At 71.8% G+C, this 113,014-nt stretch carries 108 protein-coding genes, 1 tRNA gene, 2 pseudogenes and 1 riboswitch (2 of these 112 only partly in view); of the genes and pseudogenes, 69 read left to right on the plus strand and 42 right to left on the minus strand.

Annotation, left to right across the window (positions count from 1 at the left end; translation table 11 throughout):
• Together ABGB17_RS11715 and ABGB17_RS11720 are read left to right on the plus strand one after the other, a co-directional pair.
• Positions 1-821 carry the 3' portion of a family 2 glycosyl transferase gene (locus ABGB17_RS11715; protein WP_347628416.1) on the plus strand. It extends 280 nt beyond the left edge of the window, so the window shows 821 of its 1,101 coding nt (coding positions 281-1,101); its start codon lies off the left edge, out of view; the stop codon is at positions 819-821.
• Entirely contained in the window at positions 818-2,512 is a 1,695-nt protein-coding gene (locus ABGB17_RS11720) for a glycosyltransferase (protein ID WP_347628418.1), read from the plus strand. The genes ABGB17_RS11715 and ABGB17_RS11720 overlap by 4 nt, the downstream gene beginning before the upstream one ends.
• A gap of 108 nt (positions 2,513-2,620) precedes the next feature.
• On the opposite strand, the gene ABGB17_RS11725 is transcribed toward ABGB17_RS11720, so the two are convergent.
• Positions 2,621-4,090, minus strand: coding sequence for a glycosyltransferase (locus tag ABGB17_RS11725; RefSeq protein ID WP_347628420.1), 1,470 nt, complete (start codon positions 4,088-4,090; stop codon positions 2,621-2,623).
• A gap of 439 nt (positions 4,091-4,529) precedes the next feature.
• Here ABGB17_RS11725 and thrC point away from each other — a divergent pair, with 439 nt between their 5' ends.
• From thrC to ABGB17_RS11845, 24 genes and pseudogenes are all read left to right on the plus strand, one after another.
• The gene (gene thrC, locus ABGB17_RS11730) at positions 4,530-5,588 is read left to right on the plus strand and encodes a threonine synthase (RefSeq protein ID WP_347628422.1); all 1,059 of its coding nucleotides are present in this window, start codon (positions 4,530-4,532) and stop codon (positions 5,586-5,588) included.
• Between the two features lie 84 nt (positions 5,589-5,672).
• Positions 5,673-6,593 (plus strand): homoserine kinase, encoded by a 921-nt coding sequence (gene thrB, locus ABGB17_RS11735; RefSeq protein ID WP_347628424.1) that lies wholly within the window; start codon positions 5,673-5,675, stop codon positions 6,591-6,593.
• Between the two features lie 451 nt (positions 6,594-7,044).
• Positions 7,045-8,982 carry a transcription termination factor Rho gene (gene rho / locus ABGB17_RS11740; protein WP_347628426.1) on the plus strand — a complete coding sequence of 646 codons (1,938 nt, stop codon included), beginning with the start codon at positions 7,045-7,047 and terminating at the stop codon, positions 8,980-8,982.
• A gap of 760 nt (positions 8,983-9,742) precedes the next feature.
• The gene (locus ABGB17_RS11745) at positions 9,743-11,035 is read left to right on the plus strand and encodes a sensor domain-containing protein (RefSeq protein ID WP_347628428.1); all 1,293 of its coding nucleotides are present in this window, start codon (positions 9,743-9,745) and stop codon (positions 11,033-11,035) included.
• A 57-nt stretch (positions 11,036-11,092) separates the two neighbouring features.
• Entirely contained in the window at positions 11,093-11,740 is a 648-nt protein-coding gene (locus ABGB17_RS11750; protein WP_347628430.1) for a response regulator transcription factor, read from the plus strand.
• Between the two features lie 321 nt (positions 11,741-12,061).
• The gene (gene rpmE / locus ABGB17_RS11755; RefSeq protein ID WP_347628432.1) at positions 12,062-12,280 is read left to right on the plus strand and encodes a 50S ribosomal protein L31; all 219 of its coding nucleotides are present in this window, start codon (positions 12,062-12,064) and stop codon (positions 12,278-12,280) included.
• A gap of 129 nt (positions 12,281-12,409) precedes the next feature.
• The gene (gene prfA, locus ABGB17_RS11760) at positions 12,410-13,462 is read left to right on the plus strand and encodes a peptide chain release factor 1 (protein WP_347628434.1); all 1,053 of its coding nucleotides are present in this window, start codon (positions 12,410-12,412) and stop codon (positions 13,460-13,462) included.
• A gap of 34 nt (positions 13,463-13,496) precedes the next feature.
• The gene (gene prmC, locus ABGB17_RS11765) at positions 13,497-14,351 is read left to right on the plus strand and encodes a peptide chain release factor N(5)-glutamine methyltransferase (RefSeq protein WP_347628436.1); all 855 of its coding nucleotides are present in this window, start codon (positions 13,497-13,499) and stop codon (positions 14,349-14,351) included.
• Positions 14,352-14,396: 45 nt separating this feature from the next.
• A pseudogene (locus tag ABGB17_RS11770) lies at positions 14,397-15,011 on the plus strand (L-threonylcarbamoyladenylate synthase); the annotation flags it as partial.
• A 742-nt stretch (positions 15,012-15,753) separates the two neighbouring features.
• Complete coding sequence (locus tag ABGB17_RS11775; RefSeq protein WP_347628438.1) at positions 15,754-17,895, plus strand: hypothetical protein; 2,142 nt, start codon at positions 15,754-15,756, stop codon at positions 17,893-17,895.
• A gap of 37 nt (positions 17,896-17,932) precedes the next feature.
• Positions 17,933-18,313: a hypothetical protein gene (locus tag ABGB17_RS11780; protein ID WP_347628440.1), complete on the plus strand. Its 381-nt coding sequence runs from the start codon at positions 17,933-17,935 to the stop codon at positions 18,311-18,313.
• Between the two features lie 83 nt (positions 18,314-18,396).
• On the plus strand, positions 18,397-19,665 hold the full coding sequence (gene glyA / locus ABGB17_RS11785; RefSeq protein WP_347628693.1) for a serine hydroxymethyltransferase: 1,269 nt from the start codon (positions 18,397-18,399) through the stop codon (positions 19,663-19,665).
• Between the two features lie 60 nt (positions 19,666-19,725).
• Positions 19,726-21,027, plus strand: a complete 1,302-nt coding sequence (locus tag ABGB17_RS11790) for an MraY family glycosyltransferase (protein ID WP_347628442.1) — start codon at positions 19,726-19,728, stop codon at positions 21,025-21,027.
• A gap of 163 nt (positions 21,028-21,190) precedes the next feature.
• On the plus strand, positions 21,191-21,616 hold the full coding sequence (locus tag ABGB17_RS11795; RefSeq protein WP_347628444.1) for a hypothetical protein: 426 nt from the start codon (positions 21,191-21,193) through the stop codon (positions 21,614-21,616).
• 75 nt (positions 21,617-21,691) lie between these two features.
• Complete coding sequence (locus tag ABGB17_RS11800; protein WP_347628446.1) at positions 21,692-21,904, plus strand: AtpZ/AtpI family protein; 213 nt, start codon at positions 21,692-21,694, stop codon at positions 21,902-21,904.
• 61 nt (positions 21,905-21,965) lie between these two features.
• On the plus strand, positions 21,966-22,751 hold the full coding sequence (gene atpB, locus ABGB17_RS11805; protein WP_347628448.1) for a F0F1 ATP synthase subunit A: 786 nt from the start codon (positions 21,966-21,968) through the stop codon (positions 22,749-22,751).
• Positions 22,752-22,817: 66 nt separating this feature from the next.
• On the plus strand, positions 22,818-23,048 hold the full coding sequence (atpE, locus tag ABGB17_RS11810) for an ATP synthase F0 subunit C (protein ID WP_020546689.1): 231 nt from the start codon (positions 22,818-22,820) through the stop codon (positions 23,046-23,048).
• A 44-nt stretch (positions 23,049-23,092) separates the two neighbouring features.
• Positions 23,093-23,641 (plus strand): F0F1 ATP synthase subunit B, encoded by a 549-nt coding sequence (locus ABGB17_RS11815; RefSeq protein ID WP_347628451.1) that lies wholly within the window; start codon positions 23,093-23,095, stop codon positions 23,639-23,641.
• Positions 23,641-24,450: a F0F1 ATP synthase subunit delta gene (locus tag ABGB17_RS11820; protein WP_347628453.1), complete on the plus strand. Its 810-nt coding sequence runs from the start codon at positions 23,641-23,643 to the stop codon at positions 24,448-24,450. The genes ABGB17_RS11815 and ABGB17_RS11820 overlap by 1 nt, the downstream gene beginning before the upstream one ends.
• Positions 24,451-24,489: 39 nt before the next feature.
• Positions 24,490-26,142 (plus strand): F0F1 ATP synthase subunit alpha, encoded by a 1,653-nt coding sequence (gene atpA, locus ABGB17_RS11825; RefSeq protein WP_347628455.1) that lies wholly within the window; start codon positions 24,490-24,492, stop codon positions 26,140-26,142.
• Positions 26,143-26,145: 3 nt separating this feature from the next.
• Positions 26,146-27,048 (plus strand): F0F1 ATP synthase subunit gamma, encoded by a 903-nt coding sequence (locus ABGB17_RS11830; protein WP_347628457.1) that lies wholly within the window; start codon positions 26,146-26,148, stop codon positions 27,046-27,048.
• 9 nt (positions 27,049-27,057) lie between these two features.
• Entirely contained in the window at positions 27,058-28,485 is a 1,428-nt protein-coding gene (atpD, locus tag ABGB17_RS11835) for a F0F1 ATP synthase subunit beta (protein WP_347628459.1), read from the plus strand.
• A gap of 52 nt (positions 28,486-28,537) precedes the next feature.
• Positions 28,538-28,939: a F0F1 ATP synthase subunit epsilon gene (locus ABGB17_RS11840; RefSeq protein ID WP_347628461.1), complete on the plus strand. Its 402-nt coding sequence runs from the start codon at positions 28,538-28,540 to the stop codon at positions 28,937-28,939.
• 30 nt (positions 28,940-28,969) lie between these two features.
• Positions 28,970-29,356: a DUF2550 domain-containing protein gene (locus tag ABGB17_RS11845; RefSeq protein WP_347628463.1), complete on the plus strand. Its 387-nt coding sequence runs from the start codon at positions 28,970-28,972 to the stop codon at positions 29,354-29,356.
• A gap of 103 nt (positions 29,357-29,459) precedes the next feature.
• Here the strand turns inward: ABGB17_RS11845 and ABGB17_RS11850 are convergent, their stop codons facing one another.
• A complete protein-coding gene (locus tag ABGB17_RS11850) occupies positions 29,460-30,050 on the minus strand; it encodes a cob(I)yrinic acid a,c-diamide adenosyltransferase (protein ID WP_347628465.1) in 591 nt (196 codons plus the stop codon).
• Positions 30,051-30,209: 159 nt separating this feature from the next.
• On the opposite strand from ABGB17_RS11850, the gene ABGB17_RS11855 reads away from it, so the two are divergent.
• Positions 30,210-30,527, plus strand: a complete 318-nt coding sequence (locus tag ABGB17_RS11855; protein WP_347628467.1) for an STAS domain-containing protein — start codon at positions 30,210-30,212, stop codon at positions 30,525-30,527.
• A 126-nt stretch (positions 30,528-30,653) separates the two neighbouring features.
• Here ABGB17_RS11855 and ABGB17_RS11860 read toward each other — a convergent pair whose 3' ends face one another.
• From ABGB17_RS11860 to ABGB17_RS11885, 6 genes are all read right to left on the minus strand, one after another.
• On the minus strand, positions 30,654-31,262 hold the full coding sequence (locus ABGB17_RS11860; protein WP_347628469.1) for a TetR/AcrR family transcriptional regulator: 609 nt from the start codon (positions 31,260-31,262) through the stop codon (positions 30,654-30,656).
• An 82-nt stretch (positions 31,263-31,344) separates the two neighbouring features.
• The gene (locus ABGB17_RS11865; RefSeq protein ID WP_347628695.1) at positions 31,345-32,826 is read right to left on the minus strand and encodes an aldehyde dehydrogenase family protein; all 1,482 of its coding nucleotides are present in this window, start codon (positions 32,824-32,826) and stop codon (positions 31,345-31,347) included.
• A gap of 101 nt (positions 32,827-32,927) precedes the next feature.
• Complete coding sequence (locus ABGB17_RS11870; RefSeq protein ID WP_347628471.1) at positions 32,928-33,545, minus strand: response regulator transcription factor; 618 nt, start codon at positions 33,543-33,545, stop codon at positions 32,928-32,930.
• Positions 33,542-34,837: a sensor histidine kinase gene (locus tag ABGB17_RS11875; RefSeq protein WP_347628473.1), complete on the minus strand. Its 1,296-nt coding sequence runs from the start codon at positions 34,835-34,837 to the stop codon at positions 33,542-33,544. Before ABGB17_RS11875 ends, ABGB17_RS11870 begins: the two co-directional genes overlap by 4 nt.
• Complete coding sequence (locus ABGB17_RS11880; protein WP_347628475.1) at positions 34,795-35,652, minus strand: ABC transporter permease; 858 nt, start codon at positions 35,650-35,652, stop codon at positions 34,795-34,797. The genes ABGB17_RS11875 and ABGB17_RS11880 overlap by 43 nt, the downstream gene beginning before the upstream one ends.
• 38 nt (positions 35,653-35,690) lie before the next feature.
• Positions 35,691-36,539, minus strand: coding sequence for an ABC transporter ATP-binding protein (locus ABGB17_RS11885; RefSeq protein WP_347628477.1), 849 nt, complete (start codon positions 36,537-36,539; stop codon positions 35,691-35,693).
• 140 nt (positions 36,540-36,679) lie between these two features.
• Here ABGB17_RS11885 and ABGB17_RS11890 point away from each other — a divergent pair, with 140 nt between their 5' ends.
• The 4 genes from ABGB17_RS11890 (at position 36,680) to ABGB17_RS11905 (ending at position 42,606) form a co-directional block, all read left to right on the plus strand.
• On the plus strand, positions 36,680-37,315 hold the full coding sequence (locus ABGB17_RS11890; RefSeq protein WP_347628479.1) for an ATP-binding cassette domain-containing protein: 636 nt from the start codon (positions 36,680-36,682) through the stop codon (positions 37,313-37,315).
• A 97-nt stretch (positions 37,316-37,412) separates the two neighbouring features.
• Complete coding sequence (locus ABGB17_RS11895; protein WP_347628481.1) at positions 37,413-38,672, plus strand: hypothetical protein; 1,260 nt, start codon at positions 37,413-37,415, stop codon at positions 38,670-38,672.
• Positions 38,669-40,387, plus strand: a complete 1,719-nt coding sequence (locus tag ABGB17_RS11900; RefSeq protein WP_347628483.1) for an ABC transporter permease subunit — start codon at positions 38,669-38,671, stop codon at positions 40,385-40,387. The genes ABGB17_RS11895 and ABGB17_RS11900 overlap by 4 nt, the downstream gene beginning before the upstream one ends.
• Complete coding sequence (locus ABGB17_RS11905; protein WP_347628485.1) at positions 40,384-42,606, plus strand: hypothetical protein; 2,223 nt, start codon at positions 40,384-40,386, stop codon at positions 42,604-42,606. Before ABGB17_RS11900 ends, ABGB17_RS11905 begins: the two co-directional genes overlap by 4 nt.
• On the opposite strand, the gene ABGB17_RS11910 is transcribed toward ABGB17_RS11905, so the two are convergent.
• A complete protein-coding gene (locus tag ABGB17_RS11910; RefSeq protein ID WP_347628487.1) occupies positions 42,603-43,760 on the minus strand; it encodes a glycosyltransferase family 4 protein in 1,158 nt (385 codons plus the stop codon). The genes ABGB17_RS11905 and ABGB17_RS11910 overlap by 4 nt on opposite strands.
• A 308-nt stretch (positions 43,761-44,068) precedes the next feature.
• Positions 44,069-44,728, minus strand: coding sequence for an endonuclease NucS (nucS, locus tag ABGB17_RS11915; RefSeq protein WP_347628489.1), 660 nt, complete (start codon positions 44,726-44,728; stop codon positions 44,069-44,071).
• A 113-nt stretch (positions 44,729-44,841) separates the two neighbouring features.
• Between nucS and ABGB17_RS11920 the strand changes: the two genes are divergently transcribed.
• From ABGB17_RS11920 to ABGB17_RS11935, 4 genes are all read left to right on the plus strand, one after another.
• Positions 44,842-46,323 carry a 3-hydroxybutyryl-CoA dehydrogenase gene (locus ABGB17_RS11920; protein ID WP_347628491.1) on the plus strand — a complete coding sequence of 494 codons (1,482 nt, stop codon included), beginning with the start codon at positions 44,842-44,844 and terminating at the stop codon, positions 46,321-46,323.
• Between the two features lie 37 nt (positions 46,324-46,360).
• Entirely contained in the window at positions 46,361-46,678 is a 318-nt protein-coding gene (locus ABGB17_RS11925; RefSeq protein WP_347628493.1) for an ATP/GTP-binding protein, read from the plus strand.
• A 129-nt stretch (positions 46,679-46,807) separates the two neighbouring features.
• Positions 46,808-47,512: an alpha/beta hydrolase gene (locus ABGB17_RS11930; protein WP_347628495.1), complete on the plus strand. Its 705-nt coding sequence runs from the start codon at positions 46,808-46,810 to the stop codon at positions 47,510-47,512.
• 68 nt (positions 47,513-47,580) lie between these two features.
• On the plus strand, positions 47,581-48,339 hold the full coding sequence (locus tag ABGB17_RS11935; protein ID WP_347628497.1) for an SDR family NAD(P)-dependent oxidoreductase: 759 nt from the start codon (positions 47,581-47,583) through the stop codon (positions 48,337-48,339).
• Positions 48,340-48,360: 21 nt separating this feature from the next.
• On the opposite strand, the gene ABGB17_RS11940 is transcribed toward ABGB17_RS11935, so the two are convergent.
• From ABGB17_RS11940 to mce, 3 genes are all read right to left on the minus strand, one after another.
• Complete coding sequence (locus ABGB17_RS11940; protein WP_347628501.1) at positions 48,361-49,518, minus strand: AI-2E family transporter; 1,158 nt, start codon at positions 49,516-49,518, stop codon at positions 48,361-48,363.
• Between the two features lie 125 nt (positions 49,519-49,643).
• A complete protein-coding gene (locus tag ABGB17_RS11945; protein ID WP_347628503.1) occupies positions 49,644-50,951 on the minus strand; it encodes a DivIVA domain-containing protein in 1,308 nt (435 codons plus the stop codon).
• 269 nt (positions 50,952-51,220) lie between these two features.
• Entirely contained in the window at positions 51,221-51,649 is a 429-nt protein-coding gene (gene mce / locus ABGB17_RS11950; RefSeq protein WP_347628505.1) for a methylmalonyl-CoA epimerase, read from the minus strand.
• A 142-nt stretch (positions 51,650-51,791) separates the two neighbouring features.
• Here mce and ABGB17_RS11955 point away from each other — a divergent pair, with 142 nt between their 5' ends.
• Entirely contained in the window at positions 51,792-52,997 is a 1,206-nt protein-coding gene (locus ABGB17_RS11955; RefSeq protein ID WP_347628507.1) for an acetyl-CoA C-acetyltransferase, read from the plus strand.
• A 16-nt stretch (positions 52,998-53,013) separates the two neighbouring features.
• On the opposite strand, the gene ABGB17_RS11960 is transcribed toward ABGB17_RS11955, so the two are convergent.
• Positions 53,014-53,715 (minus strand): DUF4230 domain-containing protein, encoded by a 702-nt coding sequence (locus ABGB17_RS11960; RefSeq protein ID WP_347628509.1) that lies wholly within the window; start codon positions 53,713-53,715, stop codon positions 53,014-53,016.
• A gap of 82 nt (positions 53,716-53,797) precedes the next feature.
• On the minus strand, positions 53,798-55,321 hold the full coding sequence (locus tag ABGB17_RS11965; protein WP_347628511.1) for a hypothetical protein: 1,524 nt from the start codon (positions 55,319-55,321) through the stop codon (positions 53,798-53,800).
• 352 nt (positions 55,322-55,673) lie between these two features.
• Between ABGB17_RS11965 and ABGB17_RS11970 the strand changes: the two genes are divergently transcribed.
• Positions 55,674-56,207, plus strand: coding sequence for a MarR family transcriptional regulator (locus ABGB17_RS11970; protein ID WP_347628697.1), 534 nt, complete (start codon positions 55,674-55,676; stop codon positions 56,205-56,207).
• 142 nt (positions 56,208-56,349) lie between these two features.
• Here ABGB17_RS11970 and ABGB17_RS11975 read toward each other — a convergent pair whose 3' ends face one another.
• A complete protein-coding gene (locus tag ABGB17_RS11975) occupies positions 56,350-58,065 on the minus strand; it encodes a S8 family serine peptidase (protein WP_347628513.1) in 1,716 nt (571 codons plus the stop codon).
• Positions 58,066-58,232: 167 nt separating this feature from the next.
• Between ABGB17_RS11975 and ABGB17_RS11980 the strand changes: the two genes are divergently transcribed.
• The 4 genes from ABGB17_RS11980 (at position 58,233) to ABGB17_RS11995 (ending at position 62,240) form a co-directional block, all read left to right on the plus strand.
• Positions 58,233-59,186 (plus strand): tetratricopeptide repeat protein, encoded by a 954-nt coding sequence (locus tag ABGB17_RS11980; RefSeq protein WP_347628515.1) that lies wholly within the window; start codon positions 58,233-58,235, stop codon positions 59,184-59,186.
• 178 nt (positions 59,187-59,364) lie between these two features.
• A complete protein-coding gene (locus ABGB17_RS11985; RefSeq protein WP_347628517.1) occupies positions 59,365-60,774 on the plus strand; it encodes an NAD-dependent malic enzyme in 1,410 nt (469 codons plus the stop codon).
• Between the two features lie 52 nt (positions 60,775-60,826).
• Positions 60,827-61,513 (plus strand): GNAT family protein, encoded by a 687-nt coding sequence (locus ABGB17_RS11990; RefSeq protein ID WP_347628519.1) that lies wholly within the window; start codon positions 60,827-60,829, stop codon positions 61,511-61,513.
• Positions 61,514-61,664: 151 nt separating this feature from the next.
• Complete coding sequence (locus ABGB17_RS11995; RefSeq protein ID WP_347628521.1) at positions 61,665-62,240, plus strand: hypothetical protein; 576 nt, start codon at positions 61,665-61,667, stop codon at positions 62,238-62,240.
• A 137-nt stretch (positions 62,241-62,377) separates the two neighbouring features.
• On the opposite strand, the gene ABGB17_RS12000 is transcribed toward ABGB17_RS11995, so the two are convergent.
• Positions 62,378-63,049, minus strand: a complete 672-nt coding sequence (locus ABGB17_RS12000; RefSeq protein WP_347628523.1) for a hypothetical protein — start codon at positions 63,047-63,049, stop codon at positions 62,378-62,380.
• Positions 63,050-63,234: 185 nt separating this feature from the next.
• Between ABGB17_RS12000 and ABGB17_RS12005 the strand changes: the two genes are divergently transcribed.
• Positions 63,235-63,813: a YqgE/AlgH family protein gene (locus ABGB17_RS12005; RefSeq protein WP_347628525.1), complete on the plus strand. Its 579-nt coding sequence runs from the start codon at positions 63,235-63,237 to the stop codon at positions 63,811-63,813.
• Here ABGB17_RS12005 and ABGB17_RS12010 read toward each other — a convergent pair.
• Positions 63,806-64,426 carry a TetR family transcriptional regulator gene (locus tag ABGB17_RS12010; RefSeq protein WP_347628527.1) on the minus strand — a complete coding sequence of 207 codons (621 nt, stop codon included), beginning with the start codon at positions 64,424-64,426 and terminating at the stop codon, positions 63,806-63,808. The genes ABGB17_RS12005 and ABGB17_RS12010 overlap by 8 nt on opposite strands.
• 136 nt (positions 64,427-64,562) lie before the next feature.
• On the opposite strand from ABGB17_RS12010, the gene ABGB17_RS12015 reads away from it, so the two are divergent.
• The 5 genes from ABGB17_RS12015 to ABGB17_RS12035 all read left to right on the plus strand — a co-directional run bounded on the left by ABGB17_RS12015 (position 64,563) and on the right by ABGB17_RS12035 (position 70,140).
• The gene (locus ABGB17_RS12015; protein WP_347628528.1) at positions 64,563-66,131 is read left to right on the plus strand and encodes an MFS transporter; all 1,569 of its coding nucleotides are present in this window, start codon (positions 64,563-64,565) and stop codon (positions 66,129-66,131) included.
• Positions 66,132-66,158: 27 nt separating this feature from the next.
• Positions 66,159-66,407, plus strand: a complete 249-nt coding sequence (locus tag ABGB17_RS12020; RefSeq protein ID WP_347628530.1) for a DUF3039 domain-containing protein — start codon at positions 66,159-66,161, stop codon at positions 66,405-66,407.
• A 79-nt stretch (positions 66,408-66,486) separates the two neighbouring features.
• A complete protein-coding gene (locus ABGB17_RS12025; protein ID WP_347628532.1) occupies positions 66,487-67,368 on the plus strand; it encodes a zinc metalloprotease in 882 nt (293 codons plus the stop codon).
• Between the two features lie 79 nt (positions 67,369-67,447).
• On the plus strand, positions 67,448-68,137 hold the full coding sequence (locus ABGB17_RS12030; RefSeq protein ID WP_347628534.1) for a hypothetical protein: 690 nt from the start codon (positions 67,448-67,450) through the stop codon (positions 68,135-68,137).
• 245 nt (positions 68,138-68,382) lie between these two features.
• A complete protein-coding gene (locus ABGB17_RS12035; RefSeq protein WP_347628536.1) occupies positions 68,383-70,140 on the plus strand; it encodes a DEAD/DEAH box helicase in 1,758 nt (585 codons plus the stop codon).
• Positions 70,141-70,392: 252 nt separating this feature from the next.
• Here the strand turns inward: ABGB17_RS12035 and ABGB17_RS12040 are convergent, their stop codons facing one another.
• Positions 70,393-70,968 carry an isochorismatase family protein gene (locus ABGB17_RS12040; protein ID WP_347628538.1) on the minus strand — a complete coding sequence of 192 codons (576 nt, stop codon included), beginning with the start codon at positions 70,966-70,968 and terminating at the stop codon, positions 70,393-70,395.
• 31 nt (positions 70,969-70,999) lie between these two features.
• Complete coding sequence (locus ABGB17_RS12045; RefSeq protein ID WP_347628699.1) at positions 71,000-72,286, minus strand: nicotinate phosphoribosyltransferase; 1,287 nt, start codon at positions 72,284-72,286, stop codon at positions 71,000-71,002.
• 45 nt (positions 72,287-72,331) lie between these two features.
• Here ABGB17_RS12045 and clpS point away from each other — a divergent pair, with 45 nt between their 5' ends.
• The 14 genes from clpS (at position 72,332) to ABGB17_RS12115 (ending at position 82,266) form a co-directional block, all read left to right on the plus strand.
• The gene (clpS, locus tag ABGB17_RS12050; protein ID WP_347628540.1) at positions 72,332-72,622 is read left to right on the plus strand and encodes an ATP-dependent Clp protease adapter ClpS; all 291 of its coding nucleotides are present in this window, start codon (positions 72,332-72,334) and stop codon (positions 72,620-72,622) included.
• Positions 72,619-73,146, plus strand: coding sequence for a DUF2017 domain-containing protein (locus ABGB17_RS12055; RefSeq protein WP_347628542.1), 528 nt, complete (start codon positions 72,619-72,621; stop codon positions 73,144-73,146). The genes clpS and ABGB17_RS12055 overlap by 4 nt, the downstream gene beginning before the upstream one ends.
• Positions 73,147-73,155: 9 nt before the next feature.
• Complete coding sequence (locus ABGB17_RS12060; RefSeq protein ID WP_347628544.1) at positions 73,156-73,563, plus strand: M67 family metallopeptidase; 408 nt, start codon at positions 73,156-73,158, stop codon at positions 73,561-73,563.
• A 110-nt stretch (positions 73,564-73,673) separates the two neighbouring features.
• Positions 73,674-73,808, plus strand: a complete 135-nt coding sequence (locus ABGB17_RS12065) for a hypothetical protein (RefSeq protein WP_347628546.1) — start codon at positions 73,674-73,676, stop codon at positions 73,806-73,808.
• A gap of 111 nt (positions 73,809-73,919) precedes the next feature.
• Positions 73,920-74,198 (plus strand): MoaD/ThiS family protein, encoded by a 279-nt coding sequence (locus ABGB17_RS12070; protein WP_347628548.1) that lies wholly within the window; start codon positions 73,920-73,922, stop codon positions 74,196-74,198.
• A 2-nt stretch (positions 74,199-74,200) separates the two neighbouring features.
• On the plus strand, positions 74,201-75,148 hold the full coding sequence (locus ABGB17_RS12075; RefSeq protein WP_347628550.1) for a cysteine synthase: 948 nt from the start codon (positions 74,201-74,203) through the stop codon (positions 75,146-75,148).
• A 74-nt stretch (positions 75,149-75,222) separates the two neighbouring features.
• On the plus strand, positions 75,223-76,014 hold the full coding sequence (locus tag ABGB17_RS12080; RefSeq protein WP_347628552.1) for a thioesterase family protein: 792 nt from the start codon (positions 75,223-75,225) through the stop codon (positions 76,012-76,014).
• A 132-nt stretch (positions 76,015-76,146) separates the two neighbouring features.
• Positions 76,147-77,004: a glutamate racemase gene (gene murI, locus ABGB17_RS12085; protein WP_347628701.1), complete on the plus strand. Its 858-nt coding sequence runs from the start codon at positions 76,147-76,149 to the stop codon at positions 77,002-77,004.
• A gap of 168 nt (positions 77,005-77,172) precedes the next feature.
• Positions 77,173-77,925 carry an MBL fold metallo-hydrolase gene (locus ABGB17_RS12090; protein ID WP_347628554.1) on the plus strand — a complete coding sequence of 251 codons (753 nt, stop codon included), beginning with the start codon at positions 77,173-77,175 and terminating at the stop codon, positions 77,923-77,925.
• A 40-nt stretch (positions 77,926-77,965) separates the two neighbouring features.
• Complete coding sequence (rph, locus tag ABGB17_RS12095) at positions 77,966-78,685, plus strand: ribonuclease PH (RefSeq protein WP_347628556.1); 720 nt, start codon at positions 77,966-77,968, stop codon at positions 78,683-78,685.
• Positions 78,686-78,794: 109 nt separating this feature from the next.
• Positions 78,795-79,400, plus strand: a complete 606-nt coding sequence (gene rdgB / locus ABGB17_RS12100; protein ID WP_347628558.1) for an RdgB/HAM1 family non-canonical purine NTP pyrophosphatase — start codon at positions 78,795-78,797, stop codon at positions 79,398-79,400.
• Between the two features lie 97 nt (positions 79,401-79,497).
• Positions 79,498-81,087: a molybdopterin-dependent oxidoreductase gene (locus ABGB17_RS12105; RefSeq protein WP_347628559.1), complete on the plus strand. Its 1,590-nt coding sequence runs from the start codon at positions 79,498-79,500 to the stop codon at positions 81,085-81,087.
• A 148-nt stretch (positions 81,088-81,235) separates the two neighbouring features.
• Positions 81,236-81,991 carry a toxin glutamine deamidase domain-containing protein gene (locus tag ABGB17_RS12110; RefSeq protein WP_347628560.1) on the plus strand — a complete coding sequence of 252 codons (756 nt, stop codon included), beginning with the start codon at positions 81,236-81,238 and terminating at the stop codon, positions 81,989-81,991.
• Positions 81,988-82,266: a hypothetical protein gene (locus tag ABGB17_RS12115; protein WP_347628561.1), complete on the plus strand. Its 279-nt coding sequence runs from the start codon at positions 81,988-81,990 to the stop codon at positions 82,264-82,266. Before ABGB17_RS12110 ends, ABGB17_RS12115 begins: the two co-directional genes overlap by 4 nt.
• Positions 82,267-82,288: 22 nt before the next feature.
• On the opposite strand, the gene ABGB17_RS12120 is transcribed toward ABGB17_RS12115, so the two are convergent.
• The 6 genes from ABGB17_RS12120 to bcp form a co-directional block, all read right to left on the minus strand.
• Complete coding sequence (locus tag ABGB17_RS12120; protein ID WP_347628562.1) at positions 82,289-84,805, minus strand: FtsX-like permease family protein; 2,517 nt, start codon at positions 84,803-84,805, stop codon at positions 82,289-82,291.
• Between the two features lie 2 nt (positions 84,806-84,807).
• On the minus strand, positions 84,808-85,560 hold the full coding sequence (locus ABGB17_RS12125) for an ABC transporter ATP-binding protein (protein ID WP_347628563.1): 753 nt from the start codon (positions 85,558-85,560) through the stop codon (positions 84,808-84,810).
• A gap of 182 nt (positions 85,561-85,742) precedes the next feature.
• Positions 85,743-86,426, minus strand: coding sequence for a response regulator transcription factor (locus tag ABGB17_RS12130; protein ID WP_347628564.1), 684 nt, complete (start codon positions 86,424-86,426; stop codon positions 85,743-85,745).
• Positions 86,423-87,601 (minus strand): sensor histidine kinase, encoded by a 1,179-nt coding sequence (locus tag ABGB17_RS12135; RefSeq protein WP_347628565.1) that lies wholly within the window; start codon positions 87,599-87,601, stop codon positions 86,423-86,425. Before ABGB17_RS12135 ends, ABGB17_RS12130 begins: the two co-directional genes overlap by 4 nt.
• 344 nt (positions 87,602-87,945) lie before the next feature.
• Positions 87,946-88,021, minus strand: a tRNA-Leu gene (locus tag ABGB17_RS12140).
• Positions 88,022-88,121: 100 nt separating this feature from the next.
• Complete coding sequence (gene bcp, locus ABGB17_RS12145; protein ID WP_347628566.1) at positions 88,122-88,595, minus strand: thioredoxin-dependent thiol peroxidase; 474 nt, start codon at positions 88,593-88,595, stop codon at positions 88,122-88,124.
• Positions 88,596-88,723: 128 nt separating this feature from the next.
• Between bcp and ABGB17_RS12150 the strand changes: the two genes are divergently transcribed.
• Positions 88,724-89,044, plus strand: a complete 321-nt coding sequence (locus tag ABGB17_RS12150; protein WP_347628569.1) for a DUF3618 domain-containing protein — start codon at positions 88,724-88,726, stop codon at positions 89,042-89,044.
• 236 nt (positions 89,045-89,280) lie between these two features.
• Here the strand turns inward: ABGB17_RS12150 and ABGB17_RS12155 are convergent.
• The 3 genes and pseudogenes from ABGB17_RS12155 to ABGB17_RS12165 all read right to left on the minus strand — a co-directional run bounded on the left by ABGB17_RS12155 (position 89,281) and on the right by ABGB17_RS12165 (position 93,064).
• Positions 89,281-90,472 (minus strand): annotated as a pseudogene (locus tag ABGB17_RS12155) (amino acid deaminase/aldolase).
• Between the two features lie 33 nt (positions 90,473-90,505).
• Positions 90,506-91,936 (minus strand): hypothetical protein, encoded by a 1,431-nt coding sequence (locus ABGB17_RS12160; RefSeq protein ID WP_347628571.1) that lies wholly within the window; start codon positions 91,934-91,936, stop codon positions 90,506-90,508.
• Between the two features lie 174 nt (positions 91,937-92,110).
• Complete coding sequence (locus ABGB17_RS12165) at positions 92,111-93,064, minus strand: hypothetical protein (RefSeq protein WP_347628573.1); 954 nt, start codon at positions 93,062-93,064, stop codon at positions 92,111-92,113.
• Between the two features lie 165 nt (positions 93,065-93,229).
• Here ABGB17_RS12165 and ABGB17_RS12170 point away from each other — a divergent pair, with 165 nt between their 5' ends.
• Both ABGB17_RS12170 and ABGB17_RS12175 read left to right on the plus strand, forming a co-directional pair.
• The gene (locus ABGB17_RS12170; RefSeq protein WP_347628575.1) at positions 93,230-94,051 is read left to right on the plus strand and encodes a helix-turn-helix transcriptional regulator; all 822 of its coding nucleotides are present in this window, start codon (positions 93,230-93,232) and stop codon (positions 94,049-94,051) included.
• Complete coding sequence (locus ABGB17_RS12175) at positions 94,041-94,241, plus strand: DUF397 domain-containing protein (RefSeq protein ID WP_347628577.1); 201 nt, start codon at positions 94,041-94,043, stop codon at positions 94,239-94,241. Before ABGB17_RS12170 ends, ABGB17_RS12175 begins: the two co-directional genes overlap by 11 nt.
• A 47-nt stretch (positions 94,242-94,288) precedes the next feature.
• Here the strand turns inward: ABGB17_RS12175 and metG are convergent, their stop codons facing one another.
• On the minus strand, positions 94,289-95,812 hold the full coding sequence (gene metG / locus ABGB17_RS12180) for a methionine--tRNA ligase (RefSeq protein WP_347628579.1): 1,524 nt from the start codon (positions 95,810-95,812) through the stop codon (positions 94,289-94,291).
• A gap of 228 nt (positions 95,813-96,040) precedes the next feature.
• On the opposite strand from metG, the gene ABGB17_RS12185 reads away from it, so the two are divergent.
• Genes ABGB17_RS12185 through ABGB17_RS12195 form a run of 3 tightly spaced genes read left to right on the plus strand, consistent with a single transcriptional unit; the run spans position 96,041 to position 97,834 of the window.
• The gene (locus ABGB17_RS12185) at positions 96,041-97,123 is read left to right on the plus strand and encodes a serine hydrolase domain-containing protein (protein ID WP_347628581.1); all 1,083 of its coding nucleotides are present in this window, start codon (positions 96,041-96,043) and stop codon (positions 97,121-97,123) included.
• A gap of 40 nt (positions 97,124-97,163) precedes the next feature.
• Entirely contained in the window at positions 97,164-97,403 is a 240-nt protein-coding gene (locus tag ABGB17_RS12190; RefSeq protein ID WP_347628583.1) for a hypothetical protein, read from the plus strand.
• A complete protein-coding gene (locus tag ABGB17_RS12195) occupies positions 97,400-97,834 on the plus strand; it encodes a hypothetical protein (protein WP_347628585.1) in 435 nt (144 codons plus the stop codon). Before ABGB17_RS12190 ends, ABGB17_RS12195 begins: the two co-directional genes overlap by 4 nt.
• Before the next feature lie 15 nt (positions 97,835-97,849).
• On the opposite strand, the gene ABGB17_RS12200 is transcribed toward ABGB17_RS12195, so the two are convergent.
• The 7 genes from ABGB17_RS12200 to ABGB17_RS12230 all read right to left on the minus strand — a co-directional run bounded on the left by ABGB17_RS12200 (position 97,850) and on the right by ABGB17_RS12230 (position 105,228).
• Positions 97,850-99,226: an L-serine ammonia-lyase gene (locus ABGB17_RS12200; RefSeq protein ID WP_347628587.1), complete on the minus strand. Its 1,377-nt coding sequence runs from the start codon at positions 99,224-99,226 to the stop codon at positions 97,850-97,852.
• Between the two features lie 84 nt (positions 99,227-99,310).
• The gene (gene gcvH, locus ABGB17_RS12205) at positions 99,311-99,700 is read right to left on the minus strand and encodes a glycine cleavage system protein GcvH (RefSeq protein WP_347628589.1); all 390 of its coding nucleotides are present in this window, start codon (positions 99,698-99,700) and stop codon (positions 99,311-99,313) included.
• On the minus strand, positions 99,697-100,788 hold the full coding sequence (gene gcvT / locus ABGB17_RS12210; protein ID WP_347628591.1) for a glycine cleavage system aminomethyltransferase GcvT: 1,092 nt from the start codon (positions 100,786-100,788) through the stop codon (positions 99,697-99,699). The genes gcvH and gcvT overlap by 4 nt, the downstream gene beginning before the upstream one ends.
• Before the next feature lie 135 nt (positions 100,789-100,923).
• A riboswitch (glycine riboswitch) is annotated at positions 100,924-101,020 on the minus strand.
• Positions 101,021-101,038: 18 nt separating this feature from the next.
• Positions 101,039-101,752, minus strand: coding sequence for a gamma-glutamyl-gamma-aminobutyrate hydrolase family protein (locus ABGB17_RS12215; RefSeq protein ID WP_347628593.1), 714 nt, complete (start codon positions 101,750-101,752; stop codon positions 101,039-101,041).
• Positions 101,752-102,516, minus strand: a complete 765-nt coding sequence (locus ABGB17_RS12220) for a 3-oxoacyl-ACP reductase (protein ID WP_347628595.1) — start codon at positions 102,514-102,516, stop codon at positions 101,752-101,754. The genes ABGB17_RS12215 and ABGB17_RS12220 overlap by 1 nt, the downstream gene beginning before the upstream one ends.
• A gap of 20 nt (positions 102,517-102,536) precedes the next feature.
• Positions 102,537-103,880 (minus strand): aldehyde dehydrogenase family protein, encoded by a 1,344-nt coding sequence (locus ABGB17_RS12225; protein WP_347628597.1) that lies wholly within the window; start codon positions 103,878-103,880, stop codon positions 102,537-102,539.
• Position 103,881: 1 nt separating this feature from the next.
• Positions 103,882-105,228 carry a glutamine synthetase family protein gene (locus ABGB17_RS12230; RefSeq protein WP_347628599.1) on the minus strand — a complete coding sequence of 449 codons (1,347 nt, stop codon included), beginning with the start codon at positions 105,226-105,228 and terminating at the stop codon, positions 103,882-103,884.
• A gap of 144 nt (positions 105,229-105,372) precedes the next feature.
• Here ABGB17_RS12230 and ABGB17_RS12235 point away from each other — a divergent pair, with 144 nt between their 5' ends.
• Positions 105,373-106,095 carry an FCD domain-containing protein gene (locus ABGB17_RS12235; protein ID WP_347628601.1) on the plus strand — a complete coding sequence of 241 codons (723 nt, stop codon included), beginning with the start codon at positions 105,373-105,375 and terminating at the stop codon, positions 106,093-106,095.
• Positions 106,096-106,160: 65 nt separating this feature from the next.
• Positions 106,161-106,355, plus strand: coding sequence for a hypothetical protein (locus tag ABGB17_RS12240; RefSeq protein WP_347628603.1), 195 nt, complete (start codon positions 106,161-106,163; stop codon positions 106,353-106,355).
• 520 nt (positions 106,356-106,875) lie between these two features.
• Here ABGB17_RS12240 and ABGB17_RS12245 read toward each other — a convergent pair.
• The 5 genes from ABGB17_RS12245 to ABGB17_RS12265 all read right to left on the minus strand — a co-directional run.
• Positions 106,876-108,378: a High-affinity nickel-transporter gene (locus ABGB17_RS12245; protein ID WP_347628605.1), complete on the minus strand. Its 1,503-nt coding sequence runs from the start codon at positions 108,376-108,378 to the stop codon at positions 106,876-106,878.
• On the minus strand, positions 108,375-109,694 hold the full coding sequence (locus tag ABGB17_RS12250) for a hypothetical protein (protein ID WP_347628607.1): 1,320 nt from the start codon (positions 109,692-109,694) through the stop codon (positions 108,375-108,377). Before ABGB17_RS12250 ends, ABGB17_RS12245 begins: the two co-directional genes overlap by 4 nt.
• 89 nt (positions 109,695-109,783) lie before the next feature.
• Positions 109,784-111,175, minus strand: a complete 1,392-nt coding sequence (locus tag ABGB17_RS12255; RefSeq protein WP_347628609.1) for a DUF4331 domain-containing protein — start codon at positions 111,173-111,175, stop codon at positions 109,784-109,786.
• A 202-nt stretch (positions 111,176-111,377) separates the two neighbouring features.
• On the minus strand, positions 111,378-112,136 hold the full coding sequence (locus ABGB17_RS12260) for an ABC transporter permease (protein WP_347628611.1): 759 nt from the start codon (positions 112,134-112,136) through the stop codon (positions 111,378-111,380).
• 43 nt (positions 112,137-112,179) lie between these two features.
• Positions 112,180-113,014 carry the 3' portion of an ATP-binding cassette domain-containing protein gene (locus ABGB17_RS12265; protein WP_347628613.1) on the minus strand. It continues 161 nt past the right edge of the window, so 835 of the gene's 996 nt are visible here — the last part of the coding sequence; its start codon lies beyond the right edge, outside the window; its stop codon occupies positions 112,180-112,182.

Genomic DNA, 113,014 nt, shown 5'->3' on the forward strand with positions numbered 1-113,014 from the left:
AGCTGGCAGGGCTGCTGACGTCGTGGGCGCCACCGCCGGCCGACGCCTCGGTGCGGTCGGTGCGGGACCTGCGGCGTGAGGAGCACAGCGTGCGGCTGCGGCGGCACGCCCTGCGTACCCCTCTCACGCGCCCGGTGAGCGTGGTGATGTGCAGCAAGCGGCCGCATCTGCTCGGGGCGGCGCTCGGGCAGATCGCGCGGCAGCGGCATGTGGACGTCGAGGTGGTGCTGGGGTTGCACGGGGTGCCCGCGTCGCATCCCGAGGTGCGGGCGGCCGTGAGGGCCTTCCCGCTGCCGCTGACCGTGGTGGAGGCCGGCGGGGCGGCGCCGTTCGGCGAGGTGCTGCGGGACGTGGCGGCGCGGGCGTCGGGGGACGATCTCGCGAAGTGGGACGACGACGACTGGTACTCGCCGGAGCACCTCGCCGACATGGCGCTGGCGCGCGGGCACTCCGGGGCGGACATCGTGGGGACGGCGGCCGAGTTCTTCTACCTGGAGCCGCTGGATCTGACGGTGCGGCGCACGGACTACACCAGCGAGGTGTTCTCCGACCACGTGGCCGGGGGGACGATCTTCGTGTCCCGGGAGAAGTACCAGGAGATCGGGGGGTTCGAAGGGGTGACCCGGGGGGTGGACTCCACGTTCCTCAAGAGCGCCCACGCCTCCGGCGCGCGGATCTACCGGGCGCACGGTCTCGGGTACGTCCTGCGCCGCACCATCGCCGAGGACCACACCTGGCGCCTTCCTCTCGCCCACTTCCTGCGGGTCGCGGCCAACCAGTGGCGCGGCTTCCGCCCGAGCCTGATCCTGGAAGCCTCATGATCCCCCGTGTGCCCGCCGTGCCCGGCGGTTCCGACGTCGCCGTGCCCACCGTGCCCCGGGTCCGTGGCAACGACTACACCGTCCTTGACCCGCCGGCCCTCGGGGGCTTCACGCCCACGCTGCGGGTCAGTGTCGTCATCCCCGCCCACAACGGGCAGGAGGCGCTGGACCTGGTGCTCGCCGGGCTGGCGGCGCAGACGTATCCGGCGGAGCTGACCGAGGTCGTCGTGGTGGACAACGGGAGCAGCCCCCCGCTGCGCCTGCCGCCCCTCCGCCCCGACGGGACCCGGCTGATCGTCTGCGAGACCCCCGGCCGGGCCGACGCGCGCAACGCCGGTCTCGCGGCGTCCACGGGGGACGTCGTGCACTGGCTGGACTCCGACGTGATCCCCGACCGGCACGAGGTCGAGGCGCACATGCGGTGGCACCACACGGCGCCGTACCTCGTGGTGACCGGGTACCTGCGGTTCACCACGGCCTCGTTGCCGTCGCCTGAGGTGATCGCGTCGGGCGGGGATCTCGCGGCGCTCTTCGAGCCCGCGGAGCCGCATGAGTGGCTCGTGGACCTGGTGAGCCGCACCAACGGGCTCACGGACGCCGCCGGGCGGGCGTTCAGCCTGCACGTCGGCGGGGCCACGTCGGTCGCGCGGGTGCTGCTCGACCGGGCCGGGCCCATGGACGAGGACCTCGTGCTCGGGCAGGACACCGAGATGGGGTACCGGCTGGGGCAGGCCGGTGCGGTGTTCGTGCCCGAGTCGCTGGCGCGGGGCTACCACCTCGGGCCGTCCATGCGGATGCGGGACAAGCGGCTGATCGACCGGGTCAGCCACGCCACCATCGCCGACCGGGTGCCGTCGTACCGGTGGCTGCGCACGCATCCCGCGCGGCAGTGGAAGGTGCCGTACCTGGAGGTGGTCGTCGAGGCCGGCGGGTACGAGGACACGCGGGCCACCGTGGACGCCGTGCTCGCGGGAACGGTCCCTGACGTGTCGGTGCTGCTGGTGGGGCCGTGGGAGGGTCTCGCGGCCGAGCGGCGGGCGCCGTTGAAGGACCCGGCACTGGATCTGGTGCTGATCCGGGGGCACTACGCGTACGAGGGGCGGGTGCGGCTGGTCGAGTCCGTCGCCAGGCGGGGGGCGCCGTTCCGGCTGTGCCTGCCCGCTGGGTGGGTGCCGGGGGAGGACACCCTGGCGCGGTTGCTCGACCTGGCGGTGGACGACGGCCACGGGTTGATCAGCGTGCTGTTGTCCGAGTCTTCTGAGGGCCTGGTCACCGCTCGGCTGGAGCGTTGTGCCGCCTTCTGCCGGGCCTCGCTCGTGGCGTCCGGCGATCTCGACGACGCGGTGGACGACGTCTTCGGGAGCCTGTGGACGGATGGGGAGACCTGGGGGTTCGTGCCGGCCGAGGGGGCTCCCGCCGCCAAGGGCCGCCGTATGGCTTATCGCGCCCGGCTGGACGCCGAGGCTGAGATCGCACGGTTGACCAAGGAGGTCGAACGCCTCCGCGGGCAGGTCGGCAAATGGCGCGAGGAGTCGGCCCGGTGGCGCAAGTCGGCGGTGGATCTCCGCCGGGAGGTGGGCACCCTGCGCCGCGAGGTCGGCGCACTGAAGTCCAGCCGCATCCGCACGGTGATCAAACGCATCTCGGTCCGCCTTCCCCGGCGGCCCGGGGACGCCCAGCCTCTGCCGTAGCGGACGGTCGGCCGCCGTACGGCGGCGCCGGGTTCGCCGTACCACGTCCCGCCGTCGCGGCGCCGATGAAGCTTCGTCAGGGCGTGGCGGAGCGGCGGGGCGGGGCGGTCAGCGGCCGCGCAGAGGGAGGCGGAAGCGTCGTGTGGGTGGCTTGGGCTGGGGAGGTGGGGGAGTTTGCTTGGGTGTGGGCCAGAAGCGGGTGGCTGGGTGGTGGAGGACGCCGTGGGTCTGGGCTATGACGTCGTCCAGGGGTTCGGTGGGGGTGGTGAGGTCACGGGCGCGGTTGAGGGCGTCGGTACGTTCCAGGCGGGACGTCCGGCCGTCGGGGTGGGTGGCGACCAGGAGGCCGGCGCGGTGTTCCGTCACCAGTTTGATCATTGATTCGAGGGTGCCGCGGGCCAGGGGGATGTCGAGGGGGCCCACGTAGCGGAAGGGGACGGGGGCGGGGTCGAGGGCCGGGTGGGCCGTCAGGTGGACCGACGGGTCGTGGCGGAAGTGTTCCTGGATGAGGCGGTGTTCCAGGGCCGGGTCGCCGAGCACGGGGTGGCGGGACGCGTCGGGCCACGGGGCGGTCAGGGTGACACGGACGTCGGGGACGGTGCCGGTGAGGGCGGCGGCGACGGCCTCGCGGGCCTGTGGTTCGGTGGCGGCGGTGGCGTCCAGGACGACCTCGACGTAGGGGACGAGCCAGCGGCGGCCGGGCTCCTTGCGCAGGTCGCGGCGCAGGGGGACGCGGTGGGCCAGGTAGGGGGTGACGACGCGGACGATCGTGTCGCCGTCGACGCGCTGCGCGGGGAGGCCGAGGTGGACGGCGCGGGCGGAGAGGTCGGGGATGAAGACGGCGCCGCTCATGGCGAGGCGGTAGGCGAACTCGGTGTCCTGGCCGCGCCGCACCTCGGGGTCGAAGCCGCCGACGCGGCGGAACAGCTCACGGCGGAACGACACGGTGGGGCCGGTGCAGACGTGGTACGGGTTCTTGCTGGTCCGCAGCCCGTCCAGCCGCCGGATCGTCGCCTCGGTGGAGCTCGGCACGGCCTTCTCCATGTCGAACAGCGAGTCCAGCTCCCCGGCGGCCACGGCCGACCGCACCTGCGCGGGTGTCAGCGGCGGCTCCTCGGCGAACACCTTCCCCCCGATGGTGACCACCTGGTCGGTGAGGTGGTGCCACCGCATCAGCGCCTCGATGTGCTCCCGGCAGATCACCATGTCGGCGTCCAGCCGCTGCACGACGTCACCCGACGCGGCCGAGGCCCCGGCGTTGAGCGCGTGCGAGGCCCCCCAGCCGCCGTCCGGCGCTCTCGTCAGCCGCGTGCCCTCCGGGCGGATCTCCGGCAGGCGCAGCGGCGGCGCGCTGCCGTCGTCCACCACGACGACCTCCATCAGCTCCGCCGGATACGTCTGCGCGGCCAGCGAGGCGAGGGTCAGGTCGAGCCGGCCCTGATGGCCGTGCGCGGGGATGACGACGCTGACGGTCAGGGAGGGCGTCCACGCGCCGAGCGGGGGCGGCGTCAGCGGGGAGTAGTCGTTGTGGCGGATCCTCGGCCGGTCGCCCGGCGCGGTGGCGTTGGTATCTGCCATGAGAGGAAAGCCCTTGTCTCCTTCGGGAACAAGCCGGCGGGTCCCTACCCACCGAACACCTAAAAATCTGGGAGATCCGCGATTACTGCTCCCAGTCGGAAAATCGACTCTATCCACTGACTCTGGGAGCTTCATGTGAGGCGGCACCGCCAGGCACGGGGACTTCGCCGCGAAGCCCCGGTGACATCGGGGTATAGGTACGGTTTCACCCTGTGGACAGACGCGCGCCCCGCCGTTCCGTGACCGTAGACTCGGTGTCCTGATACCGCTGCCTTGCGCGGTGTCCGCGAACGTTCACCGGGCCGCCGTCACGGCGCCGATTCGTCGTCACCACCGGCACGAGGAGGCGGCCCCCGGGGCGGCGCCGTGGCCACCGCGCCGGGCGGACCCATGGATAAGCCCCGTCCGTGCGAGCAGGGCCGGGGCAGGAGGAGCGGCGATGTTGACGGCGTGGCGTGGCCTGATCGAGGAATACCGTGACCGGCTTCCCGTGACCACGACGACGCCCGTGGTCACCCTGCTGGAGGGCGGCACGCCGCTGCTCCCGGCCCGGCGGATCTCCGACCTCACCGGATGCGACGTCCATCTGAAGGTCGAAGGGCTCAACCCCACCGGCAGCTTCAAGGACCGCGGCATGACGGTGGCCATCAGCAAGGCCCTGGAGGAGGGTGCGAAGGCGGTCATCTGCGCCTCCACCGGCAACACCAGCGCCTCCGCCGCGGCCTACGCCGTGCGCGCGGGCCTGACCTGCGCCGTCCTGGTGCCGCGCGGCAAGATCGCCATGGGCAAGCTGGCGCAGGCGCTCGTCCACGGCGCCAAGCTGATCCAGGTCGACGGCTCGTTCGACGACTGCCTCGACATGACGCGCAAGCTCGCGGAGAACTACCCCATCGCGCTGGTCAACTCGGTCAACCCCCACCGCCTGCAGGGCCAGAAGACCGCGGCGTTCGAGATCGTCGACGTGCTCGGCGACGCGCCCGACGTCCACTGCATCCCGGTCGGCAACGCCGGCAACATCACGGCTTACTGGATGGGCTACCAGGAGTACGCCGCGGACGGCGTGGCCACCCGCACGCCCCGCATGCTGGGCTTCCAGGCCAGCGGCTCCGCGCCGATCGTCAACGGCGCCCCGGTGACCCACCCCCACACCATCGCCACCGCGATCCGCATCGGCAACCCGGCCTCCTGGAAGCTCGCCGAGGCCGCCCGCGACGAGTCAGGCGGCGACATCCAGTCGGTCACCGACCGGCAGATCGCCGCGGCGTACAAGCTGCTCGCCCAGGAAGAGGGCGTCTTCGTCGAGCTCGCCTCGGCGGCGAGCGTCGCGGGGCTGCTCCAGGCGCGGGAGCGCGGCATGCTGCGCCCGGGCCAGCGGGTGGTGTGCACGGTGACGGGCAACGGCCTGAAGGACCCCGACTGGGCGATCGCCGGTGCTCCGACGCCGGTGACCATCCCGGTGGACGCCTTCGCCGCGGCCGGCGCGCTCGAGCTCGCCTGACGTCACCGAGGCGTACCGATGCGTACCGAGGCGTACTGAGGCTTACTGAGGCGTCCCCGAGGCGTCCCGAAGCAAAGGAAACGCATGGCAACGATCCCGTCCGTCGTCGTCCGCGTGCCCGCGACCAGCGCCAACCTGGGCCCGGGGTTCGACTCCCTGGGCCTGGCGCTCGGCCTGTACGACGAGGTGGAGGCCGCGCTGACCGGCGACACCGCCGAGGTGGAGGTCGAGGGCGAGGGTGCGGGCGAGCTGGACACCGGCGAGGGGCATCTCATCGTCCGCGTGATGCGCGCGGCGTTCGACCGCGCCGGGGTGCCGCAGCCCAAGGGGCTGCGCCTGCGTTGCCTCAACCGCGTCCCGCACGCGCGCGGCCTCGGCTCGTCGTCGGCGGCGATCTGCGCGGGGCTCCTCGCGGCCCGCGCGCTCGCCGCCCCGGAGCTGACGGACGACGACGTGTACGCGCTGGCGGCCGAGATCGAAGGTCACCCGGACAACGTCGCTCCATGCCTATTTGGGGGACTTACCATCGCATGGACTGACATGTCCGGATTTCCCGGTAAACTGGTGCTGAGCCCACACGAAAGCGTTCAGCCTCTGGTGTTCGTGCCGAGGACCCGGCTGTCCACTGAGGAGGCGCGTGGGCTCCTGCCGAAGGAAGTGCCGCACGCCGACGCCGCGGCCAACGCCGGACGCGCCGCCCTGCTCGTCGCAGCGCTCACCCAGCGACCGGAGAGCGGGGTGCTTCTCACCGCCACCGAAGATCGTCTGCACCAGGCTTATCGCGCGCCTGCCATGCCGCAGACCGCTGACCTGGTGAAACGGCTACGTGAGGCGGGGGTGCCCGCCGTCGTGTCGGGAGCCGGGCCTACCGTCCTGGCGTTCACGACAACGGACGCCCGTGATTCGATTGATTCGATCGCGTCGGAAGTGGGTAGTGACTGGCACATCCAGCCAATGAACGTCGACCGGTCCGGTGCGCGCGTTCAGTTTCCCGAGACACGCTGATGCATCTTCGACCTTCAAGGAATAGCAGTGTGCGCTGGTGATGTTAGGCTGATAGCCGCACCAGATGCCCCCGTTGCGGGTGCGTGCTTGTCAGCCATACATCGCCGCGTGGCGCCCCGTGCCGTAAGGCCCGGGCCGCGCAGCGGGCTTCCCGAATTCCTCGCCTCCGCTTGGCCCACAACCGGTTGGCGCGTCGAGAAGCGGCGTACTCGGGGACTTGCGCGTTCGACTGACATCGACATCTGGGCGGCGGTAACCAGCCGGGGGGCGACCCCCGGGCCCCCAACGGCTCGCGAATCTCAACGGTGACGGCTACGTGCCGGTTCGACGCACCGGCTTCCCGACACCTACGAAGTTCGTTCGGCCCGACCCGGTCTGTCCCGCCGGGTCGCATCACCGGGACGCCAGGCTGATTGTGGCCGGCGCCCGACCCCTGGGAAGGACCTTTTAGTTGAGCGACACCACCGAACTCCTCTCCGACACCGGCGCAGCGCCGGTGGCCGGCGACACCCCCACCCGCGCCGCGGCACGGCCGCGCCGTCGCTCCGGCACCGGCCTCTCCGCCATGGTGCTCCCCGAGCTTCAGGCTCTGGCGTCGAGCCTCGGCATCAGCGGGACCGGGCGCATGCGCAAGGGCCAGCTCATCGCGGCGATCCAGGAGAAGCAGGGCGTGAGCGCCGACGGCGCCGCCGCCCCCGCCGCCGAGGCGCCTGCCGCGCCCGTCGCCGCCGAGGCGCCTGTCGAGCGCCCCACCCGTACCCGCAGGGAACGTTCCCGCCCGGCCGCGACGGCTGCTGAGCCCGTCGCCGAGGCCCGGGACGAGCGTCCCGTCGTGGCCGAGACGCCCGCCGTCGAGCAGGCGCCGCCCGTCGTCTCCGCGGCGCCCGACGCCGTGCAGGCCGCGCAGTCCGAGACCCGGCCCGACCGGGGCGAGTCCCGCCGCGAGCGGGGCGAGCGCGGCGAGCGCCGTGGCCGCGACCGCCGGGAGCGGGGCGACAACCGCCCCGACAACCGCAACGACAACAGCCGCCCCGAGCAGCGCGCCGCCGAGGCCGGCGACCGCCGCGAGCAGGGCCGTGACCAGGGTCGCGACCAGGGCCGTGACCAGGGCCAGGGCCGCGACCAGTCGCGCGACCAGGGCCGGGACGCCCAGGGTGACGACGACCGCCGCGGACGCCGCGGGCGGTTCAGGGAGCGCAACCGCCGGGGCCGCGACCGCTTCGACGCCAACGAGCCCGTGATCGGCGACGACGACGTGCTGATCCCGATCGCCGGCATCCTCGACATCCTCGACAACTACGCGTTCGTGCGCACCAGCGGCTACCTGCCCGGCGCCAACGACGTGTACGTGTCGCTGGCCCAGATCCGCCGCAACGGCCTGCGCAAGGGCGACGTCATCACCGGCGCCGTGCGCCAGCCCCGCGACGGCGAGCGCCGCGAGAAGTTCAACGCCCTCGTGCGGCTCGACACCGTCAACGGCATGGACCCCGACCAGTCGCGGAGCCGTCCCGACTTCAGCAAGCTCACGCCCCTGTACCCGCAGGAGCGGCTGCGCCTGGAGACCGACCCGAACATCCTGACGACGCGGATCATCGACCTGGTCGCGCCCATCGGCAAGGGCCAGCGCGGCCTGATCGTCTCGCCGCCCAAGGCCGGCAAGACGATGGTGCTGCAGGCGATCGCCAACGCGATCACCCGCAACAACCCCGAGTGCCACCTCATGGTCGTCCTCGTCGACGAGCGTCCCGAAGAGGTCACCGACATGCAGCGGTCGGTGAAGGGCGAGGTCATCCACTCCACCTTCGACCGTCCCGCCGAGGACCACACCACCGTCGCCGAGCTCGCCATCGAGCGCGCCAAGCGGCTCGTGGAGCTCGGTCACGACGTGGTCGTGCTGCTCGACTCCATCACCCGCCTCGGCCGCGCCTACAACCTGGCGGCCCCGGCGTCCGGGCGCATCCTGTCCGGTGGTGTCGACTCCACGGCGCTGTACCCGCCGAAGCGCTTCTTCGGCGCCGCCCGCAACATCGAGAACGGCGGCTCCCTGACGATCCTCGCCACCGCGCTGGTCGAGACCGGCTCCAAGATGGACGAGGTCATCTTCGAGGAGTTCAAGGGCACCGGCAACGCCGAACTGAAGCTCAACCGCTCCCTGGCCGACAAGCGGATCTTCCCCGCGGTGGACGTCGACGCGTCCGGCACCCGTAAGGAAGAGATCCTGCTGTCCAAGGACGAGCTCCAGATCGTGTGGAAGCTCCGCCGGGTCCTGCACGCCCTCGACATGCAGCAGGCTCTCGAGCTGCTGCTGGAGAAGATGCGCGAGACCCAGTCCAACGCCGAGTTCCTCCTCCAGGTCCAGAAGACCACGGTCAGCTCCGACCGCGACTGATCCCGCACCACCACGACGAGTTCCGTACCCCGGCGGCGACCCCGGCCCACCGCACCGGCCGGTCCGCCCCGGCGCGCCCACCCGGGGACCCAGGGCACCCACGGAACCCGTCCCACGGGGAGAACCACCGACCGGGGGCCGACGACGGCCGGCACCAAACCGCGCCGCCGTCCGTCCCCGGCCCCTCCGGGTCCCCACCTCCGACCGCCGTGCGTTCCCGGCCCCCTCCGGGTTCCCGGCTTCGGCCGCCGCGCGTTTCAGGGCTCTTCAGGCCCCCAGCTCCGGCTGCCGTGCGTTCCCGAATGCCCTTCCGGTCCTTAGCTTCGGCCGTCGTGCGTCCCCGAACCTCTTCCGGGTCCCCAGCTTCGGCCGTCGTGCGTCCCGGGTCTCTTCCGGGTCCCCAGCTTCGGCTGCCGTGCGTTCCGGCCCCCTCGCGAGTCCTAGCTTCGGCTGTCGTCCGTCCCCGGACTCCTCCGGTCCACCTTCGGCCGCGTGTCGCGCGTGAGCCGGCGACGTTGCCCGTCCTGGGATCCCTTCCGGGTTCACCGCATGCGCGCGTGAGCCGGAGGTGCGGCCTGTTCCGTGACCCCTTCCGGGGGCTCCGCGTTAGGTTGTCTGTACCTGTCGTCACGGTGGGGGGTGGGGGTGGCCCTACCCCGGGACTGTTGCTCACCGGATGGTGTCCGGCGGTGCGGGTTGGCAGGCTGTGGGGGTGGGTCGGAGGCGGCCCGGTGCCGGGCTGGGTGGAGGGGAGAGGGCCATGACGGCGGGGGCCATGCGGGCCGGGGGGTCGCTGCGGGAGCGGGTGCCGTTCGGGCCACGGGGGCCGATCGGGTTGTTCCTTGATCCGCTTACGTGGCGGGCGGCGGTTTATCTGCTGTTCAGCGTGGTGCCGGGCATGTTCTGGTTCACCGCTCTGGCGGTCGCGGTCTCGGTGTCCCTCGGGTTGCTCATCGTCTGGGTCGGGCTGCCGTTGTTCCTGCTGACCATCCTTTGCTGGCGGGGCGGGGCGATGCTGGAGCGGCGGCTGATGTGGCCGGCGTTCGGCATCAGCATCCGTGATCCCTACCGGCCGTGGCCGGACGCCGGGTTCGTGCGGCGGCTCACCTGGTTGCCGTCGGATCCGGCGACGTGGAAGGACCTGGGGTACCTCCTGCTGCTGTTCCCGCTCGGGCTCGTCGAGTTCACGCTCTCCGCGGTGTTGTGGTCGTGCTCGATCGGCTTCACCGCGCAGCCTGTGCTCGTCCTGCTGGGCGTGCCGACCTCGATCACTCCTGAGTTGGTGATCGACACGGTGCCCGAGTCGATTCCCTGGATGCTCCTCGGGCTGGCGTTCACGGCGGGCACCCTCTACGTCGTCCGGGGCATGGGGTGGCTGCACGGCATGCTCGCCGTGGCGCTGCTCGGGCCGGGGGACGAGGAGCAGGTCACCCACCTGCGGGCCAGCCGGGCCCGCGGGGTGGACGCCGCCGAGGCCGAGCGGCGCAGGATCGAGCGGGACCTGCATGACGGCGCACAGCAGCGGTTGCTCGCCGTCGCCATGGACCTCGGCCGCGCCCAGGCCAAGATGGAGTCCGACCCCGACGAGGCCAAGGAACTGCTCGCCCAGGCCCACGCGGGCGCCAAGGCCGCCATCGCCGAGCTGCGCGACCTCGCCCGGGGCATCTACCCGGCCATCCTGACCGACCGTGGGCTGGACGCCGCCTTGTCCGCGCTCGCCGCCCGTGCCCCCGTCCACGTGAGCGTGACCGTGGACATCGACCACCGGCCCCCGCCCGCCGTGGAGAGCATCGCCTATTTCGTGGTCGCCGAGTCGCTCACCAACATGGCCAAGCACTCCCTCGCCACCGAGGCCTCCGTCCGCGTCGCCAAGGAACGCGACCACGTCCTCGTCGAGATCTACGACAACGGCATGGGCGGCGCCGTGGCCAGCCCCGGCGGCGGCCTCGCCGGCCTCGCCGACCGCGCCGCCACCATCGACGGCACTCTGACCGTGCACAGCCCACCCGGCGGCCCCACGGTGATCTCGGCCCGGTTACCGTACGAGTGGTGAGGACAGTGGTGGTGCCGGTCCGGCCGGCGTACGGATGGTGAGGAGATTGGACCGCCTATGCGGGTGGTGATCGCCGAGGACTCGGTGCTGCTGCGTGAGGGCCTGGTGCGCCTGCTCGCCGACGGGGGAATCGACACCGTGGCCGCGGTCGGGGACGGGGAGGCGCTGGTCGCGGCGGTGCGCGAGCACGAGCCCGACCTGGCGCTGGTCGACGTCCGCATGCCGCCCAGCCACACCGATGAAGGGCTGCGGGCCGCGCTTGCGGCCCGGACGCTGCGTCCGGGGCTGCCGGTGCTGGTGTTGTCGCAGTACGTCGAGGAGCACTACGCCACCGAGCTGATCGGCCGGGGGGCCGCCGCCGTGGGATACCTGCTCAAGGAGCGGGTCGCCGACGTCGCCGAGTTCCTGGAGGCCGTGCGTCGCGTCGCGGCCGGCGGCACCGTGCTGGACCCCGACGTGGTGACCCAGCTCCTGAGCCGCCGCCGTCAGGGCAACGCGGTGGGCTCCCTCACCGCCCGCGAGTCCGAGGTCCTCGGACTGATGGCCCAGGGCAGGTCCAACACCGCCATCGCCGGCCGTCTCGGCGTCACCGAGGGCGCCGTGGAGAAGCACATCTCCAGCATCTTCGGCAAACTCCGCCTCGACCCCGCCCCCGACGACCACCGCCGAGTCCTGGCCGTCCTCGCTTACCTCGGCCACACCTGACCGCCCCGGCGCACACCGGAACGCCCCGGCGCACACCGGAACGCCCCGGCATCGCCCCGGTACGCCCTGACGCCACACCGGAACGCTTCGGCACCACATCGGAACGCCGGTCTTCCCTCTTCGGCCCGCTCCGCGCACGGGTTCGCCGCAGGGACGCGGCCAGGTGGGGACGGCGGGAATGCGGGGTGGGCTGGGGAGGTTACAGGATCTGGCACACTGGTAGCCGGACAACGGCGGTTCCGGTTCACGCCCCGCGTTCCGTCCGACAGTGACGGTGGAGCGGTGAGGCGACCCGGCGGCCGCGACCAGAGAGGAAAAAGCATGAAGCCCGACATTCACCCGGAGTACGGCACCACTCAGGTGACCTGTAGCTGCGGCAACAGCTTCACCACGCGCAGCACCGCGAAGAACGGCGTCATCCACGCCGACGTCTGCTCCGCCTGCCACCCGTTCTACACGGGCAAGCAGAAGATCCTGGACACCGGTGGCCGGGTGGCCCGCTTCGAGAAGCGGTTCGGCAAGAAGCCCGCGAGCAAGTAGCTCGGCGCGAACGCCGGTCCGGATCACGCCCTGTCATGGGGCGTCCCCGGGCCGGCGTTCTTGGTGACGGCCCCCGGCGCCCACCCGCCGTGGCCATGTCCGCACCGGCCGTGAGGGAGAGGAAGCGCGGTGAAACTCGACGAGTTGCTCGGTGAGTACGCGGAACTGGAGCAGAGGCTGGCCGATCCCGCCGTGCACGCCGACCAGAACCTCGCGCGCACGTTCGGCAAGCGCTACGCCCAGCTCACCCCGGTGGTGACCACCTACCGCGAGCTGGAGGGCGTCCGGGCCGACCTGCAGGCCGCCAGGGAGCTGGCCGAGGAGGACGCCGCCTTCGCCGCCGAGGCCGAGGAGCTGGAGGCCCGCATCGCCCCCCTGGAGGAGCGGCTGCGCCACCTGCTCATCCCGCGTGACCCCAACGACGACAAAGACATCATCATGGAGATCAAGGCGGGTGAGGGCGGCGAGGAGTCGGCCCTGTTCGCCGGCGATCTCCTGCGCATGTACCTGCGCTACGCCGAGCGCGAGGGCTGGAAGACCGAGATCATCGACGCCCAGCACTCCGATCTCGGCGGCTACAAGGACGTCACCGTGGCCGTGAAGGCCAAGGGCGGCGACGGCGTGTGGTCGCACCTGAAGTACGAGGGCGGCGTGCACCGCGTGCAGCGGGTGCCGGTCACCGAGTCGCAGGGCCGCATCCACACCTCCGCCGCGGGCGTGCTGGTGTACCCCGAGGCCGAGGAGGTCGACGTCCAGATCGACCCGAACGACCTGCGGGTGGACGTGTTCCGCAGCTCAGGCCCCGGCGGCCAGAGCGTCAACACCACCGACTCGGCGGTGCGCATCACCCACGTCCCCACCGGTGTCGTGGTCTCCTGCCAGAACGAGAAGAGCCAGCTCCAGAACAAGGAGTCGGCGCTGCGCATCCTGCGGGCCCGCCTGCTGGCCATGGCGCAGGAGCAGGCCGAGGCCGCGGCGTCCGCAGAGCGCAAGTCGCAGGTCCGCACGGTGGACCGCTCCGAGCGCGTCCGCACCTACAACTTCCCGGAGAACCGCATCTCCGACCACCGCGTCGGGTTCAAGGCCTACAACCTCGACCAGGTGCTGGACGGCGAGCTGACCGCCGTCATCCAGGCCCTGACCGACGCCGAGACGGCGGAGAAGCTCGCCGCCCACGCATGACGACACCCTTCACGGAGCGTTCACCCACACTGCCATGAGCCTGCTGATGGACGAGATAGCGCTGGCCACCGCCCGGCTCGCCGAGGCGGGGGTCCCCTCGCCGCGCACCGACGCCGAGGAGATCGCCGCGTTCGTCCACGGTGTGCGGCGCGGCCAGTTGCACACGGTGAAGGACGGCGACTTCGACGCGCTGTTCTGGGAGGGCGTCGCGCGGCGGGAGGCCCGCGAGCCGCTCCAGCACATCACCGGGCGCGCGTACTTCCGCTACCTGTCCCTGGAGGTCGGCCCCGGCGTCTTCGTGCCGCGCCCGGAGACCGAGGTGGTCGCCGGGTGGGCCATCGACCGGCTGCGCGAGATGGACGTCGCCTCGCCGCTGGTGGTGGACCTCGGCACCGGCTCGGGCGCCATCGCGCTGTCCATCGCGCAGGAGGTCGCGCTCGCGCAGGTGCACGCCGTCGAGGTGGACCCGGTGGCGTACGGCTGGGCCAAGCGCAACATCGTCGAGCACGGGCAGGGGCGGGTGTCCCTGCACCCCGAGGACCTCGCCGACTGCCTGCCCGAGCTGAACGGCCGGGTGGACCTCGTGGTCTCCAACCCGCCGTACATCCCGCCCGGCGCGGTGCCCCGCGACCCCGAGGTGCGCGACTACGACCCCTCCCGCGCGCTGTACGGGTCGGGGGACGACGGGCTGGACGAGGTGCGGGCCGTCGAGCGGACGGCGCGCCGGTTGCTGCGCCCCGGGGGGCTCGTCGCCGTCGAGCACTCCGACCAGCAGGGGTCGGACGTCTACCTGGTCTTCTCCGAGGACCGGGGCTGGCGGGACACCCGTGACCACGAGGATCTGGCGGGACGGGACCGGTTCGTCACCGCCCGGTACGGCCAGGAGTGACGCCGCGGCGCGGACCGCCCGCGCCACGTGGGAGGATGACGATTCGTGACACGACGTTATGACTGTGCCGACCCCGAGCAGCGGGCCGACGGCCTGGCCGCCGCGCTGGCGGCCGTGCGGGCCGGCGAGCTCGTGGTCATTCCGACCGACACCGTGTACGGCATCGGCGCCGACGCCTTCACCCCCGGCGCGGTCAACGCGCTGCTGGACGCCAAGGGGCGTGGGCGTGACGTTCCCGTGCCCGTGCTGGTCGGCTCGGTGCGCGCGGCGAACGCCCTGGTCGAGGAGCTCGGCTCCTACGGCCAGGATCTGATCGACATGTTCTGGCCGGGCCCGTTGACGCTGATCTGCCGGGCCGGCCGTTCGCTCACCTGGGATCTCGGCGACACCAAGGGCACCGTGGCGATCCGCATGCCCCTGCACTCGGTGGCCCTTGAACTGCTCAAGGAGACCGGCCCGATGGCGGTCAGCAGCGCCAACCGCACCGGCGCCCCACCCGCCACCACCGCCGCCGACGCCGAGTCCCAGCTCGGCGACTCGGTCGCGGTCTACCTGGACGGCGGCCCCTGCGCCGACGACGTCCCGTCCACCATCGTGGACCTCACCACGGCGGTCCCCCGCGTGCTCCGCCAGGGCGCCATCTCGGTCGACAAACTCCGCGGCGTCCTCGGCTACGTGGCCACCGACGGCGGCCCGGCCCCCACCTCGTCGGCCACGGCGACAACGGCTCCGGAGGCCGAGTCCGCCGAGTCCGCCGAGACTCCGAAAGCCGAGTCCGCCGAGACTCCGAAAGCCGAGTCCGCCGAGACTCCGAAAGCCGAGTCCGCCGAGACTCCGAAAGCCGAATCCGTCGAGACTCCAAAGGCCGAGTCCGCCGAGACTCCGAAAGCTGAGTCCGCCGGAAGTCCGGAGGCCGAGTCGGCCAAGGCTCCGGTGGCGGAGGCCGCCTCGGCGGCGCCTGCCGGGTCCGCTCCGGCGGCGTCCGATCCCGCGAAGGCGGGCGAGTCCACCGAGTCCTCGGTGCCCTCCGCCCCTGGTGAAAAGGACGAACCCGCTGGGCCTCCGGCGGGCGGGGCCGCTGCAGAACCGTCCGCTCCGGCGCCAGGGGTCACTTCGGGGCCGCCTCGGGACGACGAGCCGGTGCGGCCGCGGGAGCCGGGGGACGTGGCCGGTCCGGCGCCGCAGGGGAGCGCGGGGAAGAGCGCGGGACCGGGGGCCGGCTCGGCGGGGTGAATCATGCCCTGTGGCTATCGCGGCACCGTAGAGCGGGTGATCTCAGTACCGTGATGTGCGGCTGTGCTCTTGAGCGCCGGGCCGGGGCGAGGGAGCATGGGCGCGGGCGGGCGCGAGCCCGTCTCGGGGAGGCGGACCACGAGCGCGACCACGAGCACGGGAGACGCCCATGGGCAAGCTGGACGGAATGGACCCGAAGCTGGTCCGTGAGCTGCTGGCCGAGATCCGGACGGCGGGCACGCGGATGCGGAGCGTCGAGTCCCGCATCACTCAGCTCACCGGCGCCGCCGGCGTCTCCGTGCCCGTCACCCACCGTCCCGCCCAGGTGGCGGACGCCGGTGACACGCTGATCCGCGACGTCAACGCCCGGCTCGTCCTGCTGGAGAAGCAGGAGAAGCAGAAGGACCCGTCCACCGGCCCCACCGGCATGAAGCTCCCGGCCGGCAAGGACGGCGCGAAGCCGGACGACAAGCCCGACAAGGACGGCGACCCCAAGGCCGACGCCAAGGACAAGACCCCGGCACCCGACGCGACCCCGCCCGCCGAGAAGGACGCCCCCAAGGACAAGGACGGCCCCAAGGCCGACAAGCAGGACAAGCAGGACAAGCCCGAGAAGAACGACACCCCCAAGGGCGACAAGGACGACGCCCCGAAGAACGACAAGCCCGACAAGAACGACGGCCCCAAGGGCGACAAGAACGACGCCCCGAAGGGCGACAAGGACGCCCCCAAGACCGAACCCGAGAACAAGACCCACAAGGTCGAGCCACCCCCCGCCGAAAAGCCGGAGCGGAACGACAAGCCCGAGGCGACTCCCAAGGCCGACAACGACCCGCCTAAGGCCGACAAGCCCGACCCCGCGCCGAAGGCGGACAACGACCCGCCCAAGGCCGACAAGCCCGACCCCGCGCCGAAGGCCGACAACGACCCGCCCAAGGCGGACAAGCCCGACCCCGCGCCCAAGGCGGACAACGACCCGCCCAAGGCCGACAAGCCCGACCCTGCGCCGAAGGCCGACAACGACCCGCCCAAGGCGGACAAGCCCGATCACAGTCCCAAGGCGGAAAAGCCCGACGCGTCCCCGAACGGCAAGCCGGACGCGCCTGCGGAGCGGGACACCCCGAAGGCCGACAAGCCCGGCTACATCGAGCCGATGGGCCCGAGGTCCGGCGGCGACCCGGTCTCCGGCCCCTGGTCGGAGTCCACTCCCGCCCCGGAGCCCTCACCCGGCCCCGAGTCCATCGCCCCGCCCGGCACCCCGACGGACGGCGACCCGTCCGGCCGCGCCCCGCAGCCGGAGATGCTGCTCCCGATCTACCCCGGCGACGCTCCTGACCCGTCCTCCCAGGCCAACGCCGCGATGACAGGCGACGCCGCCGCTCCCCAGCCGGACGGCTCCTACCCGGCCCCGACACCCGAGCCCGGCGGCACGGCCCCGAAGGCCGACGGCACGGCCCCCGCGGGCGAGCCCGGCGGCACGGCGCCCCAGCCCGACGGCCTGCGAGGGGCGCCGGTCGCGGACGCCGGGGGAGCGGCCGCCTCGGGGGACGGCACGGTTCCGGCTCCCGCGGGCGAGTATGGCGGGACCGGGCCTCAGGCGGATGACTTGCTGGAGGCTCCTGGTGCGGGTGCCGGGGGAGCGGCCGCCTCGGGGGACGGCACGGTTCCGGCTCCCGCGGGCGAGTATGGCGGGACCGGGCCTCAGGCGGACGACCCGCGGGGGACTCCCGTCGCGGGCGGCGGCGGAGCGGCCGTCCCGGGCGGTGGCGCGGGGGCTGGCGGCGATGGTGGGGGGGCCGGCGGCGATGGTGCGGGGGCCGGTGCGGCGGCCGGGGGCGATGGTGTGGCGGCCGGTGCGGGGGGTGGGGATCAGTTGGACACGCCGCGGAAGGACAATCCCAACGACGTCGACACGACGCAGGAGCGTACGCGGGTGATCGAGGTGGACGGGGTGCGGGTCGTCGAGGTGACCATGAAGCCGCCGAGTGCCGAGCATCTGCGCTGGCTGATGGAGAACATGGACAAGATCCCGCCGCTGGAGACCCCGGTGGTCGTCCCGCCGGAGGGCGCGGACCCCGGCGACCCGCGTCCCGACGGACCTGTGGGCCGGTTGGAGCCGGGCGACCCCTCCGGCCAGGGCAAGCCGTCCGCCCCGTTGCCCCCGGACCCCGGGCAGCCCGCACACGGCCTGGCGGCCCCTGTGAGCGAGGCACGCGCCTCCGGCCACGTGCAGTCAGGGGTTTACTCCCCTGGTGACGACGAGGCCCGGTACGGCCGTCACAGCGACGACGACGCGGCATCCGGTTCGTGAAGCTCGTGAAGCTCGTGAAGCTCGTGAAGGAGGCCAGATGAACGTCGACCCCCCGGCGCCCCAACCTCTGCAGCCCGGCGAGATGCCCCCGTCCTCGGCCTCGGACCCCTTCAGCCCGGACGGCCAGGCGACCAACTGGCGCTTCAACCCGGAGTACCAGAAACTCGTCGACCTGTGGCAGCAGGCGCTGCCGCTGCTGGAGAGCCTCACCGGCTCCCTCGACCGCGCCTACCAGATGGCCCGCAGCCGCGACGTCTGGGACGCCCCGGTGGCCGAACGCTACGTCCAGGACATGACCGAGTGGAAGAACCGCCTGGACATGTACCGCCAGTCGGTCCTGACCGCCATCAGCGACCTCGCCGCCGACACCCCGAGGTGGATCCCCACCGCCTCCACGGCCCCCCACGCCTACAACTAGAACCCGCGCCCTCCGCGCGCGGGCGGTGCGGGCGGCGCGGCGTACTGTGGAGAGCGGTGTCTCTCGCGGAGGGAGGGGGCGTGGTGGGCCGGCCGGGAAGTGAGTTCTACGGGGCGGATCCCGCTGCGCTGGCGCGGGGAGATCCGGAGGTGGCGGGGGTTCTGAGGGAGGAGCTCGGCAGGGTCCGGGGGCGGTTGCAGTTGATCGCCAGTGAGAACTTCGCTTCGCCGGCGGTGCTGGCGGCGCTGGGGTCGGTGCTGGGCAACAAGTACGCGGAGGGGTATCCGGGGGGACGGTTTCACGCGGGGTGTGAGGCGGCGGACCGGGTGGAGCGGCTCGCGGTGCAGCGGGCCAAGGAACTGTTCGGGGCCGAGCATGTGAACGTGCAGCCGTACTCGGGGAGCACGGCGAATCTGGCGGCGTTCGTGGCGTTGCTGCGGCCGAGGGACACCGTGCTGGCGATGGAGTTGTCCCATGGGGGGCATCTGACGCACGGGTCGCGGAGCAATTTCTCGGGGCGGTGGTTCGACGTGGTGTCCTACGGGGTGCGCAGGGACACCGAGACGATCGATTACGACGAGGTGCGCGATCTGGCGTTGCGGCACCGCCCTGACATGATCATCTGTGGGGCGGCGGCGTATCCGCGGACGATCGACTTCGCGGTGTTCCGAGGGATCGCGGACGAGGTGGGGGCGTGGTTGCTGGCCGACGTGGCGCACGAGATCGGGCTGATCGCGGGCGGGGCGGCGCCGTCGCCGGTGCCGTACGCGGACGTGGTGACGTTCACGACGCACAAATCGCTGCGGGGCCCGAGAGGCGGGGGGATCCTGTGCACGTCGGAGGTGGCGGGCCGGGTGGACCGGGCGGTGTTCCCGTTCGTGCAGGGCGGGCCGCTGATGAACGTCGTCGCGGCCAAGGCGGTGGCGTTCGGGGAGGCGCTGCGGCCGGAGTTCCGGGTGTACGCCGCGCAGGTGGTCGCCAACGCCAAGGCGCTCGTCCAGGCGCTCGCCGAGGAGGACCTGCGGCCGGTGACGGGTGGCACCGACACCCACATGGCGCTGGTCGACGTGCGGGACGCCGGCACGACCGGGGTGGCGGCCGAGACGAACTGCGCGCAGGCGGGCATCGTGCTCAACCGCAACACCGTCCCGTACGACCCGGAGCCGCCCCGGGTGGCCTCCGGCCTTCGTCTCGGCACCCCGTGCGTGACCACGCAGGGCATGGGGGTGCCCGAGATGAAGGAGATCGCCTCGTTGGTGGCGCGAGCGGCGCGGGATCCGGGTGCGATAACGTCGGTGGCCGAGCGGGTCGCCAGGCTGACCGCTGGTCATCCGGCGTATCCACCGGGTTAATGTGTCGTTCTATGTACTTTTCCGGTCACAAGTGACCGGGCGATACGGGAAACTGGGTCCGTGCGCGAATACCTCCTGATAGCGCTGGTGACGGCAGCGGTCACCTATCTGCTTGTCCCGCTGGTGAGGGTCTTCGCCCTGCGCATCGGGGCCGCGCCCGAGATCCGCGAGAGGGACGTGCACACCGTCCGCACCCCCCGTCTCGGTGGCCTCGCCATGTACGCCGGCATGCTGGCCGGCCTGTTCGTCGCCACCAAGCTGCCGCATCTCGGGGAGACCCTGTCGGCCACGGAGATCGGTGACGGCCGCACCGCCCTGGCCCTCGCGCTGGCGGGCGGCATCATCGTGCTCACCGGGTTCTTCGACGACTGGTGGGGCCTCGACGCCTTCGTGAAGCTCGTCGGCCAGATCGCCGCCGCGGGCGTGCTCGTGGCGTTCAAGCTGACCATCCTGTGGATCCCGCAGCCGAACGGCGGCACCATCAGCCTGGACGACACGCTGCGCACCGTCATCACGATCCTGGTCGTCGTGGTGGCCATCAACGCGGTCAACTTCGTGGACGGCCTGGACGGCCTCGCCGCCGGCATCGTCTGCATCGCCGCGATGGCGACGTTCGTCTACTCGCTCGCCCTGTCGCAGAACTCGTTCGTCACCGCCGCCCACGAGCCGACCCGCCTGAACGTCCCGGCGATCATCGCGGCGATCCTCATCGGCATGTGCCTGGGCTTCCTGCCGCACAACTTCAACCCCGCCAAGATCTTCATGGGCGACACCGGCGCGATGCTCATCGGCCTGGTGCTGGCGTCGTCGGTGGTCACGGTGACCGGCCGGGTGGACTACGCCGGCATCACCGACATCAACCGCTTCCCCGTCGTGCTCCCGGTGCTGCTGCCGGTGGCCGTGATGGTCCTGCCGCTGATGGACCTGCTGATGGCCGTGGTGCGCCGCACCTCGCAGGGCTTGTCGCCGTTCGCCCCGGACCGCGGCCACCTGCACCACCGCCTGCTGCAGATCGGCCACTCCCACCGCCGCACCGTGCTGATCATGTACGCGTGGACGTTCCTGTTCGCCGCCAGCGTGGTCGGCATGTCGGTCGGCGGCGTGCCGCTGATCCTGTTCCCGCTCACCGTGCTGCTCGCCCTGGTCGTGCTCGTGATGATGGCGTTGCCGCTGTGGCGCTCGGGCCGGGGCGGCGCGCACGCCCGCCCGGGTGGCGGCCCGGGGAGCCCGGGTGGCGACGCCGGACGGCCGGAGGGTCCCGCCGCCGCGGACGTCAGGGGTGGCGCCGCGGGCACCGCGGTGCGTGGTCTTCCGGTGCAGGGCGCGTCACCGGACGCGCGGGCGGGGGCCACCACTCGTTGACCTGCTGTTCACCTGGGGGTGGGTCGATCTGTTACCTCGGCGAAAGCCCTGGTAAAGGACCCATCCCTGCGCTTGTGATATCTTTCACTAGCAAGGGCGACGAGACGGTCGCTCCGTAAGGAAGCAAACGCTCGCTTGACAACCTGTTCTTTTTGGAGCGCCGATGCAGGCTAACGACGTGCGCGCACTCAAGAGCGCGGCGATACCAACCATCGCGGTCGGGCTGGTCGTGGTCGTGGCGGCGGCGCTCCTCGCGGGTGGCGCGGGCGCCCTCGGCGCGGCGATCGGCGTGGCACTGGTCGCCGTCTTCTTCACGGTGGGCCTGGCGGCCGTCACCTGGGCGGGCCGCGTGTCGCCGCAGATGATGATGCTGGCCGCGGTGCTCGGCTACCTGGTGAAGGTGATTTTCCTCATGCTCCTGCTGAGCGCCTTCAAGGACGCCACCGCGTTCTCGCCGCGCGCACTTGGCTGGAGCGTCGTGCTGTGCACCATCACATGGACCGCCGGCGAGATACGGGCGTTCCTGAAACTCAAGATGCTGTACGTCGACCCGGGCACCGAGGTCCCAGGTCAGGGCGGCCGGACATGAGGCGTAGGATTCCTCCGGGGCCGGGCGGGCCCGATATGACTAGTCCCATGCCCGCCTGCTATCGTCGTGCCCGCGATGAGCGAGCAGCGCAAGCCCGAGGAAGACGGCCGCGACTTCGCCAATGCCGCCTGGTCCATCCCGAGCTATCTGGTCGCCGGGATGCTGGCCTGGGGCGGCGTCGGCTGGTTGCTCGGCCGTTGGCTTGGCGTGGAGGCGTTCTTCCCGATAGGCGTCGTCCTCGGAGCCGTGCTCGCGGTGTACCTGGTCTACGTGAGGTACGGGCGCTGAGCGCACCGTCCACCACTTCTCGCAGTCTTCTGTTGATCCACCACCTTGGAGGGAACGCCGCGTGAGCGCGCTGACGGTCCTCGCCGACGAGTTCGAGGCCCCGGGGCCCTCGATCTTCAATTTCCCCCCGCTCTGGGAAGGTGCCCCGGGGTGGGCGACGAAGCCTGTGCTGTTCGCCCTGGTGGGCGCGCTGCTCATCTGCGTTCTCGCCTGGAGCGCCTTCGCCAGCCCCAAGCTCGTGCCGCGCGGCATGCAGAACATCGGTGAGATCGGCTACCTGTTCGTGAGGGACGAGGTCGCGCGCCCGTTCCTCGGCAAGGACGCCGAGAAGTGGATGCCGCTGCTCGTCCCGTTGTTCTTCCTGGTCTTCTGCTGGAACCTCATGGGCGTCGTCCCGGGCATCCAGCTCCCCATCGCGTCCCACATCGCGTTCCCCGCGGTGCTCGCCCTGGTCATCTACATCATCAAGCTCTACCTCGGCTTCAAGCACCAGGGCTTCACCGGGTACTTCAAGAGCCTCGTGCCCCCCGGGCTGCCCAAGCCCGTCTACGCGCTGCTGATCCCGATCGAGCTGCTGCAGAACTTCGTGACCGCGCCGTTCACCCACGCGGTGCGACTGTTCGCGAACATGTTCGCCGGCCACATGATCCTGGCGTTCTTCAGCGCGGTGGGCTTCTGGTTCCTGTTCGAGGCGTTCACGCCGCTCGGCGCGCCGGTGGGTGTGCTCGGCGTGCTCATGGCGACGCTGATGACCGGCTTCGAGATGTTCATCCAGTACCTGCAGGCGTTCCTGTTCACGCTGCTGGCCGCCATGTACATCGGCGCGTCGCTGCACCCGGACCACTGAGTCCCCGAACCCCGAATAGCCAAGACCGGTGCACCGGCACCGGCCAAAAGTAAAGGAATCACAGCAATGAGCGTTCTCGCTGAGGTCTCCGGCAACGTCACCGCCATCGGTTACGGTCTCGCCGCCATCGGCCCCGGCATCGGCGTGGGCATCATCTTCGGCCAGGGCGTGCAGGCCATCGCCCGCCAGCCGGAGGCGTACGGCCTGATCCGCCAGAACATGCTCCTCGGCTTCGTCCTCACCGAGGCGCTGGCCCTGATCGGTCTGGTCGCGCCGTTCATCTTCTCGGGCATCTGAGGGGCGCGCCCATCCTCTGACGGAAGGCTGCATCCATGACATCAATGACGCTGGCAACCGGAATACTGGCGGCTGAGGAGAACAACCCCCTCATCCCCCACACGTACGAATTGGTCGTCGGCAGCTTCGCGTTCCTCCTGGTGCTGGTCGTCGTCGGCAGGATCCTCGTCCCCCGCATCCAGAAGACCCTCGCGGAGCGGACCGAGGCCATCGAAGGCGGCATCAAGAAGGCCGAGGACGCTCAGGCCGAGGCACGCGCCACGCTGGAGGAGTACCGCGCCAAGCTGGCCGAGGCCCGGCACGAGGCCGCGCGCATGCGCGAGGAGGCCCGTGAGCAGGCCGCGCAGATCAAGACCGAGCTGCGGGAGGAGGCCCAGGCCGAGGCCCGCCGTCTGATCGAGGCGGCGCACGCCCAGATCGAGGCCGACCGCCTGCAGGCGTTCACCCAGCTCCGTACCGAGCTCGGCCGTCTGTCGACCGAGCTGGCCGCGCGCATCGTGGGCGAGTCCCTCGAGGACCAGGCCCGCCAGTCGCGCGTCGTGGACCGGTTCCTTGAGGAGCTCGAGTCCACGGGCCAGGCGGCGGTGCGCTGATGAGGGGCTTGAGCCGTACGTCGTTCGCCGCCGTGGAGGAGCGCTTCAACGCGGTGGCGGCGGCGGCCGACCTCGGCCGGCTGGCCGAGGATCTTCACGCGGTCGCGGTCCTGCTGGACGGCGAGCACGCGCTGCGCCGCAACCTGTCGGACCCGGCGCGTCCCGCCGGGCAGAAGGCCGGGGTCACCCGTTCCCTGCTGGGCGGCAAGGTCAGTGACGCCGCCCTGGAGGTCGTGGCGGCCGCGGTGTCGGAGCGCTGGTCCCGTTCGGGTGACCTCTCCGACGCGCTGGAGCGGCTGAGCGTGGTCGCCGCGGCGGCCGACGCCGAGTCGCGCGAGATGCTGGACGACGTCGAGGACGAACTGTTCCGGTTCGGCCGCATCGTCGAGGCCAACCCGCGGCTGCGCATGGTGCTCGCCGACGTCGCGGTGCCGGCCGACGCGAAGTCGGGGCTGCTCGCCGGGCTGCTGGAGGGCAAGGTCACCCCCGTGACGCTGGGCATGGTGACCCGGCTCGTGGGGTCCACGCGTGGACGTAGTTTGGAAGCGAGCCTGGAGGAGTACATCAGGCTCGTCGCCGAGCAGCGGCAGCAGCTCGTCGCCGTCGTCCGCAGCGCCGTGCCGCTGACCGACGCCCAGAAGCGGCGCCTGGCCGACTGGCTGCGCAGCACTTATGGGCGCGACGTCCACCTGAACACCGAGGTGGACCCGCGGGTGATCGGTGGATTCTCGGTCCGTCTGGGAGACGAGATGATCGACACCACGATCGCAGGACGTATCGAAGAAGTCCGCCGCCGATTGGCCGGCTGAGGAGTCGTGGCGGCCGATGATTAGGGAGACTGAAGAGAGATGGCGGAGCTGACGATCCGCCCGGACGAGATCCGGGAAGCCCTTGAGCGCTTCGTTCAGGCGTACGAGCCGGAAGGCGCGGCGCGCGAGGAGATCGGTACCGTCGTCGACGCCGGTGACGGGATCGCCCACATCTCCGGCCTTCCCTCGGCGATGGCGAACGAGCTGCTGGAGTTCGAGGACGGCACGCGCGGCCTGGCGCTGAACCTCGACGTCCGGGACATCGGTGTCGTTGTCCTCGGTGACTTCAGCGGCATCGAAGAGGGCCAGCCGGTCCGCCGGACGGGCGAGGTCCTGTCCGCGCCGGTCGGCGACGCCTTCCTCGGCCGTGTGGTGGACCCGCTGGGCAACCCCATCGACGGGAAGGGCGCGATCGAGGCCGAGGGGCGCCGTCCCCTCGAAGTGCAGGCCCCGTCGGTCGTCCAGCGGCAGCCGGTGAAGGAGCCGCTGCAGACCGGCCTCAAGGCGATCGACGCCATGACGCCGATCGGCCGCGGCCAGCGCCAGCTCATCATCGGCGACCGCGGCACCGGCAAGACCGCGATCGCCGTGGACACGATCCTCAACCAGCGTGAGAACTGGGCGAGCGGCGACCCGGCCAAGCAGGTGCGCTGCGTCTACGTGGCCATCGGCCAGAAGGGCTCGACGATCGCGCAGGTCCGGGCCCGCCTGGAGGAGGCGGGCGCGATGGAGTACACCACCATCGTCGCCGCCCCGGCCTCCGACCCCGCCGGTTACAAGTACATCGCCCCGTACACCGGTTCGGCCATCGGCCAGCACTGGATGTACCAGGGCAAGCACGTCCTGATCGTCTTCGACGACCTGACCAAGCAGGCGGACGCCTACCGCGCCGTCTCGCTGCTGCTGCGCCGCCCGCCGGGCCGCGAGGCGTTCCCCGGCGACGTGTTCTACTTGCACTCGCGTCTGCTGGAGCGCTGCGCGAAGTTGTCGGACGACATGGGCGCGGGCTCGATGACCGGCCTGCCGATCATCGAGACCAAGGGCAACGACGTCTCGGCGTTCATCCCGACCAACGTCATCTCCATCACCGACGGCCAGTGCTTCCTCGAGACCGACCTGTTCAACGCGGGTGTCCGCCCGGCGATCAACGTCGGTATCTCGGTGTCCCGCGTCGGCGGCTCGGCGCAGGTCAAGGCGATGCGGAAGGTCGCGGGCACGCTGCGTCTGTCCCTGTCGCAGTACCGTGACCTGGAGGCGTTCGCCGCCTTCGCGTCCGACCTGGACGCGGCCTCCCGTGCCCAGTTGGAGCGCGGCGCCCGCCTGGTGGAGCTGCTCAAGCAGCCGCAGTACACCCCCTTCCCTGTGGAGAAGGAGGTCGTCTCGGTGTGGGCCGGCACCAGCGGCGAGCTGGACGACGTGCCGCTCGAGGACATCGGCCGCTTCGAGACCGAGTTCCTGGAGAGCCTGAGCAGCCGCAACAAGGGCATCCTGGACGCCATCCGCGAGACCCGTGAGATGAACGACGACACGGTGACCGCGCTCAAGGAGGCGATCACCGACTTCAAGCAGACCTTCCAGACCTCCTCCGGCGATCTCCTCGTCAACGACGAGCCCGTCGAGGCGCTGGAGGCCGGCGAGGTCGGCCAGGAGAAGGTCGTCAGGCATGTCCGCTCGACCGGCGAGAAGCAGTAGCGCATGGGTGCCCAGCTAAGAGTGCTGCGGCGGCGTATCCGAGGGGTCAAGTCAACGGCGAAGATCACCCGGGCGCAGGAGCTCATCGCGTCGTCGCGCATCATCAAGGCGCAGCAGCGCATGGAGGCGGCCGTGCCGTACGAGCGCGAGATCACTCGCGCGGTGTCGGCCGTCCTGAGCAACTCGTCGGACATCGATCACCCGCTGACCGTCGCCAAGGAACGCCCGGCGAGCGCCGGCGTGCTCATCGTGACCAGCGACCGCGGCTTCGCCGGTGGCTTCAACGCCAACGTGCTGCGCGAGGCCGAGGCGCTGGCCGGTCACCTGCGTGAGCGCGGCATGGAGATCCGGCCGTACGTCGTGGGACGCAAGGGCATCACCTGGCACCGGTTCCGCAACCGGGAGATGGCCGGCGAGTACGCGGGGTTCTCCGACAACCCGCTGTACCGGCACGCCAAGGAGATCGGCGAGGCCCTGATCTCCTCGTTCTCCGAGGACAACGGCATCGACGAGATCCACGTCGTGTACACCGAGTTCAGGTCCATGCTGACGCAGCAGGTGCAGGTCAAGCGCATCCTGCCGCTGGAGGTCGAGGAGACCACGGAGCAGCCGCCGGAGGGGCCGCTGCCGTACTACGAGTTCGAGCCGACGGCGGGCGAGGTGCTGAACCAGCTCCTGCCCCGCTACATCGAGTCGCGCATCTTCAACGCGCTCCTGCAGTCGGCCGCCTCGGAGCACGCCTCCCGGCGCCGGGCGATGAAGTCGGCGACCGACAACGCCAACGAGCTCATCCGGGCCTTCACCCAGCAGATGAACCAGGCACGCCAGGCCGAGATCACCCAGGAAATCAGCGAGATCGTCGGCGGCGCCAACGCGCTGGCCGACGCCGCCGCGGGGAAAGAGTGAGAAACCACAATGACAGCTGAGACCGTCGCGACCGGCGTGGGTCGCGTGGCGCGCGTCACGGGCCCCGTCGTCGACGTGGAGTTCCCCGTCGAGGCGATGCCGGAAATCTACAACGCCCTCACCGTCGAGACCGACCTCGGCGGCGAGAAGAAGGTGCTAACCCTGGAGGTCGCCCAGCACCTGGGCGACAACCTGGTGCGCGCCATCTCCATGCAGCCCACCGACGGCGTGGTCCGGGGTGTGGCGGTCACCGACACCGGCGGCCCCATCTCCGTCCCCGTCGGCGACGTCGTCAAGGGCCACGTCTGGAACGCCCTCGGCCAGCCGCTGGACATCGACGCCGCGTCGCTGCAGGTGAACGAGCGGTGGGGCATCCACCGCCCGTCCCCGGCGTTCGACCAGCTCGAGTCGCGCACCGAGATGCTGCCCACCGGCATCAAGGTCATCGACCTGCTCACCCCGTACGTCAAGGGCGGCAAGATCGGCCTGTTCGGCGGCGCGGGCGTGGGCAAGACCGTCCTCATCCAGGAGATGATCCGCCGGGTCGCGCTGAAGTTCTCCGGTACGTCGGTGTTCGCCGGCGTCGGGGAGCGCACCCGTGAGGGCAACGACCTGTGGCTGGAGATGGACGAGGCGGACGTCCTCAAGGACACCGCCCTGGTGTTCGGCCAGATGGACGAGCCCCCGGGCACCCGTCTGCGCGTCGCGCTGTCCGCGCTGACCATGGCGGAGTACTTCCGCGACGTGCAGAAGCAGGACGTGCTGCTGTTCATCGACAACATCTTCCGGTTCACCCAGGCCGGTTCCGAGGTGTCCACCCTGCTCGGCCGCATGCCGTCCGCGGTGGGCTACCAGCCGACCCTGGCGGACGAGATGGGCGTGCTGCAGGAGCGCATCACCTCCACCCGCGGCCACTCGATCACCTCGATGCAGGCGATCTACGTGCCCGCGGACGACATCACCGACCCGGCCCCGCACAACGCGTTCGCGCACCTCGACGCGCAGACCGTTCTGTCCCGGCCGATCTCGGAGAAGGGCATCTACCCCGCGGTGGACCCGCTGGACTCCACCTCCCGCATCCTCGACCCGCAGATCGTGGGCGAGGAGCACTACCGGGTGGCCCAGGAGACCAAGCGGATCCTGCAGAAGTACAAGGAACTGCAGGACATCATCGCGATCCTCGGTATCGACGAGCTCTCGGAAGAGGACAAGGTCACGGTCCAGCGGGCCCGCCGGATCGAGCGTTTCCTCTCCCACCCGATGTACGCCGCCGAGGCGTTCACCGGCCAGCCCGGCGAGTTCGTGCCGGTGGAAGAGACCATCCACTCCTTCAAGGGACTGTGCGAGGGCGAGTACGACCACCTGCCCGAGCAGGCGTTCTTCATGGTCGGCGGCATCGACCAGGCCATCGCCAAAGCGAAGGAACTGGCTCGCTGACGACGGGACGCCGGCACGGCCCTGCCGTGCCGGCGTCCGAGGAAGGTATGTGATGGCAAAGCTGCGCATCGGCGTCGTCTCGCCGGAACGGGAGATCTGGGCCGGCGAGGCGGACATGGTGATTGCCAAGACCGTGGACGGAGAGATCGGTATTATGCCGAATCACGCTCCGGTTCTCGGCGTCCTCGTGGACGGCGGAGTGCTGCGCGTCAAGCGCGGCGAAGAGGGCGACATCGTCGCGGCGGTCCACGGCGGGTTCATCTCGGTGGCCAACAACGACGTGTCGGTGCTGGCGGAGACGGCCGAGCTCGGCAGCGAGGTCGACGTCGCCGCCGCCCGGGACGCCCTGCAGCGGGCACTCGCCTCGGTGGAGGCCGACGGCGAGGACACCGAAGCCCAGGTCGAGGCCAAGCGGGCGAGGGCCCGGCTGCGCGCGGCCGGGGAAGAGGTCTGACGAAACACCGATGTGAAGGTGGGGACGGCGATGGCGGCGCTGGACATCATCGTGAGCGTTGCGGCGATCGCCGTCCTGCTCGTCCTACGGGGCGTGATGCTCGCCCGTTCCCGGGGCACGGTGCTCTGTAGCATCCGCATAGGGAACCGGGCCTGGAGGAGCGGGGTAGCCCGTTACGCCGGGGGAGAGCTGCACTGGATCCCCTTCTTCGGACTACGGCTGAGGCCGCGCCACGCGATCGCGAGGCGCGGCCTCACTGTTTCCACCCGGCGTCCGCTCAGCGGCGAGGAGGGCCCGGCAGGGTACTGGACGGTCGACTGCGGCGGGGTGTCGCTGGCGATGAGCGAGGACGCCCTGACCGGTTTCCTCGCCTGGGTGGAGTCCGCGCCGCCGAGCGCCTACCTGGACGCCGCCTGACCGCCTCTCCGCCGCCCCCTGGGCCCCACGGGCCCCACTGGCCCCTGTGAGGCCCTGAGCGGCGCCGTGCGCCGTGCGGGCGCCGAAGGTAGGGCAACGGACGTCAACGGGTGCCGCCGGGCTTCCAGAGCACCTCCTGGCCCGCCGCCGCGACCCGGCACAAGATGAACAGCAGATCGCTCAGCCGGTTGAGATAACGCGCGGCGAGCGGGTTCACGTCGTCGTAGGCCTCCAGGGCCGCCCATGTGGTGCGCTCGGCACGCCGCACGACGGTGCGGGCGACGTGCAGCAGCGCGGTGCCGGGGGCGCCGCCCGGCAGGATGAAGCTCCGCAGCGGCGTCAGGTCGGCGTTGAATCTGTCGCACTGCCGTTCCAGGCGGTCGATGTACTCCTGCTCCACCCGCAGCGGCGGGTACGGCGGATCCTCCCGCACCGGCATGCAGAGGTCGGCGCCGAGGTCGAACAGCTCGTTCTGCACCAGGGTCAGCGCCTCGGCCACCTCGGGCGCGAGGTCGCCGAGGGCCATGGCCGCGCCGATCGCGGCGTTGGCCTCCTCCACGTCGGCGTACGCGGCGAGCCTCGGGTCGGTCTTGCGGGTGCGGCTCATGTCGCCGAGCGCGGTGCCGCCGTCGTCGCCGGCCCGCGTGTAGATGGTGGACAACACGACCGGCTTGTCGTTGTCAGCTCGCGTCATGCGGCCAGCGTAACGAGCGGACCACCCCGATGGGCCAGGGCGAGAGGAGGTGCGCGGCCCCCTGTGAGACGGGTGACCAGGAAAAGGGTGGGTAGACCGCGGGAAGGTGGGCAGGGGTGCTTCTGCGGTCCGTCGGCCGCACGACGCTAGGAGGGCGCAATGCGCAGCCGGAGAATTCCGGGACGGCAGGTGGTCAACGTCGGATCCCGCCTGGACGGCGGCACGGTCGCGGGGCTGCGGCCGCGTCTGCACGAGGCGGTGGACCGCGGCGAGGGCGACCTGGTCGTGGACCTGTCCGGCCTGGAGATGATCGACGCGGCCGGTCTCGGGGTCCTCGTGGGCACCCACCGCCGCGCCCTGCGCGCCGAACGCCGCCTGGTGCTGCGCGGCGTGCCGCCCCGCGTCATGCGGGTGCTGGCGATCACCAGACTGCACCGCGTGATCGCGGTGGAGATGCCCGAGGCCGCGGTGGCCTAGCCTGGCAGGCGGAGACGTCGGCGGCGGGGGTCACGGACGCCGAGAAGGTACGGGTCTCAGGGAGACGGCTCGGGAAGCCGGAAGGCGGGGAGCCCGGAGGGGAGGGCTCGGGAGCCGTCGGTCGCCTCAGTTGCCGAACGAGCGCCGGAAGATGTGCACGGCGGTCTCGATGAGATGCTCCAGCGGGGGTTGCCGTTCGGCGAGCACCCACTCGATCAGCAGTTCCTGGATGGCCCCGACCATGCCGAGGGCCAGCAGATGTTTGCGGCCCGGCAGGCCCACAGGCTCTTCGCCGAGGGCGTCCTCGATGAGATCGGTGAACCCGGTGACCGCGCGCTGCCGGTGCACGGAGAGGATCTCCCCGGCCCGGCGCACCTCCAGGTGCATGATGCGGGCGCGCCGCACGTCCCGGGTGACGAAAGTGATGTACTCCTGGATCCCCGCTTCGATACGGCTGTCCGGATCCGGCGGCGCCTCACCGATCGCCTTGGAGACGGCGAGCATCGTCTCCTCCACGCAGTGGTCGTAAACCGCCCGCATGAGATCTTCTCGTCCGGAGAAACATTCATAGAAGGCGCGGTTGGAGATGCGGGCCGCGGCGCACAATCGTTCGATCGTGGTCGTCGTGAATCCCGCGGCGGCGAACAACGTGTATGCCGCGTTCAACAACCGCTGCCTGCGGTCGGCTAATCGTTGCTCCGCGGTCATTCCGCGGTAGTCGCGTCCGGTCGCCACTTGTCCACCTCGCGTCCTTGCTGGCCCCGTAGGAACCCATCATTATGGACGCAAGATCGTTTCAGTGGAAGTATCGCGACATCTAGCTCTTGCGGCGGCCGTGGAGAAAGGTGACCAATTTCACGAGACGCTCCAGGTCGGCTGGGGTTCGCGTGAAAGAGGTGAGATTCATTCCGGGTATGGCGAAACGCTGCCGGGAGATCGCCTTCGGCCGGGTGAACTCGCGCAGCCCGTCGGCGCCGTGAATGCGGCCGAACCCGGAGGCGCCGGTGCCGCCGAACGGCAGGGCCGGCACACCCGCGAACGAGATGACCGAGTTGACGGCCGTCATGCCGCCGAGCATGGCCCGGGCCAGTTCGGTGGCCCGCCTCACGTTACCGGAGAACACCGTGCCGCCGAGGCCGTACGCCACGGCGTTGGCGCGGCGCACGGCCTCGTCGGCGTCCGCGACCTTGGCGACCGTGATGGTCGGGCCGAACGTCTCCTCCTGGACGGCGCTGGAGTCCTCGGGCACGTCGGTGAGCACCACGGGGTCCACGAACGGGGGCCGGACGGCGTCCGCGCCGCCCACCACGGCCGTGGCGCCCTTGGCGAGCGCGTCGTCCACGTGGCGCCTGATGACGTCGGTCTGCTCGGGCATGGTGATCGGGCCGTAGTCCACACCGGCGCGCAGACCCTCGACGCGGCGGGTCAGCTCGCGCAGGAAGTCGTCGTACACCGGGGCCACCGCGTAGACCCGTTCCACGCCGATGCAGGTCTGCCCGGCGTTCGACATGGCGCCCCACACCGCGGCGTCCGCGGCGGCGCCGAGATCGGCGTCCCGGTCCACGATCAGCGCGTCCTTGCCGCCGCACTCGGCGACCAGCGGCGTCAGGTTGGCGGCGCACGCCGTCATGACCCGCTTGGCGGTCGCCGTGGAGCCCGTGAAGGCGATCTTCCCGATCCCCGGGTGCCCCGCCAGCGCCGCCCCCGTCTCCCCGAACCCGGTGACCACCTGGAACACCGGGTGCTCGGGCACACTTTCGGCGAACAGCTCCGCCAGCAGCACCCCCACCCCCGGCGTCAGCTCACTCGGCTTGAACACCACCGCGTTCCCCGCCGCCAGCGCGTACGCGATCGACCCCATCGGCGTGAACACCGGGTAGTTCCACGGCCCGATGACCCCGACCACCCCGAGCGGCAGGTACTCCAGCGTCGCCGTGAGATTCATCCCGATCAGCCCCGTGGGCACCCGCCGCGGCCCGAGCACCTTCCGCGCGTTCCGCGCCGCCCAGTCCAGATGAGTGATCGCGATCGCCGTCTCCAGCGTGGCGTCCCCCACCGGCTTCCCCGTCTCCGCGCAGACCTGCTCCACCACCCGCCGCAGGTTCCGCGTGAGCACCGCCTTGTAATCCAGCAACCTCCGCCGCCGCCCGTCGAACCCCAGCCGCCCCCACCACAACGCCGCCCCCCGCCCCCGCTCGACCGCCGCACCCACCGCCCCCGCGTCGTCGATCGGATGCGTCCCCACCACAACCCCCGTAGCAGGATGCACAGACTCGAAAGTACGCCGCTCGGTAGCCATGGACACGGGGGTTTCTCCTCTCCGGACGCCCAGCGTCCGCCGCCGCCACGATAACCCCGCCCCACCACCCCCGACCACCTACGGACCACCGCCCCGCGGTACTACAGCAGGCCGCGGTGGAGGGCGGTGGTGACGGCGGCGGTGCGGTCGCTGACGCCGAGTTTGCCGAAGACGCGCAGGAGGTGGGTCTTCACGGTGGCTTCGCTGATGAAGAGCTCGCGGCCGACCTCCGCGTTGGTGAAGCCGCGGGCGACCAGGGTGAGGACCTCGGTCTCGCGTTTGGACAGGGAGTCGGTGGCGGGGGCGCGCATGCGTCCGACCAGTTTGGTGGCGACGGAGGGGGACAACACGGTCTCGCCGCGGTCGGCGGCGAAGACGGCGGAGACGAGATCGGCCCGGGAGGTGTCCTTCAGCAGGTAACCGGCCGCCCCGGCCTCCACGGCACGCACGATGTCCTGGTCGGTCTCGAAGGTGGTGAGCACGATCACCCGGCAAGCGGGCCGCTCCGCCAGAACACGGGGGATCGCGCTCACCCCGTCCCCGCCGGGCATCCGCAGATCCATCAGGATCACGTCGGGATCCAGCTCACGGGCCCGCACCACGGCCTCGTCCCCCGACCCCGCCTCCCCGGCCACCGTGATCCCGGTGTCGGCCTCCAGCATGCCGCGCAGGCCCTCGCGCACCACGGGATGGTCGTCCACGATCAGCACGCGGATCACGGCGACTCCTTCCGGGCGGCGGCCGCCGCCGGCTCACGGTCCCCGTCCGGATAGGGGATGCTCACGGTGAGCTCGGTGCCGCCCCCCACGGCGCCCTCCACCCGCACGGAACCCCCCGCCTCCTCGGCCCGGGTCCGCATGGCACGCAGCCCGAACCCCCGCGGGGCGGTGGCCGGGTCGAAGCCCCGCCCGTCGTCCCGCACCCGCAGCACGACCTCGGTCTCGCCGTACTCCACGCAGATCCGCACCGCCGACGCCGCCGCGTGCCGCCGCACGTTGGCCAGCCCCTCCTGGGCCGCCCGGATCAGCACCACCTCGATGCCCGGCGGCAGCGGCCGGGACCCCTCGCCCACCTCGAACGCCACCGGCACCGCCAGTTCCTCCGACAGCCGCGCGGCGATCCGCCGCAGCGCCTCCTCCAGCGTGGACCCGTCGAGCGGCGGCGGGCTGAGCGCCGCGATCAGCCCGCGTGCCTCGGCGAGGTTCTCCCGCGCGGTCCGCATGGCGAGCGCCAGGTGCCGCGACGGGTCCGGCTGCGCCTCGGCGGCCTGGATCAGCATGATGATGCTGGTGAACCCCTGGGCGAGCGTGTCGTGGATCTCCCCGGCGAGCCGCTCACGCTCCGCCATGGCCCCCCGTTCCCGCGACAGTCGCTCGACCTGTGCCCGGCTGGCCTCCAGCTCCTCGATGAGCTGGGCCCGCTCGGCGCTCTGCCTGATGATGCGTGACATCCACGGCCCGAACACGATCGAGAACGTGATGGACACCGCGCTGGTCGCCGCCACCGTGAGCGCCGAACGCCACTCAAGGCCGGGCTGGAGCACGAACCTCATGGCGGGCGACAGGTTGAGCGACAGCACCATGGCGACCGCCCACCACGGCGACAGCGTCATGAAGATCTGCGGGCCCAGCGCGAACATCGCGAACGACGACGCCGGCACGATGACCGTCGCGGGCACGAAGGTGACCAGCACGAACGCCACGTACAGCAGCCGGGCCCGGTCGTTCTCCCCGTCGCGGGCGAGCGCCGGCCGGCCGAAGACGACGTACGTGGCCGCGCACAGGCTGAGCAGCGCGAGCGCGGCCGCCCTGCCCGCCACGGAGGTGTCGTCGTCGAGGAACACCAGGGTCCCGGTGACCAGGTACGCGAGGACGAACAGGGTGTTCCACCCGTGGAAGGCCCGCCAGGCGTCGGCCGGCGCGGTACGCCGGACCGCCTGGCGGGCGCAGTCGTCGTGGGCCGTCCGCGTCATCCGTCGCGGCGGCTCTTCCAGCGAAACGTCGTCAGGCACAGGACGAGACCTCCGGCCACCCACGCTGCCAGCACCAGGGCCACCCGGTCGAGTTCGTACGAACCGGTCATCTCCAGGGCGGCCCCCGCGTCGCCCAGGAAGACCGACCGGAAGCCCTGGCACATCCATTTCAGCGGAAAGAACGAGGCGATCCGCATCAACCATTCGGGCATCGCGGTGAACGGGATGAAGACCCCGGAGATGAACTGCAGCACCACGAACGGCAGGCTGATCACCGCGCTCGCGCTCTTGGCCGACCGGGGAAGGCTGCTGAACGCGACCCCGAGCAGGGCACAGCCGGTGATGCCGAGCAGGAACACCCACGTGAACGTCACCCACGGCGCCGCCCCGGACGGCAGCGACAGGTCGTACATGAGCACGCCGATGGCCAGCAGGATCGCGACCTCCACCACCGCGACGACCAGCACTCCGATGATCTTGCCGATGAAGTAGGAGCTGCGCGGCAGCGGCGTGCCGGCGAGGCGCTTGAGCGTGCCGTCGTCCCGGTCGCCGGCGATGCCGATGCCGAGGTTCTGGAAGCTGGCGCTCATCACCCCCGCACCGATCAGGCCGGCGGTGTAGAGCTGGGAGACCGTGATCGAGGTGTCCCCGATCCCTCCCTGGAAGATCGAGCCGAAGATCACGAGCATGACGATCGGGAAGGCGAAGGTGAAGACGACGGCGTCCTTCTCGCGGAAGAACATCTTGGTCTCCAGCAGCCCTCGTGACCATCCGGCGGCGGCCACCGAGGGCGGGCGCCCGGACGGGGCCGCGCGGGTCGCGGCGGCCGGGGGAGTGGCGACGGTGTCGCTCATGGGGGTGTGTTCCTCTCAGGGCTTTCGAAGGCCGGGGTTCAGGAGGCGGGCTTGGCGATGAGACCGAGGTAGACGTCCTCCAGGGTCGGCCGGGTGACCGTCAGCTCGGGCACCTCGCCGTCGAAGCGGCGGGTCAGCTCCAGGACGGTACGGGTGGGCGTGGCCGTCTCCACGCGCCTGCGCTGCCCGTCCTCCTGCCAGCTCACCGTGGCGTCGGCGCCGGCCCGGCCGCCGAGCGTCGCGGGGTCGCCCTCGGCGACGATGCGCCCGGCGTTGATCACCGCCACCCGTCCGGCGAGGGCCTCGGCCTCGTCGAGGTAGTGGGTGGTGAGCATGATGGTCGTGCCCTCGCGCGCCAGGTCCCTGATGAGGTCCCAGAACCGCCGCCGGGCCTCGGGGTCGAACCCGGTGGTGGGCTCGTCGAGGAACAGCAGCTCGGGCCGCCCGATCACGCCGAGCGCCACGTCCACCCGGCGCCGCTGCCCCCCGGACAGCTTGCGCAGCCGGACGCCGGCCTTGTCGCTCAGCCCGACCTTCCCGATCACCTCGTCGGGGTCCCTCGGGTCCTGGTAGTAGCCCGCGAAGTGCCGGACGGTCTCCCGCACGGTCAGCTCTGCGGTGTCCCCGGCCGTCTGCAGCACGATGCCGATCCGGTCACGCCACTGCCGTGTGGGGCTGCCCGGGTCCACCCCGAGCACGCTGACCTCGCCGCCGTCCCGCGACCGGTACCCCTCAAGGATCTCCACCATGGTCGACTTGCCCGCCCCGTTCGGACCGAGGACGGCGAACACCTCCCCCTCCTGGACGTCCAGGTCGATCCCGTCCACCGCCCGCACCTCGCCGTACCGTTTGGCGAGACCACGCACCCGCACCGCTGCCTGTGTCATGTCACGAGCATCCCGCTCACGGCCCGGCCGCGGCACCACCGTCGGGCTGAACCGGGAGTCCACCGAACGGTGGACACCGGGCGCCCCAGGAAGGCCGCGTCGCTTGATCCGCCGGAGAGCGGGCGTTAAATGGTGACAGTATGGATTCGGTCCCTGTCCCCCCGGAGCCGCCGATGCTCGTCCTCGTGCTCGACGCGTTGCGCTGGGAGTGCGGCGGCGGGCGGTCCCGCCTCGATCCCGACCGGCTGCTGGTCCGCTCCGGGGAGATCGCGGTGGTGGCCGACAGGAGCGCCGAGGAGGCGGACACGTTCGCCGAGGTGCTGCTCGGCAGGAAGCCGCTGGACGGGGGGCAGATCCGGCTGGCCGACGCGGTGATCCCGCTGGACATGCGCAGGGAGATCGCCCTGGTGCCGGCCGGGGGCGGGCTGTTCCCCCACCTCAGCGTGCGCGAGAACATCGTGTGCGGGCGGCGGGGTGTCAGCGCGGACGCCGTGCGGGACGCGGCGGCGCGCTTCGGGGTGAAGGGCCACCTCGACCGGCGCCCCGGCGACCTCGCGCACGAGGAACGCATCAGGGTGGCCCTCGCCCGCGCCACCTGCGCCAGCGCCATCCGCGCCCTCGTCGTCGAGGACCGCGCCGGAAGCGCCCCCTGCCACCGCGCGGTCAAGACGGCCCGCAAGGAGTTGCCCGACCTCCCCCTGGTCGTCGTCACCGACGACGCCACCCAGGTCGTGACCCTCCGCCCGGACCCCTGGGAGATCGTCGATGCCCCCTGACCCCGCCGGCGCACGTACACCCGCACGACCTGATCCCGGCGGCGGGCGTGTGCCCGCACGGTCTGGTCCCGGCGGCGGATTCCTCGGGAGCGCGTCCGTGCCGCCTCGTCTCAGCCGCAGGCGGGCGCTCGGGGTGCTGGCGGGTTCGGTGGCCGCCGGGGCCGCGGGGTGTGCCGGGGCGCCGGTGCGGATCGCGGTGCCGTGGAGCGGGTGGGAGCTCGCGCGGTTCCGTGACGTGATGCGCGGGTACGCCGGGGACCCGGTGGTGTTCTCGGCGGGGGACAGCATCGACGCGCTGCTGAAGAACCCCGTGGCGCGGTCGGCGCGGCCGGACGTCGCGTTCGTGCCCCGGCTCGGGCTGCTCGGGGAGGCGGCCTCCGGGCTGCGGAGCATGCCCGCGGCGATCCCCGGCCCCTCTCACGCCCCCGGCGCCGGCGCCTGGACGGGCCTGCTCACCCACGACGGCGCGGTCAAGGGCGTCTGGTTCAAGGCGGCGCACAAGTCGCTGCTCTGGCACCGGGGGCGGAACCCGCCGCCGTACGGCGCGGGCCCGGCCGAGCCGGCGTCGTGGGCCGCGTGGCTGGAGTACTGCGGGAGGGCCGGGCGCCCGCTGCTGTCCATCGGCGCGGCGGACGGCTGGGTGCTCACCGACTGGTTCGAGAACGTGCTGCTCGGCATCGACCCGGACACCTACCGCGCCCTGCTCCCCGCCCCGGGCGGCCGGGGGCCGGGCCCGGGCTGGGACGCCCCCGCGGTCACCCAGGCGCTGCGGTACCTGCGGGACCTGTGGGGCATGGACGGCATCTTCCCCGGCGGGGGACGCCGGGCGTTGCTGACGTCCTTCCACGACTCGATCCTCGACGTCTTCTACTACGGGCACGCCGAGGTGGTGGCCGCCGCCGACTTCGCCTACCCGGTGATCTCCCGGTACGGCGCCACCGCGACCGTCGCCATGCCGTGCCGTTTCCCCGCCGAGCACCCCGGCACCGCGCCGGTCCTGGTGGCGGGGGACGCCGCCGTGGCGCTCTCCGACGCGGGGCGCGGCGTCGTCGAATGGCTGGCGGGAGACGGGGGACGTGCCGCCGTGCGGGACGGCTGGGTGCGCGAGGGCGGCTTCATCTCCCTGGACTCCCAGGTGACCGGCTACCCGGCCGCCCTGCGGCCCTTCGCCGCCCAGGTGATCGGCGAGAACGTCGAGTTCGACCTGTCCGACCAGCTCACCGGGCGGCTGTCCGGCGGCAACGGGCGCGGCCTGTGGCGTGTCCTCACCCGGTTCTTCAGCGACGTCACCGGGGTCACCTCCAGCCGGGACCCGGTCGCGGCGGCGCAGACGGCGATGACGGAGGCGGCCCGATGAGAGACGAGCCGCTGCTGTTCGCGGTCACCCCGAGGATGGACCCCCGGGCCCCGGCCACCTGGAGCTCCCACGGCCGGTGGGCCGGCTGGGGATACCTGCTGCCGGCCGTGGCCGTCATGACCGCCGTGCTCGTGGCGCCGCTGGCGATGACGGTGATCGAGAGCCTCCGCTTCCCTGACGCGTACCGCACGCTCGTCACCGCGGCCGACTTCTGGCTCCCGCTGCGCAACAACCTGATCTGGATGGGGTTCGCCCTCGTCGCCTGCGCGCTCGGCCTCGGCCTCGCCCTGCTGGCCAGGGACGTCGGCGGGCGGCTGCGCCGGGTGCTGACCGCCGCGCTGACCGTCCCCGCCGTCGTCACCCCGCTCGCCGCCGGCATCACGTTGCGGCTCATCTTCGACTTCCGCCCCGAGCGCGGGCTGACCGGGGGCGGGGCGCGGGAGGGGTACCTGCTCGGTCCGGGGTGGATCTGGCTGCTGCTCGGCATGGCCTTCGTCTGGCAGTGGACCGGCGTCGCGTTCCTCGTCTTCCGCGAGGGGCTCGGCAGGATCCGCGGCGACCTGCTGCGCGTCGCCCGTGTGTTCGCGCCGGGCCGGTGGTCGCGGGCCCGCCTGGTGCTGATCCCGGCGCTCTTCCCCACGGCCGCGGTCGCCGGCCTCATCGTGCTCATCGCCGCCACCCGGGCGTTCGAGATCGTGCTGGTGGCCGTCCCGGGGTCCATCCAGGACCAGGTGGACGTGCTCGGGCTGTACTGGTGGCGGCAGAGCGACGTGTTCGCCCCGGGGGAGCGCGAGGCGCTCGGCGTCCTGCTGTTCCTGATCCCCGCCACCGCGGCGCTCCTGCTGCTGTGGCGGCTGCGCCGGGACCTGCCGCCGCCGGGGGAGACGGGGGGGACCGGGCGGACGGGGGAGACCGGGGCACGCGGCCCCGGACGGGTGGCGCGGGCCGCGTCGGCGCTGGTGGCGGCCGTGTGGCTGACACCGATCGCCGTGCTGCTGCTCACCTCGCTGCGCGACCCGGTGGGTGCCGCGCGATCCGGTGTGCGGGCCGCGGGCCACGGGTTCGCCTCCTACGCCGAGGCGCTGCGCGACGGCTCGTTCCTCGACGCGCTCACGCCCACCGCCACCCGGTCCCTGCTGGTCGCGGTCCTCGTGGTGCTCCTCGCCGTCCCCGCGGCGTACGGGCTGACGTACGCCGGGATGCGCCGCCGCGCCGGCGCGCTCGTGGTCGCGCTGGCGGCGGCGCTCGCCACGATCCCGCCGCAGGCGGTCGCCGTGCCGCTCGGCCGGGTGACCGACCGCCTGGTGGGCGGCCCGGTGACACTCAGCCTGGTGCACACCGCGCTGGTGCTGCCGCTCGCGGTGCTGCTGCTGCGCAACGCCTTCCTGTCGGTGCCGCGCCCGGTGGTCGACCGGCCGCTCGCGCAGGGCCACTCGGCGTTCCGCTGGGTCGTCGAGGCGCGGCTGCCCGCCGTGGTCACCGTGGCGGTGCTCGCCGCCGTGTTCACCTGGAACGACCTCATCGTCAGCCTGCTGCTGAACTGGCCGGCCGCCGACCAGGTGCCCCTGGTGATCTGGCAGCAGGCCCGGGAGTTCGCCACCTCCGCCGGCCCGCTCGCCGCCGAGTCGGTGATGGCCGGCGCCGTGCCGGTCGTGCTCGTGCTGGCGACCGGCCGGTGGCTGACCCAGGGGCTGACCCAGGGGGTGGCGCGATGACGCCGCCGCCGCGCCGCCGCAGGGTCACCCGGCTGCTCTCGCTGCTGCCGCAGAGCCGCCGCGAGTCGCTGGTGGCCGCGGTCACCGTGGGCGGCCTCGTCGCGACGGCGCTGCTGAAGGAGATCCTCACCGACCTGGCGCTGGAACTGCTCCCGTTGTGGATCCTCCTCATCGTCACGGTGCCCCCCGTCGTGATCTTCTGGCTGCGCCGGCGGCACGCCCCCGGCGGCGTGCCCGAGTCGCCGCCGCTGACCTTCCCGCCGCCCGCCGAGCGGCTCGTCGGGCGGGACGAGGCGGTGCGGCAGGTCGTGCACCGGGTGGAGGCACGCGGGCTGGCCGTCGTGCAGGGCAGCAAGGGCCTCGGCACGTCCGCCGTGGCCATCGCCGCCGCGTGGGAGCTGGAGCCGCACACCGCCCGGCAGCGGTACGCCGACCTGCGCGGCCAGGACCGCGGCCGTCCCGAGCCCGCGCTGAGCGTGGCCCGCAGGACGCTCGGCGTGCTCGGTCTCCAGCCGGGCGCCGTGGAGACCCTCGACGCGGCGGCGGCCCTGGTCGGCGACGCGCTGCGGACGTCGGGGCACACGCTGCTGCTGGACAACGTGCAGGAGTGGACGCAGGTCGCGTGGCTGCCCCGCGCCCCCGCGGTGCGGATCGTCGTGGCCGGGCTGCTCGACGGCACGCCGGTGGAGGAGGACCCCATCCCCATCGGGTCCCTGTCGGAGGAGGACGGCCTCGCCCTGCTGCGGGCCAAGGTGACGGAGAACCCCGGGCGGCTCACCTCGGCCGACCCGCTGCCGCGCTCGTTCCTGCGCAACCCCGTGATCGTGCTCACCATCGCCGCCTGGCTCGACAGGAACGCCACCATGCGGGTCGCCGACCTCGCGGGGGAGCTGCGGGCGCGGCCGTCGGACGCCGACGTGCTGGCGACCGTCAGGCGGCGGTTGTCGCACGGCTTGTCGCCGCACGCGGCGCGGCTGCTGTCGGTGCTCGCCCACCTGCCCGTCGAGGAGGTCGCCACCGGCACGCTCGCCCGGGTCGCGGGACTGTCGGAACGGGACACCGGCGACGCGATCAGGGTGCTGCTCGACAACTGCCTGGTGGAGCGGCCGCGCTCGCCGTCCCGGGTGCGCGCCGTGGACGGGGCCGCGCTGATCGTGGACCCGCCGCGCGACCGCGCCGCCGTCACCCGGGCCCTGGCCGGGCAGCTCGCCGCCCAGGCCGACGCGCACAGCCGCCGGCTGCCGGAGGACGAGGGCGCCCGGCGGTGGTTCGCCGCCGAGGACACCGCGCTGCTGAAGGTGCTCGACGACGCGGCGCCGGGCGCCTCGGCGTACGACGTCTGGCGCATCGGGGACGCCCTGGAGACGTGGTTCAACACCCAGCACCGGCAGACCGACCGGCTGGACGCCGCCCGCCGCCTCGCCGCCGCGGCGCGCAGGCTGAAGGACCGGGAGGCGAGCGTCGTCGCCGAGCTGCGCTGCGCCGACGTGGGGCTGGCCCTCGGTGTGGTCGGTTCGGCGAGCCGGCACGTGGCGCGGGCCTTCGAGTCGCTGCCCGCGAAGGCGCACCCGCCGCAGCTCCATCTGGCCCGCGCCGCCGTGCACCTGACCACGCAGGAGGACCTCACGGTCGTCGAGGCGGAGCTGGCGCGGTACCGGCAGGCGCTGCCGTCCGGGGACGTCCAGGGGCTCGCGGTGGCGCGGGTCAACATCGGGGCGCTGCTGCTCAGCGGGGACGCCCTGGACTCCCGCCGGGTGCAGGACGCCCACCGGCTACTCGGCGCCGTCGCGGCCTCCGCCGGCGACGGCGTCGACCCCGGCACCAAGGCCCACGCGACCGAGCTGCGGGCGCTCGCCGACTGGCGGCTCGGCAAGGAGCAGGAGGCCCGCGCCGGCTGGCGGCGGGCCGCCGCGATGTTCCGGCGCGCCGGCGAGCCGGTGGGGGAGGGCCGCTGCACGGTGCACCTCGGCACCTCCCTCGTCGCCTCCGACGCCGCCGAGGCCGCGCGCCTGCTGCGCGCCGGCCGTGCCCGTCTGCCGCGCACCGGCGTGCCGACCGCGCTGGCCTGCCTCTACCTGGCCCGTCTCGACCCCGGCCAGGCGGACGAGCACGTCACGGCCGGTCTCGCCGCCCTCGTCCCCTGGGACGACGTGAGCGAGCCCCCGTACATCGGGGACATCCGCCGGCGCCTGGAGGAACTGGCCACGATCCCGTCCTAACCGCTCGCCGGCGCGCCGTCCCCGCGCCGGTCCGCCGCCAGCTCGTCCAGCAGCGCGTCCCAGCGGGGGCCGATGGACGTCATGCGGTACCGCTCCACGGTGCGCAGGGCGTTCGCGGCCAGGGTGCGGCGCAGGGACTCGTCCTCGATGAGGCGGTTGAGCGCGTGGCCGAGGGCGGCGGCCTTGGCGGAGCGGACGAGCAGGCCGTCGTGGCCGTCGGTGAGGATCTCGCGCGGGCCGTGCGGGCAGTCGAAGCTGACCACGGGCACGCCCTTGCTCATCGCCTCAAGGATCGTCATGCCGAAGCCCTCGTACCGGGAGGCGACCGCGTGGATCGACGCCTCCGACAACGCGACCCCCGTCTCGCGGGCGCTGCCGGCGAGCACGACCTTGCCGGTCAGGCCCGCCGCGTCGATGCGGTCGCGCAGGCGCCGCTCGCGCTCCTCGGTGCCGGCGCCGTGGATGCGCAGCTCCCAGTCGGGGTGGGCCTCGGCGACCGTCTTCCAGGCGTTGACCAGCCGGTCGAAGCCCTTGGCGTGCGCGATGCGGCCGATGCCCACGACCACCTTCTCCTCCAGCGTGGAGACGTCCCCCGCCAGCTCGGCCACGGCGTTCGGCAGGCACAGCAGGCGGCGGGGCGGCCGGGACCGCAGCGCCTTGCGGTACGCCTTCAGATCGGCCTCGGTGAGCGTGGTGAACGCGTCCAGCCGGCCGTAGCGGCGGCGGATCGCGGCCCGCAGCTCGGGCGCGTGCGTGTCGTAGGTGGTGTGCTCCTGGCCGATGGTGATCACGCCGGGCGGGGCGAACAGCGCCATGATCAAGTTGAACGCGGGGCGGGTGCCGATGAGCACGCCGCCGCGCAGCGAGCGCAGGTGACGGACCAGCAGCAGGTCCGTGCGCAGGCTCATCGTGGCGTACGCCTTCTCCTGCTCGGGCACCAGCCTGCTGCGCGCCCGGGCCAGGCGCCGGGCGACCGGCCCTTGGCGGACGGTGCGATCGTCCAGGAACGTCACCCGCACGCCGGGCGGTATGTCGAAGAACGGTTCCTCGGCGGTGCGGATCAGGCTGACGATCTCGACGTCCCGCGTGCGGGCCAGATGGGCCGCGAGGTTGAGCGTGGTGCGGATCGTGCCACCCATTCCGTACGCGTGCAACAACAGGATGCGAACGGTGCCGGTGCCGGGTGGCGGCGCCCCGCGCGCCTTTCGCCGGTTGAGTACACCGATCACCCGTAACGCGGCACGCGCGACGGCCCTGCGCCCATTCCACGACACGCTGGAAAACCCCTCCCTGAAGAATTACTCCCTATGCCCACTCACCGCCGGACATGCGGCTGGTGGGGCATTTGCCTCCGTTTCCCTGTGACGCTGTTTCGCTGGGAAAGGTTGGTGGAGGCGGGAAAGATCATCCTCAGGGATGAGGGATGAAAACCTCAGAGCATGTCAGAAATCACCAAACAGGCTCAGAACAACGTGTCCTTACGCTCGATGCCGCGCAGCGTGTCGTAGTCCAGCAGCACACAGCGAATGCCACGGTCCTCAGCGAGCGTGCGCGCCTGCGGCACGATGGTCTGCGCGGCCAGGATGCCGCCGACCGGGGACAACAATGGATTGCGGTTCAGCAACTCCAGGTACCGGGTGAGCTGCTCGACGGCGTCGATGCCCGCCCGCCGCTTGATCTCCACCGCTACGGTGGCGCCGGGCCGGTCGCGGCACAGGATGTCCACCGGCCCGATCGCCGTGGGGTACTCGCGCCGGATCAGCGTCCAGCCGTCCCCCAGGGTCTCGATGTGCTCGGCCAGCAGTTCCTGCAGATGGGCCTCCACGCCGTCCTTGATCAGACCGGGGTCCACGCCGAGCTCGTGGGACGAGTCGTGCGTGATCTCCTCGATGGTGAGGATGAGTTTCTCACCGGTCTTGTCGTGCGTGACCGTCCAGACGCCCTCCTCCTCGCGCAACCGGCACGGAGGGCTCATCCAGTTCAGCGGCTTGTACGCCCGGTCGTCGGCATGCACCGACACGGAACCGTCCCCCTTGATGAGGATCAGCCGGGGTGCCATGGGCAGGTGCGCCGTCAGCCGTCCCACGTAGTCCACGCTGCATCGCGCGATGACCAGTCGCATGACGGCCAACCCTACCGCCCGGCCCGGTGCCCGTCAGGCGGACGATCGGGCCGGCCCTGACAGGGCCGGTGCCGCGGCTCTGGAAGACTGGATGCCGAGTGGAGGTGTGACGCATGGGTACGGCGTTCGGGACCGTGGGGGTCGTCGGGCTCGGCACGATGGGGGCGGGGATCGCGGAGGTGTTCGCCCGCGCGGGGCTCGCGGTGATCGGTGTGGAGGCCGGCCCGGACGCACTGGAGCGCGGCCGGGCCCATCTGCGCCGGTCCACCGAGAAGGCCGTGCGGCGGGGCAAGCTCACCGAGGACGAGCGTGAGGCGATCCTCGGCAGGGTCACCTTCGCCACGAGGCTCGACGCGCTGCGGGACGCCGACCTGGTGGTCGAGGCCATCCCGGAGGTCATGGACGCCAAGCGGGCGCTGTTCGCCGAGCTCGACCGGGTGTGCGGGCCCGCGGCCGTGCTCGCCACCAACACCTCCTCGCTGGCGGTCACGGCCCTCGCCGCCGCCACCTCGCGCCCCGGCCGGGTCGTCGGCATGCACTTCTTCAACCCCGCGCCCGTCATGCGCCTCGTCGAGGTGGTGCGCACCGTCGTCACCGACGACGGCGTGGCCGAGGACGTCGCGGACCTCGCGCGCCGCGCCGGCAAGACCCCGGTGCGCGTGGGGGACCGCGCGGGGTTCGTGGTCAACCGGCTGCTGCTCGGCTACCTCAACCGCGCGGTCGGGCTGCTGGAGCGGGGCGTGGCGTCCCAGCACGACATCGACACCGCGATGCGGATCGGCGCGGGCCTGCCGATGGGGCCGTTCGCGCTGCTCGACCTGATCGGTCTCGACACCGCGCGGGAGATCTGCGAGGTGCTGTTCCAGGAGAACCGCGACCCGTCGTTCGCGCCGTCCCCGCTGCTGCGGGAGCTGGTCGCGGCCGGGGCGCTCGGGCGCAAGACCGGGCGCGGGTTCTCCGCCTACACCGAGGAGTCGTCCGGGCCCGCGCCGCGCCACGAGCCCTCGCCCCGGCTGAACGTCGCCTCGGTGTGCGTTCTCGGGGAGGGGGCGCGGGAGTTCCAGGACCGGCTGCACGTCATCGGGTTCAAGTGCGCCGACCCGCCCGAGTCCGACGTGGTCATCGCGCTCTGCGACGGCGCCGTGGCGGGCTCGGCCGGGCAGGTGCCCCGGCCCGAGCACCTGGTGGGGCTCCACCTGGTGGGGGACCGTCTGGCCGAGGTGGTCCGCACGGTGCGCACCGCGCCGGAGGCGGCCGAGGCGGTGCGCGGGCTCATCCGTGTGCTCGGCCGCACGCCGGTGACCACCGCCGACCGGGCCGGGCTTGTGGTGAACGCGCTCACCTACCCCTACCTCAACGACGCGGTGCGCATGTACGACGCCGGGTACGCCACGATGGACGAGATCGACGACGCCATGCGGCTCGGCTGCGGCTACCCCGCGGGCCCGTTCGAGACGCTGGACGAGCTGGGGCTCGCCACCGTGCGGGACGGCCTGCTCGCCCTGTACGAGGAGTACCGCGAGCCGTTCCTCGCCCCCGCGCCGCTGCTGGACCGTCTCGTCACCGCCGGCGTGCCCGGCTTCCGGGCCCGATGAGGGAAGAAACCCGGACCCTCCCCACGTTCGTGCCGACATGAGCCCCCGCCGCGCCCGCCGCATGGACCCCTCGCTGGGCAAGGGCGGCCGTCCCGTCCGCCCCGCCGAGGACGCCCTGCGCGGCTCGGAGCGCCTGGAGAGCGCCCCGGACGGCGACTGGAAGGTCCGCCAGGTCTCCGGCGCCGCCTCCGACAAGCTCTACCGCTGCCCCGGCTGTGAACACCAGATCCGTCCGGGCCTCCCGCACGTCGTGAGCTGGCCCGCCTGGCAGGGCGGCGAGTCCGAACGCCGTCACTGGCACACCGCCTGCTGGCACAAACGCATCGACCGCGGCCCCGGCCGCTCCCGCTACTGACCCGCCCCCGGCCGGGTCAGGAGAGGTTCCGGCATCGTGGAGCGGGCGCGCCAGGCGCGTTATCGAGAAGAGTGGGCGGGAACGCGATGATCCGCGTCCCAGGCCCGTAATCGCACCGAGGAGACACCTGTGGAGATCCGCTCGTCGACGGTCCTGCCCGCCGTGCGGCAGGACATCGAGCTGCACACCGCCGACGGGCTCACGCTGGTCGGCGAGCTGGCCCTGCCTCCCGAGGGCCCGCCGGTCGCCACCCTGGTCTGCCTGCACCCGCTGCCCACCGCCGAGGGCATGATGGACAGCCACCTCCTGCGCAAGGCCGCCAACCGCCTTCCCGCCCTGGCCGGCGTCGCCGTCCTCCGCTTCAACACCCGGGGCACCGAATCCCCGCGCGGCCGCTCCGAGGGCGCCTTCGGCGACGGCGAGTCCGAACGCTTCGACGTCGCCGCCGCCCTGGAGTACACCGAGTTCCACGACCTCCCCGGCCCGTGGCTGCTCGGCTGGTCCTTCGGCACCGAGCTGGCGCTGCGATGGGGCCGCGACCCCCTGGTCCAGGGCGCCATCCTGTTGTCCCCGCCCCTGCGCCGCGCCACCGACCAGGACCTCGACGCCTGGGCGGAGTTCGGCCGCCCTCTGGTCGCGATGATCCCCGAGTTCGACGACTACCTGCGCCCCGAGGAGGCCCGTCGACGGTTCGCCCGCGTCCCGCACGCCGAGATCGTCGCCGTGGACAACGCCAAGCACCTCTGGGTGGGGGAGCCGTACGTCCGCGTCGTCCTCGACGAGATCGTCAAGCACGTCAACCCGGCCGCCCACCCGCTCCCTACCGAGGTCTGACGCACCGAGTGCGGCGCGCACGGCCCGCCCCATAGAATTTCATTCGGTTTTCGGATGAGGAGGGTGCGGTGCAGGCGTTCGATCTTTCTGGGCGTAACGCGTTTGTGACCGGGGCGTCGCGGGGTATCGGGCGGGCGATCGCGCTGGCCTACGCCGAGGCCGGGGCCGATCTCGTGCTGGTGTCCCGGTCGGCGGAGAAGCTGGCGGAGGTCGCCAAGGAGGTCGAGGCGGCGGGGCGCAGGGCGCACGTCATCGCCTGTGACCTCACCGACCGCGACGCGGCGGCGGCGGCCGTCCACGAGGCGATCGAGGCGTTCGGGCACCTCGACATCGTGGTGAACAACGCGGGCGGGTCCAACTTCATCGTGCCGTTCAAGGACCTGCGCCTGTCCGGCTGGGACAAGCTGATCCGCCTGAACCTCGACACGGTGATGACGGTCTGCCACGCCGTCGCCCCCCACCTGCTGGAGCGCGGCTCGGGCACGGTCATCAACGTCTCCTCCGTCGCCTCTCTCGGCGCTCCCTTCCTGGCCCCCTACGCCGCCGCCAAGGCCGGTGTGGTCGCCCTCACCAAGACCCTCGCCGTCGAATGGGCCGCCGCGGGTGTGCGGGTCAACGCCCTGTGCCCCGGCTGGACCGCCACCGACCTCAACCGCGGCCTCTGGCAGGACGAGAACGCCTCGCGCGCCACCATCGGCAACGTCCCCATGGCCCGCTGGGGCACCACCGAGGAGATGGCCGCCCCCGCCGTCTTCCTCGCGAGCCAGGCGTCCGCGTACATGACCGGCCAGGTCCTCTACGTGGACGGCGGCCTCACCGCGACCTGACCCCCGCCGCCGCCTCCCCGGTCAGGCCCGCGCCTGCCGGGGAAGCAGCACCTCGCGCACGATCAGCGCGACCGCGGCGGCCACCGGGATGGCCAGCAGGGCCCCCACCACGCCGAGCAGCGCACCGCCGAACAGCGCGGCGATCACCGAGACCGCCGGCGCGACGTCCACCGAGCGGCGCATGACGCGTGGGTAGATCACGTAGTTCTCCACCTGCTGGTACACGGTGAAGAAGATCACACACGCGATGGCCAGCGTGCCCGACTGCAGCGCCCCCACGGCCGTGACCAGGACCGCGCCCACCGTGGCGCCCACCAGCGGGATCAGGTCGGCGACCGCGATCACCAACGCCAGCGCGAGCGCGTACTTGGCGCCCGCGACGGTCAGGAACAACCAGGACAGGCACCCGGCGATCACCGAGATCAGCACGTTGCCCGCGACGTACCCGCCGATGCCGGTGAGGATCTCGTCCCCGATGGCCCGCGTGCGGGTCCGGCGGCTGGCGGGCACCAGCTTCAGCAGGTACTCCTTGATCGCGGACAGCGAGCCGAGGAAGTACAGGGTGAGCACCAGCAGGGTGAGCCCGGAGAAGAACGCGTCCAGCACGACCGCTCCCGCGCCGAGGATGCCCCCGGCCACGGTGGTGCCGAGGTCGCCGCTGGTGACGTACTGCTGCAGCTTGGCGAGGATCTGGTAGTCGGCGTCCAGTTGCTTGATCGTCGGGTTGGCGAGCAACTCCTGCACGTACCCGGGCACGGCCTTGATGAAGTCGCTGGTCTCCTGGCTGACCGGCGGCACGATGGCCAGCCCGAACAGCACGAACAGCACGATCACGCCGGCGAACACGATCGAGATCGCCCCCCGGCGCGGCACCCGGACCCGCTGCAGCGCCTCCACGATGGGGTTCAGCCCCACCGCCAGGAACATGGCCACCACGATCAGCACGATCACGTTGCGCGCGCTGACCAGCGCCTGCGCCAGCCCCCACGCGGTGAGCACCCCGAGGGCGGCCGTGAGCCCCCACAGGAACGGCCCGCGGGTGAGCGGCTTGCCGGGTTCCCCGTACGGCGTCTCGGCGGCCTTCTCCGGCCGGTCCAGGGTGATCACCGCCGTCGCCGTGGTGTCCGGCGAGACGGCGTCCCTCGGAGCGGGCACCGTGTCCGGCGTGGAATCGGGCACAGGTGCTCCTCGTGCGTCGGACGGTGAAGGTGAGGAAGGGGTGAAACAAGAGGAGAGCCTAGCGACCATGAAGGTCGCCAGGCTCTCCGGTAGCCGTCCCTATCGCCCTTTGTGTGGTGCGGCGTCTACTCCTGCCACCACTCGGAGTCGTCCTCGGCCGGTGCGGAGGCCCGCTGCGAGACGGGTGCCGCGGCCGGCGCCGGGGCGGGCTTGTCGTTGACGACCGGGGTGGCCGCCAGGGCGGGCTTCGGCGCGGGCGCCGCGACCGCGGGGGCGTCGTCCATGCCCGGCAGGGCCGCGCCGCCGAGCAACTGGCGAAGCTGGGCGAGGTGGCTCGTGATGCTGTCGCGCTGGCGGGTCAGCTCGTCCACCTGGCGCTGGGCGAGCGTACGGTTGCGCTCGGCCTCGGCCTTGGCGTCCGAGACGATGGACTCGGCGCTGGCCTTGGCCTCCGCGACCAGTTGGTCGGCGTTCTTGCGGGCGTTGGCCAGCAACTGCTTGGCGTGGGTGTCGGCCTCGCGCCGGGTCTGGTCGGCCTGCTGGGTGGCCTTGGTGGCCCGCTGCTCGGCGGTGGCGGCCCGCTGCTCGGCCTCGGCGACGAGCTTCTGCGTGGCGGCCTGCGCGGTGGCGTGACGCTCGGACTCCTGGCGCTCCGCCTCCTCGCGGCGGGCGGCGAGCTGGATCTCGAACTCGGCCTCGTCCTGGGCCCGCTTGGCCTCGGACTCCTCCAGCACCCGCTGCGCCTGCGCCCGCATCTCGTCCGCCTGGCGCTTGGCGGTGGTGAGCACCTCGTCGCGCTCGCGCTTGGTGGACGCGCGGAGCTGGGCGACCTCACGCTCGGTGGTGGTGCGCAGCTTGGCGATCTCGCGCTCGGCGTCGGCCCGCTTCTCGGCGACCTCGTGGTCGGCGGTGGCGCGGAGCTTGGAGACCTCGCGCTCGGTGGTGGAGGTCAGCTCGTCGGACTCGCGGCGGGCGGTGGAGCGGATCTCCTCGGCCTCGCGCTCGGCGGTGGTGCGGGTCTCCTCGGCCTCACGGGTGGCCAGGGCGCGCTTCTCGGCGGCCTCGTTCTCCGCGGCGGCCCGCAGGTCGGCGGCGTCGACCTTGGCCGCGGCCTTGATCTCGTTGGCCTCGGCCCTGGCCGCCTGGACCAGCTCGGTGGCCTGCTCCTCCGCCAGGCGGAGGAGCTGCTCGATGCGTGCGCCGAGACCGGAGTAGGTCGGGCGCTCCTGCTCCTGGAGCTGGCGCTGGGAGTCGGACAGCTCACGCTGCAACGCGGCGACCTGCTCGCGTGACTGCCGCAGGTCCGTGTCGATCTGCTTCAGATGGTCGTGAACCTGGTGCCGGTCGTAGCCACGGAGAACCACGTCGAATTCCCGCGTGGGTGCGTCTTCAAAGAAATTGTTGAGCTGGGCGTCGATGTCGGAGGACTGCATGAGGCTCGATCCTGGGTTGTCGAGACGGCTACACGGGCCGGACGAGGGGCGGACATCCGAGGCGAGGCCCCGCCATCGCCCACGCGTGCCCGGCACAGGGCCATCGCGGAGCTCGGGTGCGCTCGCTCGCAGTCCTGCGCTGGGCTCGCCCGTCCATGGCGGGATCCACGTCCGGTGGTAGGTCAGCGTACTCCGGTGTTGCCGAATTGGAGGTCCCGACCGACTTTCTGCGTGACTTGTTACGAATAGGCCATTGTTGAGTTTCGCTGCTAGGACTGGCGCCGGGGGGACTCCACCAGCTCTGTCAACACTCCTCCCACATCTTTCGGATGAAGAAACGCGATTGAGGTGCCCATTGCCCCGTGCCGGGGCTCCTTGTCGATGACGCGGATGCCGATGGCCGCCATCTCCCTGATGGCCTTCGGCAGATCGGGCACGCCGTACGCGATGTGGTGGATGCCCTCGCCGCGGCGGGCGAGGAAGCGGCCGACGGGGGTGTCGGGACGCAGCGGCTGGACGAGCTGGATGTACGAGCCGCCGCCCTCGCCGTCCGCGATGTGCAGCATGGCCTCGTTCACGCCCTGTTCCTCATTGATTTCGCGGCTGACCACCGTGACGTCGAAGACCTTCTCGTAGAAAGCGATCTTCTCGTCGAGATCGTGGCAGGCGATGCCCACGTGGTCGATTCTCAGCAGCATTGCGTACTCCTCCTCCGCCCCGTCCCTGCTCGACGGGACGCTCCCGCGGGGGCGCTCCCGCGGCGACCTCCCCCGAGGTCGTCGTACGGTCTCTCCTAGGTATGGTGACAAAGTCGCCCACGACCCCATCATGGAGGCCCCGGTGTCCAGTTCTCCCGAAGTCAGGCGTTCGGTCATCGTCGCTGGGGCCCGCACCCCTATCGGGCGTCTCCTCGGCGCTCTGGCAGGGGTTTCCGCCGTCGAGCTGGGCGGCATCGTGATCAAAGCCGCGCTGGAGCGGTCCGGCGTCGCCCCCGAGCGGGTGCAGTACGTGATCATGGGTCAGGTGCTGCAGGCCGGGGCCGGGCAGATCCCCTCGCGCCAGGCCGCGGTGAAGGCCGGCATCCCGATGACCGTGCCCTCCTTGACGATCAACAAGGTCTGCCTGTCCGGCCTGGACGCCATCGCCCTGGCCGACCAGCTCATCAGGGCCGGGGAGTTCGACATCGTGGTGGCGGGCGGCATGGAGTCCATGACCAACGCGCCCCACCTGCTGCCCGGCCTGCGCAAGGGCGTCAAGTACGGCCCGGCCGGCATCCAGGACTCGATGGCCCTGGACGGCCTCACGGACGTCTTCGACCAGGTCTCGATGGGGGAGTCCACCGAGCGCCACAACACCCGCCTCGGGCTCGGCAGGGCCGAGCAGGACGCCTTCTCCGCCCGCTCCCACCAGCTCGCCGCCGCCGCGATCAAGGACGGCCGCTTCGACGACGAGATCGTGCCGGTGAGCCTGCCGCAGCGCAAGGGCGACCCGGTGGTCTTCTCCGCCGATGAGGGCGTGCGCGGCGACACCACCGTGGAGACGCTGGCGGGGCTGCGGCCCGCGTTCGCCAAGGACGGCACGATCACGGCCGGGTCGGCGTCCCAGATCTCCGACGGCGCGTGCGCGGTCGTGGTGATGTCCAAGGCCAAGGCCGAGGAGCTCGGCCTGCCGTGGCTCGCCGAGATCGGCGCGCACGGCAACGTCGCGGGGCCGGACAACTCGCTGCAGTCCCAGCCCGCCAACGCCATCGCGCAGGCCCTCGGCAAGCAGGGGCTCACCGTGGACGACCTCGACCTGGTCGAGATCAACGAGGCGTTCGCCGCGGTCGTGCTGCAGTCGGTCAAGGAGCTCGGCGTGCCGCAGGACAAGGTCAACGTGAACGGCGGCGGCATCGCCCTCGGCCACCCCATCGGCGCGTCGGGCGCCCGCATCGTGCTGACGCTCGCGCACGAGCTGCGCCGCCGCGGCGGGGGCACCGGCGCGGCGGGGCTGTGCGGCGGCGGGGGTCAGGGCGACGCCCTCATCATCACCGTCCCTGCTTCCTGAGCGGCCCGCCACGCCGTCAGGGCTCGTCGGCGAACTTGACCGTCACCTTGGTGAACCCCAGCGACTTGAGCATGCCCTCCAGCATCAGCTTGGTGTTCTGGTCGGCGCGTTGCCGCAGGTCGCTCTGCTGGGCCGCCTCGGCGATCTTCTTCGTGGCCAGCACGTAGAGCTCCTGCTGGTCCTGCGGGCTGTTCGACAGCATGTCCTGGAACCGGTCGAACAGGCCGCGTTCATGGGCGTACACGTGTGATTTCTCGTTGTCCAGGTTGGGGCGTTCCAGTTGGGCACGGGGCAGCCGCACCGTCACCTCGGTGCGGTCGGGGGAGACGGTGAGCGCGTCCTCCTTCAGCCCGGCGAAGTCGACGTACGCGTCCACGCTCCCCACGCCGATGAACAGGGTGCGCGAGCCCTTCAGCGCGTCGGGCAGGAAGGGGGCGTCCTTCTCCAGGTCCACGATCACCTGGAAGTTGCCGCTCGCGGCCTGGAAGCGGCTCATGTCCTGGATCGACTGGAGCAGCACCGGCGGGCTGCGGTCGACGTTCCGCGTCCCGAAGGGATCTATGTAGGTCCAGGCGAGCCAGGCTCCTCCGGCGAGCAGCACGACGGCGACCAGGGCGGCGGCGAGGTACCGCCGGCCGCGGCCGGAGCGGCGTCGTTCGAACGCTTCGGCGTCGGTGGGCGGGTATCCCGTCCGGGAGGGCGGCGAGTCGCGTTTCACGGCGGAGATTCTTCCCGAGAAGCACCCCTTCTCACCTTCCGTGGCGATAGGTCAGCGGAGTGGCACGTCAGGGGTGGTACGCCTACGGACGCGGCGCCGGGCCGACCGGCAGCGTCGGGTACGGCGACCCGGGCACCGGCGTCTGCGGCGGGTAACGCACCACGCCTCCGGCCGGCCGGCCGCGCAGGGCGGCCGAGTGGTGGCGTGCCCCGCCGCCGAAGTGGGAGGCGTGCAGGCGGCAGGTCGCGAAGTCGGTGTAGAACATGCGCAGCCAGTCGCGCCGCTGGCTCTCCGCCAGCGTGGAGAACCACCCCGCCGCCGCCTGGTGGCCCGCCAGCGGCCCCGCGGGCAGCGGGTGCCCGCGCAGCCAGGCCGCCACGATGGCGCGGTACCCCTCGGCCGCGGTCCCCTCGCAGGGCCGGGTCAGCCCGCCGACGAACTCCGACGCCGCGCGGTCGGCGTACCCGGGGGCGAGGTCGTCCACGTGGATGGTCACCACGCCGGGGCCGGGGTCACCGGCGTCGTCGCGGGAGCGCTGCTCGACCCGGGAGAACGCGGCCGGCGTGCCGGTCAGCCGCGCGGCCATCGTGGTGAACTCGGCGCCGAGCTCGGTCAGGCCGGCGCGCATGCCGGGGTGCACGCACACCGTGATCGGCCACTCCTGGCAGCTGTAGGCCATCGGCTCGGCCGCGGCCACCGCCTGCGGGCGGGTCACCATGCGGGCCATGCCCGCGCCGGCCACCAGCACCGCGAGCACCGCCAGGGCGAGCGCGAGGGGGCGCCGGGTGACGACGGCCGTCCAGGCGAGCAGCAGGGCGCCGGTGACGCCGAGCAGCCACAGCGCCTGGTCGGTGAACGCGGCCTGGCTGAGCCCGGTGAACGGGTCGTACGGCTCGGCGACACCCGGCGCGAGCCTGGCCGCCCACGACGGGCCGCCCACCGGGCTCGCGGTGAGCAGCACGTAGCTGCCCGCGCCCGCGGCGAGCGGCGTGAGCGTCCACGGCAGCGCCCATCCGGCGATCCACCCGAGCACCGCGTACAGCGCCAGCCCCGCCGCCCCCACGGCGAGCCCGGTGGGTGCCAGGTGCCCCGCCTGCTCGGTCAGGAAGGCCTTCATGGCGAGCACACTCACCGTCGCCCCGAACGCCCCCACCACGACCGCGAGGATCGCCAGCGGCGCCCTCAGCACCCGCCACCCGGGCACCCGTCCCCGCGCGGCGCCGCCGCGGCGCAGGCCGAGGCGCACGCGCCAGGTCAGACCGCCGCGCGTGCCCTCGGGCACGCCGTCACGCCGGTTCAGACCGCCGCGCGTGCCCTCGGGCACGCCGTCACGCCCGGCCGGGCCACGGCGGACGCGCCGAGGTGTGCCGCCGCGGGACGGTGAGGCGCGGCGGGCGCGTACGGCCACCCACGCGCCGAAGGCGGCGGCGACCGGGCCGGTCAGGCGCAGCGACCCGATGACCGCCACGACGAGGTTCTCCCATGCGGAGACGCCGGGTACCAGGACGCTCCACGCGGCGAGCAGGCCCAGCGCGAGCAGCGTCCCTACCGCCACCAGCGCGCTGTGCTTCAGCTCCTCGCGTGAAACGCCCCTTTGCTCAAGCACGGCCCCGCGTGGACCGGAGAACCGGCCACGCAGTCCGCACGTCGTTCGTGCCGTTCACTTTCAAGACCCCCGTTGCCTGGATGAGTGGCGCGCCATCCGGATGCCGGCCCCTTGGCATCCTCCGCCCGGCCGCCTTCGCCGCCGCCGGTCCGTTCACGGGATCACGTGTGATGCCTCGCGCCGGACGGCAGGGCTTTCCCCATGCTTTGGGTCGGGCTTTGCCGCGCCTCACCTCTTGACGTGCCCACCTTAACGGAGCGTGATGTTTGGTGTCCCGCTTCTTGGGTACGGATGGCAATTCCGGTCACCCAGTGTCAGTGGACGCGACAGGCGCTAGCGTAAGCGTGTGTCAATCGGTGTACCTAAGCCGCTCAACCTGCCGTTCGACCCCATCGAGCGCGCCGCGGACACGTGGCGCGTGCACTTCGGGCCGTCCTCCGCCATGGCAGCCGTCACGTCGATCATGAGAGCGCATCAGATCCTGCTCGGGCAACTGGACACGCTGCTCCGGCCGCACGACTTGACCTTCGCGCGCTACGAGGCGCTGGTGCTCCTCACCTTCAGCCGCACCGGCTCTCTGGCGTTGTCGCGCATCGGCGAACGGCTGATGGTCCACCCGACCAGCGTCACCAACACGGTGGACCGCCTGGAGCGCGCCGGCCTGGTGCGCCGGGTGCGCAACCCCGCGGACGGGCGCGGCATCCTCGCCCAGATCACCGAGAAGGGTCGCGAGGTGGTCAAACGGGCCACCGACGACCTCATGGCCGCCGACTTCTGCCTCGGCATGTACGGCGAGTCCGACCTGGTGCACATGTTCGACCTGCTGCGCACCATCCGCGTGGCGGCGGGCGACTTCCCCGGCGAGGCCAAGGCCCCGGACGCCTGAGCGCCGCCTCCCGCGGTGACCGCCGCCCGTCCCGCGCAGGGGCCGCCGGCCCTTCCGCGCCGGTCACGCGGAAGGGGCCCGCCCTGTGCGGACGGGCCCCTTCTTCGGGGTGGCCGGTGACCCGGCCGGTGGTGCGTGCGGCTTACCGGACGGCGCGCAGGGCGTCGACGATGCCCTTGCCGTAGAAGCCGTTGGAGAAGGTGCTGCCCTCGCAGGTGTGGGTCGCCGTCACCGTCTGCCCGCTCGGCAGGATGCGGGTGTAGGTGTACGCCGGCGGGGTCGGGCACGGGGTCTTGGTGGCGGTGCCCTTGAGGATCGCCTCCACCAGGTTCGGGTTCATGGTCTTGCCGCCGCGCCAGTCACGCGTGCCGTACTTGCTCACGATCAGCGCCGCGACGCCGGCCGCGCGGGGCGAGGCCATGGACGTGCCCTGCAGGTACTGGTAGTACGCGCAGGTGGTGCCCTTGCAGTCCTTCACCACGTAGTCCACCGTGGGCTCCCCGTTCTCGTCGATCTCGCCGAAGGCGATGGCGAGGGACTTGGGGTAGGCGGACAGCGTGGCCTTGCTGACGTCCCGCGTGTTGCCCGGCGTGTCGTAGACGTCGCCACCGGGGGAGGCGACGTCGACGTAACCGTTGCCGAAGCTGGAGAAGTACGACTTGCGCTTGCTGATGCCGGTGGAGGACACCGCGATCACGTTCTGGCCCTCACCGGGCATGGACAGGCAGCTCGCCGGGATGGTGCGGGTGCGGGGGGCCTCGCCGGGCACGCTGGCGAAGTTCGGGCTGCCGCTGTCGACGTAGGTCTTGGTGTAGTCGGCGGCCTGGTTGCCGGCGGCGGCGACGAGGGTGACGCCCTTGCGGTGCGCGTAGTCCAGGGCGCGCTGCGCGGCGGCGATGATCGTCGCCTGCTCGGCCCGGTCCTCGGGGGAGTCCGCCGGGTTGTCGGTGCAGTTGAACAGCCAGGGGTCGATGTAGTAGCTCATGTTGGCCACGTCCACGCCGATGTCACCGGCGTAGGTCAGGGCGTCCACGGTCGACTGCAGGAAGAAGTAGCCCGAGTCCTGACCGGCGCGAAGGTTCACCAGGGTGACGCCGGGGGCGACACCGGTGACGCCGAGCTTGTTGATGGGGGAGGCGATCGACGACGCCACGTGGGTGCCGTGACCGTTCTCGTCCACGTCCGCCGGGTCGTTGCACGACTGGTCCGGCTCGTCCTCGCAGGGGCCGTCCACATCTTCGCCGTTGGCGTCCACGGGGACGTCGACCGTGAAGTTGCGGCTCAGGGCGCCGTTGAAGTTGGGGGCGATGTCGGGGTGTGAGCCGTCGATGCCGGTGTCGAGTACAGCGACAAGCACCTTCTTGTCGCCCTTTTCGTACTTGTGCGCCTCCTCGGCGTGGATCTGCTTCATGTCCCACTGCAGATCCGAGAGAGGCTCGGCCTTGGTGCTACGGCCGCGGTGCACCGTGCCGTACCCCCGGCCTTCCTTCTCGATGGCCTTGGCCAGCTCCGCCGCGCGGGCGGCTTCGCTCGCCCTCGCGCTCTTGGGGACGCTGCCGATGCTGCGGTCGTGCGCGACGCCCTCGACGGCGCCACTGGCCCTGACCGCGTCGGCGAAGCCTGGGTTCTGCGTCGACACCGTGGCCAGGCCGACCGCGGTGTTCACTTTGAGGACGCTGCCGCCCGCCGCTTCGATCGCCTTCTGGGCGTCCGCGGCGACGGCACCTTCCTTGTACAGGACGACGTACTGGGTCGTGGTCGCCGGCGCGGCCTCTGCCGGACCTGCTTGCGCCGGGTTGGCCGCTGTCGCCGCGATCAGTGCGGCAGCCGCGGTTACGACGATGACGCGTCTCAACACCCACCTCCAAGTGAGCTGAACTTCTGCGGAGTTCATATTTCGGGATAACTCCGCGTCGTGACAGTCCCGTGAGGATTTGCGATAAAGGTGTGACATAGCGCCGTGCGCGGCCGGTTACCGTCCCCACGCGATGCTGAGCACCCGGCGGATGCGGCAGGATTAGGGGTATGAGCCCAGCGGACTTCACTCGACCGGCATCGCTGCAGGGGGCGGTGGACCTCGGCGCGCGCAAGCAGGCCCTGGAGGCGCAGGCCCGCCGCGAGGCGGCGGCCGCCAAGGCGTCGTCGGAGGGCGCGCCGCCCCCGGGTCCGGCGGCGGTCATCGACGTCACGGACGCGACCTTCGCCACCGAGGTCATCGAGCGCTCCATGCGGGTGCCGGTGATCCTCGACCTGTGGGCCACGTGGTGCGAGCCGTGCAAGCAGCTCAGCCCGATCCTGGAGAAGCTCGCCGCCGAGGCCGCGGGCCGCTGGGTGCTGGCCAAGGTGGACGTCGACGCCAGCCCGCAGATCAGCGGGGCGCTCCAGGTGCAGAGCATCCCCACCGTGCTCGCCGTTTTCCAGGGGCAGGCCGTGACCGGCTTCCAGGGCGCGCTGCCCGAGGCCCAGGTGCGGCAGTGGCTCGACCAGTTGATGACCGCGCTCGCGCAGTACCTCCCGCCCGAGGGTGAGCAGCAGCCCGGCGCGCCCGCCGCCGATGCCCCGCAGGCCGACCCCGATCTGCTCGCCGCCGAGAAGGCCGTCGACGAGGGCGACCTCGACGCCGCGGCCGCGGCCTACGAGCGCCTGCTCGCCCGCTCGCCCGCCGACCAGGACGCCAAGATCGGCCTCGCCGGCATCGGCCTGATCCGCCGCACCGAGGGCCTCGACGCCCGCGACGTGATCGACCGCGCCACCGCCGACCCCAAGGACGTCGAGGCGCAGACCCAGGCCGCCGACATCGAGATGCTGAGCGGCATGCCCGAGGCCGCCTTCGACCGGCTCATCGCCCTGGTCCGCCGCACCTTCGGCGACGACCGCGACCGCGCCCGCCGCCACCTGCTCGGCCTGTTCGACGCCCTGCCGCCCGGCGACCCCGTCGTGGTGAAGTCCCGCCGCGATCTGGCCAACGCGCTCTTCTGACCGGCTCTCCGGCCGCCCGGGGTCACCCCGGCGGCCGGCGGGGCCGTCCACAGGTGCGGCGTGAGCTACCGGTCTGGTCTGGCACGATGGATATCCCCTGAAGTGCAGGCTGGCCGGATGCGCGATCACGGGCACCCGAGCGAGCTCGACCACACACACCGCAAAGGAGCGGATTGACGTGGCGACCGTGCCGAGCGTGTCCTACTCGATCACCGTACGTCTGGAGGTCCCGGCCGGGGGCAAGGCGGTCAGCCAGCTCACCCACGCCGTGGAGAACGCCGGGGGAGTGGTGACCGCCCTCGACGTCACCACCGCCGGGCACGAGACCCTCCGCATCGACGTCACCTGCGCCGCCAAGGACACCGAGCACGCGCAGGCCATCGTCGACAGCCTCGGCCAGGTGGGCGGCGTCGTCCTGCACAAGGTCAGCGACCGCACGTTCCTCATGCACCTCGGCGGCAAGATCGAGATGCAGTCCAAGGTGCCGCTGCGCACCCGTGACGAGTTGTCGATGGCGTACACCCCCGGCGTCGCCCGCGTGTCCATGGCCATCGCCCGCAACCCCGAGGACGCGCGGCGCCTCACCATCAAGCGCAACACCGTGGCCGTGGTCACCGACGGTTCGGCCGTCCTCGGCCTCGGCAACATCGGCCCCGCCGCCGCGCTCCCCGTCATGGAGGGCAAGGCGGCCCTGTTCAAGCGCTTCGCGGGCATCGACGCCTGGCCCATCTGCCTGGACACCCAGGACGTCGACACCATCGTCGAGGTCGTGCGCTGCCTGGCCCCCGGCTTCGGCGGCATCAACCTGGAGGACATCTCCGCCCCCCGCTGCTTCGAGATCGAACGCCGCCTGCGCGAGCTGCTGGACATCCCCGTCTTCCACGACGACCAGCACGGCACCGCCATCTGCGTCCTGGCCGCCCTCACCAACGCCCTGCGCGTGGTCGGCAAGTCCCTCCCCGAGGTCCGCATCACCATGGCCGGCGCCGGCGCCGCCGGCACCGCCGTCCTCCGCCTCCTGATGGCCGCCGGCGCCCGCCACCTGGTCGTCTGCGACTACCTGGGCGCCGTGCACAAAGGCCGCGACGACCTGGACGACTCCCTGCGCTGGATCGCCGAGAACACCAACGCCGAGGGGTACAGCGGCGACCTGAGAGGCGCCGTGAAGGGCGCCGACGTCTTCATCGGCGTCTCGGCCCCCGGCATCCTCACCGGCGACGACATCGCCACCATGGCCGACTCCGCAGTGGTCTTCGCCCTCGCCAACCCCGACCCCGAAGTCTCCCCCGACGACGCCAGAGAGCACGCCGCGGTAGTAGCCACCGGCCGCTCCGACTACCCCAACCAGATCAACAACGTCCTGGCCTTCCCCGGCGTCTTCCGCGGCCTCCTCGACGCCCAGTCCCGCACAGTGACAGAAAGCATGCTCCTGGCCGCCGCCACCGCGCTGGCCGGCGTCGTCTCCCCCGAGGAACTCGGCCCCAACTACATCATCCCCAGCGTCTTCCACCCCGACGTCGCCACCACAGTCGCCGCCGCCGTCAGCAAAAGCGCCGGCGGCCGCGTCCGCGGCCTGACCGAGGCCTGAACGCGTCCCCGCCGGCGGCCTCACCCGGAGTCCGCCCCCCTCAGCGCTTCCCATGGACCTCCCGCCCGATATCGTGACGCCTCGGATCGAGCGGGAGGCGAGGACGATGGCGTACAGGCTTGACGCTCCGCTACTTGAAGGGACCGTCGTACGGCTGGAGCCGCTGGACCACCGACACGCAGCCGACCTGGCCGTGGCGGCGGAGGAAGGGCGCGAAGGATTCGCCTTCACCTGGGTACCACGGGCACACGAGGTCAAGGAGTACATCGACGCCCAACTCGCCCGCGCCGCCACCGGCAAACTGGCGCCGTACGCACAGGTGGAGGTGACGTCCGGCCGGGCAGTGGGCGCCACCGCCTACTGGGATCCACGATCGTGGCCCGGACGGGACGACCTGTGCGCGGTGGAGGTGGGCTTCACCTGGCTCGCCCCGTCGGCCCAGGGAACCGGCCTGAACCTGGAATCCAAGCTCCTGCTGTTCCGGCACGCGTTCGAGGTCTGGAATGTCGCCCGGGTCGATCTGAAGACCGACGCACGGAACATGCGCTCTCGTGCCGCGATCATAAAAGTCGGCGCACAGTTTGAGGGAGTTCTCCGGAATTGGTCCCAATCGTGGGCTCCGGGGGAGGAGGGCCGGCTTCGTGACTCGGCAGTGTATTCGATCATCGCGGACGAGTGGGCGGAGTGCCGGGAGATGCTGGAGAAGCGGCTGGCCGGCGTGATCGGACGCGGCGCTTGAGCCAGTCGGCGGTGATGCAGCCGGGAATGGGGGACATTCCTTTTATGCGGCGCACCTAGCTGGGCGGCCGTTTTTTCTGGACGCTTGAGAGAACCGTATGCGTGCTACGATCTTCGTTTGAATATCGGCTCGTAAATTGTGTGCTGGAAGAGTGTCCGATGATGACGGCGATGCATTCTCGGTGGCGTGTCTGATGGTCAGGCACGCATTCGCGGATGAATCCGCGCGAAACGATTACTTTGTCTGTGTCGCGGTACTTGCCGCAACCGATATGACGGAGTGCAGGCAGGCGCTGCGGAAGTTGTGCAAGTCCGGGCAGCAGCGGATTCATATGAGCAGCGAGAGCGACAGCCGTCGGCGCAAGATCTTGAGCCGGGTGCGGGAGCTCGGCGTCGAGGTTCATGTGTACCAAGCGGCGCTGGGATCGCGTCCGGGGCGAGTAGCGCGTGACGACTGTCTTCGCGTGGCGGTGCCGGATCTCGTGTCGATGGGGGTGTCACGTCTTGTGATCGAGTCGTGCGACCAGGATCGGCGCGACCGTCAGGTCGTGCATGACATGGTCGTGAAGGCGGGGGCCGGTGAACGCTTCTGGTACACGCATGACCGCCCGGCGTCGGAGCCGCTTCTCTGGGTACCGGACATCGTCGCATGGGCCTACGGGAAGGGAGGTGTGTGGCGTCAGCGGGCCGGTGGCGTCGTGGTGGCGGTGACGAAGGTCGGAGGGTGAAAACGCGAAACCCGGCCGACTCACCGTCCGGAGAGCTGCCGGGTTCACTTTCGCAGGCTACTGCCTGCGACTTCTCCATCATGCCTGCTCGGGTGGGTTGTAGTCAACTGGTTGCGGGGTGTGTCGGACAGTTGGCGTCACTTGAGGCGGCGGAGGGTCATGTGGGGGTGGATGTTGGGGACGGGGCGGGGCCAGATCATGGCGAGCCAGAGGAGGATGGTGCCGAGGGCGGTGAGGCCTAGGGCGGTGGCTACTTTTCCGTAGAAGTCGGTGGGGGGGCCGGTGTGGGGGAGGCTGCCGTCGCGGATCAGCGGGTTGTAGCGGGGGCCGGTGCGGATCAAGGGGTTGTGGTGGTGGCGGTAGGTGGAGGAGTGGGTGGAGCCGTCGTCGGAGGTGCTGCTTTCCTCGGTGCGGTAGGAGGTGGCCCGGTACTCGGTGTAGCCGCTGTCGGAGCAGGTGGAGCGGACCTGGTAGGTGGTGGTGCCCTGGCCCTCGATGGTGACGCCTATGCGGTCGGTCTGGCCGGGGTCGACGTAGACGGGGACGGTGCGCTCCACGCCGGGCCACAGGATGCCGTTGCGGATGAGTTTGCCGTCGTGGTGGACGGTGTACTCGGCGGCGTCGCGGTCGCGGGGGGCGGTCATGACGACCTCGGAGCGGCCGGTGGGGCAATCGGTGCGGCTGACGGAGACGCCGATGCGGGAGGTGCGGGGGTCGTCGCCGTCGGAGGCGTGTGAGACGCGGGTCGCCGGGAAGCCGGCGGCGGCGGCGCCTACGGCCAGGATGGCCACGAGGATGACGCGGCTCATGCGGGGCCTCCTCTGGTGTGACGGCGCGGTGCGCGCAAGGTTGTCCTCCGTTACCCGGCTCCGATACCGATCTTCGTCACTGACAGTGCCCAATTAAGTGCTCGTCGTAACATCCCTTCAGGGGAAGGGCTTAATGTGCCGGGGGGTGGGCGCGCGTTCCGGCTGTCACACGTCATGATGGATGCATGGCGGAGGCGATCTACGTCGGCAGGCTGCTGGTGGCGACGCCACTGCTGGACGACCCCAACTTCCGGCGCGGTGTGGTGCTCGTCCTCGAGCACGACGACGACGGCGGCACCCTCGGCGTCATGCTCAACCGGCCCAGTGAGGTCACCGTCACCCAGGTCCTGCCGTCCTGGGACGCCTTGGTCAGCGGCCCGCCCGTCCTGTTCGAAGGAGGGCCGGTGCAGACCGACAGCGCGCTCGCGCTGGCCGCGGTGCCGAGCGGTCAGGAGCCGCTCGGCTGGCGGCGGCTGCACGCGGGCACCTCGGCCGTCTCCAAGCTCGGCACGGTGGACCTCGACGCCCCGCCGGAGATCCTCGCCGGCGAGATCACCCAGATGCGCATCTTCGCCGGGTACGCGGGCTGGACGGCGGGCCAGCTCGAGGCCGAGATCCGCGACGGTTCGTGGTACGTCGTGGAGGCCGAGCCCGGCGACACGTTCGATTCGAGCCCCGCCAACCTGTGGCGTTCGGTGCTGCGCCGCCAGCCCGGTGAGCTGGCCTTCGTGGCGACCTGCCCGGACGACCCCAAGCTCAACTAGTGAAGCTGTCCGCCCCGGGCGTCAAAGCCTTCTCGCAGAGGTCGAGCGCGCGTTCCACGTCCGCCGCCAGGTCCCGTGGGCTGTTCTCGTCCACGGCGGAGGAGAACCCCACCCGGATGGCCGCGTTGACGAGCGCCACCAGCAGCCGGGGACGCAGGTCGGACGGCGGGGCGCCGAGCCGCCTGGCGACCTCCTGGCTGAGCTTCTCCTCGACCGCGGCCATCCGCGCGAAGCTCGACGCCAGCAGTGCCGGGTTGGCGTCGATCACGCGCCGGTGCTTGACGAACCGCTCGGTGTCCTCGGCGGAGTCGCCCTTGTCCCGCATCGCCCTGATGAACTCGCGGTACGCCGCGGCCAGCGCGGCCAGCGGCGGCTCGTCCGCGGGCCGGGCGGCGAGGGCGGCGGTGATGCGCTCGTCGTACTCGGCGGTGAAGTCGAGCGCGAGCTCCTCCTTGCTGCCGAAGTAGCGGAAGAAGGTGCGCGGGGAGACCTCGACCGCGGCGGCGATCTGGTCGACGGTGGTGGCCTCGAACCCCTGGGTGACGAACAGGTCGAAGGCGGTGTCGATCAACGCTTGCCGGGTCCGGTGCTTCTTGCGTTCGCGTAGACCCATGGCAGACACCTCCCGGACATCTTCACGACTTACTATGCCACAAGTCACCATGTGTCGGATAAAAGTGGTTGTCATCTGTCAGGGACTGACATAAATTACCGCCTGCTGACACAGATAGATACAGGGGGACTTTTCCATGGCACAAGCGCTGGCCGCGCGCCCCGACGCGCCAGTAAGACGTGGTCACGGCCATCCGTGGCTCACCCTCCTCGCCGTGGCGCTCGGCGTGATCATGGTGATGCTGGACGGCACCGTCGTCGCCATCGCCAACCCCGTGATCGGCCAGGAGCTCGGCGCCTCGCTCTCCGATCTCCAGTGGGTCACCAGCGGCTACCTCCTCTCCCTGGCGGTGTTCCTCATCACCGCCGGCAAGCTGGGCGACCTGTTCGGCCACAAGCGCGTCTTCATGGTGGGCATCGCCGGCTTCGCCGTGACCTCGCTGGCCATCGGCCTCAGCCAGTCCATCGGCCTGCTCATCGCCCTGCGTGTCCTGCAGGGCCTGTTCGGCGCGTTGCTCCAGCCCGCCGCCCTGGCGCTGCTGCGCGCCGCCTTCCCCGCCGAGCGGCTGAACATGGCCATCGGCATCTGGGGTGCCGCGATCGGCGTGTCGAGCGCCGCGGGCCCCATCGTCGGCGGCCTGCTGGTGGAGAACGTGAGCTGGCAGTCGGTGTTCTTCATCAACGTCCCGGTCGGCGTCGTCGCGCTCCTGGTCGGCTTGTGGGTCATCAGGGAGAGCAGGGCCGAGTCGCTGTCCAGGATCGACATCCCGGGTGTGGTGCTGCTGTCCGGCGCGATGTTCTGCCTGGTCTGGACCATCATCAAGGCCCCCGAGTACGGCTGGGGCGACGGCCGCACCATCGGTTTCGCCGCCGCGGCCGTCGTGCTGGGCGCGGCCTTCGTGTTCTGGCAGACCAGGGCCAGGGAGCCGCTGCTGCCCCTCGGCCTGTTCCGCAACGTGTCGGTCTCCGTCGGCACCGCGCTGATGGTGCTGATGGCCTTCTCCATGTTCGGCGCGATGTTCTTCCTGACCTTCTACTTCCAGGGCGTGCACGGCCTGTCCCCGCTGGAGTCGGGCCTGCGCCTGCTGCCGATGAGCGCCGGCATGATCATCGCGTCCCCGCTGGCCGGCTTCGCGCTGACCAAGCTCGGGCCGAGGATCCCGATCGCGGCCGGCATGCTGATCACCGCGATCTCGATGTTCCTGCTGTCCCGCCTGGGCCTGGAGGCCGGGTACGTCGACACCGCGATCCCGTTCGTGCTGCTCGCCTTCGGGCTCTCCCCGGTCATGGTCGGCGCCACCGAGGTCATCGTGGGCAACGCCTCGGTGGAGCTCAGCGGCGTCGCGGGCGGCATGCAGCAGTCCGCCATGCAGGTCGGCGGCTCCCTCGGCACCGCCGTGCTCGGCGCGCTGATCACCGCCAAGGTCGCGGACGTGCTGCCCGGCCACATGGCCGCGAACAACGTCCCGAGCACCCCGGCGCAGATCGAGGCGCTCAAGGGCCCGGTGTCCCTCGGCGTCGCCCCGGTGCCGCCGGGCACGCCGCAGCCCGTCGCGGACGCCCTCACCTCGGCCGCCCACCTGTCCTTCCTGGACGGCATGCACTACGGCTTCACCGTGGCCGTCATCGTCGCGGTGGTGGCCGCGGGCCTGGCCTTCTTCGTCAAGGCGGGCCGCAAGACCGACATGCCCGTGCACGCGGGCTGAGGCCGGACGCACGTAGACTCGGATTCCGTGAGCACGAAGATCCTTCCCGAGAGCGAGACCCGCCCGAACCTGTCGCACGGCGACGACGGGGACCACGAGCGCTTCTCGCACTACGCGGACAAGAACGAGATCACCGAGAGCATGGTCACCGGCACCCCGATCCGCGCCCTGTGCGGCAAGGTCTGGGTGCCGAGCCGTGACCCCAAGCGCTACCCGGTATGCCCGGAGTGCAAGGAAATCTACGAGGGCCTGCCCAAGGGCGAATCCGGCGACTGAGTGTCACTCCCGGCACAGGGGCGCCTACCGGGTTAGCGTCAGCACTCCGACCAGTTGACCTGGAGCGACGGGGGAGTGCATGGTCCGGCGGGCGGTGGCGGTGTCGTTGGTGTGCCTGTTCACGCTCGGTGCCGTGCCCGGGCCCGCGCGGGCGGCCGGGCGGTCGTGCGGCGGGCCCTCGCTCGTCGCGGCGCGCCCGCCCGAGCCGTACCACCCGGGGCCCGGTGAGGCCGCCCGCATGGTCGCGGCCATGCGGGCGCGGCTGCGTGCCGTCGCGCCACCCGTGCCGGCGTCCGTCATCGTGCCCGTCTGGGTGCACGTGCTCACCGAGGGCAGGCTGGGTGCGGACGACGCCGCGGTCACCGCGCAGATCGAGGCCCTGAACGCCGCGTACGGCGGGCGGCTCGGCGGCGTGGACACCGGCATCAGGTTCACGCTGCGCGGCGTGACCCGCACCGAGGAGCCGAGCTGGTTCCGCGACCCGCTGGGCAACGAGATCCCGATGAAGACCCGGTTGCGCAAGGGCGGCGCCGACACGCTCAACCTGTACGTCGGCCAGCTCGGCGAGATGGTGCTCGGCTACTCGACCTACCCCCACTGGTACCGGCTCCGCCCCTCCCTGGACGGCGTCGTCATCGACTGGCGCAGCCTGCCCGGCGGCGCCCTGCGCGACTTCGGCAGGGGCTACACCGGCGTGCACGAGATCGGCCACTGGTTCGGCCTGCTGCACACCTTCGAGAACGGCTGCGCCCCGCCCGGCGACCTCATCGACGACACCCCGGCCGAAAGCCGGGCCACGCAGGGCTGCCCGCAAAGCAAGGACACCTGCACCGAGCCGGGCGAGGACCCCGTGCACAATTTCATGGACTACTCCACCGACGCCTGCATGACCGAGTTCACCCCCGGCCAGGCCGCCCGCATGCGCGACATGTGGGCCGCGTTCCGCCTGCCCGTCGTCTGACGCCGATACCGACCGCGTCCGCTCGTTGACGCGGGGGCACCCCCGGAGCCGATACTCGGATGCACCGGGAGGAGAAGGCGTGGAGGAGCACCGTAGGAAACGCCGGCCGTACGGCGAGCCCGCGTGGCCGCCGCGGGAGCAGGAGGGCCTGCCCCCGTCGGCCCGCCTGTACGGCGCGCCCGCCGCGCCGTCCGGCGTCCGGGTGCCGTTGTGGGCGCAGCGGCTCGCCGTCGTGCTCGGCTCGATCGTCGCGGGGGTGACCGTGGTGGCCCTGGTGGTGTCCACGATCGTGAGCCGGGTGAACGCGCCCGACACCACGCGCCTCAGCGTGACGGACGGCCTCGCCGGGGTCACCTACCTCATGCCGCCCGGGTGGCGCGCCGGGGCGGTGCCCCCGGTGACCGGCTTCACCTCCTCGGCGGTGTACGGCGGGTCGGCCATCGTGATGACCCGGCCGGGCGACCCGGTCTCGGTCTCCGGCCCCCGGGCCGCCGCGTTGTCCCTCACCGAGCTGTACGGGCGGCTGCTGTTGCACGGCGACACCGTGGACACGGTGGACGACCGCTCCGTCGAGGTGGGCGGCTACACCGGCCACTCGCGGGCGCTGCGGGCCGGCTACAGCGACGTGGTGAACCGCCCGGCGTACCTGCGGGTCACGGTGCTGGCCAAGGAGGGCGGGGACGCGAGCGTGGTGATCGTCGGCATGGTCCAGCCGGACGACCCGCGGCGGCGCGCCGAGATCGACGGCATGCTGGCCCTGGTGAAGTAGCGGGTGAAGGAGCAGGTCACGGCCGTACGGGGAACCGCGGCCCCGCCGGATCCGCGGGGGACGGCATGTTCTGTCGGTGGTCCCCACTATCGTGGCTTCACTGTGAGGGAGCGAAACGACGACACGATCATGCGCCGGGGTGCCGCCCCGGCGGCCGGGAAAGGTTCTTGGAGGAGGAGGTCGGCGTTGAGCCTGTCCGCCGTGTGCCGCCCGCCGTTCCCCGGCCGCCCGTCCGGGGGGCGGGCGTGAGCAACTTCGCCGCGTCCCACCTTTCCCCGTCCTATCCCGACCGCGCCGCCTGGGGCACCGCGCCCCGGCTGCGGGCGTGGCAGCAGGAGGCGTTCGACCTCTACTTCCGGCGCGAGCCGCGTGACTTCCTCACCGTCGCCACCCCGGGCGCCGGCAAGACCACCTACGCGCTGCGCATCGCCAGCGAGCTGCTCACCCGGGGCGTCGTGCGGTCGGTGACCATCGTCACCCCCACCGAGCACCTCAAGCGCCAGTGGGCCGACGCCGCCGGCCGGGTGGGCATCCCCATCGACCCCGAGTTCAAGAACAGCCAGGGCGCCACCTCGCGCGACTACCTCGGCGTGGCGGTGACGTACGCCCAGGTGGCCATGCACCCGGCGCTGCACAGGGCCCGCACCGAGGCGCGCAAGACGCTGGTGATCTTCGACGAGATCCACCACGCGGGCGACGCGAAGTCGTGGGGCGACGGCGTGCGCGAGGCGTTCGAGCCCGCCGCCCGCCGGCTCGCCCTCACCGGCACCCCGTTCCGGTCGGACACCAACCCCATCCCGTTCGTCACCTACGCCGAGGACGGCGACGGCGTGCGGCGCAGCGTCTCCGACTACTCCTACGGCTACGCGCCCGCGCTGGCCGACAGCGTGGTCCGCCCGGTGATCTTCCTGGCGTACGCGGGGGAGATGCGGTGGCGCACCCGCGCGGGCGACGAGATCACTGCGACGCTCGGCACGCCGCTCACCAAGGACCAGCTCGGCCAGGCGTGGCGCGCGGCGCTCGACCCCAAGGGCGACTGGATCCGCCAGGTGCTCGTGGCGGCCGACAGGCGGCTCACCGAGGTGCGGCGCGGCATGCCGGACGCCGGGGCCATGGTGATCGCCAGCGACCACGAGACCGCCCGCGCCTACTCCCGGCTGCTGCGTGAGATCACCGGGCAGGGCGCGACGGTCGTGCTGTCCGACGACCCCGGCGCCTCCGCCAAGATCAAGCAGTTCACCGCCTCCGAGGAGCGGTGGCTGGTGGCGGTCCGCATGGTGTCGGAAGGGGTGGACATCCCGCGCCTCGCGGTCGGGGTGTACGCCACCAGCACCTCGACGCCGCTGTTCTTCGCCCAGGCGGTGGGGCGTTTCGTCCGGGCACGCAAACGGGGCGAGACCGCGTCGGTGTTCCTGCCGTCGGTGCCCACCCTCATGGGGCTGGCCGGCGAGATGGAGGCGCAGCGCGACCACGTGCTCGACCGCAAGCTGCCCGAGGAGGGGCTTGACGACTTCCTGGTCGAGGACGCCCAGCGCAAGAAGGACAATCCCGACGTCCTCGGCGACGAGCTGCCGTTCGAGACCGTGGAGGCGTCCGCGACGTTCGACCGCGTGCTGTTCGACGGCGGCGAGTTCGGCACCGGCGCCGAGCCCGGCTCCCCCGAGGAGGAGGACTTCCTCGGCCTGCCCGGCCTGCTGGAGCCCGACCAGGTGGCCGTCCTGCTGCGCAAGCACCAGGCCGACCAGCAGGCCGCCCGCCGCCGCCAGGCCGCCGAGCCCCGCCCCGAGCCCGCGCTCGCCCCCCACGAGGAGATCGCGGCCCTGCGCAAGGAGCTGAACGGCCTGGTCGGCGCCTGGAACCACCGCACCGGCCAGCCCCACGGCGTCATCCACGCCGAGCTGCGCCGCGTCTGCGGCGGCCCGGCCATCGCCCAGGCGTCCACCGAGGAGATCCGCAAACGCATCGACACCATCCGCAAGTGGGCCACCCAGCGCGGACGGTGACCGCGGGCCCGCGCGGAGGGGTGCTTCGGGATCCGGAGGCGGCCCTGGGGCTCAGACCGGGGCGACGGCCGGTCCCATGCCGACGGCGCGGAGCTCGGCGAGGCGGTCCGGTCGCGGTTCCGCGGGGCGACGGCCGGTCCCAGGCCGGCGCGGAGCTCGGCGAGGCGGTCCGGTCGCGGTTCCGCGGGGCGACGGCTGGTCCCAGGCCGGCGCGGAGCTCGGCGAGGCGGTCCGGTCGCGGTTTCTCGGAGCTCAGGCCGGGGCGACGACCGGGGTGCCGACCAGTTCGACGCCGGCGGTGCGGAGTTCGGCGAGGGCGGCGTCGGTGGTGGGGCGGGCGACGGCGGCGGTGAGGCCGAGGAGGACGCGGACGGTGAAGCCCTCGCGGGCGGCGTCCAGGGCGGTGGCGCGCACGCAGTGGTCGGTGGCGATGCCGACCACGTCCACCGCCTCCACGTCGCGGGACCGCAGCCAGTCGGCGAGGCCGGTGCCGTCCGCGCCGTGGCCCTCGAAGCCGCTGTAGGCGGCGCTGTGCCGTCCCTTGCTGAAGACCTCCTCGACCCGGGAGGTGTCCAGCGCCGGGTGGAACGCCGCCCCCTCGGTGCCCACGACGCAGTGCGCGGGCCAGGTGCGGGCGTAGTCGGGGTGGTCGGAGAAGTGGTCGCCGGGGTCCACGTGGTAGTCGCGGGTGGCCACCACGTGGTCGTAGGAGCCGGACGCGGCGTGCGGGCCGATGGCCGCCGCCACCCCGGCGCCGCCCTGGACGGCCAGGCTGCCGCCCTCGCAGAAGTCGTTCTGCACGTCCACGATCACCAGCGTGGTCTTCATCGGGGGTCCTTTCGCCGCGGGAGAGGGATCGTCAGGTGAACTCGGTGGGGATGGCCGCGTCCCCGGCCGACAGGTGGTGCGCCTCCTGAGGCAGCTCCGCCACCGACGCCCGGTGCCGCGCGCGGGCCTCGGTGAGCGGCTCGCGACCGACGATCTCGCCGCCGCGCACCAGCGGGCGCAGCAGCGGCCGGGTGCCCGCCGGCGCGGGGGCGTCCGGCACGGTGGACACCAGCTCGCACGACGCGACGCCGTTCTCCAGCGTCCGGAACGCCGTCTTGCGCCCGCCCCGGCTGGGTTTGCCCACCGACTGCTTGGCCACCGGCTGCACCGTGCCCCCGGCGTCCTCGCGCGCCACCAGCTTGTACACCATGGACGCGGTCGGCGCCCCCGACCCGGTGACCACCGAGGTGCCGACGCCGTACCCGTCCACGGGCGCGGCGGCCAGCGCGGCGATGGAGTACTCGTCGAGGTCCCCGGTGACGACGACGCGCGTGCCGGTGGCGCCGAGCCCGTCCAGCATGCGCCGCACCTCGTGCGCGGCGACCCCGAGGTCGCCCGAGTCGATGCGCACCGCGCCGAGCCGCGGCCCGGCGAGCTCCACCGCCGTGCGCACCGCCTTGGCGACGTCGTAGGTGTCCACCAGCAGGGTCGTGTCCGTGCCGAGGAACTCGAGCTGCGCCTCGAACGCGTCGTGCTCGGAGTCGTGCAGCAGCGTGAACGCGTGCGCCGCCGTGCCCGCCGTCGGCACGCCGTACAGGCCGCCCGCCATGAGGTTGGACGTGGACGCGAACCCCGCCAGGTACGCCGCCCGCGCCGCCGCGACCGCCGCCGCCTCGTGGGTGCGCCGCGACCCCATCTCGATGATCGGCCGCTCCCCGGCCGCGCGCACCATGCGCGAGGCCGCGGACGCCACCGCCGAGTCGTGGTTCAGGATGGAGAGGATCACCGTCTCCAGCAGCACCGCCTCGGCGAACGTGCCGTCCACCACCATGATCGGGGAGCCGGGGAAGTAGCACTCCCCCTCGCCGTACCCGTGCACGTCCCCCGTGAAGCGGTACCCGGCCAGGAACTTCAGCGTGCGCTCGTCCACCACCCGCCCGCGCCGCAGGAACCCGATCTCCTCCTCGCCGAACCGGAACGCCTCCAGGACGTCGAGGACCCGCCCGGTGCCCGCGACCACGCCGTACCGCCGCCCCTGGGGCAGGTGGCGGGCGAACACCTCGAAGACCGCCCTGCGGTGCGCGGCGCCGCTGCCGAGCGCCGCCTCCAGCATCGTCAGCTCATAGTGATCGGTGAGCAACGCGGCGCTCATGGGCATCTTCACAAGTCGAAGAGTACGCACGGGGTAGGGCAGGATGGGAAGGTGGGTAGTACCGCTCCAGCCGAAGTGGCGCGTCCTGAGACGGACGTCCGCCCCGACCTGCCGTGGCTGACCATCGTCTGGAACGACCCGGTGAACCTCATGTCGTACGTCACCTACGTGCTGCAGACGGTGTTCGGCTACCCGAAGGCCAAGGCGGAGAAGCTCATGCTCGACGTCCACCACAAGGGCAAGGCCGTGGTGGCCAGCGGCACCCGCGAGGAGATGGAGCGCGACGTGCAGATCCTCCACTCCTACGGCCTGTGGGCCACCGTCCAGAAGGACTCGGCGTGAGCACGGGCTTCCGCGCGGCGCGGGGCGGCGGCGTCATGATCGAGCTGGACGCCGGCGAGGCGTCGATCCTGCGCTCGCTGGTGACGCAGATCCTCGGCCTGGTGCAGCCGGGCCCGGCCAGTGACGACCCCCTGGAGCGGGCCCTCGGCATCGGCGAGGCCGTGGAGCCGTCGGACCCGGTGCTGGCCCGGCTGTTCCCCTCGGCGTACGCCGACGACGACAAGGCCGCCTCGGAGTTCCGCCGCTACACCGAGGCCACGCTGCGCGACGGCAAGCGCGCCGACGCCGAGACGCTGCTCGACACCGCCGAGCAGGGCCGGGTGGAGCTGACCGGCGAGCAGGCCGAGGCGTGGCTGCGGGCGCTGAACGACGTGCGGCTGGCCCTCGGCGTGCGGCTGGAGGTCACCGAGGAGATCCACGACGAGCTGGCCGAGATGCGCGAGGACGATCCCCGCTACCCCGCGTTCGTCACCTACGACTGGCTGACCTACCTGCAGGACACGCTGGTCCGGGCGCTTTGGTAACTTCCAGGCATGCTGACGATCGCACGGGAGCTGGCCGACAAGATCATCGCCCATGCGTGGGCCGACCACCCGGACGAGGCCTGCGGGGTGATCGCCGGGCCGCTCGGCTCGGACCGTCCCGAGCGTTTCGTGCCGATGGAGAACGCCGAGCGCTCCCCGACGTTCTACCGCTTCGACTCGGTGGAGCAGCTCAAGGTGTGGCGCGAGATGGACGACCGCGACGAGGAGCCGGTGGTGATCTACCACTCGCACACCTCCACCGAGGCGTACCCTTCGCGCACCGACGTCTCCTACGCCGCCGAGCCGAACGCCCACTACGTCCTGGTGTCCACCGCCGACCCCGATGACGTGCAGTTCCGCTCGTTCCGCATCGTGGACGGCGTGATCACCGAGGAGCCGGTCGAGATCGTCGGCTGAGCCGTCCTAGACGCCTCCTAGTGCCGTTCCTAGTGTCGTCCCTAGTGCCGTCCTGGCAGCCCCGGTGGCGGCCATGGGGACGAAGGACGGGAAGCTGTACAGTTGTGTACATGCCGACGATCGACCCGGACATGGCGAGCGCCCCGGTGCGCGCCGGGCAGTCGTCGCCTGTGGCGCTCGTGCCGCCCGTGCAGAACCACCTGTTCGCGCACACGCCCTTCTTCGTCGTCTACGACTGTCCGTGATCGCGCCGGAATCCCCGCCGACCACTTAGTGTTCACAACCGCCGGGTGCCCGGTGACCCCACCGGCGACCGCTGACGACTTTAGAAGACACCGATCGAGGAGCCTGCCGCGATGGCCATCGAGGTTCGCATTCCGACCATCCTCCGTACGTACACCGACGGCGCCAAGTCGGTGAAGGCCGACGGAGCCACCCTCTCCGACCTGCTCGGCGACCTGGAGACCCGCCACCCGGGCCTGCGGGCGCGCATCGTGGACGACGGCGGCCTGCGCCGCTTCGTCAACGTCTACCTCAACGACGAGGACGTCCGGTTCCTCGGCGGCCTGGACACCCCGGTCGCCGACGGCGACACCGTGACGGTGCTGCCCGCCGTCGCGGGCGGCGCGCGCTGATCATGCGTTTCGAATCGCTGACCGGGTCCGTCGGGCACACCCCGCTCGTGGGGCTGCCCCGCCTGTCCCCTTCGCCGGACGTCAGGGTCTGGGCCAAGCTGGAGGACCGCAACCCGACGGGCTCGGTCAAGGACCGCCCCGCGCTGTGGATGATCCAGGAGGCGGAGAAGGACGGCCTGCTCACCCCCGGGTGCACCATCCTGGAGCCCACCTCCGGCAACACCGGCATCTCGCTGGCCATGGCGGCCGGGCTCAAGGGCTACAAGCTGATCTGCGTCATGCCGGAGAACACCTCGGAGGAGCGCCGCCAGCTTCTGCGCATGTGGGGCGCGCAGATCATCTCGTCCCCGGCGGCGGGCGGGTCCAACGAGGCGGTGCGGGTCGCCAAGCGCCTGGCCGCCGAGAACCCCTCGTGGGTGATGCTCTACCAGTACGGCAACCCGGCCAACTGGCGCTCCCACTACGAGTCGACCGGTCCCGAGCTGCTGGAGGACCTGCCGTCCATCACCCACTTCGTCGCGGGCCTCGGCACCACCGGCACGCTCATGGGGGTGGGGCGTTTCCTGCGTGAGCGGGTGCCCGGCGTGAGCGTCGTCGCCGCCGAGCCGAGGTACGGCGAGCTGGTGTACGGCCTGCGCAACGTGGACGAGGGCTTCATCCCGGAGATCTACGACGCGGACGTGCTGACCACGCGCTACTCGGTCACCTCGGCGGACGCGCTGCGCCGCACCCGCGAGCTGCTGTCGGCGGAGGGCATCTTCGCCGGCATCTCCACCGGCTGCGCCCTGCACGCCGCTCTCGGCATGGCGGCCAAGGCCGTCAAGGCGGGGGAGCGGGCCGACATCGCGTTCATCGTGGCGGACGGCGGGTGGAAGTACCTGTCCACCGGCGCCTACGAGGGCACCCTCGACGAGGCGGAGGACCGCCTCGAAGGCCAGCTCTGGGCCTGATCATCGCGCCTGCTCCGGGCCTCCGTTAGGGTGAGGGTCTAGAACAACATTCGGTACGGCCCGGAGCGAGGCGCATGACCAAGTTCGACGAGGCGACCCAGGCCGTCCGGGTCGACGTGACCACCTACGACGTGTGCCTGGACCCGGGTTACGTGGTCGGCGGCCCCCTCAACGGCGGCTACCTCATGGCGGTGATGCTGCGCGCGGCCGTGGACGCCTCGCCGTACGAGCACCCGGTGTCCACCTCCGCGCAGTTCCTGCGGGCGCCCGCCACCGGGCCCGCCCAGGTGCGCCTGGAGCCGCTCAAGACCGGCCGCACCGCCGCGATGGCCCGCGTCACTCTCGTCCAGGACGGCGCCGCCTACATCGAGGCGCTGGTCACCACCGCCACCCTCACCGGCGAGCCCCCCGGCTGGACCGCCGGGCCCCCCGTCGCGATGCCGCCGCCCGAGGAGTGCCTGCCGCTGCCCGAGCCGAAGCCCGGGTCCAACATGACGCTCAACGCCCGCATGGACCTGCGCTTCGACCCGCCCACCGTCGGGTGGTTCACCGGCACGCCCACCGGCCGCCCCGAGTCCCGCGCGTACTTCCGCCTGTCCGAGCCGCAGGACCCCGACCCGTACGTGCTGGCCATGGCCGTGGACGTGCTGCCGCCGGTGGTGTTCTCCGCCGGGTACCGCGGCTGGGCCCCCACGGTGGAGCTCACCTGGCACCTGCGGGCCCTGCCCGCGCCCGGCTGGCTCACCCTGTTCGGCCAGGGGCGGCTGGTCAGGGACGGGTGGTTCGACGAGGAGGTCGAGGTGTGGGACGCGGCGGGGAACCTCGTCGCGCAGGCACGGCAGTTGGCCCGTCTTGGTAGGGGTTGAGGGCATCCGTCCGATGCCGGGCGGAGGATTACTCCGATGTGAGGATTCTTACCGCGAGCGATTGTTCATGGTCCCCTAACCTTGGGCATCATGGTGGACATCGGGAGCGTCGCCCACGCGCCGTGGGTCAGCATGCTGGAATCGTCGTCCGGGCCCCGGCCCCCGGGCCCCGCGGTCGGGGTCTTCGACAGCGGCGTCGGCGGGCTCACCGTGGCACGCTCGATCATCGACCAGCTCCCGAACGAGTCGATCCTCTACGTCGCCGACACCGCCCGCCAGCCGTACGGCCCGAAACGCATCGCGCAGGTGCGGGCGTACGCGCTGGAGGTCATGGACCACATGGTCGAGCACGACGTGAAGATGCTGGTCATCGCGTGCAACACCGCGAGCGCCGCCATGCTGAGGGACGCCAGGGAGCGGTACGACGTGCCGGTGGTCGAGGTCATCCAGCCCGCCACCCGCCGGGCCGTGCGGGCCACCAGGAACGGCCGGGTCGGCGTGATCGCCACCCGGGCCACCATCGAGTCGATGGCCTACCACGACGCGTTCGCCGCCGCGCCTGACGTCCGCATCACGGGGGTCGCCGCGCCGCGGTTCGTGGAGTTCGTGGAGCGGGGCGAGACGATGAGCGACGAGCTGATCGAGGTCGCCCGCGAGTACCTGCGGCCGGTGGTCGAGGACGGCTGCGACACCCTCATCCTCGGCTGCACCCACTACCCGCTGCTCACCGGCGCCATCTCGTACGTGGTGGGCAACGAGGTCACGCTGGTGTCCAGCGCCGAGGAGACGGCCAAGGACGTCTACCGCATCCTGCACGACCGGGGCCTCGCGGCCTCCGCCGGCACCCCCGTCCACCGGTTCCGCGAGACCGGTGACGGCACCCTCTTCGCCCACCTCGGGCGGCGGTTCCTCGGTCCGGAGATCGGCACCGTGGAACGCGCCCTGGTGGGCGACGCCCCAGGCGAAGAGGCGCTCACCGCGCCCAGCTAGCCCTGTTTTCCGCACGAGCCCGAAAGTTCTTGGTCAGATGCTATGTCGTTGTCCGGCACGGTGGGTGATCGGTGCAGGTCGTCGAGGGCGATGTGCGGAAAATGGGGCTGAGAGTCCGCAAGCGGGGCCGACGGTGACCGGCCCGGGTACGTCTTAAGGAGGCCGTTGGTGAAGCTGACGATCGTCGGGTGCGCGGGGAGCTTCCCCGGGCCGGACAGTCCCGCGTCGTGTTACCTGCTGGAGGCGGAAGGGTTCCGGCTGCTGCTCGACTTCGGCAACGGCGCGCTCGGTGTGCTGCAGCGGCACATCGGGCTGTACGACGTGGACGCCATCTGCCTGTCCCACCTGCACGCCGACCACTGCCTCGACCTGTGTGTCTACCACGTGGTGCGCACCTACTCGCCCGAGCGGCCCTTCCCCCGCGTGCCGGTGTACGCGCCCCGCGAGGCGCCACGGCGCCTGTCGGCGGCCTACGGCATGTCCGAGGAGCCGGGCCTGGAGACCGCCTTCGCGTTCGAGGCGCTGCGCCCCGGCACGTTCACCGTGGGGCCGTTCGAGGTGACCGCGGCGCAGATGAACCACCCGGTCGAGACCTACGGCTTCCGCGTCTCGCACGGCGGGCACTCGGTCGCGTACTCGGCCGACACGGGGGAGTGCGCCGAGCTGGTGAAGCTCGCCGCGGGGGCCGACGTGCTGCTGTGCGAGGCGTCGTGGCCCGACCGTCCCGGCACGCCTCCCGACCTGCACCTCAACGGACGGCAGGCGGCCGAGCACGCGGCCAGGGCGGGGGTGGGCACGCTCGTGCTCACCCATCTGGTGCCGTGGTACGACCCGGAGGTCATCCACGCCGACGCCGGCCGCGGGGGCTTCGACGGCACGGTGCGGCTCGCGCGCAGCGGCGAGGTGTACGACCTCGGCTGAGCGGACGGAGGCGCGCCGCGGATGACCTAGGGTGATGCTCATGGCACGCCACGATGGACGCAGTCCCGATCAGCTCAGGCCCGTCACGATCACCCGCGGCTGGCTCCCGCACGCCGAGGGGTCGGTGCTGGTGGAGTTCGGCGCCACCACGGTGCTGTGCGCCGCCTCCGTGCAGGACACCGTGCCCCGGTGGCGCCGGGGCAGCGGGCTCGGCTGGGTGACGGCGGAGTACGCCATGCTGCCGCGTGCCACCAACACCCGCACCGACCGCGAGTCGGTGCGCGGCAAGATCGGCGGCCGCACCCACGAGATCTCCCGGCTGATCGGCCGGTCCCTGCGGGCCTGTGTCGACTACAAGGCCCTCGGGGAGAACAGCATCGTCCTCGACTGCGACGTGCTGCGCGCCGACGGCGGCACCCGCACCGCGGCCATCACCGGCGCGTACGTCGCCCTGGCCGACGCCGTGCGCTGGATGCGCAAGCGCAAGATGTGCCCCGGCGACCCGCTGGTCGACTCGGTCGCCGCCGTCTCGGTGGGCATCGTGGGCGACACCCCGCTGCTGGACCTCTGCTACACCGAGGACGTCGCCGCCGAGACCGACATGAACGTCGTCATGACCGGCTCCGGCGAGTTCGTCGAGGTCCAGGGCACCGCCGAGGGGGTCCCGTTCTCGCGCGGCACCCTCGACTCCCTGCTCGACCTCGCCACCGCCGGCTGCACCCGGCTGACCGAGGTCCAGCGCGAGGCCCTGGCGTCGTGACCCGCCCGGCCTCGTCGCGCGCGGCCGGGACAAATCAGTGGCACCAGGCCGCCGTCGCGCGCCACCCTGGTACCTCCACGGCGCTCACCCCACAGAACGGAGCCTTCGCATGAACAGGGTGGTGCTGGCCACGCGCAACCCCGGCAAGATCGAGGAGCTGCGCCGCATCCTCTCCGAGGCCGACGGCAAGATCGACCTGATCGGCCTGGACGAGTACCCCGAGATCGGTGACATCCCCGAGACCGGCCTCACCTTCGCCGAGAACGCCCTCATCAAGGCCCGCGCCGTCGCCGAGGCCACCGGCCTGCCCGCCGTGGCCGACGACTCCGGCCTCTGCGTGGACGCCCTGAACGGCATGCCCGGCGTCCTCTCCGCCCGCTGGTCCGGCCGCCACGGCGACGACGACGCCAACCTGGACCTGCTGCTGGCCCAGATCTCCGACGTCCCCGACGCCCACCGCGGCGCCCACTTCACCTGCGCCGCCGCCTTGGTCCTCCCCACGGGCGAGGAGCAGGTCGTCGAGGGCGTGCTGGAAGGCGAGATCATCCGCGCCCGCAGAGGCACCGGCGGCTTCGGATACGACCCGATATTCCTCCCCACCGGCGAGACCCGCACCACCGCCGAGATGCCCCCCGCCGACAAGGACGCCACCAGCCACCGCGGCCGCGCCTTCCGCGCCCTGACCCCCCACATCCACACCCTCCTCGCCTCCTGACCCCACGCGGCGGGGCGGGTGGCCGTCCGGGGGCCGGATGCCGGTCGTAACCAGGGCGTAAGAATCACCAAGGGCTGTTGGGCGTAGCGTTCAGGCTGTGGAGAACGTGCAAGAGGCCCGGCGTGGGCAGGTCTGGGCCGGAGGGCTCATCGGGGTCGTGGCGGCGGCCGTGGCCCTCGGGGTCGGGCAGCTCGTCGCGGGGGTGCTGAACCCCAAGGCGTCGCCGGTGGTGGCGGTGGGGGACGCCGCGGTGGACGCCTCGCCCGCGGCGGTCAAGGACTGGGCGATCCGGACGTTCGGCACCAACGACAAGCTGGTGCTGATCACCGGCATCGTCGTCGTGCTGGCGCTGATCGCCGCCGGGCTCGGGGTGCTCGCACGGCGGCGGCCGAGCTGGGCCACGGCGGGGGTGCTGGCGTTCGGGCTCGTCGGCGCGGTGGCGGCCATGGGGCGGCCGGACGCGGGGCCGCTGGACGTCCTGCCGTCCGTGCTCGGCGCCGCCGTCGGCGCCTGGGCACTCAAGCTTCTCGCCCGCCGTACCTGGCGGGAGGCGGACACCATCACCCCGGACGACGCGGACACGGTCACCGAGTACCCACGGGCCCATCCGGTGGGCGAACTCGACCGCCGCGGCCTCCTCACCGGCGTGGTGGCGGGCGTCGTCGTGGCCGGGGCGAGCGAGCTCGCCGGCCGCGGCCTGGCGGCGCGCCTCAACGTCGACCGGGCCCGCGCCGGCGTGGCCCTCCCCAAGGCGGCCAAGCCCCTGCCCGCCCTCCCCGAGGGCGTGGACCTCCGCATCAAGGACCTCTCCCCGTTCACCACGCCCAACAAGGACTTCTACCGCGTCGACACCGCCCTGGTGATCCCGCAGGTGGACCCCAGGACGTGGACCCTCAAGATCCACGGCATGGTCGACCGCCCGGTGGAGCTGACCTTCGCCGACCTGCTCAAACGCCCCCTCTTCGAGAGCGACGTCACCCTCGCCTGCGTCTCCAACGACGTCGGCGGCCCGTACGTCGGCAACGCCCGCTGGCTCGGCGCCCGCCTGGCCGACGTCCTGCGGGACGCCGGCATCCGTTCCGGCGCCGACATGCTCCTCTCCACCTCCTCCGACGGCTGGACCTGCGGCACACCCGTCGACATCGTCATGGACGGCAGGGACGCCATGCTCGCCATCGCGATGAACGGCGAGACCCTGCCGGTGTCCCACGGCTTCCCGGTCCGCCAGGTCGTGCCCGGCCTGTACGGCTACGTCTCGGCCACCAAGTGGGTCACCGACATCAAGGTGACCCGCTTCGACCAGGACGAGGCGTACTGGACCCCACGCGGCTGGTCCCCGCAGGGCCCCGTCAAGACCCAGTCCCGCATCGACGTCCCCCGCGGCGGTTCCACCATCACCCCCGGCCCCACCACCATCGCCGGCGTCGCCTGGGCCCAGCACCGCGGTGTGGACGCCGTCGAGGTCCAGATCGACAAGGGCCCCTGGCAGCAGGCCCGCCTGGCGGACGTCCCGAGCCCCGACACCTGGCGCCAGTGGGTACTGGAGGGCTGGAACGCCACCCCCGGCAACCACACCATCGCCGTCCGCGCCACCGACGCCACCGGTTACACCCAGACCGACAAGTACGCGCCCCCCGCCCCGGACGGCGCCACGGGCTGGCACTCCGTCCTGGTCGTCGTGAAGTGACCACGGCCGGAGCCCCAGCTTCCTGCCCGGTTCCCCCGCCCGAGCCCCTCGGTGGTGCCTAGCATCGGGCCTTCGACCGGGACGATTTTCGGGGGGAACATTGTCCAGAGCCGGTCACGGGGGCGCCTCGCGGCACACGCCCACAAGCGTGATCTACAACCCCGTGGTGACATCCGACGGCACCCGCTGGCGCGACTACGAGATCGCGGCCGACCTGCCCGCCGCGCCGCCGGCCGGCCGTTTCGAGCGGCGGCACGCCCGGCCCTCCGGCTACGGGGAGCCGCCGGACTGGTTCGACCGCCCCGACCGCCCCGCGCGCCTGGACACCTGCCGCGTGTACGGCGTGCCAGGGGGCTTCGCCTGGCCGGACCCGCAGGTCCAGCGGGACCTGTGCCAGGCGGTGGCCGACGGTGCCCGCTTCCCCGACCCTCGGGGCACGTGGCTGCGGCTCGTCAACGGGGAGGGCCCCGGGGAGGACCCGTTCCGCGCCACCAACGCCCTGGACTGCGCGCTCGCGGTGGTGTCCACCTGGCACGGCGAGCCGGTGGTGGCCGCGCCCCGGCAGCCCGAGTACGACCGCGTCGGCCGCCCGTCCCTGCGAGGCGAACCCGGGGGCGCGGCCCGTGCCGAGCGCTGGCTCGGGCACCGCTTCGAGTACGTGGGGCAGGGACGGCGGGCGTACACACTGGTGTCGCACCGCGTGGAGGCCGCCGGCCACGGCGCCGCCGCCGTCCTCATCACCCGCTGGCCCTCCGGGGGAAGCCACGCGTCCAACGCCCTCAACGCGGCCGGTGAGGTGGTCTGGGCCGACGGCCAGCGTGGCCACACCTCCCTTGAGCCCCCCGCGGGCCCGGTGGCCGGTGTCTTCTGCGTCATCACCGACCGCTCGGGCCGGCGCCGATGAGAGAGCTGTCCCCCGCACAGGCCCGGGCACTGGCCGAGGAGTACCTCAACGGCGCACTCCCCGCCGAGGAGGCCACCGAGGTAGGCCTGCACTCCTTCGCGTCCGGCCACATCGCCTGGGCCCGCCCCTCCGACCCCCCCGACCCCGGCACCCTCCCAGGCACCATCGGCGGCGCCTGCGTGGTCATCGACCGCCACACCGGCGACCTGACCATCCACCCTCTCCTCAACCCGGAGTCCATCGCCACCCAGTGGCCCGGCCCACACCCTCGCTGAGCGCCGGGCCACCGCGGCCGGGTCAGTCGGCGGCCAGGGAGCCGACGATCGACGTGCGGGCCGCTCGGCGGGCGGGGAGTACGGCGGCCAGGACGCCGGCCAGGCCGGAGAGGGCGATGAAGGACAGGACCTGGGGGAGGGGGACACGGAACAGGGTGCCTTCCACGAGGGATGTGGTGGCGGCCCAGCCGAAGACGATGCCCAGGGTGACGCCGACGAAGGCGCCGATGAGGCCGAGGACCAGGGCTTCCAGGGAGAGCATGCGGCGGAGTTGGGGGCGGGTGAGGCCCAGGGCTCTCAGGAGTGCCGACTCGCGGGTGCGTTCGTGGACCGAGAGGCTGAGGGTGTTGGCGATGCCCAGCAGGGAGATCAGGATCGCCAGGCCGAGGAGGCCGGTGACGATCACCAGGAGCATGTCCAGGGCCTGGGCGAACTGGCCCTTGATCTCGGCGGCGCTGAGGACCCTCGCGGTGGGGTACGACGCGGTGGCGGCCTCGACGGCCCTGCGGGCGGTGGCGGTCGCGACGCCGTCCTTGGCGTTCACCAGGACACGGGTGTCGCCCATCGTGCCGTAGTAGCCGGTGAAGGCGGCGGCGGGGACGACGACGTCGGGCATGGGCATGGTGTCGTCCTCGAACAGGCCCGCGACCCGCACCCGTGCCGGGCCCGCCTCGGGGGTGTCCAGGATCAGGGTGCCGCCGGGGCGGACGGCGAGGGTCTTGGCGACGCGGTTGCCCACCACGACCGCGCCGGGGACGAAGTCGCGGCTGGAGCCCTCCAGCAGGACCGGCGTGAACGGGCCGGCGAACGTGCCGACGAGCACCGGCCCGCGGTGCCCCTCGACCTTGCCCTCGGTCTCCTTGACGCTCACCACCGAGCTCAGCTCGGGCCGGGTCCGCAGGCCCTCCGCCAGGGACGACGGCAGCGCACCGCCGTCGCGGTCGGCGCTGCTGTACTGGGCCGCCACCATGAAGTCGACGGGGAACTGCTGGTCGATGCGGGCGGTGAACGTCGCCCCGACGGTCGCGGTGATCACCGAGATGAGGGTCACCAGCGTCACCCCGATGGTCAGCGCCACGGTCGTGGTGGCGGACCGTTTGGGGTTGCGCCCGGAGTTGGTCACCGCGAGCCGGCCGGGCACCCCGCCCAGTTTGGCGGGCAGCCACCCGGCGACCGCGCTGAGCGGCCGCACCAGCACCGGGCCGAGGATCAGGACCGCGCAGAACGTCAGCACGCCGCCGGCCATCACGACGAACAGCGCGGCCTGCCCGGCTTCCATGATGACGCCGGCCGCGGTGACCCCGCCCCCGGCCAGCAGGAACAGCCCGGCGAAGATCATGCGCAGCACCCCGGCGCGGAACGTCTGCTCGTCGCTCTGGGTGCGCAGCGCCGCCACCGGCGCGACCCGGGTGGCCGTACGGGCGGGCAGCAGCGCCGCGGCCACCGTGACGAACAGCCCGATGGCCAGCGCGATCGCGATGGTGCGCGGCTCCGGCCACAGCCCGGCCGACGGCACGTCCTGGCCGAAGGCGCGCAGCAGCGCCAGCGCACCCGCGCCGAGTCCCACCCCGGCGAGCAGCCCCAGCCCGGACGAGATCAGCCCGACCACGACCGACTCCAGCAGCACCGACCCGAAGACCTGCCGCCGGGTCGCGCCGATGCACCGCAGCAGCGCCATCTCCCTGGCCCGCTGCGCCACCAGGATGTTGAACGTGTTGTAGATGACCAGGGCGGCCACCAGCATCGCGACCAGCCCGAACATCAGCAGGGCGAACATGACGACCTGGGCGTCCGTGCCCGCCGCCCTGGCGAGCTGCTTGCCGAGCTCCTCGCCGGTCATGACCTGGAACCGCCCGCCGAGCGCCGCCGACACGGCCGGCACCAGCGCGCCGGGGTCCGTTCCCTGCGCCGCCGCGACGTCGATGCCGGCGAAGGCGGACCGCCCGGTCATGGCCCGCGCCACCTCGGGGGTGTACCCGAGGGCGCCGGTGTAGGCGAGCTGCTGATCCACCCCGATGTCGAACAGCCCCACCAGGCGGAAGTCGTGCCGGGCGCCCTTGTGGTCCAGCACGGTCACGGTGTCGCCCACCGCGAAGCCGCGGGTCTTGGCGGTGTCCTCGTCCAGGATGGCCTCGCCGTCGCCGGCCGGCGCCACCCCCTTGGTGATCGTCGTGCGGTTGAGCCGCCCGGGGGTGACCGAGACGGCCGCCGTGGCGGCGTCGCCGACGGCCTTGCCGTCCTTGCCGAGGAGCGCGGCGTCCCCGCGCACCAGCCCGTGCGCCTCGGCGACGCCCGCCACCCCGGTGACCTTGGCGAGGTCCGCGGGCAGCACCTTGGCGGCGTTCTCGCCGGTGCGGGGCCGCACCGCGACGTCCACCTTGCTCGCCGAGGCGGCCATGCGCTGGTCGAACCCGGCCCGCATGGTGTCGGTGAGCACGAAGGTGCCCGCGATGAACCCCACGCCGAGGGTGATGGCCAGCGAGGTGAGCAGCAGCCGCAGCTTGTGGGTGCGCAGCCCCGCGAGCGTGGTCCTGATCATCGTCAGGCCTCCAGCTTCACGAGGGTGTCCAGCACGGTCTGCGGGGACGGCGCCATCAGCTCGGTGACCAGCACACCGTCACGCAGGAACACCACACGGTCGGCGTACGAGGCCGCGACCGGGTCGTGCGTCACCATGACGATGGTCTGGCTCAGCTCGCGCACCGACGCCCGCAGGAACGACAGCACCTCGGCGCCGCTGCGCGAGTCGAGGTTGCCGGTCGGCTCGTCCGCGAAGATGACCTGCGGCTTGCCGATCAGGGCGCGGGCCACCGCGACCCGCTGCTGCTGCCCGCCGGACAGCTCGCTCGGCCGGTGCTTCAGCCGGTCCCGCAGCCCCACCGTGCTGATGACGGCGTCGAACAGGTCCTCGTCCGCCTGGCGGCCCGAGATGTCCAGGGGCAGGCGGATGTTCTGCTCGGCGGTGAGCGCCGGCAGCAGGTTGAACGCCTGGAAGATGAACCCGACGCGTTCGCGCCGCAGCAGCGTCAGCTTCTTGTCGTTCAGCTTGGTGATGTCCACGTCGCCGACGCGCACCTCGCCGGCGGTCACCGTGTCGAGGCCCGCCAGGCAGTGCATGAGCGTCGACTTGCCCGACCCCGACGGCCCCATGATGGCGGTGAACGCTCCCGTGCCGAACGCGACGTCCACCCCGCGCAACGCGTGCACGGCGGTGTCACCGGTGCCGTAGACCTTGGTCACCCCTCTGGCGGTCACGGCGGCCGTGGTCTGGGTCTCTCTGCCGGTGAGGGTCACGATGGCTCCCTGAACAGTACGGATCTCATGGTGATCCCACGCTATGAGCGCATCGGGCCGGTTACCTGAGCCTTGGGAACGGGCTCTCGATCAGCCCACGGTGGCGTCCGGCGCGCCGGTTGCGACCGGGGAGGTACCGGGTCTCCGACTCAGGGCTGATCCCGGATCCTCCCCGGGACGTGTCACACCTGGTCGGAGCCGGGACGGCCGAGCGGCTTGATCAGGCCGGTCTCGTAGGCGTACACGACGGCCTGGGCGCGGTCGCGGACGCCGAGCTTGGCGAGCACACGGCCGAGGTGGGTCTTGACGGTCGCCTCGGCGAGGGTGAGCCGTGCGGCGATCTCGCTGTTGGACAGGCCGCGGCCCACCAGCACCAGCACCTGCCGTTCGCGCGCGGTGAGGTCGGCCAGCGGGCCCCCGGACGCGGACTCCGGGCCGGGCAGGTGGGCGGTGAAGCGCTCCAGCAGGCGCCGCGTCGCGCTCGGCGCCATGACGGCGTCCCCGGCGTGCACCGAGTGGATGGCGCTCACCAGGTCCGACGGCGGCACGTCCTTCAGGAGAAACCCGGACGCGCCCGCCTTGAGTGCCGCGTACGCGTAGTCGTCCAGGTCGAACGTCGTCAGGATGAGCACCTTCGGCGGGTCGGGCAGTTCCCTGATGCGCTGCGTCGCCTCCACCCCGTCCATGTTGGGCATGCGGACGTCCATCAGCACCACGTCGGCGCTCACCGTGCCGACCAGCGCCACCGCGGCGGCCCCGTCGGCGGCCTCACCGACGATCTCCAGGTCCGGCTGGGCGCCGAGCACCATGCGGAACCCCGCGCGCACCAGCTCCTGGTCGTCCACCAGCACGACCCTGATGCTCATGCGGCCCTGCTCACCGGCAGCCGCACGTTGACCTGGAACCCGCCGCCGGGCACCGGGGACGCGCGCACGCTGCCGTCGTACATCGCGACCCGCTCGCGCATGCCGATCAGCCCGTGCCCGTCGATGCTGCGGGGTGCGGCCGCGCCGCGCCCGTCGTCGGTGACCTGGAGCAGGACCTCGCGTCCGCTGTACGTCATCTCGACCCGGGCTCTGGCGCCGGGGCCGCCGTGCTTGAGGGTGTTGGTGAGGGCTTCCTGGACGACGCGGTAGATCACGAGCTGTTCGCCCTCCGGCAGGTCGATCGGGGTGCCGCCGACGCTGAACTCTACCGCCATGCCGGAGCGGCGCACCTGGGCCACGAGATCGTCGAGTTGCGCCACGCCCGGCTGCGGCGCGTAGTCCTCCTCCTGGCCGTCCTGCCGCAGCATGCCGACCAGCCGCCGCATCTCGGCGAGCGCCTGCCGGCCGGTGCGGGAGATGGTCTGCAGGGCCTGGCGCGCCTGCTCGGGGTCGGTGCCGATGGCGAACCCCGCGCCGTCCGCCTGGACGATCATCACGCTGACGTTGTGCGCCACCACGTCGTGCAGCTCACGGGCGATCCTCGCCCGCTCGGCGGCGGTGGCGATGCGGGCCTGCTGGTCGCGTTCCCGCTCGGCCCGCTCGGCGCGCTCCTCCAGGCTCTCCAGGTAGCGGCGCCGCGTGTTGGCGTAGATGCCGGCGATCCACGGGCTGAGCACGAAGAACGAGCCGGAGATCACGGCGATCGGCTGGACGGCGACCTCCCAGCGGACCAGCGCCAGGATCAGGCCGAGTTCGACGACCGCACCCGCCGCCACCGCCCACCTCAAGGCGCAGCGGGCCGCCACACCGTACATCGCGACGAACACCGCGAGGTTGGCCGGGATGGGCTGGACCCCCGCCAGCCACTGGCCGAAGCACACCAGCGCGATGACCGCGAACATCTGCACCGGGCGGGCGCGCCGCCAGATCAGAGGGACCAGGAGGGCGGCCGACAGCAGCACGTAGCCCGGGATGCCGAGCGCTCTGCCGCCGGGCGACATCGACCCGGTGTACGCGGGCAGGGCCAGCGCGCACAGCAGGAGGAGGGGGGCGATGGCGAGGCCGTCGACCAGTCTGCGATGGCCTGACCCCCACGCGCGCACTCTGCCGAACACGTCACCAACACTACGTTCGGCCCGGTCACGGACTGTCCGTCTGGAGAGGGATCTGCGGCTACGACCCAGGTCGTACACAGGACAAATGCCCTTACACCCCTCTTACGCCGCATGCGGGATAGTTCTTGCAGGGAGCCACCCTCGGGTGGATAAAGGGAGACCGCGATGCGGGTCGACGCCGACGGGTCGCGTGGCAGGGGGAGAAGCCACGCGGCCCGGGAGACCTCGCCCGCCGCGTCTCCGCCTCTCCTGGCGCAGGAGCCCCATGCCCAGCGGGCCCTCAGCGCGAAGGCCGCCCCCAGGTGGTGGGGGCGGCCTTCGCTACTTCTCCAACGACAAGGACCTGGTGGGGTCGGTGGGATTCGAACCCACACTGTCAGGTACCTAAAACCTGTGCCTCTGCCATTGGGCTACGACCCCGCGTAGGCGTTCGCCATCCTAATTGAGCATGGGCGGCACCCGTAGCGACTGGCGTGGTGACCGTTAGTCCAGGTCCGGGGTCATCCTGCTGGCTCCCGGCTCAGTTGATGCCGAGCTCCTTGCGCAGACGGGCCACGTGGCCGGTCGCCTTCACGTTGTACATGGCCTTCTCGATCCTGCCGTCCGGATCGATGACGAACGTGGACCGCAGCACGCCGAGGATGGTCCTGCCGTAGTTCTTCTTCTCGCCGTACGCGCCGTACTCCTGGTGGACCTTCAGCTCCGGGTCCGACAACAGCGGGAACGTCAGCGCGTCCCGCTCGGCGAACTTCGCGAGCTTGGCCGGCGTGTCCTTCGACACCCCGAGCACCACGACCCCCGCCGCGTCCAGCGCCGACAGGCTGTCGCGGAAATCACAGGCCTGCGTGGTGCACCCGGGCGTCATCGCCGCCGGGTAGAAGTAAAGGACGACCCGCTTGCCGCGGTAGGAGTCGAGGCTGATATCCGTGCCGTTCGAGTCGGGCAGCGTGAAGCCGGGGGCGGCGTCCCCTGGTTCGAGTCTGATCTCAGTCACGCCAGCCAACTTACGGCACGCGACACCTGGCACGCCCACCGTGCCGCACGGTGACCGGACCTGACAGACTGATCGCTGCAAACACGGCACGCCGGACGGGGCGGCGACGAGGAAAAGGGGATCGAGTCATGGCGGACACCGATCCAGAGGCGCTGGAGCGGAACATCGAGCGCACCCGGGCGGAACTGGCGACCACGGTGGACGCCATAGTCAACCGCGTGAGCCCCAAACGCGTGGCCTCCCGCCAGATGGCCAAGGTCAAAGCCACCGCCGACCACCTCCTCACCTCCACCCGCGACCTGATCGCCCCCCCACCGGCCTACGGCGACCTCACCGAGGACCCGGCCGACCAGCCCCCGCCGTCCCTGGCCCCCCTCCTGATCGGCGTAGGCGCGGTGGTAGCGGTGGCCGCCACCATCACCCTGTGGCGCCGCCGCCGCAGGCGCTGACCCCCGCCCCCAGACCACCACTCCCGTCGTCCGGCCACCACTCCCGTCGTCTGGCGCCACTGCTCCCGGGTTGCGGCCGTCGGTCCCGGGTTCTGGCCGCTGGCCGTGGGTTCCGGCTGTCGGCCCCGACGCAGGCTTCCTGCTCCCGCACCTCACGGCCCTTGATCGGCGCCGCGACGGCGGGACGTCGTACGGCGAATCCGGCGCCGCCGTACGGCGGTTCACCCGGGGTGTGCCTAAAGGAATGCCTTTCCCTCGCCTCGATAAGTGGGAACGGTGCCCACCACCCGGTCGCCCTCCACCAGGTGCAGACGGTCGAAGCGTTCGCACAGTTCCCCGGCTTTGGCGTGCCGGAACCACACGCGATCGCCGATGCGCAGGTCGTCGGCGGCAGGCCCGAGCAGCGGGGTCTGGACCTCGCCGGCACCTTCGCGCGCCTCGTACCGTAGCCCCGCGGGCAGGTACGGCTGGGGCAGCCGTGACGCCCCAGGAGGACCGGAAGCGGGATGCCCCCCGCCGAGGACCGTCACCACACCAGGTCCGGGCCGCCGCACCACGGGCATCGCGAACAACGCGGCGGGCCGCCCGGCGAAGCCGCGGTAGAAGTCGAACAGGCGCGGATGGTAGAACCCCGACCCGGCCGTGAGCTCGGTGACGGCCTTCTCCCGGGTGGTCTTCTCCAGGGAGCCGGTGCCACCGCAGCCCGTTGACGAACTCCAGGTCGGCGACCTGACGTACCGCCCGCACGATGCGGCCCCGCCGGATCGTCAGCTCCCGCCGTGACCGCGCCTGCGTCCACCGCAGCAGATGCCCGTACACCCCGGGCACCCGGTCCCCGACCCCGGCGATCTGCGCCTCGTACGCCATCACCCCGACCAGCCGGAACCCCGGCCGCTTGGCGATGAGCCCCGCCAGATCGGCCGCCTGCCCGGGCTCGCGCACCGAGGACCGCAGCACACCGGCCCGCAGCCGCCCCCCGAACGCGACGAACGCCGCGTCGACGTCCAGGCACACCCGGATCTCCCGCCGCGGGGCGACCCCGCGCACCGCGTCGTCGATGAGGTCCAGGTGCTCCTCACAGTCCACCATCACGCAGACGGCCTCGGCGGCCCTGCCGTCCCCCGCCAGTTCGGCCAGCGCCGCGCGGTCGGCCGTGGGGTAGGCCACCAGGATGTCGGTGAACCCGCCAGAGGCCAGCCACAGCGCCTCAGGGAGCGTGAACGCCATCACCCCGGCGTACCCGTCCGTCTCCAGCACCCGCCGCAGCACCTCGCGGCTCCGGATCGACTTGCTGGCCACCCGGATGGGCTTCCCCCGTGCCCGCAGCGCCATGGCCAGGCCGTTCGCCCGCATCGCCTCCAGATCGACGATCGCGAACGGCGGCTCCAGGTCCGCGGTTGCCGTGTCGTACCGCTGACGATCGTCCATACCCGCAGCGTAACCCGCCCAGCTAACGCGAGCCTAGGTCATGTTTCCTTTGCGGCGTCGCCCGGTGTACCGCAGCCCCTCCCCGAGCAGCGGCCCCGTCTCCAGGGACGCCGTGGTCGTGACCTCGGGGCCCGGCCCGGACGGGCGCGCCGCCCGCCGTCCGAACGCCAGCCCGGCCGCGACGCACGCCACCGGGATCACCGGCACCACGTACCGATGGTCGAACGCCGCGATCAGCGGCGGCACCACCAGCAGCACCACCGCGGACACCCACGGCAGCAGCACCGGCGCGCCGAGCCGCCGCCACCGCCGCACCACCCCCGCCAGCCCCAGCAGCAAGATCGCCGCCAGCAGCGGCCCCCGCACGTACCCCTGGGTCTGGTACGCCCGCAACCACCCCGCGTACGGCTCCACCACCGCCGTGTCCCCCCGCGTGCCCTGGTAGGCCGCGGTCAGCTCGGGCGCCGACTTCCCCCCGGACGCCTCCTTGTCGTCGAAGGGATCGACGGCCCGGGGGAAGACGTACGCACTCTGCGGCCCCTTCGTCGGGTAGACCCGACGCGTCCACTCGAAAGCCCACAAAGCATCCCCGACCCCCGTGCGGAGGAAGTCGAGCGGCTGCGCCAGGATCGCCTCCCGCGCGAACCGCCCGCTCAGCCGCTCCCGGTCCGCGTCCTTCTCCACGGCCGCCAGCGGCGACTCCGCGTCCCAGATGTACTTCGGCGGCGTGAGCCGCGGCCCCGTGGGGCACAGCACCCGCTCCTCACCGGTCACCCGCATCTTCGAGCAGTCCGCGAAGGACATCGTCCGCGCCCACAACCACACGTTGCTCTGCCCGAGGCCGTACGACCCGTGCACGCTGTGGAACCACACCGCGTACCCACCCACCCCGAGCACCGCCACCAGCCCCGTCGCCGCCACGGCCCGCCACCCTGCCCGTCCCAGCACCATGCCGGCGAGCACCACGACCACCACCGCGAGACCCACCGTCCGCGTCAACGTCGCCGCCGTCAGCAGGGCCCCCGCGAGCACGGCCGCCCACACCGGTGGCCTCCGCCACCAGAGCACCACCGCGATCCCGGCCGTCACGAGGAACGTGAACAGCAGGTCGGCCATCACCAGGTGCTCAAGCTGCACCATGTGCACGTCCAGCAGGACGGGAGCCGCGGCCAGTGCCGCCCCCCACCCCGGCAACCGCCCCCGCCGCCGCACCACCGCGTAGACCAGCACCCCCATCGCCAGCCCCAGCAGATGCTGCGCCACGGTCACCGCCGTGAAGCTCCGCAGCGGCCACAGCCCCCACAGGAACAGCGAGTAGCCCGAGGGCCGCGACTCCAGCGGCTGCGGATCCACGCCCGCGTTCACGTAGACGAACGAGTCCGCCCAGAACCACAACGCCGGCCGGTACCCCAGCTCGGCGACCACCCGCAACGCGACCCCGCCCAGCAGCGGGAGCACGAACACCCAGTGCTCCCGCCAGAACCCCGGCGCGCGCCGCCCCGCAGCCGCCGCGGACCTGGCGGCAACCGTAGGAGCAGCACCCGGTCCCACCTGAACCTCCTGACGCCGACGCCGGGATCCCTCATGCTAGGCGTCTGCCGTCACCCCGTCCGCACCGCCGTCGAACTCTCAGAGAAGTCACCAGATGAGACCGAGCGCGCGGATCGCCCGCGAGTAGTGCCGGGAAAGCTCGGCGTCGACGCGGTCGGACGCGTCCTCGCTGAGCAGCTCCTCCCGCCCGTGCCGGGAAGCGCCGTCATCGCAGACCGCCGCGGACCGCCGGATCTCGGTCACGGCCGCCCCCCGCAACGCCGCCGCCTGGAGCGGCGCGAGGAAACTCCTGCTCGCCATCAGCTCGGCGAGCCGCGCCTTCTCGACGTCCGTGACGATGCCCCAGGCCGGCGCGGGGCGCGGCGCCACGTCGCGGACGAGCCGGAGCAGTGCCCGCTCCAGCAGCAGCACCGGCCAGCCCAGCACCGTGCCGAGCACCTTGTCCAGCATCCCGGCCGCCTCGTAGGACCCGCGGGGCGCCGCCGCCCCGAGGATCGTCGCCATGTACATGTGCGTCTCCCCGCGCGCCGCGAGGATCTTGCCGCTCCGGAACGTCTCCCGCCACTGCGCCAGCGTCCACAGGGCCCCGCCGGCCACGACCCCGTCGTCCTTCGCCTCGCCGTAGGCCCTGACCAGGAGCACCACCCGCTGCCGCGGAGGCAGCGCCAGCCACAACGGCAACCCGACCAGAAGCACCGGCCGCCGCCCCCACCCCACCCGCAGGTACTCGGCCCCGACCGCCAGATCGTCCACCGCCACCCCCACCGGAGCCGGCACCCCCACCGCCCCGGCCACCCGCTCCGCCACCCCGTACAACTCCGGCGCCGCCCCCCGCTCCACCACCTCGGCGTCGGCCGGCAACCGCCGCGGCTTCGGGAACAACAACCCCCCGATCAGCAGAAGCAGCCCGCCACCCAGCCAGGCGAACAGGGAACCGGGGTTCGCCCCGATCACCCAGCCCCCTGACAAGATCCACATAAGCGTGAACGCGTGCACCCCCACCGCAAGAACCAGAGCCGCGGCTTTCTTTATGACTCTCATCCGAATAACTCCTTCCTCCAGCGAAAGAACGTGCCTTCTGTGAACTCCGCCGCACCGGACCGGCGGCAGCGGATACTCTGGGTAATGGATCGGCAACATTCCGTACCCACAATTCCTGTGGGCAGCCCCGTGAACCGCCAAGGTAATCCAGATGGCAGGAGAAGAATGTCCACCGAACGGTTGGATCCCTACGAATCCCCGCGCGCCCTCTTCGCCTACGAACTGCGCCGCCACCGCCAGGCCGCCGAACTGACCCAGCGTCAACTCGGCGAACGCATGGACTACTCCGACTCGTTGATCAACATGGTCGAGTCCGCCAAACGCCCCCCGACCCGTCGTTTCGCCGAACTGGCTGACCGCGCCCTGGGCCTGGACGGCGACATGGTCCGCCTCTACACCGCGACCACCTGGAACAAGGCCCCCGACTACCTCCGCCCGTGGCTGGAGGAAGAGGAGGACGCCACCTCCCTGCGCACGTGGCAACCATCGATCGTCCCCGGCCTGCTGCAGACGGAGTCCTACGCCCGGGAGATCCTGGCCACCTGGCCGAGCATCACCACCGAGGAACTGGACGAACGGCTGGCGAACCGCATGCAGCGCCAGTCGATCCTGACCCGCGAGAAGCCACCCGACCTCAACGTCTTGATCGACGAGGACGTGATACGGCACCCGATCGGTGGTGCCGCCGTCATGCGGGAACAGCTTGAGCACCTGCTTCGGATCGCCTCCCAACCGCATGTGGTGCTGCAGATGGTCCCCTACGCAGCACGTCCGCACTGCGGGCAAATGGGAGGCTTCGTCCTCGCCGAACGAAATGGCGTCGCTTATGCTGCGTTTGCGGAAGCGCAACCAGTCGGCCGCACTTTCGACGATCGTCGGCTGATCGCCGGCCTGGTTCGCCGGTATGACGCCATCAGAGCCGAGGCCGTGCCTGTCAAACAGTCACTCCGACTCATAGAGGAAGCGGTGGACCGAATTGGCGTATGACCTTCGGAATGCGCAGTGGCGGAAGAGCAGCTTCAGTGGCGACTCGGGTGAGTGTGTCGAGGTGGCATCGAATCTGCCCGGGGTTCGCCTTGTCCGTGACAGCAAGGACCCGGCCGGGCCGGTTTTGGCCGTCTCTACCGAGGGGTGGTCCGCGTTCGTGCGCGAGGTGAGAGCGACAGTTCTTCGTTGACCCGTGCGTGCAGGTCGCCGATAGCGGCGGCCTGCACGGTTCCAGTGTCACGGCTCCGGGGTGGTGAGCTTCCGGAAGATCGGCCTGGGGGTGGGGAGGCGGCCGTTCACGGGGGTGCACTGGGTGGCGATGCGGGTGGCGGCGTCGGGGAGGAAGGGGGTGAGGAGGTCGGCGGTGGTCCGGCAGGCGGTCAGCAAGGTGGTGAGGGTGGCGTCGAGGTACAGGGTGGCTTCGGGGGTGCCGGTGCGTTCTGATTTGGCGAGGTCCCAGGGGCGGATCTGGTTGATGTAGCGGTTGGCTTCGTCCACGACGGTCCAGAGGGCGGTGGTCGCCTTGCGGAAGTCGGCGTCGGTCAGGGCGGTGTCGATCCCGCCGGGGGCTTGTGACAGGGCCTTGGTGAGGGCGGTCGCCACGGGGGCGGGGGTGGGGGACACGGGGATGTTCCCGTCGCGGTAGCGGTGGAACATGGCCACCACGCGGTTGACGAGGTTGCCGAGGCCGTTGGCGAGTTCGTCGTTGGCACGGGCCACCAGGCGGGTCTCGGTGAAGTCGGCGTCGCCCACCTTGGGGACCTCGCGCAGGAGCCACCAGCGGACGGCGTCGGTGCCGTAGGTGTCCACCAGGGTCACCGGGTCCACGGTGACGGCGCCGGACTTGCTGATCTTGTGGCCGCCGGCGGTCAGGTAGTCGTGCACCAGGAGGTCGGTGGGGAGGGGCTGGCCGGCGGACAGGAGCATGGCGGGCCAGTAGACGGCGTGGAAGCGCAGGACGCCCTTGCCGAGGAGGTGGACGCGGCGGGTCGCGCCGGTCCACCAGCGGCGGTGGTCATCGGCGCCGGTGCCGTAGCCGAGAGCGGTGAGGTAGTTGCCGAGGGCGTCCCACCAGACGTAGATCACCTGGGTGGGGTCGCCGGGGACGGGGATGCCCCAGCCGCGGGCGCGTTCGACGGACCGGGAGATGGAGAAGTCGGAAAGGCCCGCCGCGATGAAGGCCAGCACCTCGTTGCGGCGGCCCTCGGGCTCGATGCGCAGGGCGCCGCCGGCGATCAGCTCGTGCAGGCGGCCGGCGTACCGGGACAGCCGGAAGAACCAGTTCTCCTCACTGACCCGCTGCGGCACGGTGCCGTGCTCCGGGCAGCGCCCCTCATCCAGCTCGGCCTCGGGGAAGAAGTGCTCGCAGCCGACGCAGTACAGCCCTTCGTAGTGCCTGCGGTACAGGTCCCCCGAGTCCCGGCAGGCACGCCAGAACCTCTCCACCCCGATCCGGTGCCGGGGGTCGCGACTGGTGCGGATCACGTCGTCCACCGACAGCGACAACGGCCCGGCCAGCCCGACGAACGCGGCGGCGTTGCCGTCCACGAACTCCTGGACACCCACCCCGGCGGCCTCGGCGGCCAGCACGTTCTTCAGCGAGTTGTCGTCCGTCCCGGTCTGGAACCTGACCCGCTCACCCCTGCGCCGGTGATGCCGGGCCAGCACGTCGGCCTGCACGAGCTCCAGAGCGAAGCCGAGATGCGGCCGCGCGTTGACGTACGGGATCGTGGTGGTGATGTACGTGTGCGGTGACGTCATCGGGGACCTCCCGGTTGTGACCGGAGCTCCGACCCGCGCACATGAATCGAGGCCCCGTGTGCAGGGCCTCGGAGAAGAACGTCCGTGCGTGCGTCAGCGGCCCCGTGAGCGGGGCATCATGACCTGACACTGGACGGCGTTCATGCTCGGAATGGTAGCAACCGGCGGCCGGGAGCGCCGCGAATAAACCCGTGGCCGAGGCCGGGGGAGCCGGGTTAGGTTCCGTCCATGGCCGAGATCCATGGTTCCTGCGACGACCGTTTCGCCGAGGTACGCGAGACCCTGGCCGCGTCGCTGGCCGACAACGACGTGGGTGCCTCGGTGGCGGTGTACGTGGACGGCGAGCCGGTCGTCGACATCTGGGGCGGCCACGCGGACGCGGCCCGCACCGTGCCCTGGGGACGCGACACCATCACCAATGTCTGGTCCATCACCAAGACCATGACCGCCCTGTGCGCCCTGATCCTCATCGACCGCGGCGAGCTCGACCCCGCCGCCCCCGTGGCCCGCTACTGGCCCGAGTTCGCCCAGGCCGGCAAGGAGGCCGTGGAGGTCCGCCACATCCTCTCCCACACCGCCGGCCTCCCCACCTGGGACATCCCGATGACGGCCGAGGACCTCTACGACTGGGAGAAGGCCACCGCGCTCCTCGCCGGCCAGCCCTCGCGCTGGAAGCCCGGCACCGAGGCCGGATACCACGTCGTCACCCAGGGCCACCTGGTGGGCGAGGTGGTCCGCCGGATCACCGGCCGCACCCTCGGCACCTTTTTCGCCGAGGAGGTCGCCCGCCCCCTGAACGCCGATTTCCACATCGGCCTCCCCGCCGAGCACGACCGTCGCGTCGCCCCCGTCATCCCCCCGGCGGTCCCTACCGAGCTCCCGCCGTCCGACATCGTCTTCAGCCCGGAGCTCCGTGCCGAGGAAGCCAACACCGAAGCCTGGCGCCGCGCCGAGATCCCCGCCGGCAACGGTCACGGCAACGCCCGTTCGGTGGCCGCCGTCCAGTCCGTCCTCACCTCCGGCGGCGCCCGCCTGCTCTCCCCCGAGGGCTGCGAACGCGCCCTTGAGGAGCAGTTCGCGGGCACCGACCGCTTCCTCGGCATGGAGATGCGCTACGGCCTCGGCTACGGCCTCCAGCCCGCCCAGCGCGTCTGCTTCTGGGGCGGCTGGGGCGGCTCTCTCGTCTGGAACGACCTCGACACCCGCATGACCGTCGCGTACGTCATGAACCGCATGCTCGACCAACGCACCCAAGGCGACGACCGCGCGTTCAGCATCGTCACGGCCGCTTACACGGGCGTCACCACGTGACCTTCTGGTTCCACCCCGCCGCGCGAAGTATTATTCGAGTATGAGCGAGATGAAGGTCCGCCTGGCGATCACCGTGGATCCGCACGTCAAGGCATATGTGGATCAACTGGTCGACTCGGGGGAGGCGTCCTCGGTCTCGGCGGCGTTCAACGACGCCGTGGTGGAGCGCATGCGGCGCGATCGCCGTGCCCGCGCCGCGTGGAACGCCCGCGTCGCGCAGGCGGACCCCGATAGAGTCGCCCGCATGATGGCCCACATCGACGCCCAGCGGACGCGGTGACCGACTTCACGCCCAGCCCCTTGGTCCTCGACACGAGCATTCTCCGCGAGGTCGCCCGGGGGGACAGCGACATCATCGCCCTCATCCAGGCCTACGACGCCCGCGCCCAGCCGTTGATCGCCCCCGCCCTGGCCATGGTCGGGGCCGCTCTGGACGTCCTCACCGAGGAGGCCGCCGATCTGCTGGCCGGCCTGGACAGCCTCGAATCGGTGATGGCCGCACCGTTGCACGGCGTCGAGCAGAGCGTCGCCCTCGCCGAAGTGATCGCGAAAACCGGCCTGGACGCCTGGGACGCTCACGTCGCGGCCATCGCCGACGTCGCCGTCTGCCAGATCCTCACCCTGGACGCCGCCCGGTGGGCCGGGCCGTCCCACGCGATGGACAACCCTCTCCATGTCGTCGAGATCCGCGACCCGGACGAGGCGCATTGAGGGCCCGTCAGGCGGTCAGCACTCGATGACGTTGACGGCCAGGCCGCCGCGGCTGGTTTCCTTGTACTTGTCGAGCATGTCGCGGCCGGTGTCACGCATGGTCTTGATGGCTTTGTCCAGGGCCACGTAGTGGGTGCCGTCGCCTCTCAGGGCTATGCGGGAGGCGGTTATGGCCTTGATGGACGCCACGGCGTTGCGTTCTATACAGGGGATCTGGACGAGGCCGCCGATGGGGTCGCAGGTCAGGCCCAGGTTGTGTTCTATGCCGATCTCGGCGGCGTTCTCCACTTGTTCGGGGGTGCCGCCGAGGACCTCCGTCAGGGCGGCGGCGGCCATAGAGCAGGCCGATCCCACTTCGCCTTGGCAGCCGACCTCGGCGCCGCTGATGGAGGCGTTCTCCTTGAACAGGACGCCGATGGCGCCGGCGGTCAGGAGGAAGCGGATGGTGGCGTCGTCGCCGGTCTTCGGGGTGAAGTGGTGGTAGTAGGTCAGGACGGCGGGGATGATGCCGGCGGCGCCGTTGGTGGGGGCCGTCACCACGCGGCCGCCGGCGGCGTTCTCCTCGTTCACGGCCAGGGCGTACAGAGTGACCCAGTCCATCGCGTGGAGGGGGTCCTTCTCGGGGGTCTCCGCCTGGAGTTTGCGGTGGAGGCGGTGGGCGCGGCGCTTCACCTTCAGGCCGCCGGGGAGCACGCCTTCCTTGGTGTAGCCGCGTCTGACCGAGTCGGACATGACCTGCCAGAGGTTCAGGAGACCTGAGCGGATCTCCTCCTCGGTGCGGCCGAAGGCCTTCTCGTTCTCCAGCATCAGGCCGGAGATGGACAGGCCGGTCTCCTCGCAGCGGTCGAGAAGCTCCTTGGCGGTGGTGAACGGGTGGGGGAGCCGTGTGTCGTCCGGCTTGATGCGGTCGGCGCCGGTCGCGGACTCGTCCACCACGAAGCCGCCGCCCACGGAGTAGTAGATCTTCTCCCGCAGCGGGTCGTCGTCCTTCGAGTACGCGGTGAAGCGCATGCCGTTGGGGTGGTGCGGGAGGGAGATCTTGCGTTCGAAGACGAGGTCCTCGCCCACGGTGAAGGGGACCTCCTGGCGGCCGAACAGGGTCACCGTGGCGGACTCGCGCATCGCGGCGAGCTTGGCGTCCACGGTGTCCACGTCGACCAGCTCCGGCTTCTCACCGGACAGGCCGAGGAGTACGGCCTTGTCGCTGCCGTGGCCCTTGCCGGTGAGGCCGAGGGAGCCGTAGAGGATGACCTGGACCCTGGTGGTCTGCTCAAGCAGCCCGTCCTGGTGCAGGCCCCGGGCGAACTTGTGCGCCGCCGCCATCGGGCCGCCGGTGTGGGAGCTCGACGGGCCGATGCCGATCTTGAAGAGATCGAAGACGCTGATCGCCATGTGGTGCGCCCCTTCGGAGCCGGCGGGTGGGGGAATGGGTGGGGCCTCGGCCGAAGGGTTCGGCCGAGGTGGGGGCAGGTCTCGTCAGGACTCGGCGGTGGTGAGGGCGGTGTACTCCTCGGGGGTCAGGAGTTCCTCCGGGTCGCCGGAGACGCGGACGCGGAAGAGCCAGCCATCGCCGTAAGGGTCGGAGTTGATCAGAGAGGGGTCGTCCACCACGGTCTCGTTGATCTCGACGACCTCGCCGCCCACGGGGGCGTAGATGTCGCTGACGGACTTGGTGGACTCGACCTCGCCTACGGCGTCGCCGGACTCCAGAGTGCTACCGGCTTCCGGGAGCTGGACGAAGACGACGTCACCGAGGGATTCGGCGGCGTAGGCCGTGATCCCCACGGTCACGACCAGGCCGTCCTCCACCCCGGCCACCCACTCGTGCTCCTTGGTGTAGCTGAGCTCCTCGGGAATGCTGCTCACATGCTCCTCCGGTAAAAAGGCAGGTCAACCACGTCGACCGGTTCATGGCTACCACGGATGTCGACCGCCAGGCCGTCGGACACGTCGGTGTCCACGTAGGCCATCGCGATCGGCTTGCCGAGTGACTGGGACGGCGCGCCGCTGGTGACCTCACCGACGACGGTGCCGTCCCCGCTCAGCACCACGGGATAGCCGTGGCGTGGCACTCGGCGGCCCCGCGCGACCAGGCCGGTCAGGCGCCGGCGCGGGGGGACGTCCTTGAGCGGGGCGAGCGCGGCGCGACCGACGAAGTCGCCCGGCTTGCCGAACTTCACGACGCGGCCGAGGCCGGCGTCGAAGGGGGTCAGGCCGGCGTTCAGCTCGTTGCCGTACAGCGGCATGCCTGCCTCCAGGCGCAACGTGTCGCGGGCGGACAGCCCGGCGGGGCGCAGCCCGTGCGGCTCACCGGCCTTGGCGAGGGCCTCCCAGACGGGTACGGCCTGCTCGGCGGCGACGAACAGCTCGAAGCCGTCCTCCCCGGTGTAGCCGGTGCGCGCGATGAGGGCCTCGACCCCGGCGACGACGCCGGGGAGGCCCGCGTAGTACTTCAGGCCCGTCAGGTCGGCGTCGGTGAGCGTGGCGAGGATCTCGGCCGATCGCGGTCCCTGCACGGCGACCAGCGCGTACGCCTCGGAACGGTCGTCCACCTCGGCGTCGAAGCCCGCGGAGCGCGCGGTGAGCTCCGCGGCGACCTTGAGGGAGTTGGAGGCGTTGGCCACGACCATGTATTCCCCGCCGGACAGGCGATAGACGATCAGATCGTCCAGAACCCCGCCGTCCGGCGCGCACATCATGGTGTACCGGGCCCGGCCGGGCTCCAGAGCGGACAGGTGGCCCACCAGGGCGTGGTCGAGCGCCTCACCCGCCTGCGGCCCCGTGACGAAGATCTCACCCATGTGGGAGAGGTCGAACAGCCCCGCGGCCTTGCGTACCGCGTTGTGCTCGGCGGACTCGCTGCCGTAGCGCAGCGGCATCAGCCATCCGGCGAAGTCGGTGAGCGTCGCGCCGAGGCTCTCGTGCACCTCGCGGAGCGGTGTGGTTCTGGACATGATCGCACCTCAGGCAGGGTCGGATGAGAGCATCCTCCCCCTCTGTCATCGGTGCCTGAGAGTTTCGCCCGGGTTTTACCGGACTTTCACCTTCGGCGAGGCTCGGAGCGAACGAGCCCTCTTTCCAGAGGCCACCTGACCCGCACGGTCCTTTGCCTTGTGAGGTTCGTGGGAGGACTTGCTCCTTCAGGGGCCCTGACCGGATGTCAGGGCGCTCTCCCGCACGGGGTCACCGGTGTTCCGGCTCACCCTACCAATGCCGGGCGGGCGCCGCCGAGGCCACCAGGGCGTCGAACAGGGGGCCGTCCGCCGAGGTCTCGGGGTGCCACTGCACACCGAGCGCGAACGGGTGCCCGGCGAGCTCGACCGCCTCCACGGTGCCGTCCTCGGCGGTGGCGGACACCGTGAGGCCCTCGCCGAGCCGGTCCACCGCCTGGTGGTGGTAGTGGGCGGCGCCGGCGGGACCGGCGCCGAGCACGTCGGCGAGCGTGCTGCCCGGGGCCACCCGCACCGGCAGCTCCCCGAACTCGCCGGGCGCGGGCGCGTGGCCCCCGTGGCCGACCACGTCGGGCAGGTGCTGGTGCAGGGTGCCGCCGAGGTGGACGTTGAGCACCTGCATGCCGCGGCAGATGCCGAGCAGCGGCAGCCCGGCCGCCACCGCCGCGCCGACCAGCGCGAACTCCGCCTCGTCCCGGAAGTCGCGCACGTAGCCGGTCCGCTCGTGCGGCGCCGCGCCGTACCTGGCCGGGTCCAGGTCGCCGCCGCCGGCCACGATCAGCCCGTCCAGCCGCTCGACCAGCGGCGCCGGGTCCCCGGCGGGCGGCACGATGACGGGCTGCCCGCCCGCCGCCGCGACCCGCTCGACGTAGTTGTACGGCAGCAGCGCGGCCGTCATGTGCCACACCGTGAAGTCCGCGGGCTCCACGTAGCAGGTGATGCCGATGACCGGCCGGTCCGCGCCCATCAGAGGGGGGTGACGTAGGCGCCGGAGATGCCGCCGTCCACCAGGAACTCGGCCCCGGTGATGAAGCTGGCGTCGTCCGAGGCGAGGAACGCGACCGCCGCCGCGATCTCGGACGCCTCGGCGAACCGGCCCATCGGCACGTGCACCAGCCGCCGCTGCGCACGCTCGGGGTCCTTGGCGAACAGTTCCCGCAGCAGCGGCGTGTCCACCGGCCCCGGGCACAGCGCGTTCACCCTGATGCCCTCGCGCGCGAACTGCACGCCGAGCTCCCGCGTCATGGACAACACGCCGCCCTTGGAGGCGGTGTAGGAGATCTGCGACGTCGCCGAGCCCATCACCGCGACGAACGACGCGGTGTTGATGATGGACCCCTTGCCCTGCCGCCGCATGTACGGGATGGCGTGCTTGCAGCACAGGTACACGCTGGTGAGGTTGACCTCCTGCACCCGGCGCCACGCCTCGATGCCGGTGGTGAGGATGGAGTCGTCGTCCGGCGGTGAGATGCCCGCGTTGTTGAACGCGACGTCCAGCCGGCCGTACGTCTCGACGGCCGTCTCGAACATGCGGGCGACGTCCTCCTCGCTGGTGACGTCCGCCCGCACGAACAGCCCGCCCACCTCGTCGGCGATCTTGGCACCTCCTGCCTCGTCGAGGTCGGCGCACACGACCTTGGCGCCCTCCTCGGCGAAGCGGCGCGCGGTGGCGAGCCCGATGCCTCCCGCCGCCCCGGTGATCACGGCGACGCGGTCCAGCAGACGTTGCATATCGGTGCTATCTCCTGATCTCAGTGAGCGATGAAGACGTTCTTGGTCTCGGTGAAGGCGGCCAGCGCGTCCGGCCCGAGCTCACGCCCGAGCCCCGACTCCTTGTAGCCCCCGAACGGCGTCCAGTACCGCACCGAGGAGTGGGAGTTGACCGACAGGTTCCCCGCCTCGACGGCCCGCGCCACCCGCAGCGCGCGGCCGACGTTCTCGGTCCAGATGGATCCCGACAGGCCGTACCGCGTGTCGTTGGCGACGCGCACGGCGTGCGCCTCGTCGTCGAACGGCACCACGCTGACCACGGGCCCGAAGATCTCCTCGGTGAACGCCCGCTCGTCCAGCGTGTCATGCGTCAGCACGGTCGGCGGGAACCAGAACCCCTTGCCGCCTGGGCAGGTGCCCTGGAAGCGCGGCGTGCCGGTCACGTACGACGCCACCCGCGCGCGGTGCTCGGCGCTGATCAGCGGCCCCATGTCGGTGCCGGGGTCGCGCGGGTCGCCCACGACGACCGCCGCCACGGCCCGCTCCAGCCGCTCAAGGAACTCCTCGTACACGGGCCGCTCCACCAGCACCCGCGACCGGGCACAGCAGTCCTGCCCGCTGTTGTCGAACACCGCCCCCGGCGCGGACGCCGCGGCCCGCTCCAGGTCGGCGTCGGCGAACACGATGTTGGCGCTCTTGCCGCCGAGCTCCAGGGTGACCCGCTTGACCGTGCGCGCCGCCGTGGCCGCGATCTGCTTGCCCACCTCGGTGGAGCCGGTGAACACGATCTTGCGGACGTCCGGGTGCTCCGCCAGCCGTGCCCCGGCGACCTCCCCCGCCCCAGGCAGGACCTGGAGCACCCCCTCGGGGAGGCCGGCCTCCAGGGCGAGCTGGGCGAGCCGTAGCGCGGTCAGCGGCGTCCATTCGGCGGGCTTGACGACGACGGTGTTGCCCGCGGCGAGCGCGGGCGCGGCGCCCCAGGTCATGATGACCATGGGGAAGTTCCACGGCACGATCACGCCGACCACGCCGAGCGGCTCGTGGAAGGTGAGGTCCACCCCGCCCGGCACCGGGATCTGCCTGCCGTGGTCGCGCTCGGGCGCCCCCGCGTAGAAGTGCAGCACGTCGCGGACGTTGCCCGCCTCCCACCGCGCGTTGCCGATGGTGTGCCCGGAGTTGGTGAGCTCCAGCTCCGCCAGCTCCTCGGCGTGCCGGTCCACGAGGTCGGCGAAACGCCGCAGCAGCCGCGCGCGGTCGCCCGGCGCGACGTCCCGCCAGGCGGGGAACGCGGTTTTGGCCCGTGCCACGGCGCGGTCGGTCTCGCCCCGGTCGGCGAGCTCGACGTCGGCCAGCACGTCCTCGGTGGCCGGGTTGATGATCTTCATGTCACATCCGCTCGAATCCCCGGAACAACTCCCAGTCGGTGACCGCCGCGTCGAAGGCGGCCAGCTCCACCCGGGCGTTGTTGGCGTAGTGCTCGACGACCTCCTCGCCCAGCGCGGACTTGGCGATCTTCGAGCCCTGCCACAGCGCCAGGGCGTCCCGCAGCGTACCCGGCACCCGCTCCGCGCCGGACGAGTAGGCGTTCCCCGGGTATGGCTCCTCCAGCGGCAGCTCGTTGTCGACGCCGTGCAGGCCGGCCGCGATCAGCGCCGAGACCGCCAGGTACGGGTTGACGTCCCCGCCCGGCACGCGGTTCTCCACCCGCAGCGAGTGGCCGTGCCCGACCAGCCGCATCGAGCAGGTGCGGTTGTCCACGCCCCACTTGACGGCCGTCGGCGCGAAGCTGCCCTCGACGTACCGCTTGTAGGAGTTGACGTTCGGCGCGTACATCAGCGTCAGCTCGCGCAGCGCGGCGAGCTGGCCCGCGATGAAGTGCTCACCGACCGGGGACAACCCGTGCGGCCCGTCGCCGGACATCACGGGCCGGCCCTCGGTGTCGCGCAGCGAGATGTGGATGTGGCAGGAGTTGCCCTCACGCTGGTTCGGCTTGGCCATGAACGTGATCGCCATGCCCTGCTGGGCCGCGATCTCCTTGGCGCCGTTCTTGTAGATCGTGTGGTTGTCGCAGGTGGTGAGCGCCTCCGCGTACCGGAACGCGATCTCGTGCTGCCCGAGGTTGCACTCGCCCTTGGCGGACTCGACGTACATGCCCGCGCCCTCCATGCCGAGCCGGATGCGGCGCAGCAGGGGCTCCACGCGGGCGGTGCCGAGCAGGGAGTAGTCCACGTTGTACAGGTTCGCCGGGGTGAGGTCGCGGTACGCCTTGGTCCAGGCGCTCTCGTAGCTGTCGTTGTAGACGCAGAACTCCAGCTCGGTGCCCACGTACGCCGCCCAGCCGCGCTCGGCGAGCCGGGCGATCTGGCCGCGCAGGATCTGCCGCGGCGAGGCGGCCACCCCCGTGCCGTCCTCCCACACGACGTCGGCCATCAGCAGCGCGGTGCCCTCCTGCCAGGGCACCCGGCGCAGCGTGGACAGGTCGGGCTTCATCACGAAGTCTCCGTACCCGCGGTCCCAGGACGACATGGTGTAACCGCCGACGGTGTTCATGTCGATGTCCACGGCGAGGAGGTAGTCGCATCCCTCGGCGGCGTGTTCCAGCACCTCCTCGAGGAAGTAGCGCGCGGCGAGCCGCTTGCCCTGGAGGCGTCCCTGCATGTCGACGATGGCCAGCAGCACGGTGTCCACCCGTCCGGCGGACACCTCGTCACGCAGTTCGTCGAGGGTGAGCACGGCGCTCCCTTCCGTCAAAAGTCTGGAAACAGACCATTGGCGGCATGCAAGCACCAGCGACGCCTCCTCGTCAACGGTCCGGCGCGTATCTCGTGCGGAAAGGACTAATCTCGAACCATTGGCAGAGGGATGTGGGGGGACGTGATGGGCGAGCCGCAGCTCGTCGCGCTTCTCGGGCCGGTCCGTGCGGGCAACGCCTTCGAGGAGACCGTCGAGCGGCTGTTACAGGCGATCAAGCTCGGTGTGGTCGCGCCGGGCCAGAAACTTCCCCCCGAACGCGAACTGGCCGCCCAGCTCGGCATCAGCCGTGTCACCCTGCGTGAGGCCATCCGCGCCCTGCAGGAGTCGGGGTACCTCGACGTGCGGCGCGGACGCTACGGCGGCGCGTTCGTCGTCTACCAGCCCCCGAGGCCCCGGCACGGCGACCTGCGCAGGGCCGTCGCCGAGATGGGGGCGGGGGAACTGGCGGACGCGCTGACCTTCCGCATGGCCGTCGAATGCGGCGCCGCGCAGGTGCTCGCCACCACCGAGCTCACCGACGACCAGCGAGCACTGCTGCGCCGCCGGCTGGCCGACGTCAACGACGCCGCCCCCGGCGACTACCGGCGCATGGACACCGCGTTCCACCTGGCCATCGCCGAACTGACCGGCTCGTCGCTGCTCGCCGCCGCCGCCGCGGACGCCCGCCTGCGCGTCACCGACCTGCTGAACGCCATCCCCGTCCTCGGCCCCAACATCGACCACGCCGCCGCCCAGCACGTGGCGATGGTCGACGCCATCCTGTCCGGCGACCCGGAGGCAGCCCGCCGCGCCGTCGTCGAACACCTGGAAGCCACCGCGTCCCTGCTCCGCGCCTTCCTCGCCTGATGATGCGCATGATTCACGTTTTCCAGGGGAGTGGAGCAGGGCATTCAACGGAAAGGCGGAGCCCGATGAGTCTGCTGGACAAACTGAGACTGCGGGAACTGAAGGCCAGAGCCAAACGCCACCTCGGCACCACCACCGGCAACCGCGAACTGGCCGCCAAGGCCCGCACAGAAGAGGCCGAAGCCAAACTCCTGCGCACCAAAGACGAAATCCTGCATACCGCCAACGAAATCCGCCGCGACTACGGCATCCGCCGCTAACCACCCCACCTCCACCCCGGCCGCCGCACGCCTTCCGGGAGCCGATCACCTGTAATCGTGTGACGGAGAGCCCTCCGCGCGCCTCCCGGGGCGGCCGGGAGCCGATGGTCTGTGACGGCGTGACGGTGAGGCCGCCGCGCGCCTCCCGGGGCGGCCGGGAGCCGATGGTCTGTGACGGCGTGACGGTGAGGCCGCCGCGCGCCTCCCAGGGCGGCCGGGAGCCGATCACCTGTGACGATGTGACGGTGAGGCCGCCGCGCGCCTCCGGGGACGGGCCTCTCCACCCGTCACCATGGCACCTCCTCTCGGCGCCGGGACGGCGGGACGTGGTACGGCGAATCCGGCGCCGCTGTACGGCGGGTCGCCCGGGGGTGGGACGGCCGGCGTGTACGGGGTTCTGCGCCGGGTCCGCTCCCGCCTCACCGTCGTGGTGTCTTGAACCGGCGCCGCGTCGGCGGGACGTGGTGCGGCGAATCCGGCGCCGCTGTACGGCGGGTCACCTGGGGACGGGGCGGTCGGGTCACAGTGCCGCGGTGAGGCTGCGGAGGGCCAGGCCGCCGCCGAGGACGACGATCATCGTGGCGGTGCCGACGGGGGTGAGGCCGGCGATGCGGGCGGCCAGGCCCTGGCGGGCGGTGGCCAGGCGGTCCAGGCGGGACGCCAGCTTCACCAGGAGCAGGCCGGTCGCGGTCAGGGTGGCGGCCATGCCGGCGCCGTAGGCCACGACCAGGGCGACGCCGAACCATGTACGGCCGAGCGCCGCCGCCCCGAGCAGCACGATCAGCGCCGACGGGCTCGGCACCAGCCCTCCCGCGATCCCGAGCCCGAGCAACCCTGCCCGCCCCTGCGTCTCGTGGCCGTGGCCGTGGCCGTGGCCGTGCCCGTGTCCGTGTCCGTGTCCATGACCGTGTCCATGACCGTGTCCGTGTCCGTGTCCATGACCGTGTCCATGACCGTGTCCGTGTCCGTGTCCGTGGCCGTGGCCGTGTCCATGGCCGTGGGCCACAGGGTTTCTCCGGTTGCGCAGGGCCGAGATGAAGAGACGGGTGCCGATGACGGCGATGAGGACGCCGCTGGCGAGGCCCAGCCAGGACAGGACCGATTCCCCGGCCAGGGACGAGAACAGGCTGATCAGCAGGCCGACCACCAGCACGCCGGCGGTGTGGGTGGCCGTCACGGTGGCGCCCACGACGAACGCGTCCCTCGGCCGGCCGCGGCGGCCCGCAAGGTACGCGGCCATGATGGTCTTGCCGTGGCCGGGGATGAGCGCGTGGCCGGCACCGAGCACCACCGCGAGCAGTACGGCGAGCAGCCCGAGCGGCACCGTCAGGGTGGAGCCGCCGACCAGGCCGGTGAAGGTGCGGTCCAGCGCCGACAGCGCGTCCCCGAGCGGCCCTGGCAGGCCGAGACCCCCCGCCGCGGAGAGCGCAGGACGGTCACTGCCGGAGGGAGCCGCCCCGGCCACACGCAGGGTGGCCGACCGCTGGTCCAGGGGATCGTTCAGCAGGTCCTCGGGATAGGCCCGCAGGACATCGGTCGAGCTGACGGCCGGCACGCCGGACGGCGCCAGACGCACCCCGGAGCCCACAGCCGTGATCTCCCGCCAGCCCAGCTTGTCCCCGAGGAACGTGTCGGTGAACGACACCGTGGACCCCACCCGCGCCGGCGCGGACAGCGCGCAGGTCAGCCGCCCGGTGCGCAGGCCGCCCTGCCCCGGCAGGTACTCGAACGACGTCCCGCCGACCCGCCACGGCACCGCGACGCCGTCCACGGCGAGGCGTTGCGCGCGGGCGAGCTCGGAGCAGGTGGCCGCCGCGTACGCGGCCCGCTCGGCGTCCGACGCGGCACCGGAGCCGTCCGCGTCCACGAGCGGCGCGGCCTGAAGGGTGGGCAGCTCGGCGTAGTCGACCACCGCGGTGCCGCGTACCTGGTCCGGCCGTACCTCCAGCCCGTTGTGGTGGTTGACGGTGAAGTTGCCCATCGGGTGGAAGGCCACCACGGCGGCCAGAGCCAGGGCGATCATGTGAACCTCGCCAGAGAGGGGAGTGCCGGATCGAATCGGGGGTTGTACTCGGTGGCCAGGGACGAGAACAGGTTCGCGTCACGCCCGGACGCCTTCTCGATGACCCCCCGGTGGTGGGCGATCAGCGCGTTGCGCCACCCGAGCGCCGTCGCCTCGCGCGTGTACGGCAGGGCCTCGCGGGACCGGCCCGCCTTGTGCAGCGCCCAGGCCAGCGCGTCCGCGGCCACCATGTTGGGGTTGCGCGCGTACTCGGCCTTCGCGTGCCGCACCGCGGCGTCGGGCGAACCGTGGTCGGCCTCGAACTCGGCCCACGTGATGTCGTCGCGCACACCGTTGGCGGCCATGAGGTCCTTCTGCGCGCGCAGCACCGCCCACTGCGGGGACGGGTCGCGCCCGAGTTTCCGCACCACCTCGCCGTACTCGACGACGTACTGCGCCAGCGGCAGCCGCCCCACCACCTCCGCGTACCCGGCGGCGGCGCGCTCCAGGTCGCCGCCGAGGGCGGCGGCGCGGGCGAGCCCGGCCCGGGCGGGCAGGAAGCCGGGTGACGCGCGCAGCGCCTCGCCGTAGGCCCGCTCCGCGGCACCGAGGTCGCCCGCGCGCAGCGCCAGCTCGCCGAGGTAGTACCGGCAGTAGGCGCGGTCCTCGGAGGTGAAGGCGTCGTCGAGGGCCGCCTCCATCAGCATGCGGGCCCTGGCGGTGTCGCCGCGCAGCTCGGCGTCGTAGGAGGCGCGGGTGAAGGACGACACGCCGGGCCGCAGCTCCGTCATGCGGCGCACGGCCCTGGTCGCCTCGGCGTAGTCGCCGAGCTGGGTGGAGGAGTCGGCGAGCACGCCGTACGCGGCGGCGCCGTAGGGGTTGGCCTCGGTGGCGCGGCGGGCCAGACGCGCCGCCTCGGCGAACTCGTGACGCCCGGCGGCGAGCGCGGCCCGGCCGGTCAGCACGGCGAAGTCCCCGGGGGCCAGGCGGGCCGCCCGGCCGAGCGCCTGCTCGGCCTTGGTGTAGTAGGCAGGGTCGGCCGTGATCCGGGCCTGCTGGACGTACGCCGTGCCGAGCGCCGCCCACGCCTGGTGGTCGCCGGGCAGGCGCCGCAGCCGGTCCTGCAGGGCCTTCACCGACCCGGGGCCGCCGGCCGGTCCGTACACCCCCGCCCCGGCCGCGGGGACGGCGGCGGTCGTGGTGGTGAGCACGGGCCGCGGCTCGGAGGCGGGAAGGAAGGTGGCCCCGGCGGTGACGGCCACCGCGACGGCGAGCACGCCCGCCACGGTGCCGGCGACGGTCCGGGCCCGGCTTCGCGGGCGCAGGGTGTCGCGCATGGTGAACTCTCCTGAGGGTTCCCGGTACGAGGGGTGCGTCGGGCCGGCTCCCGCCACGCTGCCGGCGGGAGCCGGGGACCGAGGGGCGGTCAGCGCGTGTTGACGGCGGCCGCGCTGGGGAGCGGGATGTACGGGAACGTGGTCTGGAACGGCCGGTCGTTGGCGTCCACCTTGTCGCCGGCGGCGAGGGCGTCGACCAGCTTGCCGGTGCGCGCGGCGCCTTCCATGACCTGCAACGCGATGTCCACCACGTCGTCACCGAGGCGGCGGCCGTTGGGGAAGCCCTGCGCGTCGCCGGCGAGCAGGCCGAGGCGGTTGGGCTTCGGCTCCACCGGGACGGACATGTTGAGGCGCAGCATCTCCGAGGGGCGGAACGTCTTGGGGTCGACGTCCTTGTTCAGGATCTGCGAGTTCAGGTCCGCCTTGATCGGGCCGTTGGCCTTGGCGATGCCGGTGAGGAAGATCTGCACCAGGTCGTCACGCGGCGTCTTCGGCGCGGGGATCTTGTAGATGCCCTCGATCAGCTTGGGCAGTTCGGGCTCGGTGACCCTCTTGACCACCGCGGGGATGCCGGCGTCCTTGTCCGGGCTGAGGGAGTTGAAGGCGTCCTTGAGCCCGGCGGGCACGACGACCTCGTTGACCAGCGGCTGGCCGAGGCGCGACACCTGCTTGTAGCCGTCCGGGCTCCACTTCTCGGTGGTGGCCCACACGCCGATGACGGGGTTGCGCTTGGCGTCGCCCTTGACCGCCAGGTCGTTCTTCGGCACCTGGATGGCGACGCTGTGCACGTTGTAGCCCTTGGTGGTGTCCTGGCCGACCTCGGACAGGTCGCCGCCGTACAGCAGGTCGAACACCCGCAGGTCGAGGAAGAACGCCTCGTCGGCCTGGCCGGCGAAGGTCACGCCGCCGCCGGGGAGCTTGCGCAGCGACTGGCCGCGCAGCTTGGCGTAGTCGGGCATCGAGGCGGGGCCGACGTTGCTCGGCGCCACGACACCGTCCTTGACGATCGTCGTCCAGCCGTGCTTGGCGTCGTACTTCTTCAGGGTGTAGCGCTGGCGGTACAGCAGGTTCGGGTCGTCGAGCGAGGTGACCGGCCCGTTGTTGTAGAGGAAAGTGCTGTTGCCGCGCTTGTCCTCGTCGCGGAACGTCCACTGGTAGGTGATGTCCGGGCGGCCGTTGCCGTTGTTGTCGATCTTGATATTGTAGCGCGACTTGGTGTCGAAGGTGTAGAAGTTCGGGCCGCCGACCGGCTCCTCGAACGGGATCCAGTTGGCGATGAGGGTGACGGTGTCGGGCTTGTCCGGGCTGACGAAGGCGTACAGGTCGGTGTTGTCGTTGCGCGGGTCGCCGGCGATCATCGGCGCCTCGCGGTGGGAGGAGGCGCCGCCGGGCTCGGGGCGCAGCACGGCGAAGGAGGAGGCCGACAGGGCCCCCACGGCCGCAAGCACGATCAGGGATCGCCGGTTGATCCGGAGTTCCATCTCGCTCGGGTCCTTTCGGGCCGCCGGTCGCCATGCGACCGGGCGTTGTTCGGGAGTGGGAGAGGTCCGGCCGGGATCCTCACCCGCGTATACGCGGCCGTGGCGCGATCGGATTGGTGGGTTCTCCGAAGAAGTTCCGATCGGTTGTCCGCGTGTACGTCCCCGCCCGGCCGCGGCGGCCGGTGGTACGAAAGGGCCGGGCTCAGCCGGCGAGGCGGCGCATGGACGTCACCGACCACCAGACGGTGATCACGGCGAGGGCCGCCATGAGCCCGAACGACAAGGGGATCGAGCCGTCGGAGAGGTTGCCGTCGAACAGGGCCCTGCCCGCCTCGACCGCGTGGTAGAGGGGGTTGAACTTGGCGACGACCTGCATCCACTGCGGCGCCAGCGAGATGGGCAGCAGGATGCCGGTCAGCAGGATCAGCGGCAGCGCGAAGAACTGCAGGATCTGCGACATGCCGTTCTCGTCGCGCAGCGCGAGCGCGAGGCCGTACGACAGGCCGGAGGCGAACAGGCCGGTCACCGCCATCAGGCCGATGAACGCGGCGAGGCCGGGCAGGCTCGGGCGCATGCCCATCAGCAGGCCGATCGCCACGATGAGCAGCGCCTGGACCACCAAGATGATCATGTCGCGCACGGTGCGGCCGAGCACGATGGCCGGGCGGCTGACCGGGCTCACGGCGAGCCGCTCCAGGACGCCGCTGCGGATCTCCATGATCATGCCGAAGCCCACGAACAGCGAGCCGAACAACGCGATCATGATCATCATGCCGGGGGTGAACTGCTTCAGCGTCTCGGCCTCCGGCACACCCGGTGTGAGCTTCGCCAGCAGCGGGGCGAACATCAGCATGTACAGCAGCGGCTGCAGGATGCCGAACAACGGCCATACGGGATTGCGCGCGGTGTTCCTGAGCTCGTAGCCGAGGAAGAGCGCGGTGTGCTTCACCACATTGGGCACAGGGGGTTCTCCAAGTCGATGGGGCCGCGGTACGGCGGCGGGTTCAGGCGGCGTCCCTGAGGGAGCGGCCGGTCTTGTGCAGGAAGACGTCGTCGAGGGTGGCGCGGTCGAGGGCGATCGAGCGGATGACGACGCCGCCCTCCGCCAGCACGCGCAGCAGGCCGGGCAGGGCGTGCTCGCCGTCGTCCAGGTAGACGCGCAGCACGTCGCCGTCCGCCCGGACCTCCTTGGTGTACGGCTGGGCCTCCAGCAGCTTGCTCACCTCGGACGGCACGCTCTCGGTCACGTCGGCCGGGGTCGTGGCGTCGCCGGTCCCGACCCGCAGCGTCACCACGTCGCTCGCCACCTCGCGCTTGAGCGTGGCGGGGGTGCCCTCGGCGACGATCACGCCGTGGTCCACGATGGCGAGGCGGTCGCACAGGGCGTCGGCCTCGTCGAGGTAGTGGGTGGACAGCAGCACGCTGGTGCCCTCCCTGCGCAGCAGCCGGATCTGGTCCCACAGGTTGGCGCGGTTCTGCGGGTCGAGGCCGGTGGTCGGCTCGTCCAGGAACAGCAGCGGCGGCTGGTGCACCAGGCCGAGCGCGATGGCGACGCGGCGCTTCTGCCCGCCGGACAGCGTGCGTCCCGGGCGGTCGGCGAACTCGGTGAGGTCGAACGCCGTCAGCATCGCGTCGACCCGCTCGGCGGCCTGCGCCCTGCCGAGGCCGTTGACGCGGGCGGCGAGCATGAGGTTGGCCCGTGCGCCGTTGTTGTCGTCCACCCCGCCCGCCTGGCTGACGTAGCCGATGCGGCGGCGGATCTGGTACGCCTCCTTGATCAGGTCATGCCCGGCGACCCTGGCGGTGCCGCTGGTGGGGGCGATGAGCGTGGACAACATG

It is taken from the genome of Sphaerisporangium sp. B11E5, assembly GCF_039871875.1.
In the GTDB taxonomy this organism is placed as follows: Bacteria; Actinomycetota; Actinomycetes; order Streptosporangiales; family Streptosporangiaceae; genus Sphaerisporangium.

Excerpts from the sequence above, each read along its gene's own strand:
- ABGB17_RS11900 (WP_347628483.1), top strand. The coding sequence starts at position 38,669 with ATGAGAGACGAGCCGCTGCTGTTCGCGGTCACCCCGAGGATGGACCCC.
- ABGB17_RS11905 (WP_347628485.1), top strand. The coding sequence starts at position 40,384 with ATGACGCCGCCGCCGCGCCGCCGCAGGGTCACCCGGCTGCTCTCGCTG.
- ABGB17_RS12010 (WP_347628527.1), bottom strand. The coding sequence starts at position 64,426 with ATGGGTCTACGCGAACGCAAGAAGCACCGGACCCGGCAAGCGTTGATC.
- ABGB17_RS11800 (WP_347628446.1), top strand. The coding sequence starts at position 21,692 with ATGAGCGAGCAGCGCAAGCCCGAGGAAGACGGCCGCGACTTCGCCAAT.
- ABGB17_RS12065 (WP_347628546.1), top strand. The coding sequence starts at position 73,674 with ATGCCGACGATCGACCCGGACATGGCGAGCGCCCCGGTGCGCGCCGGG.
- ABGB17_RS11815 (WP_347628451.1), top strand. The coding sequence starts at position 23,093 with ATGACGCTGGCAACCGGAATACTGGCGGCTGAGGAGAACAACCCCCTC.
- ABGB17_RS11780 (WP_347628440.1), top strand. The coding sequence starts at position 17,933 with ATGAACGTCGACCCCCCGGCGCCCCAACCTCTGCAGCCCGGCGAGATG.
- rph (WP_347628556.1), top strand. The coding sequence starts at position 77,966 with ATGGCACGCCACGATGGACGCAGTCCCGATCAGCTCAGGCCCGTCACG.
- ABGB17_RS12190 (WP_347628583.1), top strand. The coding sequence starts at position 97,164 with ATGAGCGAGATGAAGGTCCGCCTGGCGATCACCGTGGATCCGCACGTC.
- ABGB17_RS12235 (WP_347628601.1), top strand. The coding sequence starts at position 105,373 with ATGGGCGAGCCGCAGCTCGTCGCGCTTCTCGGGCCGGTCCGTGCGGGC.
- rpmE (WP_347628432.1), top strand. The coding sequence starts at position 12,062 with ATGAAGCCCGACATTCACCCGGAGTACGGCACCACTCAGGTGACCTGT.
- ABGB17_RS11845 (WP_347628463.1), top strand. The coding sequence starts at position 28,970 with ATGGCGGCGCTGGACATCATCGTGAGCGTTGCGGCGATCGCCGTCCTG.
- ABGB17_RS12240 (WP_347628603.1), top strand. The coding sequence starts at position 106,161 with ATGAGTCTGCTGGACAAACTGAGACTGCGGGAACTGAAGGCCAGAGCC.
- ABGB17_RS11840 (WP_347628461.1), top strand. The coding sequence starts at position 28,538 with ATGGCAAAGCTGCGCATCGGCGTCGTCTCGCCGGAACGGGAGATCTGG.
- ABGB17_RS12120 (WP_347628562.1), bottom strand. The coding sequence starts at position 84,805 with ATGATCAGGACCACGCTCGCGGGGCTGCGCACCCACAAGCTGCGGCTG.
- prmC (WP_347628436.1), top strand. The coding sequence starts at position 13,497 with ATGAGCCTGCTGATGGACGAGATAGCGCTGGCCACCGCCCGGCTCGCC.
- ABGB17_RS11750 (WP_347628430.1), top strand. The coding sequence starts at position 11,093 with ATGCGGGTGGTGATCGCCGAGGACTCGGTGCTGCTGCGTGAGGGCCTG.
- atpE (WP_020546689.1), top strand. The coding sequence starts at position 22,818 with ATGAGCGTTCTCGCTGAGGTCTCCGGCAACGTCACCGCCATCGGTTAC.
- ABGB17_RS11890 (WP_347628479.1), top strand. The coding sequence starts at position 36,680 with ATGGATTCGGTCCCTGTCCCCCCGGAGCCGCCGATGCTCGTCCTCGTG.
- rdgB (WP_347628558.1), top strand. The coding sequence starts at position 78,795 with ATGAACAGGGTGGTGCTGGCCACGCGCAACCCCGGCAAGATCGAGGAG.
- ABGB17_RS11830 (WP_347628457.1), top strand. The coding sequence starts at position 26,146 with ATGGGTGCCCAGCTAAGAGTGCTGCGGCGGCGTATCCGAGGGGTCAAG.
- ABGB17_RS12115 (WP_347628561.1), top strand. The coding sequence starts at position 81,988 with ATGAGAGAGCTGTCCCCCGCACAGGCCCGGGCACTGGCCGAGGAGTAC.
- ABGB17_RS11795 (WP_347628444.1), top strand. The coding sequence starts at position 21,191 with ATGCAGGCTAACGACGTGCGCGCACTCAAGAGCGCGGCGATACCAACC.
- ABGB17_RS12250 (WP_347628607.1), bottom strand. The coding sequence starts at position 109,694 with ATGCGCGACACCCTGCGCCCGCGAAGCCGGGCCCGGACCGTCGCCGGC.
- ABGB17_RS11720 (WP_347628418.1), top strand. The coding sequence starts at position 818 with ATGATCCCCCGTGTGCCCGCCGTGCCCGGCGGTTCCGACGTCGCCGTG.
- ABGB17_RS11945 (WP_347628503.1), bottom strand. The coding sequence starts at position 50,951 with ATGCAGTCCTCCGACATCGACGCCCAGCTCAACAATTTCTTTGAAGAC.
- ABGB17_RS11925 (WP_347628493.1), top strand. The coding sequence starts at position 46,361 with ATGAGCCCCCGCCGCGCCCGCCGCATGGACCCCTCGCTGGGCAAGGGC.
- ABGB17_RS12045 (WP_347628699.1), bottom strand. The coding sequence starts at position 72,286 with ATGCCCATGAGCGCCGCGTTGCTCACCGATCACTATGAGCTGACGATG.
- ABGB17_RS12225 (WP_347628597.1), bottom strand. The coding sequence starts at position 103,880 with ATGAAGATCATCAACCCGGCCACCGAGGACGTGCTGGCCGACGTCGAG.
- ABGB17_RS11920 (WP_347628491.1), top strand. The coding sequence starts at position 44,842 with ATGGGTACGGCGTTCGGGACCGTGGGGGTCGTCGGGCTCGGCACGATG.
- ABGB17_RS11980 (WP_347628515.1), top strand. The coding sequence starts at position 58,233 with ATGAGCCCAGCGGACTTCACTCGACCGGCATCGCTGCAGGGGGCGGTG.
- ABGB17_RS12185 (WP_347628581.1), top strand. The coding sequence starts at position 96,041 with ATGGCCGAGATCCATGGTTCCTGCGACGACCGTTTCGCCGAGGTACGC.
- ABGB17_RS11865 (WP_347628695.1), bottom strand. The coding sequence starts at position 32,826 with ATGGCTACCGAGCGGCGTACTTTCGAGTCTGTGCATCCTGCTACGGGG.
- ABGB17_RS12150 (WP_347628569.1), top strand. The coding sequence starts at position 88,724 with ATGGCGGACACCGATCCAGAGGCGCTGGAGCGGAACATCGAGCGCACC.
- ABGB17_RS12070 (WP_347628548.1), top strand. The coding sequence starts at position 73,920 with ATGGCCATCGAGGTTCGCATTCCGACCATCCTCCGTACGTACACCGAC.
- ABGB17_RS12215 (WP_347628593.1), bottom strand. The coding sequence starts at position 101,752 with ATGGGCGCGGACCGGCCGGTCATCGGCATCACCTGCTACGTGGAGCCC.
- atpA (WP_347628455.1), top strand. The coding sequence starts at position 24,490 with ATGGCGGAGCTGACGATCCGCCCGGACGAGATCCGGGAAGCCCTTGAG.
- metG (WP_347628579.1), bottom strand. The coding sequence starts at position 95,812 with ATGACGTCACCGCACACGTACATCACCACCACGATCCCGTACGTCAAC.
- ABGB17_RS11725 (WP_347628420.1), bottom strand. The coding sequence starts at position 4,090 with ATGGCAGATACCAACGCCACCGCGCCGGGCGACCGGCCGAGGATCCGC.
- ABGB17_RS12000 (WP_347628523.1), bottom strand. The coding sequence starts at position 63,049 with ATGAGCCGCGTCATCCTCGTGGCCATCCTGGCCGTAGGCGCCGCCGCC.
- ABGB17_RS12015 (WP_347628528.1), top strand. The coding sequence starts at position 64,563 with ATGGCACAAGCGCTGGCCGCGCGCCCCGACGCGCCAGTAAGACGTGGT.
- murI (WP_347628701.1), top strand. The coding sequence starts at position 76,147 with ATGCTGGAATCGTCGTCCGGGCCCCGGCCCCCGGGCCCCGCGGTCGGG.
- ABGB17_RS12080 (WP_347628552.1), top strand. The coding sequence starts at position 75,223 with ATGACCAAGTTCGACGAGGCGACCCAGGCCGTCCGGGTCGACGTGACC.
- ABGB17_RS12005 (WP_347628525.1), top strand. The coding sequence starts at position 63,235 with ATGGCGGAGGCGATCTACGTCGGCAGGCTGCTGGTGGCGACGCCACTG.
- ABGB17_RS11850 (WP_347628465.1), bottom strand. The coding sequence starts at position 30,050 with ATGACGCGAGCTGACAACGACAAGCCGGTCGTGTTGTCCACCATCTAC.
- thrC (WP_347628422.1), top strand. The coding sequence starts at position 4,530 with ATGTTGACGGCGTGGCGTGGCCTGATCGAGGAATACCGTGACCGGCTT.
- ABGB17_RS12170 (WP_347628575.1), top strand. The coding sequence starts at position 93,230 with ATGTCCACCGAACGGTTGGATCCCTACGAATCCCCGCGCGCCCTCTTC.
- nucS (WP_347628489.1), bottom strand. The coding sequence starts at position 44,728 with ATGCGACTGGTCATCGCGCGATGCAGCGTGGACTACGTGGGACGGCTG.
- ABGB17_RS12200 (WP_347628587.1), bottom strand. The coding sequence starts at position 99,226 with ATGGCGATCAGCGTCTTCGATCTCTTCAAGATCGGCATCGGCCCGTCG.
- ABGB17_RS11880 (WP_347628475.1), bottom strand. The coding sequence starts at position 35,652 with ATGAGCGACACCGTCGCCACTCCCCCGGCCGCCGCGACCCGCGCGGCC.
- thrB (WP_347628424.1), top strand. The coding sequence starts at position 5,673 with ATGGCAACGATCCCGTCCGTCGTCGTCCGCGTGCCCGCGACCAGCGCC.
- atpD (WP_347628459.1), top strand. The coding sequence starts at position 27,058 with ATGACAGCTGAGACCGTCGCGACCGGCGTGGGTCGCGTGGCGCGCGTC.
- ABGB17_RS12255 (WP_347628609.1), bottom strand. The coding sequence starts at position 111,175 with ATGGAACTCCGGATCAACCGGCGATCCCTGATCGTGCTTGCGGCCGTG.
- ABGB17_RS12220 (WP_347628595.1), bottom strand. The coding sequence starts at position 102,516 with ATGCAACGTCTGCTGGACCGCGTCGCCGTGATCACCGGGGCGGCGGGA.
- ABGB17_RS12130 (WP_347628564.1), bottom strand. The coding sequence starts at position 86,426 with ATGAGCATCAGGGTCGTGCTGGTGGACGACCAGGAGCTGGTGCGCGCG.
- ABGB17_RS12245 (WP_347628605.1), bottom strand. The coding sequence starts at position 108,378 with ATGATCGCCCTGGCTCTGGCCGCCGTGGTGGCCTTCCACCCGATGGGC.
- ABGB17_RS11820 (WP_347628453.1), top strand. The coding sequence starts at position 23,641 with ATGAGGGGCTTGAGCCGTACGTCGTTCGCCGCCGTGGAGGAGCGCTTC.
- ABGB17_RS11745 (WP_347628428.1), top strand. The coding sequence starts at position 9,743 with ATGACGGCGGGGGCCATGCGGGCCGGGGGGTCGCTGCGGGAGCGGGTG.
- ABGB17_RS12040 (WP_347628538.1), bottom strand. The coding sequence starts at position 70,968 with ATGAAGACCACGCTGGTGATCGTGGACGTGCAGAACGACTTCTGCGAG.
- ABGB17_RS11990 (WP_347628519.1), top strand. The coding sequence starts at position 60,827 with ATGGACCTCCCGCCCGATATCGTGACGCCTCGGATCGAGCGGGAGGCG.
- ABGB17_RS11855 (WP_347628467.1), top strand. The coding sequence starts at position 30,210 with ATGCGCAGCCGGAGAATTCCGGGACGGCAGGTGGTCAACGTCGGATCC.
- mce (WP_347628505.1), bottom strand. The coding sequence starts at position 51,649 with ATGCTGCTGAGAATCGACCACGTGGGCATCGCCTGCCACGATCTCGAC.
- gcvT (WP_347628591.1), bottom strand. The coding sequence starts at position 100,788 with ATGTCCAGAACCACACCGCTCCGCGAGGTGCACGAGAGCCTCGGCGCG.
- ABGB17_RS12025 (WP_347628532.1), top strand. The coding sequence starts at position 66,487 with ATGGTCCGGCGGGCGGTGGCGGTGTCGTTGGTGTGCCTGTTCACGCTC.
- ABGB17_RS11885 (WP_347628477.1), bottom strand. The coding sequence starts at position 36,539 with ATGACACAGGCAGCGGTGCGGGTGCGTGGTCTCGCCAAACGGTACGGC.
- ABGB17_RS12075 (WP_347628550.1), top strand. The coding sequence starts at position 74,201 with ATGCGTTTCGAATCGCTGACCGGGTCCGTCGGGCACACCCCGCTCGTG.
- ABGB17_RS12165 (WP_347628573.1), bottom strand. The coding sequence starts at position 93,064 with ATGAGAGTCATAAAGAAAGCCGCGGCTCTGGTTCTTGCGGTGGGGGTG.
- ABGB17_RS11775 (WP_347628438.1), top strand. The coding sequence starts at position 15,754 with ATGGGCAAGCTGGACGGAATGGACCCGAAGCTGGTCCGTGAGCTGCTG.
- ABGB17_RS12060 (WP_347628544.1), top strand. The coding sequence starts at position 73,156 with ATGCTGACGATCGCACGGGAGCTGGCCGACAAGATCATCGCCCATGCG.